General features: G+C 59.1%; 86 protein-coding genes and 7 pseudogenes (1 of these 93 cut by a window edge). 46 read left to right on the top strand and 47 right to left on the bottom strand.

Features of this window, described 5'->3' with window-relative positions; translation table 11 throughout:
• From LMTR3_RS13625 to LMTR3_RS13590, 9 genes and pseudogenes are all read left to right on the top strand, one after another.
• Positions 1–1,003, top strand: the 3' portion of a protein-coding gene (locus tag LMTR3_RS13625) for an NEL-type E3 ubiquitin ligase domain-containing protein (RefSeq protein ID WP_065745479.1). 833 nt of this gene lie to the left of the window's left edge; 1,003 of the gene's 1,836 nt are visible here — the last part of the coding sequence; its start codon lies off the left edge, out of view; its stop codon occupies positions 1,001–1,003.
• 723 nt (positions 1,004–1,726) lie between these two features.
• A complete protein-coding gene (locus tag LMTR3_RS13620; protein ID WP_065745676.1) occupies positions 1,727–2,506 on the top strand; it encodes an SDR family NAD(P)-dependent oxidoreductase in 780 nt (259 codons plus the stop codon).
• 289 nt (positions 2,507–2,795) lie between these two features.
• Positions 2,796–4,550 carry a nif-specific transcriptional activator NifA gene (gene nifA, locus LMTR3_RS13615; protein ID WP_502686633.1) on the top strand — a complete coding sequence of 585 codons (1,755 nt, stop codon included), beginning with the start codon at positions 2,796–2,798 and terminating at the stop codon, positions 4,548–4,550.
• Positions 4,551–5,301: 751 nt separating this feature from the next.
• Positions 5,302–6,144: an electron transfer flavoprotein subunit beta/FixA family protein gene (locus LMTR3_RS13610; RefSeq protein WP_065745477.1), complete on the top strand. Its 843-nt coding sequence runs from the start codon at positions 5,302–5,304 to the stop codon at positions 6,142–6,144.
• Positions 6,145–6,161: 17 nt separating this feature from the next.
• Positions 6,162–6,569, top strand: a pseudogene (locus tag LMTR3_RS13605) (adenine nucleotide alpha hydrolase family protein); the annotation flags it as partial.
• An 80-nt stretch (positions 6,570–6,649) separates the two neighbouring features.
• Positions 6,650–7,954: an FAD-dependent oxidoreductase gene (locus LMTR3_RS13600; RefSeq protein WP_065745475.1), complete on the top strand. Its 1,305-nt coding sequence runs from the start codon at positions 6,650–6,652 to the stop codon at positions 7,952–7,954.
• Between the two features lie 337 nt (positions 7,955–8,291).
• A pseudogene (locus LMTR3_RS36335) lies at positions 8,292–8,429 on the top strand (NUDIX domain-containing protein); the annotation flags it as partial.
• Positions 8,430–8,724: 295 nt separating this feature from the next.
• Positions 8,725–10,200, top strand: a complete 1,476-nt coding sequence (locus tag LMTR3_RS13595; protein WP_245319853.1) for a M16 family metallopeptidase — start codon at positions 8,725–8,727, stop codon at positions 10,198–10,200.
• 59 nt (positions 10,201–10,259) lie between these two features.
• Positions 10,260–11,627, top strand: coding sequence for a M16 family metallopeptidase (locus LMTR3_RS13590; RefSeq protein WP_245319878.1), 1,368 nt, complete (start codon positions 10,260–10,262; stop codon positions 11,625–11,627).
• 1,033 nt (positions 11,628–12,660) lie between these two features.
• Here LMTR3_RS13590 and LMTR3_RS13585 read toward each other — a convergent pair.
• The 3 genes from LMTR3_RS13585 to LMTR3_RS13575 all read right to left on the bottom strand — a co-directional run bounded on the left by LMTR3_RS13585 (position 12,661) and on the right by LMTR3_RS13575 (position 15,289).
• A complete protein-coding gene (locus tag LMTR3_RS13585; protein WP_502686627.1) occupies positions 12,661–14,103 on the bottom strand; it encodes an MFS transporter in 1,443 nt (480 codons plus the stop codon).
• A gap of 411 nt (positions 14,104–14,514) precedes the next feature.
• Positions 14,515–14,889 carry a hypothetical protein gene (locus LMTR3_RS13580; RefSeq protein WP_065745472.1) on the bottom strand — a complete coding sequence of 125 codons (375 nt, stop codon included), beginning with the start codon at positions 14,887–14,889 and terminating at the stop codon, positions 14,515–14,517.
• Between the two features lie 34 nt (positions 14,890–14,923).
• Complete coding sequence (locus LMTR3_RS13575; RefSeq protein ID WP_065745471.1) at positions 14,924–15,289, bottom strand: RedY/HapK family protein; 366 nt, start codon at positions 15,287–15,289, stop codon at positions 14,924–14,926.
• An 824-nt stretch (positions 15,290–16,113) separates the two neighbouring features.
• On the opposite strand from LMTR3_RS13575, the gene LMTR3_RS13570 reads away from it, so the two are divergent.
• From LMTR3_RS13570 to LMTR3_RS13560, 3 genes are all read left to right on the top strand, one after another.
• Entirely contained in the window at positions 16,114–16,353 is a 240-nt protein-coding gene (locus LMTR3_RS13570; protein WP_141686583.1) for a hypothetical protein, read from the top strand.
• 791 nt (positions 16,354–17,144) lie between these two features.
• Positions 17,145–17,828, top strand: coding sequence for a GFA family protein (locus LMTR3_RS39185; protein WP_245319852.1), 684 nt, complete (start codon positions 17,145–17,147; stop codon positions 17,826–17,828).
• Between the two features lie 37 nt (positions 17,829–17,865).
• A complete protein-coding gene (locus LMTR3_RS13560; protein ID WP_065745468.1) occupies positions 17,866–18,543 on the top strand; it encodes a 2OG-Fe(II) oxygenase family protein in 678 nt (225 codons plus the stop codon).
• 974 nt (positions 18,544–19,517) lie between these two features.
• On the opposite strand, the gene LMTR3_RS38520 is transcribed toward LMTR3_RS13560, so the two are convergent.
• From LMTR3_RS38520 to LMTR3_RS40225, 15 genes are all read right to left on the bottom strand, one after another.
• A complete protein-coding gene (locus tag LMTR3_RS38520) occupies positions 19,518–20,816 on the bottom strand; it encodes a preATP grasp domain-containing protein (RefSeq protein ID WP_245319851.1) in 1,299 nt (432 codons plus the stop codon).
• 189 nt (positions 20,817–21,005) lie between these two features.
• Entirely contained in the window at positions 21,006–22,541 is a 1,536-nt protein-coding gene (locus LMTR3_RS13550; protein ID WP_065745466.1) for a class I adenylate-forming enzyme family protein, read from the bottom strand.
• A gap of 960 nt (positions 22,542–23,501) precedes the next feature.
• Positions 23,502–23,696: a hypothetical protein gene (locus tag LMTR3_RS13545; RefSeq protein WP_245319850.1), complete on the bottom strand. Its 195-nt coding sequence runs from the start codon at positions 23,694–23,696 to the stop codon at positions 23,502–23,504.
• 195 nt (positions 23,697–23,891) lie between these two features.
• Positions 23,892–24,416 (bottom strand): flavin reductase family protein, encoded by a 525-nt coding sequence (locus tag LMTR3_RS36330; protein ID WP_141686582.1) that lies wholly within the window; start codon positions 24,414–24,416, stop codon positions 23,892–23,894.
• A gap of 301 nt (positions 24,417–24,717) precedes the next feature.
• Positions 24,718–24,957 (bottom strand): hypothetical protein, encoded by a 240-nt coding sequence (locus LMTR3_RS13535; protein ID WP_065745463.1) that lies wholly within the window; start codon positions 24,955–24,957, stop codon positions 24,718–24,720.
• Between the two features lie 20 nt (positions 24,958–24,977).
• Positions 24,978–25,172 (bottom strand): hypothetical protein, encoded by a 195-nt coding sequence (locus LMTR3_RS13530; protein ID WP_065745462.1) that lies wholly within the window; start codon positions 25,170–25,172, stop codon positions 24,978–24,980.
• 273 nt (positions 25,173–25,445) lie between these two features.
• Entirely contained in the window at positions 25,446–26,264 is an 819-nt protein-coding gene (gene trpC / locus LMTR3_RS13525) for an indole-3-glycerol phosphate synthase TrpC (RefSeq protein ID WP_065745461.1), read from the bottom strand.
• Positions 26,265–26,280: 16 nt separating this feature from the next.
• Entirely contained in the window at positions 26,281–27,294 is a 1,014-nt protein-coding gene (trpD, locus tag LMTR3_RS13520; protein WP_065745460.1) for an anthranilate phosphoribosyltransferase, read from the bottom strand.
• The gene (locus tag LMTR3_RS37515) at positions 27,215–27,559 is read right to left on the bottom strand and encodes a hypothetical protein (protein ID WP_141686581.1); all 345 of its coding nucleotides are present in this window, start codon (positions 27,557–27,559) and stop codon (positions 27,215–27,217) included. The genes trpD and LMTR3_RS37515 overlap by 80 nt, the downstream gene beginning before the upstream one ends.
• Positions 27,560–28,915: 1,356 nt before the next feature.
• Positions 28,916–29,092: a hypothetical protein gene (locus LMTR3_RS38515; RefSeq protein ID WP_176721889.1), complete on the bottom strand. Its 177-nt coding sequence runs from the start codon at positions 29,090–29,092 to the stop codon at positions 28,916–28,918.
• A 142-nt stretch (positions 29,093–29,234) separates the two neighbouring features.
• Positions 29,235–29,777: a hypothetical protein gene (locus LMTR3_RS13505; protein WP_065745457.1), complete on the bottom strand. Its 543-nt coding sequence runs from the start codon at positions 29,775–29,777 to the stop codon at positions 29,235–29,237.
• Between the two features lie 513 nt (positions 29,778–30,290).
• A complete protein-coding gene (locus tag LMTR3_RS13500; protein WP_065745674.1) occupies positions 30,291–31,898 on the bottom strand; it encodes an acyl-CoA carboxylase subunit beta in 1,608 nt (535 codons plus the stop codon).
• A gap of 1 nt (position 31,899) precedes the next feature.
• Complete coding sequence (locus LMTR3_RS38510; RefSeq protein WP_065745456.1) at positions 31,900–32,403, bottom strand: acyl-CoA carboxylase biotin carboxyl carrier protein subunit; 504 nt, start codon at positions 32,401–32,403, stop codon at positions 31,900–31,902.
• A 1-nt stretch (position 32,404) separates the two neighbouring features.
• Positions 32,405–33,880, bottom strand: coding sequence for an acetyl-CoA carboxylase biotin carboxylase subunit (locus LMTR3_RS13490; RefSeq protein ID WP_065745455.1), 1,476 nt, complete (start codon positions 33,878–33,880; stop codon positions 32,405–32,407).
• A gap of 181 nt (positions 33,881–34,061) precedes the next feature.
• Positions 34,062–34,511 (bottom strand): hypothetical protein, encoded by a 450-nt coding sequence (locus LMTR3_RS40225; RefSeq protein ID WP_502686626.1) that lies wholly within the window; start codon positions 34,509–34,511, stop codon positions 34,062–34,064.
• A gap of 1,049 nt (positions 34,512–35,560) precedes the next feature.
• On the opposite strand from LMTR3_RS40225, the gene LMTR3_RS13480 reads away from it, so the two are divergent.
• Together LMTR3_RS13480 and LMTR3_RS13475 are read left to right on the top strand one after the other, a co-directional pair.
• Positions 35,561–35,791 (top strand): hypothetical protein, encoded by a 231-nt coding sequence (locus LMTR3_RS13480; RefSeq protein ID WP_245319848.1) that lies wholly within the window; start codon positions 35,561–35,563, stop codon positions 35,789–35,791.
• Positions 35,792–36,105: 314 nt separating this feature from the next.
• Complete coding sequence (locus LMTR3_RS13475) at positions 36,106–37,014, top strand: DMT family transporter (RefSeq protein WP_084029576.1); 909 nt, start codon at positions 36,106–36,108, stop codon at positions 37,012–37,014.
• Between the two features lie 310 nt (positions 37,015–37,324).
• Here the strand turns inward: LMTR3_RS13475 and LMTR3_RS13470 are convergent, their stop codons facing one another.
• Positions 37,325–39,109, bottom strand: coding sequence for a DUF885 domain-containing protein (locus LMTR3_RS13470; RefSeq protein WP_065745452.1), 1,785 nt, complete (start codon positions 39,107–39,109; stop codon positions 37,325–37,327).
• A gap of 1,252 nt (positions 39,110–40,361) precedes the next feature.
• The gene (locus LMTR3_RS13465; protein WP_065745451.1) at positions 40,362–40,811 is read right to left on the bottom strand and encodes a VirK family protein; all 450 of its coding nucleotides are present in this window, start codon (positions 40,809–40,811) and stop codon (positions 40,362–40,364) included.
• 1,650 nt (positions 40,812–42,461) lie between these two features.
• On the opposite strand from LMTR3_RS13465, the gene LMTR3_RS13460 reads away from it, so the two are divergent.
• The 9 genes and pseudogenes from LMTR3_RS13460 to LMTR3_RS38900 all read left to right on the top strand — a co-directional run.
• Complete coding sequence (locus LMTR3_RS13460) at positions 42,462–43,664, top strand: cytochrome P450 (RefSeq protein ID WP_065745450.1); 1,203 nt, start codon at positions 42,462–42,464, stop codon at positions 43,662–43,664.
• A 94-nt stretch (positions 43,665–43,758) separates the two neighbouring features.
• A complete protein-coding gene (locus tag LMTR3_RS13455; protein ID WP_065745449.1) occupies positions 43,759–45,048 on the top strand; it encodes a cytochrome P450 in 1,290 nt (429 codons plus the stop codon).
• A gap of 1 nt (position 45,049) precedes the next feature.
• The gene (locus LMTR3_RS13450) at positions 45,050–45,358 is read left to right on the top strand and encodes a ferredoxin (protein WP_065745448.1); all 309 of its coding nucleotides are present in this window, start codon (positions 45,050–45,052) and stop codon (positions 45,356–45,358) included.
• Positions 45,345–46,190: an SDR family oxidoreductase gene (locus tag LMTR3_RS13445; RefSeq protein WP_065745447.1), complete on the top strand. Its 846-nt coding sequence runs from the start codon at positions 45,345–45,347 to the stop codon at positions 46,188–46,190. Before LMTR3_RS13450 ends, LMTR3_RS13445 begins: the two co-directional genes overlap by 14 nt.
• On the top strand, positions 46,190–47,533 hold the full coding sequence (locus LMTR3_RS13440; RefSeq protein WP_065745446.1) for a cytochrome P450: 1,344 nt from the start codon (positions 46,190–46,192) through the stop codon (positions 47,531–47,533). The genes LMTR3_RS13445 and LMTR3_RS13440 overlap by 1 nt, the downstream gene beginning before the upstream one ends.
• A gap of 135 nt (positions 47,534–47,668) precedes the next feature.
• Positions 47,669–48,667, top strand: coding sequence for a polyprenyl synthetase family protein (locus LMTR3_RS13435; protein WP_065745673.1), 999 nt, complete (start codon positions 47,669–47,671; stop codon positions 48,665–48,667).
• A 305-nt stretch (positions 48,668–48,972) separates the two neighbouring features.
• Positions 48,973–50,523, top strand: a complete 1,551-nt coding sequence (locus LMTR3_RS13430) for a hypothetical protein (RefSeq protein ID WP_065745445.1) — start codon at positions 48,973–48,975, stop codon at positions 50,521–50,523.
• Positions 50,520–51,422 (top strand): terpene synthase family protein, encoded by a 903-nt coding sequence (locus LMTR3_RS13425; RefSeq protein ID WP_065745444.1) that lies wholly within the window; start codon positions 50,520–50,522, stop codon positions 51,420–51,422. The genes LMTR3_RS13430 and LMTR3_RS13425 overlap by 4 nt, the downstream gene beginning before the upstream one ends.
• Positions 51,423–51,450: 28 nt before the next feature.
• A pseudogene (locus LMTR3_RS38900) lies at positions 51,451–51,666 on the top strand (type 2 isopentenyl-diphosphate Delta-isomerase); the annotation flags it as partial.
• Positions 51,667–51,879: 213 nt separating this feature from the next.
• Here LMTR3_RS38900 and LMTR3_RS38505 read toward each other — a convergent pair.
• The 3 genes from LMTR3_RS38505 to LMTR3_RS13415 all read right to left on the bottom strand — a co-directional run bounded on the left by LMTR3_RS38505 (position 51,880) and on the right by LMTR3_RS13415 (position 55,807).
• Entirely contained in the window at positions 51,880–52,056 is a 177-nt protein-coding gene (locus LMTR3_RS38505) for a hypothetical protein (protein WP_176721887.1), read from the bottom strand.
• A gap of 1,887 nt (positions 52,057–53,943) precedes the next feature.
• On the bottom strand, positions 53,944–54,351 hold the full coding sequence (locus LMTR3_RS13420; RefSeq protein WP_065745672.1) for a hypothetical protein: 408 nt from the start codon (positions 54,349–54,351) through the stop codon (positions 53,944–53,946).
• Positions 54,352–54,943: 592 nt separating this feature from the next.
• Positions 54,944–55,807, bottom strand: a complete 864-nt coding sequence (locus LMTR3_RS13415; RefSeq protein WP_065745443.1) for an Effector protein NopP — start codon at positions 55,805–55,807, stop codon at positions 54,944–54,946.
• A gap of 806 nt (positions 55,808–56,613) precedes the next feature.
• On the opposite strand from LMTR3_RS13415, the gene LMTR3_RS13410 reads away from it, so the two are divergent.
• The 3 genes and pseudogenes from LMTR3_RS13410 to LMTR3_RS37500 all read left to right on the top strand — a co-directional run.
• Positions 56,614–57,489: a host specificity protein gene (locus LMTR3_RS13410; RefSeq protein ID WP_141686580.1), complete on the top strand. Its 876-nt coding sequence runs from the start codon at positions 56,614–56,616 to the stop codon at positions 57,487–57,489.
• Positions 57,490–59,000: 1,511 nt separating this feature from the next.
• Complete coding sequence (locus tag LMTR3_RS37505; protein ID WP_176721848.1) at positions 59,001–59,591, top strand: DUF7694 domain-containing protein; 591 nt, start codon at positions 59,001–59,003, stop codon at positions 59,589–59,591.
• A gap of 1,328 nt (positions 59,592–60,919) precedes the next feature.
• A pseudogene (locus tag LMTR3_RS37500) lies at positions 60,920–61,053 on the top strand (IS5/IS1182 family transposase); the annotation flags it as partial.
• A gap of 422 nt (positions 61,054–61,475) precedes the next feature.
• On the opposite strand, the gene nopM reads toward LMTR3_RS37500, so the two are convergent.
• The 3 genes and pseudogenes from nopM to LMTR3_RS13385 all read right to left on the bottom strand — a co-directional run bounded on the left by nopM (position 61,476) and on the right by LMTR3_RS13385 (position 65,229).
• Positions 61,476–63,188, bottom strand: a complete 1,713-nt coding sequence (nopM, locus tag LMTR3_RS13400) for a T3SS effector NEL-type E3 ubiquitin ligase NopM (protein WP_176721886.1) — start codon at positions 63,186–63,188, stop codon at positions 61,476–61,478.
• A gap of 238 nt (positions 63,189–63,426) precedes the next feature.
• Positions 63,427–63,714, bottom strand: a pseudogene (locus tag LMTR3_RS13395) (recombinase family protein); the annotation flags it as partial.
• A 777-nt stretch (positions 63,715–64,491) separates the two neighbouring features.
• On the bottom strand, positions 64,492–65,229 hold the full coding sequence (locus tag LMTR3_RS13385; RefSeq protein WP_065745439.1) for a carbonic anhydrase: 738 nt from the start codon (positions 65,227–65,229) through the stop codon (positions 64,492–64,494).
• A 427-nt stretch (positions 65,230–65,656) separates the two neighbouring features.
• On the opposite strand from LMTR3_RS13385, the gene LMTR3_RS38500 reads away from it, so the two are divergent.
• Positions 65,657–65,830, top strand: a complete 174-nt coding sequence (locus LMTR3_RS38500; RefSeq protein WP_176721885.1) for a hypothetical protein — start codon at positions 65,657–65,659, stop codon at positions 65,828–65,830.
• A 416-nt stretch (positions 65,831–66,246) separates the two neighbouring features.
• Here the strand turns inward: LMTR3_RS38500 and LMTR3_RS37495 are convergent, their stop codons facing one another.
• From LMTR3_RS37495 to nodS, 3 genes and pseudogenes are all read right to left on the bottom strand, one after another.
• Positions 66,247–66,489, bottom strand: coding sequence for a hypothetical protein (locus LMTR3_RS37495; protein ID WP_141686578.1), 243 nt, complete (start codon positions 66,487–66,489; stop codon positions 66,247–66,249).
• Positions 66,490–66,743: 254 nt separating this feature from the next.
• The gene (locus LMTR3_RS38495) at positions 66,744–66,902 is read right to left on the bottom strand and encodes a hypothetical protein (protein WP_176721884.1); all 159 of its coding nucleotides are present in this window, start codon (positions 66,900–66,902) and stop codon (positions 66,744–66,746) included.
• Positions 66,903–66,975: 73 nt separating this feature from the next.
• Positions 66,976–67,574, bottom strand: a pseudogene (gene nodS, locus LMTR3_RS13380) (nodulation methyltransferase NodS).
• A 949-nt stretch (positions 67,575–68,523) separates the two neighbouring features.
• Between nodS and LMTR3_RS13375 the strand changes: the two are divergent.
• The 3 genes from LMTR3_RS13375 to LMTR3_RS38490 all read left to right on the top strand — a co-directional run bounded on the left by LMTR3_RS13375 (position 68,524) and on the right by LMTR3_RS38490 (position 71,463).
• Positions 68,524–69,708, top strand: a complete 1,185-nt coding sequence (locus LMTR3_RS13375; protein ID WP_245319847.1) for a PLP-dependent cysteine synthase family protein — start codon at positions 68,524–68,526, stop codon at positions 69,706–69,708.
• A 977-nt stretch (positions 69,709–70,685) separates the two neighbouring features.
• Positions 70,686–71,270: a GNAT family N-acetyltransferase gene (locus LMTR3_RS13365; RefSeq protein WP_176721883.1), complete on the top strand. Its 585-nt coding sequence runs from the start codon at positions 70,686–70,688 to the stop codon at positions 71,268–71,270.
• Positions 71,271–71,316: 46 nt separating this feature from the next.
• On the top strand, positions 71,317–71,463 hold the full coding sequence (locus tag LMTR3_RS38490) for a hypothetical protein (protein WP_176721882.1): 147 nt from the start codon (positions 71,317–71,319) through the stop codon (positions 71,461–71,463).
• Between the two features lie 342 nt (positions 71,464–71,805).
• Here the strand turns inward: LMTR3_RS38490 and LMTR3_RS13360 are convergent.
• Positions 71,806–74,066: pseudogene (locus LMTR3_RS13360) on the bottom strand (T3SS effector XopP-like protein).
• Between the two features lie 379 nt (positions 74,067–74,445).
• Between LMTR3_RS13360 and LMTR3_RS37490 the strand changes: the two are divergent.
• The gene (locus tag LMTR3_RS37490; protein WP_141686577.1) at positions 74,446–74,619 is read left to right on the top strand and encodes a helix-turn-helix domain-containing protein; all 174 of its coding nucleotides are present in this window, start codon (positions 74,446–74,448) and stop codon (positions 74,617–74,619) included.
• 241 nt (positions 74,620–74,860) lie between these two features.
• On the opposite strand, the gene LMTR3_RS13355 is transcribed toward LMTR3_RS37490, so the two are convergent.
• The 7 genes from LMTR3_RS13355 to LMTR3_RS13320 form a co-directional block, all read right to left on the bottom strand.
• Complete coding sequence (locus LMTR3_RS13355) at positions 74,861–75,721, bottom strand: hypothetical protein (RefSeq protein ID WP_065745437.1); 861 nt, start codon at positions 75,719–75,721, stop codon at positions 74,861–74,863.
• Positions 75,722–75,866: 145 nt separating this feature from the next.
• Positions 75,867–76,457: a tetratricopeptide repeat protein gene (locus LMTR3_RS13350; protein ID WP_065745669.1), complete on the bottom strand. Its 591-nt coding sequence runs from the start codon at positions 76,455–76,457 to the stop codon at positions 75,867–75,869.
• A 33-nt stretch (positions 76,458–76,490) separates the two neighbouring features.
• On the bottom strand, positions 76,491–78,608 hold the full coding sequence (gene sctV / locus LMTR3_RS13345; RefSeq protein ID WP_065745436.1) for a type III secretion system export apparatus subunit SctV: 2,118 nt from the start codon (positions 78,606–78,608) through the stop codon (positions 76,491–76,493).
• Between the two features lie 11 nt (positions 78,609–78,619).
• Positions 78,620–79,048: a tetratricopeptide repeat protein gene (locus LMTR3_RS13340; protein ID WP_065745435.1), complete on the bottom strand. Its 429-nt coding sequence runs from the start codon at positions 79,046–79,048 to the stop codon at positions 78,620–78,622.
• A gap of 1 nt (position 79,049) precedes the next feature.
• Positions 79,050–79,574, bottom strand: a complete 525-nt coding sequence (locus tag LMTR3_RS13335; protein ID WP_065745434.1) for a hypothetical protein — start codon at positions 79,572–79,574, stop codon at positions 79,050–79,052.
• A gap of 29 nt (positions 79,575–79,603) precedes the next feature.
• A complete protein-coding gene (locus LMTR3_RS13330; protein WP_065745668.1) occupies positions 79,604–80,491 on the bottom strand; it encodes a SctD/MshK family protein in 888 nt (295 codons plus the stop codon).
• A gap of 378 nt (positions 80,492–80,869) precedes the next feature.
• Positions 80,870–81,157 (bottom strand): hypothetical protein, encoded by a 288-nt coding sequence (locus tag LMTR3_RS13320; protein WP_065745433.1) that lies wholly within the window; start codon positions 81,155–81,157, stop codon positions 80,870–80,872.
• A 1,007-nt stretch (positions 81,158–82,164) separates the two neighbouring features.
• Here LMTR3_RS13320 and LMTR3_RS13315 point away from each other — a divergent pair.
• Positions 82,165–83,595, top strand: coding sequence for a DUF1521 domain-containing protein (locus tag LMTR3_RS13315; RefSeq protein WP_065745667.1), 1,431 nt, complete (start codon positions 82,165–82,167; stop codon positions 83,593–83,595).
• Between the two features lie 729 nt (positions 83,596–84,324).
• Here LMTR3_RS13315 and LMTR3_RS13310 read toward each other — a convergent pair.
• On the bottom strand, positions 84,325–84,534 hold the full coding sequence (locus LMTR3_RS13310; RefSeq protein WP_065745432.1) for a hypothetical protein: 210 nt from the start codon (positions 84,532–84,534) through the stop codon (positions 84,325–84,327).
• Between the two features lie 1,120 nt (positions 84,535–85,654).
• Between LMTR3_RS13310 and LMTR3_RS13305 the strand changes: the two genes are divergently transcribed.
• Entirely contained in the window at positions 85,655–87,067 is a 1,413-nt protein-coding gene (locus LMTR3_RS13305; RefSeq protein ID WP_176721901.1) for a M16 family metallopeptidase, read from the top strand.
• Positions 87,064–88,488, top strand: a complete 1,425-nt coding sequence (locus LMTR3_RS13300; RefSeq protein WP_065745431.1) for a M16 family metallopeptidase — start codon at positions 87,064–87,066, stop codon at positions 88,486–88,488. Before LMTR3_RS13305 ends, LMTR3_RS13300 begins: the two co-directional genes overlap by 4 nt.
• A 2,012-nt stretch (positions 88,489–90,500) precedes the next feature.
• Here the strand turns inward: LMTR3_RS13300 and LMTR3_RS13290 are convergent.
• The gene (locus LMTR3_RS13290) at positions 90,501–91,199 is read right to left on the bottom strand and encodes a secretin N-terminal domain-containing protein (RefSeq protein WP_141686575.1); all 699 of its coding nucleotides are present in this window, start codon (positions 91,197–91,199) and stop codon (positions 90,501–90,503) included.
• 1,078 nt (positions 91,200–92,277) lie between these two features.
• On the opposite strand from LMTR3_RS13290, the gene LMTR3_RS13280 reads away from it, so the two are divergent.
• The gene (locus LMTR3_RS13280) at positions 92,278–95,037 is read left to right on the top strand and encodes a hypothetical protein (protein ID WP_065745428.1); all 2,760 of its coding nucleotides are present in this window, start codon (positions 92,278–92,280) and stop codon (positions 95,035–95,037) included.
• A 443-nt stretch (positions 95,038–95,480) separates the two neighbouring features.
• Here the strand turns inward: LMTR3_RS13280 and LMTR3_RS36275 are convergent, their stop codons facing one another.
• A complete protein-coding gene (locus LMTR3_RS36275; RefSeq protein ID WP_283809281.1) occupies positions 95,481–96,095 on the bottom strand; it encodes a secretin N-terminal domain-containing protein in 615 nt (204 codons plus the stop codon).
• Between the two features lie 175 nt (positions 96,096–96,270).
• Between LMTR3_RS36275 and LMTR3_RS38485 the strand changes: the two genes are divergently transcribed.
• From LMTR3_RS38485 to LMTR3_RS13225, 11 genes are all read left to right on the top strand, one after another.
• Positions 96,271–96,795 carry a nodulation protein NolB gene (locus LMTR3_RS38485; protein WP_349643801.1) on the top strand — a complete coding sequence of 175 codons (525 nt, stop codon included), beginning with the start codon at positions 96,271–96,273 and terminating at the stop codon, positions 96,793–96,795.
• Positions 96,796–96,800: 5 nt separating this feature from the next.
• The gene (gene sctJ, locus LMTR3_RS13265; RefSeq protein ID WP_084029573.1) at positions 96,801–97,667 is read left to right on the top strand and encodes a type III secretion system inner membrane ring lipoprotein SctJ; all 867 of its coding nucleotides are present in this window, start codon (positions 96,801–96,803) and stop codon (positions 97,665–97,667) included.
• A gap of 10 nt (positions 97,668–97,677) precedes the next feature.
• Positions 97,678–98,316, top strand: a complete 639-nt coding sequence (locus LMTR3_RS36270; RefSeq protein ID WP_084029572.1) for a nodulation protein NolU — start codon at positions 97,678–97,680, stop codon at positions 98,314–98,316.
• Positions 98,306–98,929, top strand: coding sequence for a type III secretion system stator protein SctL (sctL, locus tag LMTR3_RS13260; protein ID WP_065745426.1), 624 nt, complete (start codon positions 98,306–98,308; stop codon positions 98,927–98,929). The genes LMTR3_RS36270 and sctL overlap by 11 nt, the downstream gene beginning before the upstream one ends.
• A complete protein-coding gene (gene sctN, locus LMTR3_RS13255) occupies positions 98,926–100,275 on the top strand; it encodes a type III secretion system ATPase SctN (protein WP_065745425.1) in 1,350 nt (449 codons plus the stop codon). The genes sctL and sctN overlap by 4 nt, the downstream gene beginning before the upstream one ends.
• Positions 100,251–100,781, top strand: a complete 531-nt coding sequence (locus LMTR3_RS13250; RefSeq protein ID WP_065745424.1) for a YscO family type III secretion system apparatus protein — start codon at positions 100,251–100,253, stop codon at positions 100,779–100,781. The genes sctN and LMTR3_RS13250 overlap by 25 nt, the downstream gene beginning before the upstream one ends.
• Positions 100,782–100,978: 197 nt before the next feature.
• On the top strand, positions 100,979–101,899 hold the full coding sequence (gene sctQ / locus LMTR3_RS13245; protein WP_245319844.1) for a type III secretion system cytoplasmic ring protein SctQ: 921 nt from the start codon (positions 100,979–100,981) through the stop codon (positions 101,897–101,899).
• Positions 101,892–102,557 carry a type III secretion system export apparatus subunit SctR gene (gene sctR / locus LMTR3_RS13240; protein ID WP_065745423.1) on the top strand — a complete coding sequence of 222 codons (666 nt, stop codon included), beginning with the start codon at positions 101,892–101,894 and terminating at the stop codon, positions 102,555–102,557. Before sctQ ends, sctR begins: the two co-directional genes overlap by 8 nt.
• A 2-nt stretch (positions 102,558–102,559) precedes the next feature.
• Positions 102,560–102,844, top strand: coding sequence for an EscS/YscS/HrcS family type III secretion system export apparatus protein (locus LMTR3_RS13235; protein ID WP_065745422.1), 285 nt, complete (start codon positions 102,560–102,562; stop codon positions 102,842–102,844).
• The gene (gene sctT / locus LMTR3_RS13230; protein ID WP_065745421.1) at positions 102,845–103,666 is read left to right on the top strand and encodes a type III secretion system export apparatus subunit SctT; all 822 of its coding nucleotides are present in this window, start codon (positions 102,845–102,847) and stop codon (positions 103,664–103,666) included.
• The gene (locus tag LMTR3_RS13225; protein WP_065745420.1) at positions 103,663–104,700 is read left to right on the top strand and encodes an EscU/YscU/HrcU family type III secretion system export apparatus switch protein; all 1,038 of its coding nucleotides are present in this window, start codon (positions 103,663–103,665) and stop codon (positions 104,698–104,700) included. Before sctT ends, LMTR3_RS13225 begins: the two co-directional genes overlap by 4 nt.
• Positions 104,701–104,741: 41 nt before the next feature.
• Here LMTR3_RS13225 and LMTR3_RS13220 read toward each other — a convergent pair whose 3' ends face one another.
• From LMTR3_RS13220 to LMTR3_RS13190, 7 genes are all read right to left on the bottom strand, one after another.
• Entirely contained in the window at positions 104,742–105,371 is a 630-nt protein-coding gene (locus LMTR3_RS13220; RefSeq protein ID WP_349643800.1) for a CpaD family pilus assembly lipoprotein, read from the bottom strand.
• Positions 105,372–105,417: 46 nt separating this feature from the next.
• Positions 105,418–106,833: a type II and III secretion system protein family protein gene (locus LMTR3_RS13215; protein ID WP_245319877.1), complete on the bottom strand. Its 1,416-nt coding sequence runs from the start codon at positions 106,831–106,833 to the stop codon at positions 105,418–105,420.
• A 73-nt stretch (positions 106,834–106,906) separates the two neighbouring features.
• Positions 106,907–107,596 carry a response regulator gene (locus tag LMTR3_RS13210; RefSeq protein WP_065745418.1) on the bottom strand — a complete coding sequence of 230 codons (690 nt, stop codon included), beginning with the start codon at positions 107,594–107,596 and terminating at the stop codon, positions 106,907–106,909.
• Position 107,597: 1 nt separating this feature from the next.
• Positions 107,598–107,765: a hypothetical protein gene (locus tag LMTR3_RS38480; RefSeq protein WP_176721881.1), complete on the bottom strand. Its 168-nt coding sequence runs from the start codon at positions 107,763–107,765 to the stop codon at positions 107,598–107,600.
• Between the two features lie 2,893 nt (positions 107,766–110,658).
• Positions 110,659–112,893 (bottom strand): hypothetical protein, encoded by a 2,235-nt coding sequence (locus LMTR3_RS38475; RefSeq protein ID WP_176721847.1) that lies wholly within the window; start codon positions 112,891–112,893, stop codon positions 110,659–110,661.
• A gap of 489 nt (positions 112,894–113,382) precedes the next feature.
• Entirely contained in the window at positions 113,383–114,054 is a 672-nt protein-coding gene (locus LMTR3_RS13195) for a hypothetical protein (RefSeq protein ID WP_065745416.1), read from the bottom strand.
• Positions 114,055–114,116: 62 nt separating this feature from the next.
• Complete coding sequence (locus LMTR3_RS13190; RefSeq protein ID WP_065745415.1) at positions 114,117–114,866, bottom strand: P-loop NTPase family protein; 750 nt, start codon at positions 114,864–114,866, stop codon at positions 114,117–114,119.
• Between the last annotated feature and the right edge of the window lie 477 nt (positions 114,867–115,343).

The raw sequence follows: 115,343 nt of genomic DNA, 5'->3' as shown, positions 1-115,343 counted from the left end.
CGATCTGGAGAATAATCCGCTGCCCGAGGGGGTACTGACCAACCTGGCGACAGCCATGCATGCCGGGGACTATGCCGGCCCGCAGATCTTTTTGTCTATGGCCGAGGGAGCGGTGCAAGTCGAGCCGCAGGCCCTGCACGAGGTTGTCGCGCACTGGCTCGAGGGCGATACTGAGACAGTGGCCGCCTGGCAGCGCTTCGCCGAAGAGCCAGGTGCTCAGGACTACGCACGCTTCCTCGACAGGCTCCGTGGCACGGTGAACTATGGTAATGAGGCGTTCCGGCAGGCGGTGGTCGAGGATCTGCGGCAGGCGGCGGCCAGGCCGCGATTGCGCGAGCACTTTTTCGAGCAGGCTTTGGGAGCGAGCGACAGCTGCGAGGATCGCATCACTTTGGCCTGGAACGGCATGCAGACCGCACGCCTGAACGCTGATGTCGAGGACCGAGCCTATGACGGGCGGCTCGACGAACTGCTCCAGCACGGCCGTGTGATGTTCCGCTTGGGGGCGCTGGAGGGGATCGCGCGCGAGACGGTCAACTCGCTCCGCCGTGCCGACCCGGACGCCGACATCGACGAGATCGACGTCTATCTTGCCTACCAGACCCAGCTGCGCGACCCCCTGGAGCTGCGGCACGTCGCCCCAGACATGCGCTTCCTGAACATCTCTCACGTGACAGAAGACGACGTTGCCAGGGCCGCGACGTCGGTGCGGGACCAGGAGGCGACGGGATTCGCGGAATATCTGGCAAGGCGCTGGCAACCTTGGGAGAGCGTGGTGAGACGCATCGCCCCCGGTGACCATGCAGTGATGCAGGAGCGGCTCATCGATGCGATGGGAGAGGAGTTTCAAACTCGCTTGAACCAGCGTCTTGCCGAGCATGGCCTGACAGGCGACCCCGATGCCGAGCGGGAGCTTGGAGCCAAGATCCGCAACGAAATCGCCAGCGAGATCAAGGGTGCGCTAACGCGCCAGGTGCTCGCAAGGCACGGCCTCGAGCTGTGAAGCGGCCGTTCATGCGAGGACTGTCAATCGCTCTTTCGGCCGTTGCCGCGGTCGATTGCGCGAGATGAGAGATTATGCCTGCCTGGCAGCTCCGCCGCCGCAGCAGCAAGCCGAGCTAGCCGACCGTGAGCCATCGCCGCGCTCAAGAAGCACTGCGATGGCGGAAGGCCGTCGAGAAACGCCTGCAAGGGAGAGCTTGCTGCCGCCTATCGTGAGACCCAGTTCGATCACGAAATGATGAATTGGAATGACGTGGCCGGTAGAGGAGGGGCGGATTGCTCAACAGCAATACCTCATTCCAGCGCATCGAACGGTGTGAGAGCGAACTAAACGAATTCGCCGGCGGTTCTGATCTGCGCAGCAATTTAGCTGACGGACCTGGCCCGACCGCATTGACAATACTTGCGATAAACCAGCGCGCATTAGGGCCATGGAGCAAGACGGAGCCAAACTGGTCGTGCCGCGCACGTTACGCGAGACTCGAAAATCGGCTTGTGCACCTGCGTTTGCCATTGTCCGAAAGAAAACGCGCATGATGTGGGGAACCAGCCAAGCTGTTGCGAACGCGACATTGGGCCGCAAAACGCGTGAGCGTTCCTTTGCATCGCACTGGCCCAAATCCTGCATCGCGTTCACGGGCGAGGGCAAGAGAATTGGGAGGCGCGTTTGAGTCTCGATCTGAGAAACGACGAAGCGGTCGCTAGTCCACCGTCGGCGACCGACGTGGGCTGTCCGTTTCACACCGATAGAGTCCGCATCCAGCAGGGAGAACAGAAGACGCTGGTGCTAACCGGCGCGTCGCGCGGTATTGGTCACGCCACCGGAAAGCTGTTTTCGGAAGCGGGCTGGCGCATCATTTCTTGCGCGCGCCAACCCTTTGATGGCGGGCACTGCCCGTGGGAGTCGGGGGCCGACAACCATGTCCAGGTCGACCTCAGCAACCATCGCATGCTGCCGCGCGCCATCGCCGAGATCAAGGAGCGCCTCGCAGACGCGCCATTGCACGGCTTGATCAACAATGCCGGCATCTCACCGAAAACGCCGAATGGCGCACGACTGACGGCGTTGACGACGTCAGTCGAAACCTGGATGACGGTGTTCCACCTTAATCTGGTGGCGCCGATCCTGCTCGCGCAAGGTCTGTTTGACGAGCTGAAAGCAGCGTCCGGATCAATTGTCAACGTGACCTCAATCGCTGGGTCCCGGGTGCACCCGTTTGCCGGCTCCGCTTATGCGACCTCGAAAGCTGCGCTCGCGTGTCTCACGCGCGAAATGGCGCACGACTATGCACCGCATGGCATTCGCGTGAATGCGATCGCGCCCGGCGAGATCAAGACCGATATTTTGTCGCCGAACACGGAAGCGCGTCTTGTACCAAATATTCCGCTGCGCCGAGTGGGCACACCCGAAGAAGTCGCGAAGGTCATCTTCTTCCTATGCTCGGATGCGGCAAGTTATGTCACGGGCACCGAGGTGCCGATCAATGGTGGCCAACATCTGTGATCGACTGTACCTGCAAGAAACAAGTCGCAGCTGATTTGATCTACATCAATGGAATTCGTGTTCCCACGGAATGCGCGCGACGAGTTCGGAAGAGCAGAGAATAAGCAAATCAAAGCACACTGTAAGTTTACCGTCGTGTCGCGATGCAGTTTTACCATCGTGCCATAATAAGAAGTTATCTCTTGCGTCATCCCAAAATGGGGGCGAGATCGAGGATGACATGCAACACAATATTCGCAAATCCGAACAGGATGACAGGGAGGATGGTCATAACAACGGAGACGTCGTCATGCTGCATATCCCTTCCGTACGCGAAAGGCCTAACTCAAACTCCGAGACGGACGACGCGCTCCCTAATGTGCCGTTGTACGAGAGCGCGATTATCGGGATTTTCGAAATATCGAAAGTACTCACCGCCCCCTGCCGGCTGGAAGTCACGCTGGCCAACGTCGTCGATCTTCTGCAATCGTTTGTGCAGATGCGGCACGGCATCGTCTCTCTGTTCCACGATGATGGCGTGCCGGACATTACCGTGGGCGCCGGCTGGAGCGAAGGCAGCGACGAGCGCTTCCGGATGCGCCTGCCGCAGAAGGTAATCGACGAGATCGTGTCGTCGGACAAGCCGCTCGTCGCCGAAAACGTAGCAGTGCATCCGGCCTTTAGTGCTGCGGACAGGGAGGTGCTCGGCGCCTCCGACGACACGCGAGTATCGTTCATCGGCGTTCCCATTCGCATCGACGCGAATGTCGTGGGCACGCTGACGATCGACCGCATCCTGGACAACGCGTCGAGCGCCCGGCTCGATTACGAGGTCCGGCTGCTCACAATGATCGCCAACCTAGCGGGGCAGACAGTGAAGCTGCATCGCCTGTTCGCGTGTGACCGCGAGCGGCTGATGGCGGAGAAGGACCGGCTGCAAAAGGAATTGACCGAGCTCAAACAGCCTGCGCGGGAGCGCAAGAAGGTTCATGTCGAGGGGATTATTGGCGACAGCCCGGCGCTGCGCAGGCTGCTCGAGAAGATCGCGGTCGTAGCCAAATCAAACAGTACGGTGCTGTTGCGCGGCGAGTCCGGTACCGGAAAGGAGCTGGTCGCTAAGGCCATTCACGAGCGGTCGGCGCGCGCCAAGCGGCCCTTCATAAAACTCAATTGCGCGGCGCTGCCTGAGACGGTACTGGAATCCGAATTGTTCGGTCATGAGAAGGGTGCCTTTACCAGCGCGTTCACTGCGCGCAAGGGCCGCTTTGAGCTCGCCGACAAGGGAACACTATTTTTGGACGAGATCGGCGAGATCTCGGCCTCATTCCAGGCAAAGCTGTTGCGCGTACTGCAGGAGCAGGAATTCGAGCGCGTCGGCGGCAACCAGACCATTAAGGTCGACGTTCGCGTGATTGCCGCCACGAATAAGAATCTGGAAGAGGCGGTGGCAAGGAACGAGTTCCGCGCCGACCTCTATTATCGCATCAGCGTGGTCCCCTTGCTGCTGCCGCCGTTGCGTGAAAGGCGCGGTGATATTCCGCTCCTCGCCACCGAGTTTCTCAGGAATTTCAACAGCGAGAACGGCCGTACGCTTACCTTCGATGCGAGTGCGATTGAAGTACTGATGAACTGCGGTTTTCCGGGAAATGTCCGCGAGCTTGAGAATTGCGTGCAGCGGACCGCGACTCTGGCACCGGGACCATCGATCGTGAGAGACGACTTTGCCTGCTGCCACGGCCAGTGCCTTTCCGCGATGCTGTGGAAGAGCGGATCGGAGGAGATGGCGCTGCAGCCCGGGCCGGTCGTACCAGTGCACGCTAAGCCGGCCACGTCGCCGGCGGAGGCTTCTACATCGCTCTCGCCTTTCGGCAGCGAGCTCGCTCCGTTAGCGCCAGTCGGCGCAGCCCTCGTAGGTGGTGCGAAGATGACAGATCGCGAGCGTGTCATCGCGGCCATGGAAAGATCCGGCTGGGTGCAGGCGAAGGCGGCGCGCCTGCTTGGACTTACGCCGCGCCAAATTGGCTACGCCCTGAGGAAATATGGCGTCGAGATCAAACGCTTCTAAAAGGAGTGTCGGACTTGCGGCGTGTCGGGGCCGTGATCATCGCCGTTGGGCGAATAGCTGGCGAAACAGAAATAGAGCTTGGTCGTCTGGCGCGGACTTGCCAATCACGATCTGATGCGACCGCTGCGGCAGCGCCGAGTCTGTCATGATCAAGATCATGCCGCCCGACCACCGGCGGTCGCGTGCCCGCTACGCTTGTGCGAACGCGACGCTGTCATCGCGAATCCGTTGGCGATGTTGCCATCGACCATCAGCTCACGGCCGGATAGCGTCAGTGAGACCATCGGGTGCTGTTCGACTGCTTTCAATTCGCTCGGCGTCATATACAGCGGCCGCTGCGCGGTGCGGGGCCTGCGCTCGAAAGCGACCGCCGTGTGCCTCGCGGTCGCAGGTGCCGCAAGCTTATTGTGGCGCTGATGCGAAGCATAGTCCCGTGCAAGTCGGCTCAGGGCTTACGCTCTCTCGTGAGCGCAGCGGCCGCTGCGGAGACTCGGGATCGCGTATGGATCAACTCAAGCAAAGCGCATCTCGTCTTTGGGCCGCTCTCCTTGATCCAATTAACGGCAGATCACGCCGCGCGAACCTGGCTGTCGTAGTCACGACGAATGTCGCAATTCCGTCGGCGAACGTCAGGCTACAGTGACATCAAGCATCCCAAAAGCCATTGTATTGCGGCCTGATTTTGAAAGTCGCGCAATGGTACGACACTTGCTGTTCTCTTCGCCAGCCGTTGCAACGTCTGGAGAAGCACATGCACAACGTCGTCTGCATCAAGCAGGTTCCCGACTCCGCGCAGATCCGCGTGCACCCCGTGACCAACACGATCATGCGTCAGGGCGTGCCGACTATCATTAATCCATACGACCTCTTCGCGCTCGAGGCCGCGTTGGAGCTGCGCGATAAGTTCGGCGGCGAGATCACCGTCCTTACAATGGGGCCGCCATCAGCCGAGGACTCATTACGCAAAGCGCTGACCTTTGGCGCCGATCGCGCCGTACTGCTCACCGACCGCTGCTTTGCGGGCGCCGATACGCTGGCAACGAGTTACGCGCTGGCGACCGCCATCCGCAAAATCGGCAAGGAATATGGCCCGCCGGATCTCATCTTCACCGGTAAGCAGACCATCGACGGCGACACCGCGCAGGTTGGGCCCGGAGTCGCGAAGCGGCTCGGTGTGCTGCAGCTTACCTACGTCGCAAAGATCAGAACCCTGGATCTCACCGCACGCTCAATTGAAACGGAACGGCGCTCCGAAGGTGGCGTCCAGGTGCTCCGCACCAGGCTGCCGTGTCTCATTACCATGCTGGAGGCAACCAACCAGATACGCCGCGGCGCCATGGCCGACGCATTGCGTGCCGCCCGGGCGCCGATCGTGAAGTGGAGCGCGCAGGAGGCTGGTGTCGAGGACATCTCCAAATGCGGTCTCAAGGGCTCGCCGACCGTCGTTAAGCGTGTCTTCGCGCCGTCCGCGCGCGCTGAGAAGGCGGTGCTCGTAGAGGCCGGCGAGCAGCCGGCGCAAGCATTGATCGATGCCATCTTCAAGCACCAGCCCAAGCTTGAAACCGACCTTGCGGCGCTGGCCCGCGATGCCTGATCTGAAGGTCTTGGCGAATGAGCGATGTGATGAGAGCTCCCGCGTTGCCCGCGGAACGGTGCGCCGTCAAGAAGGCGCTGCCGGGGCATTTCAACGCTGACAAGCATGTCTGGCTCTTCATCGAACAGGAGCCCGGGCAGGTGCATCCAATTTCCTGGAAGCTGACGGGCGCGGGCCGCAAGCTCGCCGAGAAGCGGAAGCTTGATCTCGCGGCGGTCGTGATCGGTCCGGAGGGCGAGGCGACACGCAGCGCAGCGGTCGAATTCTTCCTACGCCGAGACCTTGTCCATCTCGTCGCCGACAACATGCTCGCAGATTACCGCAACCAGTCCTACAGCATGGCGTTGACAGATCTTGTCAACACCCACAAGCCGGAAATCCTGCTGTTGCGAGCCAAGATCTTGGGCCGTGATGTCGCCGCCTCGGGCGGCCACCGCATTCACGCGACCGCGTCGCAGGCGAGCGTAGGTTCTGAGGACATCGCCACTAAACAAGGGAGAGGCTCATGATCGAAGAGAGGTTCGATGCCATCGTGGTTGGCGCCGGAATGGCCGGCAACGCGGCGGCGCTGACCATGGCCAAGCGTGGCATGAAGGTACTGCAGCTCGAGCGCGGCGAATATTCCGGATCAAAGAACGTGCAGGCTGCCATGCTCGATGCGGACATCCTCGAACAGCTGATCCCCCATTTCCGTGAGGACGCGCCGCTCGAGCGCCGCCTTGTCGAGCAGCGCTTTTGGTTAATGGATAGCCGCTCCCATATCGGGCTGCGATACCGCTTCAACCACTCCAACGACGAGCGACCGAACCGGTATATCGTTATCCGCGCGCTATTCGATAAATGGTTCTCGGGGAAGGTGAGGGAGGCCGGCGCCACCGTCTTGTACCAAACTACCGTTACGGAGCTGGCGCAGAACCGCCGCGGCCGCGTCATTGGGGTGCGTACCGACCGCCAGGATGGCATAATCCACGCCGATGTAGTGGTGCTCGCCGATGGCTTCAATGGCTTGCTCGGGACGCGTGCGGGCTGGCGTGAGCGGCCGAGGCCCGACCAAGTTGCGCTGCAGGTCAAGGAAATGCACCTTTTGCCGCGCGAGACCATCGAAGCCCGTTTCAATCTAAATCGCGACCAAGGGGTCGTGATCGAGGCCGCCGGCTCCATCTCGCGCGGCATGACAAGCATTGGTTTCATCTATGCGAATAGGGAGTGCATCTCAGTCGGCATCGGCTGCCTTGTCTCCGATCTCCAGCGAACGGGCGAAACGCCTTACGGGCTACTCACCCGCTTCAAGCGTCATCCGTCAGTGGTGTCGCTAATCAACGGCTCTGAGCTCAAGGAATATTCCGCGCACCTCATCCCGAAACGCGGCTACAACACCGTACCCCAGCTCTACGGCAAGGGCTGGGTGGTGGTCGGGGATGCCGCCGAACTCAATAATACCGGCCATCGTGGGCATCTGAACGTTGCGATGATCTCTGGACGAATTGCCGCGGAAGCGATCTTCCGTGTGAAGTCGCGCGGCGGTCGCAGCACCTCGAATAGTTTTTCACTGTACAAGAAGATGCTGCATGAGTCGTATGAGGATCTGAAAAAGTACAAGGATATGCCGGCGCTGATGCACACGCAGCCAGACAACTTTCTCCTCACCCATCCCCAGCTCGTCTCGAAGGCGATCCTGAACTTCGCGCGCGTCGGCGGCAGGCTAAAGGCGGGGGAGGAGGAGAAGCCGGACTCAAAACCCTTAGGCGATGTGTGGTCATGGACCGGAATCTTCGGCGATGGGTTCCGCTTGCCGCGCGCCTGGCGCTGAATTAGCACTAGCTCAAGCGAAAACATGGACGCCAGAAACATGAACTTCGAGCATTCGGCGGTACGCTATCCGGCGTAGGCCGCAGGCTCATTGGATTAGTCGGGCGACCAGCGCCAGCCAAGTCGGATCTTCTTTGTGCATCCGGACGAGCTCGATCAGGTTTTCGATTCCGAAGTCGGTGAAGTCCATGGCGCCGTGTTCGCCGGCGCCATAGACCCAGACGACGCCGTCCTCGAGATTTGGTCACTCCGGCCCCTGAAACCGGGAGGCCTATTTAGGAAATAGTCTCGGTTGCAAACGCTTTCTCCGCATATTGAACGACCGAAACGATGATCGCTTGGACGTGCTGGTGGCAGGGTCGAAGCGCGGCCGGCTACTCCTGGTACGGCGGCGCCGCGATAGGCTTTGGATGTTTCCTGGCGGGCGCCGGCTCGGCCGCGAAACAGCGGAGCAGTGCCTCTGGCGCGAGATCAAGGCTCTATGCGGTATGTCGCGTCGCAGGATTTAGGCCAGCGCGAGGCGGCGAGTTGTCGTGGGTTTTCGTGTGCAACGTCGTGTTCGCAACATGTTGGATACTGAACAAGTGCGGCTTTGGCTTTCGGAGAGAAAGAACGCGCGGCGCTTCGTTTTGCATCCAGCTGCCCGTGCGCGGAAGCATCAGGCGATTGGCCCGGCTTTTGCTCACTTGTTTGCCAACGGCGTGCGGCTCTCTGCTTTGTCAGAATCGTGCGCTGCAGAATGTGGATCTCTATGCGACCAAAGGCGATGCCATGAAGAATTGGAGTTCGGTGACAACCAAGGTGCTAGGCACGGCAACTATTGCAATGGCCTTGATGACGCCGACCGCGCTGGCGGTCGAACACAACGTCGAATACAAAAAGGATAATAGCAGCAATCCCAGCCTCCGAGACGTTCCTGAAAACAGGAGCGTCCTTGCCCAGATCGCAGTCCCTTCGGAGCGACCTGCAAGCTTCACGCTTGCGAACGGCCTGCAGGTCGTAGTGATCCCCGATCACCGCACGCCCGTCGTGACGCAGATGATCTGGTATAAGGTCGGTTCCGCCGACGAAACGCCGGGCAAGTCGGGGCTTGCGCATTTCCTCGAACACCTAATGTTCAAGGGCACGGCCAATCATCCGGCGGGTGCCTTCTCCCAGACCTTGCTGCGCGTTGGCGGCGACGAGAACGCCTTCACCTCGACCGACTACACTAGCTATTTCCAGCGCGTGCCGCGCGAGCAACTCTGTAAGATAATGGAATTCGAGGCCGACCGGATGACCGGTCTCGTTCTCCAAGATGAGAACGTGCTGTCCGAGCGCGATGTTGTGCTCGAAGAATTCAACATGCGCGTCGCCAACAATCCCGATGCGCGGCTCACCGAGCAGATGATGGCGGCGCTTTACCTCAACCATTCCTACGGCCGCCCCATTATCGGCTGGCGCCAGGAGCTCGAGAAGCTCGACCGCGAGGACGCGCTCGCCTTCTATAAGCGCTTCTACGCTCCGAATAACGCGATCCTGATCATCGCCGGCGACGTCGATCCCAATGAAATCCGCCCGATGGTGGAGAAGAATTTTGGCGACATTCCCGCACAGCCTTCCATCTCTGCAAAACGCCTGCGGCCACAGGAGCCGACGGCGGCGGCCCCGCGCACGGTGACATTGTCCGATCCGCGCGTCGAGCAGCCGGCCCTGCACCGCTATTATCTCGTGCCGTCGGCTTCAACTGCGGCCGCCGGCAAGAGTCCTGCGCTGGACGTGCTCGCGCAATTGATGGGCGGCGGTGCCAACTCCTATCTCTACCGCGCGCTGGTGATCGACAAGCAGCTAGCCATCAGCACCGGCGCGAGCTACCAGGGCACCTCGCTTGATTCCTCGCAATTCATGATTTGGGCCACGCCGAAGCCCGGCGTCGAGTTCTCCCAGCTCGAGGACGCCATCGGCAAGGTGATCGCCGATCTCGCGCAAAACCCCGCGCGCGCCGAGGACCTTGAACGCGTCAAGACCCAGCTGATCGCAAGCGCGATCTACTCCCAGGACAATCAGGTAATGCTTGCGGTCCGGTATGGCGGCGCGCTCACCACGGGGCTCAGCGTCGACGACATCCGGAGCTGGCCGGATCGCATCCGCGCCGTCACCGCCGAGCAGGTGCGCGAGGCCGCGCAGAAATGGCTCGACAAGAAGCGTTCGGTAACCGGTTACTTGATCAAGGATGTTGCGCCCAAAAGCGAGGAGAAGCGCTCGTGACCTATTTTTTGACACGGCGTTCGGTTCTGATCGGCGGCAGTGCGCTCGCGCTGACGACGATGCTCGCTTCGCGGCCGTCGCAGGCCGCAATCATGATCCAGCGCCTAGTCTCGCCCGGCGGCATCGAAGCCTGGTTCGTGCAGGACGCCACCGTCCCGCTGATCGCGATGGAATATGCCTTCGGCGGCGGCGCCACCCAGGACCCCGCCGACAAGCCCGGCGTCGGTCACCTGGTCGCCGGCCTGCTCGACGAGGGCTCTGGCGACCTCGATTCCAAGACTTTTCACGAGCGGCTTGACCGCCGCGCCATCAAGCTCAGCTTTCATTCGACCCGCGACCAGTTCGGCGGCTCCTTGCGCATGCTCAAGGACAACAAGGACGATGCCTTCGACCTGCTGCGGATGGCGCTGACCTCGCCGCATTTCGACGGGCCGGACGTCGAGCGGATCCGCGCGCACGTGCTCTCGAGCTTGCAGCGCGAGTCCACCGACCCGAGCTCGCTCGCCAATCGCAAGTTCCTCGAGGTCGCCTTCGACGGCCATCCTTACGGGCGGCAATCTCATGGTACGTTGGACAGCGTGCCGAAAATCGACGTCGCCGATTTGAAGGACTATGTCCGCCGCGTGATCGCCAAGGACACGCTCAAGATCGCGGTGGTGGGTGACGTCGATCCAGAGACGCTTGGCAGACTGCTCGACAAGACGTTTGGTTGCCTGCCGGCCAAGGCGGAGTTGGCGCTGGTCCCCGATGTGGTCGCGGCAAAGGCGCCGCAGTGCGTCTTTATTCCGCTCGACGTGCCGCAAACGGTGGTGACCTTCGGCGGTGCTGGCGTCCGCCGCAGCGAGCCGGATTTCATGGCGGCCTATGTCGTCAACCAAATTCTCGGTGGCGGCGGTCTGTCATCGCGGCTGTTCCGCGAAGTCCGCCAGAAGCGCGGGCTTGCCTATTCCGTCCATGAGACGCTGCTCTGGATGGATCATTCCGCCGTGTTTGTCGGCAATACCGGCACCCGCGCCGATCGCGCCCGCGAGACCGTGGAGGAGGTCGAGAAGCAAGTCCGCCGCATGGCCGAAGAAGGTCCGACCCAGCAGGAGCTCGATGATGCCAAGGCGTACCTGAAGGGCTCGCAGATGCTGGCGCTTGATACGTCGTCAAACCTGGCGCGGGCGCTGCTGCAATACCAGCTCGACAAGCTGCCGATCGACTATATTGAAAAGCGCAACGCCCTCGTCGATGCGGTGACGCTGGAGGACGCCAAGGCGGCGGCGCAGCGGCTGTGGGGCCAGGGTCTGCTCACTGTCATCGTCGGCCGCTCCCCAATGGCCGCAGCCCAGTCGACCACCGCGCCATCGGCCGCGACGCCGCCGCCAGCGGCAGGGCAGCCAGGCGCCACGCCATCAGCCGCAACGCCGGCAACACCCAATTAGCTTTGTGTTCGTGAGGTGACTTTCGGTACGCGCTAAGGACAAGCTGTCCTACAGCCGTTATTTGCCGACGCCCGACCTGCCTGTATCAAGGGGCGGCCTCACGAAAGGCCGTCACTCCAGTTAGTCGCTCCTGCTGAATGCTGTTGCCACGCCGCTACGGGTCGAACACCAAGGCCGAGACTGCCGCTGACGGTCGCATCGAATGCGGCCCTCCCGGGTCACCGGCGAGCCGCGCCCGCGACATCGAATGAAGCTAGCGACACGGCGGCTATAGCGAGCTATTCAAGTTTCGGTGACGATTCGGCAGCTGCCATGGCGCCTAGCAAGGATCTTCGTTGGTTCGATCCATCTGGCCGCGCACTCCAATCCCGCTCACCCGTCGCGCCGTTGCGGCTAGTGAAGCTAAAAAGATGTTTAGCCCAACTCTTCGCAGAAATTGATCAATGTCCTTATTCGGGAGCTGTTTGGCCGCTCTGCTGAACTGCTGGAGTTGTATGATCGGGCATTTTGTCATCGTCGCCTGAACGGGAAGCGAAGAGGAGCGAACCGCTACGAATATGTTTGCCAGTTCAGCTGCCATCACAACCACTGTGCTCGGCATTGTTGGTATGGCCATGTGGCTCTTTAATAAGCAGGCGAGGTCGAGAGAGTTGGCCGAGCTGAAAAAGAAGCTCCATGATCTTAAGCCCTCTCACCTGAACACGGCGCAGTTAGGGTACACTTCGATGTCATAGAGAAGTTTTTCTCATTTCGGCTCTGGATCAAGCGACCATAGCGGGAGCGCCCATCAAAACGGCGATGACTACGCTGTGATCATTCTGGTGGTGCCGGAAATCACAACTGATCATGTGTAAGAACTAGATCGAATACAACTATTTTAATCTCGTCGTCGAGCCGCACCTTTCGTTAATGAAGTAGTCCGGCCGTACTCCCGCCCTGCCAGCAACGAATGCTGGCAGGGGCACCGAAGACAAGGAGCACGCGATGTCACAGAAGCTCGACGCTTCGCCCGGTCAGCGGTTCGGACCGCCGGCTAGTGCGGTGTGGCTTGCACGCCTAAAACGCTGTTGGGCCGCTCAGGCCGCGACGGCTTCGCAACTCTCGACGGCTTGGCGGTCCCGGGATAGACGGTGAGTGCCGCGATGATGCCGAGCACGGCTGCGAACATCAGCCAAAAGCCGGGTGAAGCCTTATCATCGGTCCGGTCGATCAGCCAAGTCGAGGCCAGTGGCGTAAAGGTGCCGAACAAGGCGGCCGCGAGTGCGAAGGCCAGGGAGAAGCAGGTTGTGCGCACATGCTTCGGCACGATCTCGACAAGAGCGCCCAGCATAGTGCCGCTATAAATGCCGAAGTAGAACGAGAACATCATAGCCACCACGAGCATCTTGCCGAAAGTAGGGGAGCTTACCAGCCAGTGCAATGCCGGATAGGCGGTCACTAACGCAAGGCCGGCAATTGCTAGCAGAACCGGCTTGCGGCCGATTCGGTCAGAGACGGCGCCGCCAATTGGATTCCATATAAAGTTCGTCACGGCGACCAAAAGCGTCACCAAAAGCGCGTCCTGGGAGGACAGCTTCAACACGTTCTTGCCGAATGTGGGCGTGTAAACGGTGACGAAATAAAAGGTCGTTGTGGTCAGGATCGCCATCATCATGCCGAGGATGACGATCCGCCAGTTGGCGAGTGCCGAGGCAAAGACCTCGCGGGCCGTGGGATGCTTCTTCATCGCTAGAAATTCCGGCGTTTCCTCCAGCGTGCGGCGGAGGAAAAAAATAAGCGGAATGATTAGGCAGCCGAGAAAGAACGGGATGCGCCAGCCCCAGGCGGCTACCGTTTCGACCGGCATCGATTCGTTCAGCACATAGCCCACGATCGCCGCGACAAAGATCGCGACCTGCTGGCTGGAGGACTGGAACGAGGTGTAAAAACCGCGCTTGCCCGGGGTTGCGATCTCTGACAGGTAGACCGAAACGCCGCCGACTTCGACGCCGGCGGAAAAGCCCTGTAGCAGCCGTCCGAGCAGCACGATAACAGGTGCGGCAATGCCAATTGTCTCGTAACTGGGACAGAAGGCGATGATTACGGTGCCGATTGCCATGATTGAGAGCGTGACGATCAGGCCTTGCCGACGGCCTATCTTGTCAATATAGGCTCCGAGCACGATCGCGCCGACCGGACGCATCAAGGCGCCCAGCCAGAACACGCCGAACGTGTTGAGCAGCGAAGCGGTTTCGCTCTCAGACGGGAAGAACGCCTTCCCAATGGCGCTGGCGTAAAAGCCGAACAGAAAAAAATCGAACTGCTCGAGGAAATTGCCGCTCGTCGCACGCAAAATCGCGCCGATGCGCGATTTGACCGTTGGTGCGTGCGGGATGAATGTTTGTGACACTGTGAGTTTCCTCCCCGTCTGAAATGGCCGGTTGCGGAAAACCTCACGCCAGCCCAACTGCAGTTCAGGCCGGGAATCTGCCATCATGGACACTACCGACCAGCCGGAAAGCGCCTCATCTTTTCGGCATATTTTCGGCGACTGCCGGACTGTTGCACAGATTTTCAGGATCTGTTTTGCATGTTAGCGAGGAGCCCATCGCAGAGTAATCGGAGCTTCGGCCGAACTTCGGCAACACGCCCATTCGACGGCAGCCTCAGGGCTGCGCGGGTATGGAACGAGAACGAGGAGTCGAATCGCAACATCCGCATCCATACCGCGGGCGCGACGCGAGCCTATCGCGAAGATAGGTCGCGCCGAGAATATTGTAAGAAGACAAGCTCGTGATCCCGACCGGCGGCTTGGAGCGCTCGCATATCACCGCGATCTCAGCGCTCGCCTCTGACGATCATCTGACGACATCGACGCGCGTGCAAACCGCGCGAAATTCATGGTTCACTAGTTCCGATCAGAAACGATACGGTTTGGATCGTAGAGTTCGAATGCGATCGGACCGATCCCCGGCACCGCTATCGAGCACCCCGCCCAAGCCTTGCGGTATGATTGCCGGCGCAAGCGCTGCACGAGCAGGAATCGTGCCTTGCATTCCCACTGCGCTCCTCCATCCAAGGAATGGAGTGTCGGTATCGCATTGTTGACAAGGATCGCAACCATGCCGAGCTGCTCGGCCGCAATCGGTGGCAACTGCTTGACTTCATCGGCAGCAAAAGGCGCCCGCCGCATGTCCCCGCCGAATGGTCCTGACGACTTGCTGCGCAACTTCGAAATTGGACCACGCATGGCCGCATGCGGCTCCGAGCCGCGCGAATTCACGCGAGCTCCTCCTGAGCGTCCGAGGACGAACCAATCACGAGGGCGAGCTTTCCGATGAAGCCCGCCTCGGCCAAACTCTTGGTTTGATGCGTTCCGTCCAGACCGACACTCTCTTGGATCTGTCGAGATACTTCTCGTAGAGTTCGTTGATCATTTCCTTGCCGGCCACGGCCAATTCAGCTTGATAGGCGGCGCGATCCGTCACCTCAATGCGCTCGACATAATCCCACAGGCCGCCCGATAGGCCAGCTCCGGTTTCGGTGATGCGGTGCGTACAATAGTTGACGACAATTTTCATTTTGGCGTCAGTGACATAGTCCAGCTCGCGTTCGAAGCGTTCATAGTCTGCCGCGCTGACAGCCGGCTTTAATGCAGCAAATACAAATCGGACAACAGCCACAATTCATCCTTCTCCTTGTTGTGACGGACCAGAAATCAAGCGACCGGCTCTGAGCCAAGATGACAGCCCCCGCAGCCTGCATCCGGGCGCGGAATCGATAGAGTGTGGGATTCCGCCGGCTAACGTGAAGTCGCCTCGCTTTGCGTCCGGATCGGGCACGCGACGGCGATCGGTCAGGCTCGCGTAAGGATGCAAGGCGTCGCGAACAATCGCGTGTGTCAGACATCTCCACGACGCTGCCGAGATACATCACTGCAATGCGGCTCGCGAGGTACTTCATCGCGCGATACCGTGCCAAAGCCCGTGCTGGGCGAACGACAGCGGCACCCGCGAAGGATGCTGCCAAGCCTATATGGCATCGATTTGGATCGATCGAGCGAGTTTCATCTGAACTCCGAGGCCGTTTCTGCGAGACGGCCGTGGTCGTAGTGTATCCCACCGTGTCCCAGCAATAGGGGCGCCAAAAAAAGGCGTTGTGCGAGCTTGGTGCAGAGGGGCGAAACCATGTGCTTGGCGACGCGCCGGTGGAATACTTGCGCCTTCCTGTCGGGTTCCGCACATAGACGTCTCCAGTCCGACACGGCTGAACACGACGACACGCAGGCACGATGGGGGCCGACTTGATGCAGTACAAGCAGCGACTTATCGAGAACCCGAGGCGCCGCGTCGGGGAGAGCGGGTCCCTCAGCTCATCGCCATTTCCAGCGGCTGTTCCTGACCAGCTCGAGTCCTTCCACGAGATCTCGTCACACGAGGAGCCGACACCCCAACGTCGAGCAGGCAATTGAGCTTACCGGGGCCGGCGAGATAGGCGAAAAATGGAGATGTCCGGCGAGAAGCGCAATCGCGGTTTCGCCTTCCGGGCAATGGTCAACACGTACTGGACCCTGCGCACGTTTTTCGTCTGCCATCCGCGCCTGAACTTCAGCACGATGACGTCGCAAAGCCTGAGCCGGCCGGACTCCCTCGTTCCGCTCTTGGCCACGGTGAGAGGCGTTCCTCTTGTCCAGCCGGCCGGAGCGCGGTTTTCTCGATTGCAGTCTTTAAAATCGCGCTCGATCTAAGCCAAGCTCCGGGCGGATCGGCGGGCGCGAAGCGCGATGCAATTGCGGCGGGCGTCACGCTTGATCAGCGCGATCCGCAACAAGGCAGCCGATCAATCGCCGCGATCCTGGCGTATCGGGGGCCCGACACGCGTAAGGTCAACGGCCGCATCTCGAAAGCAGAACATTATCAATTCGCTGCGTGCTGGCATGCTAATTGCCTGACTGTAGTCAACAAACAGTATGCCGGACGAAGAACCGGTGATTCTCTCTCTCTCTCTCTCTCTCTCTCTCTCTCTCTGCATGCCCGGGTTCGAATGACGTTATCCCAAGCTTCTCCTTCTAAGCTGCAACAACCTTCAGAGATACCAGTTGGCGAGCACTTGGCTAGCCGAGCCCGGGCTCTGCTTGGTCCCCATCCGTTCGCTGCGGAGATGTCCAAAGATCGGGTTGCCAGTCTACTGCCAGAATACTTAGCGATGTCACAAGCATTCCCGTACCTGCAGGCGGGATCGCAAAGGGATCTCATATTCGACGCAATACATCGCAATCGAGACCTCCCGAGGGACGTTGAGCTGACCAGTGTGGTCGCAAATTTTATCTGCTGGGATGAAACGGGAGGTCATAGTCGGGTTCTACAAGGCGGCAACGCTGCGCTACCCAGTACTCTGAACATAGAAAACTTCCACTCAAAGCTCTTTAAACGAGATGCGTGGCGCCTACTTGGCCGAGCAATACAGCCTAACTACAGCGCCAGAACGAGCCGGTACTTGCGTGCGCTATATCATGGCTTGTCGTCGAGAGACCCCATAATGCGCTGCGCCCACATGGTTGCCTTTGAGCTACATGCTGCGGAAATGATCCAGGCACTTTGGACCACTTTAGTCAAAGCCTTTGATGCTCGATCTAACGATCTTGATTATTTCCAGGTCCATGTTGGCGGCGAGGATCCTGCGGAGAAATATCACGGAGAGATGACAAGCAGGCTCATTAGCGAACTGGTCCCTGCCGACTGCAATAGCCGTTTCTTGAATGAATTCGACCGGGCGTATGATCTCAGCTTAGAGTGGTGCCGCAATCTAGTCGGAATTGATTCGCTTGACGGAGATGGTCGGCCGGAGGTTGAACACAGTGGCCGCTGTCACTGTGGGTCTGTCAAGTTCTACGTACGAGCGCCAGCAGAGATTTCTGCAGTGAAGTGCAATTGCTCAATCTGCGAAATGTCTGGATTTTTGCACATGCTCGTTGCCGACGACAAGCTCAGGATTGAATGCGGCGAAGAACTCCTCACTACATACCAGTTCAATAAGAACATCGCTCGGCATACGTTTTGTCGGGTTTGCGGCATCAAGCCATTTTATCGGCCGCGATCGAATCCTTCAGGATTCAGCGTAAATGTTCGATGCCTAGATGGAGCGACGATCGAAAGCATAAGAATAGATGATTTCGACGGCCAGAATTGGGATCTGGCGATCCGCTCGTTGCAGGCGGATTAGAAGAGTCGAATTTGAGTGAATCCGAAAGGCGCGCACAATGAGTGATAAACTTGATCTGCTTTCAGAAGATGCCATCGCGAAATACCGTGCAGAGCTGGCAGATAAAGGTACGGTCCGGATTGCCCCCGATACGCTGTTCACCAAAGACGAGTTGACGAGGATCGATCAGCTGCAGTCCGATATTCCAGAAGAACAGGTTCGGAAGGGAGATGCCGGCGATTGTCACAATGTTTTTGTGAAACGAGTGCGGCTAGATCACGCCGGCCATAATCCTAGCAACGTGAATGGTACAGCTTCAGCGCAGATCATCGAACTGCTGGAAAGAAAAGAGCGGGTCTCTGCGCTTAGAAGGATCTTCGGAGCGTCATCGGAGTACGTGATTCGTCGATGCCAAGTGCATCGCATGCCGCCTCGGTCCTTCGTTGGCATCCATTTGGATGCTGAGAGCGACCCCGACTTCGAGTATTCTGTAATTGTTCAGCTCGCGACAGAGTTCGAGGGCGGTGAGTTCGTCGTGTATCCAACCGATCGTAAACTCCAAGTGTTTCGTCCAAACTTAGGAACGGTGCTTATCACAACATGTAGGTTCTGGCATGAGGTAAGGCAGGTGCACGCGGGGGAACGTCGGTCACTCGTCTACTTTTGTTCAAAATACGACGGTGCGAACCGCCGGATAGTCGAAGACCATGCCGCTCGAGTGCGGTCGGCTAGCTAGATGGCACGGCGTGTAATGGCGTCGCGAATGAGGTCTATTGATGCAGGCTGGATGCCCTAGCTGGATGCGCCCGTAGCTGCGCACAAAGATACTTTGTGGTCTTCGTCAGCCCGTCGCTATAACGGAAGGACTTTGTTCTGGCCAACCCATCGCCCTGTCGCCCAGGGCTATCGCACATTCATTGGTTGTGCTGGTTCGGTATGCCCAGCAAACTCTTCCTGCCGGAGAAGCCCCGGGGCATGACGATGGGCAACAATGACAACGCTCGCGCGCATGCTCGCGCTCTGGCCCAGTGATCGCGTGCCGTCAACGTCGCCGGAGTCCGCGTCACCGATCACGCACGAGCGTCTCGGTTTTGGGTGCCAAGCGCGAAAGGACACGAGCCGAATTGATCGTGCCCAGTTAGAGATCGCGAGCCGCGAACCTCTGGAGAGCTCTCACGTCGAGCACCGCCGTCGCGGACGCGTCCTTCGGTCAGATCGGCAGGTCTGCCGCGCTTCATGCCATGTCGCAGCGGAACTAGTTGTAGTCTGGTAACTTAGCGTAAGCTTACGAAAACGATCTTGCTCGATGCTGTCGCACTCGCGCGCGGAATTTAGATGGCACCGATAAACGCCGCAGCGCCAGCCTAACTACTTTGATCAACTGAAGAACAGGGCCAATTACCGCAACGTTGGCTGCCGATCTGCATCGCTCCGAAAGTCTGGTGCTCCGCGCGTCGGGAGTCCAGAAACTAAACCGCTTGCACGGTTGTGGTATGTCATGAGAAGCGTGACCAATTCGTGCGCCGAACAAGGTGGGTTGGAATGGCAGAATCGACAGCGGCGCGAGCGGCCACTGAAGAGAGTGCTTTGCCATCTCATCAGGCACCTTTGGGCTCCAGCAGATGGTTGGGAATAGGGCTGTTGTTCAAGTTGGAACAAATGGACCGAACAAAACATCTTGAAGGGTGGAACATGGGGCAGTGGTCCAGATCAGACTATCCTCAATAGTCGATGCTCGAAATTCCGGCCCACCAGCCTGTCGCGCGCGATCACGAGACACTCCACCGTGCCTGCCTCTTGGTCGGCGGCAAGTGGAATAACGCCTTCCTTGTGTATGCTATCAAATAGCAATCCTTCATCGACAAAGCAATCAAGCGCCGTTCGGAGGGAGTTTAGTCGGACATTCCGCACAGATGAAATCACGTAGGAATGGGAATAGTCCGCTCCTAGCAACCGGTCAGCAATGCTGTGCAGTACCGAGCCTCCGCCCCACCGACCGTTCGCTTCATTAAACAGCAGCCGCCCGTCGATCGAGAAAATGGCGTCTATGTTGATCAGTCCGCGGTAACCCAATGTCCGCGCAAGCTCCACAAATCGATAGGCGTGCGCGTAAGCGGTCGAGTACTGCTCATTGCTCAGGTCGCTCGGAAGCTCTAGACCAGTCCAGACGAGAGCTCTTTCGGCCCGATCTTCGCTTCGATGCAGACGTATGTTTCCACTGTTGACGTATGCGATTGAACCATTTTCCTCGATTTCAAACTCGAGGTAGAACAGAGAACGGGCCAAGTGGTATGATTCTACGACGACTGTTTTACAGGAGGGGGTTGTCATCTCAGACCAAAGTGCATCAGGATCAAACGACGGCCAAAGGACCCGCCGGGTCTCCCTTGCCCCAGGTAGTGGAGCGCTCTCCTTGCCAGTTAATATGACATTTCCAACCCCGCCGGCTCCATTATCTAACTTTACAATGACGCTGCCGGTTTCAGGCTTTAGGGAGTTGACCGCTCTGAACAATTCTTCTGAGCTTGTTGCTATGCATCCACTGGGCAACGGAAGCGTGACGCTTGTTGCCAATTGACGGAAGTGGCTTTTACGATTCAATAGATCAGGGCCTCGCTGCAGAGCGAAGTCGTCCCCGTTCTGCTGTATGCCGAGCATTGCCGCCAAGCGCGCAACGCCTTCAGTAGAATAGCAAGCACATAGTTCCCAATGTGTTTTCTCACGAATGTGGCGGCGGATCTGTTCAATAATTGTATTGGACCGCAGAGTGAAGTCACAAAGGACTCGGGTCTCGTGCGCGTTTTCTGGCACGAGCAGCAGGACAGTCGATGGGTCGAACCTTAGCGTCGCGCCAACGTAATGAAGCAGGTCATCTGGGATCGCTACCGGAGAGACAATTAGGTCGCCCGCTTGCGCAAACCATACGGAGCGCCAGGCCGACTTGGCTGCAAGCGAAAGTTGGATTGCCGTCAGATCGGCACCTGACATTTGGGCGGTACCGGCGTTCATAATTAGGATCCGCGGCATCAACAGGCTCCGTGGTACTTGGCATACTGCGACGGAAGCGCAACCCGCACTACGATGAACGTGCGGCAGCGTATTAATGTAGAACAGTTGATCGAAACGGCTTAGTGAGCTTGAGACGGAAGATCGCCTGCGGGATGCAAGGGAAATACTGCCAGACCCAATCCGCGATATTCATTCGGTACCTCCCTGCTGGCTTCGCGCATCGAGCTCTTTCAGCATAAAGTGCTGGATCTTGCCCAACCCCGTTCGCGGCAATTCTTCCGTGAAAATGATTTCGCGCGGCACTTTGAAACGGGCGAGCTGCGACTGCATATGCGCGTTCAGTGCTTCCGCTTCAATCCGCGCGCCCGACCGCCTGATCACATAGGCGACTGGTACCTCATCCCAGCGAGAATCGGGCCGACCGACGACAGCGCATTCTGCAACATCGGGATGCTCCATAAGCACACGCTCGACTTCCGCCGGATAAATGTTTTCTCCGCCGGAAATGATCAGATTCTTCTTGCGATCATGGACCCAAAAATAGCCATCGGCATCGCGGCGGCCGATGTCGCCAGTGTGATACCAGCCGTTATGCAGCGCCTCGCGCGTTGCTTCTTGATTGCCCCAATATTCGCAGAAGACATTAGGCCCGCGCACGGCGATCTCGCCCAGGGTGCCTGGCGGCAGCTTGTTGCCCCCATCATTGATGATTGCCGCTTCGCAGAAAAGGCCGGGCAGACCAGTCGTACCCTCACGTGAGAGATCACCGCCGAGCCTCGTATAGACAGCAATTGGGCAGGTCTCCGTCGATCCATACACCTGCAGCACTGGTACGCGGCGTGTGACAAAGCGTTCGATCAGGTGCTGCGGCACCATGGTTGAGCCGGTGGAAATTGCTCTGAGTGAGGTCAGGTCGGTGGTCGACCACTGGGGATGCTCGGTCAGGGCTTGAATCGTGGCAGGCACCAGCACGGTCAGAGTTGGCCGTTCGCGCTCGAACGCAGCAAGCGTCGCCTCTGGCGTAAACCGCGTGTGGATCGTAACCGTCGCGCCGTGATGCAACGCTGGCGTCGTCTGGATATTGAGGCCACCCACGTGGAACAGCGGCAACACTGTCAAGACATGATCAGCCGAGGTGAGGCCATGCATGTGCTGACTCATAACCCCATTCCACAGCAACGCCTCTTGGCGCAGCACAGCCCCTTTCGGCCGCCCTGTGGTGCCCGAGGTATAGACGATCAGAAGCGGGCAAGACAGGTCCGTGTGTGGATTGCGACCATCGCCGCGCCCTCGGTCCAGCAGGCCGTCCCATTTACTTCCGCCGAGGGGCACAAAATCCAAGCCTACGACAAAGATATCCGGCAGTTGCTCCGCCAGCACCGGCAGGAGTGCCTCGAAGGCTTGTTCGACCACCAGCACCCTGGGGGCGGCGTCGGAAAGGATGAAGAGCTGCTCGGCGACCGCAAGCCTCCAGTTCAGTGGCACGAGCATTGCGCCGAGCCGCGCGCACGCATAGAGCAGCACCAGATGGTCAGGCCGGTTAAGGCTGAGGATCGCGACGCGATCGCCTCTCTCCACACCGAGCTGGCTTTTTAGGGCGCGCGCGACCTGCTCGATCCGTTGATTGAACAGCGCGTAGCTCAAGCTCTCGCCCTCGAAACGGATCGCGGCCTTGTCGGGAGAGAACGCCGCGTTGCGCTCAATCAGCGTGCAGAGATCAACCATTAGTCTTCCATTTTCCCTGGCTTGCACAGTACTTGCCTTCCGAAGCGGCCAATGAGACCTCCTCAACGTCTCTCGGAAGGTGTCGATTACGGCTTTACTGTCTTAGATGAGGAGCCTTCCGTCAGGTATCTGCAAAAAAGTGCAGCTTGTGACGATCTCATGAGCTCAGGTAGAGTGAATGTAATCGGCAGACTCAAAGTGTAGGCTCTTGCTCACGTACTTCAGTTTTGCCCGACAGGGGCTGCGTGCATCCGACAATGGTGATAAGCGCACCATGACGAGAGTTTCGTTCGCGATCTTCTCAGTACAGGCTCGCCACACATATAGGCGGCTCCGGCATCTCCATCTTTGAGGCCGACAATGGCCCGGCATCGGCCTTCAGTGTGATTGACTAGCAAGACCTTCCTGGAGCCGTCAGGTCTTTTCACATTCCCGCTCCGAGATACGCGGAAATCTCTTGCGGTGTCGCGCCGATCGTGGCGAGCGAAGCTTGCCGCCACAGCTCCTTGGGAGCTTCTGCAACCCAGTCGACCCTTATGCGTTTGCGCGATCTTGTCGCCATACGAGCTTCCAGGGATCTGTGCGGACAGAACAAAACCACGCTTCTCGGATTGAGCGCGGCGCGGCCGGAAGCCGGCGCCACCTGTTTTGAGATCTTACAATTTGACGCCACGTGCGATTCAAGTCCTTTTGGGCGGCGGTCGTGTGCATATGTTCATCTGGCCCGAGCCGGGCTAGCGTTGCCAGAGCCAAGGCCTTAAGGGCGCGGTCTTGGTGAGCGGCGCAGCTGATGCGTGCCGGGTTCCCATTCAGGGCTGATCTTCTTGCCGCCATCATGCTGTCCGCTTCTGGGCATGAAGCCGAGCTGCCAAGGGAGTCGCTATCGAGATCAATTAGGGACGAGTGTCACTCGCATGCAGGGCACTAACTCAGGATGCGAGCTGCCTCGGATTGTTCTGATCAGAACCTTCTTTCGATGTGTGCGCGAATCGCATTTGCTTTAGCGTCAATCCAGCCGCGCTCGCGCGCGCTTGCGACCATCTTGGCGTAGGCTGCTTCCCAGGTTTCGTTGTCCTTGGGGCAGCCAGGCAGGATAGGCACTAAATCAACGGGCACCAGCGCGTTGTCGTGGTCAACGAGCGTGATCCCTTTCAAGTCTGAAGGCTTAGCGGCATGCGGGCCCTTCAAGACGAGCTTAAACCCGCAAAAATCAAAGGGCTCCGCCAGTTTGCACCCCCCTCTCGGACGAGTATTCTATGATCATAACTCGGCTCCTTCATTGCGGCTTTCAACATAAGCCTGGCCGTAGAGTTTCGTTACGAATAGCGACATTGTGGTGAAAACACGCACTCAGCCGTACAGTAGCGTTCGAAGCTCGCCACGGAAGTTGATGAGTGGATTGCCTTGAGCTGCTCGCGTTGCGACAATCCGGCCGATAAAGATCCCATGAGTGCCTATGATTTGGTGGTGATGCAAGACGCATTCGAGCACACAAACTGCGCTTTGCAGAACCGGTACGTCAAGGACGCCCTGATCCCACGGCGCTGTATCGAAACGATGGACACCGTTTGCGCCATGCCGGCCGGCGAAACGCAGTGCGAGGTCCTGCTGATTGCCGCCGAGAAGACTCACGCCAAAAGTGCCGTTGGCGAGTATCGCGTCGTGAGTTTCGGAACTGGCATTAATGCCGACCAGCAGGCAGGGAGGCTCCATGCAGATCGAGATAATAGAGCTGACAGTTAAGCCGCGCCGTCCGTCGGCCGTTCCGGTCGCTACAATGGACACGCCGCTCGCCAGATTTCGCATGGCTTGGCGAAACTCGATCGCCTCGATGGACCGAATATCGCTTATCCCGGGAGGCGATTGGCAGCTCATAGACTAGCTCCAGAGTGGCGTTTGACTTCGAACCTTTGAGGCGTGCGGAGATTGCGTAGGTTCGCGACCGTTAAAGTTGCCTCCGCGCTGTTCGCGTTTGGTGGCACCGATAATCTGACTGATCTGGCGATGCAGCTGAACACAACATCTGGCTCCGCTTGGATAATAACGTTCGTCGCGCCTCCGCGTCAGATCGAGTACGTTCCACTTCCTCGTGTCGTAGGGCGGGAACAGCGACGGGGAGGGGTGCCGGTACGCCGGAAGGGCTGGCGGTCCGTGATCTGTCCGCGCGTGGTATCATTCACTGCAAATTATTCCTTGGTGGTGACATGGGCATCGCCGCCGCGCCATTTTGCCTGCCGATACTGTCGAGAAGGCGCTTTTTCCCGGAGAGAAGACGCTCATCCAGCGTCGCGTGCAACGAAAGCCGCAGCTCAGGCGGGATCGAGTTGTCTGTATCGATCACTTCACGAAGCTTACGAAACATGAGTTCGATCAGCGCGATCGATCCGAGTACCGTGTCTGTCTGCCAAGACATCATTGTTTGCCTCCTTTGGCGTTCTAGCGCGAAGCGCGATTCACCGAGCCGCCTGTCTTTTCGATGAGCTCGGTTGGGCGCTTCGCACCGGCCCTGGCGATCTGAGCGGCGGTCGATCTGTCAGGCGCCGCCTTGGCCTCGATCAGCTCGGCAGGATTGATGCGGTACGCATGCTGCAGCCCGAAAAGCGCGCTGCTCCGAGCATAGACCGCACTCATCTGACCAATCTCCGACGCGATTTTTGAAAATTTTCCATGATTCTGCCGTTAAATCCTCGGGCTAGGGCACCGCTATTTCGTTCAAAAGGTGCATTTCGCCTCTCCATCATCGGCTGCACTTATCGGCCCACTCAAAGCAGGGGAGACCACGGCTCCGGGCTGACGTGATTGAGTTCCGCGGACCTTCTGAATGCTGAATAGCCGTCGTCGAACAGCGGCGACGCCGAGCAGTATTAGGAGCGAAGGGAGCTTGGCTGGGAGGTTTTGCGCGCATCACTGCGCTCCGGTTGAAACCGCCGCCTCGCGCGAGAGCAGCGCGCGGGTCGCCGCCCTTACATCAGCCTGCCGCATCAGACTTTCTCCGACCAGGAAGGTCGAAATGCCAAGCCGCGAAAGACGCAGAACGTCGCCCTGCGAGCGGATACCGCTCTCGCCGACGATCACGCGATTCTTCGGTAGGAGCGGCGCCAGCGCCTCGCTGATCGTAAGAGAGGTCTCGGAGGTGCGCAGGTTGCGGTTGTTGATGCCGATCATCGGCGAGCGAAGTTTTAGCGCCCGATCGATCTCGTCGACGTCGTTGATCTCGATCAGCACATCCATACCATGGGCCATGGCCGCAGCCTCTATCTCACGAGCGGCTTCGTCTTCGAGCGCCGCCATGATGATCAGGATGCAGTCAGCCCCCTGAGCGCGCGCTTCGGCCACCTGATAGGTGTCAAGCAAGAAGTCCTTGCGCAGCACCGGAAGATATGATGCCGCGCGCGCCGCCACCGTGAAATCAGGGTGCCCCTGGAAGGGGTGGGTGTCCGTCAGCACCGACAGACAGGCCGCGCCGCCCCCTTCATAGGCCCTGGCTAGCGAGGGCAGATCGAAGTCGCTCCGGATAAGGCCCTTGGAGGCAGAGGTCGTTTTGATCTCGGCGATCAGCGCATATTCATCTGCTGCGTGCTTGTTGCAGATGGCGGCGAGAAAACCCCGCGGCGGTGAGGCCTGCCGCGCGAGCGCTTCGACGTCTGAAAGTGGCAAGGCGCGCTTGGCGGCTGCGATCTCTTCGCGCTTGTAGGCTTTGATCTTCGTCAAGATATACGACATCGGTTGGGCTCGGCTGTTAGGCGTTGGATACTGCGATCAGGTGTTTCAATCGCGCCGCCGCGGCACCGCTACCAAGCGATTTCTGCCCAAGAGCGACGCCTTCCTTCAAGGTTTTGGCACGGCCGGCCACGATCAATGCCGCGGCCGCATTGAGAAGCGCGATATCGCGATAAGGGCTTGGGGTGCCGTCGAGCACGCTTTTCAGTGCCACTGCATTGGCATTGGCATCGCCGCCCTTCAGTCCCTCGCTGGCACAGCGGGGGAGACCAGCCTGTTCGGGGGTCACTTCGAAGGTGCGGATCTTGCCGGTCTCAAGCGAGGCAACAAAGGTCGGGCCGGTCAAGGTGAGCTCATCAAGTCCGTCCAAGCCGTGCACCACCCACACCGACTCAGCGCCAAGAGTTTTCAACACCTGCGCCAAAGGCAGCACCCACTGCCGCGAAAACACCCCCACTATCTGTCGCTTGACGCCCGCCGGATTGCACAGCGGTCCGAGCAGATTGAAGATGGTGCGGGTCGCAAGCTCAAGCCGGGTCGGGCGGACGTGCTTCATAACGGGATGATGGACCGGCGCAAACATGAAGCCGATGCCGGCTTCGCGCACGCAGCGAGCGATGTCTTCAGGGGCGATGTCGATCCTCACACCGAGCGACGCCAACACGTCAGCAGCGCCCGAGCGCGAGGACATTGCGCCGTTGCCATGTTTGGCCACCCGTACGCCAGCACCAGCAACGATGAAAGCGGCGCAGGTCGACACGTTGACCGAGCCCAAAGCGTCGCCGCCAGTGCCGACAATGTCGACGGAATCGTGCGGCGCATTGACTCGCAGCATCTTACTCCGCATCGCGGAAGCGGCGCCGGTAATTTCGTCCACCGTCTCGCCGCGCACCCGCAGCGCCATCAGAAGTCCGCCCATCTGCGAGGGTGTGGCTTCGCCCGAAATCATGCTGTCAAAAGCTGATGCCGTCTCCTCGCAGGTCAACGTGGCGCCACTGGCGAGCTTGCCAATAATCGATTTGAGGGCGTCCATCGTGCTTTCGAACGTGCTTGGTTGTAGCTATTGCCAGCGTTTTGCCAGGGCGAAGGTTGCCTCTTTGATCGATGTGCCGACCTTCATGTTCCAGCTTAGTGACAAAGGCCGCGCGCTGTTTGTCGCACAACATGGGTTGAGGGCCTTCTTTCAGCTCTTTGCCCTCGCCGGATGCGAGATCGACAGGCGGCATGATCTGCCAGCCTTCCGGCTTCATCAGCGGAAGGTCGATTCGAACAGGCGTCAGTTGCAAATTGGCGTTCATGCGTTCGGCGACCCGGCGGGCGCGTCAGCCGGTAGCCATGGCTTGCGTGGCGTAGGTTGGTCATAATTGATTCCTACAACCTGACGCAGCGTCAGGTTCAATCCCTTTTAATGGCTTGGCTGAAACATTTGTGCCGCCCAATATGCAATCTCGCGCGTTCCAGAGTGACGGGGACACAAGCGACCAAGTGCAGCCCGCCGCTTTCTGAGAAACCGCCCTCCCAGGGCAGTTTAGCTGAATGGAAACACGTTCTGCGCGTGTTTCCATTCAGACCAGGACGACTGAGAAATCTTCGGCCGAGGAGCGGGCCGCGCGCGGCGGCCACCAGTGCAGCGGTCCTCGCGCAAACATGATACTTTCCGACATTCATGCTGGTTATCGAATCGATCGAGATGGACGCCAAATCGAGCTTTCAGAGCTCATCCTGGCTTGGGCCGACGAACATGGCTGGACGACTATCGCCGACAACAGCCGTACGGCCCGTAGGTTACATGGTTATCCTAGGATGTTTTTCATCAAGATCGTCACGGCACCTAGCGTTGTCGTGCCAGATGGGCTCGCGACGAGGGCGCAATCGTCCATCAGGAGCGTCCACAGACGATGGCGATCGCCTACCGGCTGTTCACGACAAAGGCCCGGAATCCGCACAGGCAGGCGCGAAGTCGAGAACTCGTAGCAGTCGCTAGGCAGTGTCTGGAAGTCGTTTAGCTTCTGGATCGTCGAGGCTGACACCTTCAAAGCGGCTGAGCCTCCTGAATCGTGCTTCCGCTCCTTGCGCCGCGCGCGACATCGCCACCACGTGACGGGTCGACGCTGTAATTATTGAACCAAAGAAGCTTAAGATCACGATGGGGCGCAAAGAATGAGAGGAATGAATCCAAAAGGAAACCCGCCGTGACCTAGCCAACTTGTGTCGACAACGGCGACTTTTATTGCCCAAGAACGACACGCACAATGACGTGACCGGGCCCGACATCTCGACCTTGCACAGATCTCGGCGCAACTGCCCAGCAGCTCCACCGGATCGCGCACGAATCCCCGGCTCGAGCGTATCTTCCACTGTGCAACACATGCGGCTCAGAGCCGCGAGCCATTACGCGGCATTCCTGAATGTGGTCTCCTCGAGGTGGTGCGGGCGCAAGAGGGTGGGGTACGGAAATAGTCGGCTAAAATGCTGATCGTGCTGGCTCGATGCCACTCGCTCAGCCTGCCGCTTTAGATCGGTGATAGCGGCGTGAAGCCTCGCATTACGATCACGAAGACGCCCCGATAGTCACCGTTTTTCGGTGCGTGGGATGTCTGGTCTGCGGGCTTGGAACGGTGTGGTTCATGGACGGGTCGGTCTTTTATTCGCTTTCAGGTGCGCGCAATCGTTAGACCAGCATTCTCCAGGGCATCCAGGATCTTGCCCGCATCAGCCGGAGCGTCGTGTTGGTGCTCGCCAGTGAGGGCGCCGGCAATGATCGCGTACGCCTCCTCGCGCTCGGCCGGCTTGTGCGCAGTATATTCGCCGCAGACATTGCAGGCGATCATCGGTCGGCCGCTCCAGGGATCATGTGACGCGATTTCGCACCAATCATCGGAGTTGCATTTCGGGCACTGCATGGGCGAGGGCTCCTGCCAGTTCTCAGCTCGCGAGCTCGGTTCTAGTCAAGTCCAAAGGCGCTTGGGCAGCTTACCTCTGCAGAAGCATCGGCAGTGTGGAGCTCGCCTCGGCCATTCCAGAAGCGAATAAAGCTAGCGAGGCCAGCGCGGAAATAAACGAACAGACGTGGCAAATGCGCGCGGCGTTCGCAGTGCGCAAGCGGCGCGTCTCTTGGATCCGTTGTGGCTCACAAGTCGTGAGCCTCGAAACCGCCATTTCAGCAGCGGTGCCGGCGAACATTGCAAGGAAAGCGAGCGCAGCCCCCAACGCGAAGTACATCGCTGCTGAAGAGAGGGCGCCGATAAGGCTCAGATCGATTGTGGCTCTGATTTCTACGCCTTCGAGAGATGACAAGACTGCAAGCCCAGCTCCACAGTTGATCAATATCAGAGCGCGAAGCCCAATCGGGACTGAGTCGAGGGCAGCCTCTCTGACAAATGTGCGAACTTGGACCTTGCGAGGGGCGCGCTGAGTATCTTCGCGGTTCAGGCCGTGATGCCATTTCCCGTCTTTTACCGGCTGCCCTTGATCGGAGTGTTCTTCAAATGTTGATTGTTTGTTGGACTTGTCCACTAGGTGTGCTCCTCGGTCCGTTCGGGGCGACGAGAACGTCGCTTCGGGCGCTTGGGTCGCGGGATTTGATCCTCTGAGAGGCGAAAGCTAGTCGGGCCCCAAAGGCGATAAGCGCAAGCTGCGTGGTTGAGACAGCAAATCGCGTTCGAAGGACATATCGGCGTCGGAAGCTGACGAATCCCATTCGTGCGATGACCTGGTGCTGGCACAGAACGTTTCTGAAACCGCTCGCCCGTGTTGCGTCAAACTTCGCTGATGCATCAGCGCCTCAGTGGTCGCCACCGGAGCGGGTTCGAACCCGGTCTCCTCTAGCTGCTTCGAAAGTGTCGATACTGGAGCACATTGAGTTCAGAGCCGGCTCTCATCGGCGGAAGGCTGCGGCGAAGGTGATGCGTTTCCACTTATCTTCCTTTCCGTGAGTGTGGAGGTAGACGACCCAGCCGCCGATTTCGAAGCCGTCAAATCGAAGGATGGCATGATCAGCGCCTTCTCGCTTTGCGCCTGATCCGATCGCTACAGTCTGAAGACGCCGTAACGTGGCGCCTCGATGGGAGTATTGAGCGAAGCGCTCAGGACGATTGCGAGCGCGTTTCTGGTGTCGACGGGATCAAGAATGCCGTCGTCCCAGATTTCGGAAGTTGCATAGTAGGCGCTCGATCGTTCCCGATACTCTTCGACAATAGGCTCTCGAATGGCCGCCAAATCTTGTTCCGATAAACGTCCACCCGCCCGGGCCAATTGTCTTGCCTTGACATGGGTAAGCACGCCTGCCGCTTGCTCTGCACCCATCGCTGAAATTTGAGACTGCGGCCAGGAGAACATAAAGCGTGGATCGAAAGCTCGTCCCGCCATAGCGAATGTCCCCGCTCCGTGGGAGCGGTTGCAAATAACCGTGAATTTAGGCACCGACGCTCCAGAGACGGCCATGATCAGCTTGGCGCCATCCTTGGTGATGCCACGCCGTTCGTATTCGCGGCCGACCATGAAACCCGTGATATTCTGCAGAAACAGCAGGGGCGTTCGATTCTTGTCGCACAATTGGATGAAGTGAGCGCCCTTCAGCGCGCTATCGCTGAACAGCGCACCGTTGTTTGCAATAAGCCCGATCTGATATCCATAAAGGCGGGCGAAGCCGCACACCAAAGACTCGCCATAGCGAGGCTGGTATTCGTGAAATCGGCTGCCGTCGACTAGACGGGCGATAATCTCCCGCATGTCGAACTGCACTCGAGGATCCCTGGGAAGAATGCCGTACAACTCAGACGCATCGTAAGCGGGCGGCTCAGGAGCGACCCTATTGATCGAGGCTTTCGTAGCACCATCGAAACGAGCGACAATGTCCCGCGCAATGGCAATCGCGTGCATCTCGGAGTGTGCGAAATAGTCACTCGTTCCAGACACGCTGGTATGCATATGAGCGCCGCCAAGCTCTTCGACGGATACCGTTTCGCCCGTGGCCGCTTTCACAACTGGGGGGCCCCCTAGAAAAATCGCGCCCGTTCCCTCCACGATGATGTTGTAGTCGCTAAGCGCGGGTACGTACGCCCCTCCCGCGGTGCAATGACCCATCGCGATGGCGACTTGCGGCACTCCCATCTTTGAGAGAATAGATTGGTTGCGGAAGATTCGACCCGCGTAGTACCGATCCGCGAAGAACTCCGCCTGCAAAGGCAGGAATCCGCCGGCACAGTCGCACAGATGAACCACGGGCAGACGGTTCTCGATCGCTATATCCAAAGCGCGCACGATCTTCTTGACAGATAGCGGGTACCATGCGCCGCCCTTCACGCTCGCGTCATCCGCGTGAACAATGACTTCGCGACCCGATACGATGCCGATGCCGACAACCTGCGCTGCTCCAGGCACCTCGCCGTCGTAAGCCTTGTTAGCGGCTAGCGTCGAAAGCTCGAGGAACGGAGTGTCTGGATCGAGCAAAGCCTCAATCCGATCACGCACAAACAGTTTGTTCTGCCGACGCAGGCGCTCAAGGTCCCGTTCGGGACGGTTGAAGCGGGCGGCACGTTGCCGTTCCTTTAATTCGGCCGCAAGTCGTTTGTTGTGGAGTTCGTTGAGGCAAAAGTCCTGGGATTTGACATCCGCTGCAGAAGCGATCCGCTGCATCTCAACGCCCTTCATCGGAGAGCGTAACCAGCACTGCGCCTCGCTCGAAGCTCTCGCCTTCGTTGAAGTGGATTCGGTCAATCACGCCGTCCCGTGAAGAGCGTATGATGGTTTCCAACTTCATGCTCTCGATTTTCATGAGCGCCGTGCCTGCGGAGACGGATTGACCAGGCGAAACGCTGGTCGTCACGACGAGGCCCGGCATTGGCGCGCGGGTCAGGAGATGATCCGCCTCATTATTCGCGCAAGCGAGCGTTCTCAACGGGTCGCGGTAGTGCAAAATGCGCGTCCTGCCGCGGATATGCACGTGAATGACCTCGCCGTCGATGGCGAACCTGACCGGTTCGCTTTCGCCAGCGATGGTAAGGACGCCGCAACCCTCGGCTTGCTGGGAGAGCGCGACTGGGGCAATCACTTTATTACACAAGCGAAGGCGATAGCCCTGTTGGCAGCGTGAAAGCGATAACTGATAATCTACGCCATCAACTTCAAAAGAGTGTTTCACGTCAGTTTCTCCAGCTGCCCAGCGCGGCGTGAAGCTCGGGCACGGCATCTGCCGATTCGCGGACAGGTCTCGTCAGGAGGGCGGCTGTGGCGAGGAAGGCCGATAAGTCGGACGCAGGTTCGCCCGATGCGATGTGCGGATTTTCCTCAAGATATCCCGTATGGACGTGTCCGCTCAGAAAAGCCTCGTCGCGGAGGATACGTGTGAGAAAGTGTGCGTTTGTCTCGCAGCCGAGAAGCACCAGCTCCCGCATCGCCCGATGGGCCTTCAGCGCAGCCTCATTGCGCGTCGGCGAATGCACGATGATCTTTGCGAGCATGGGATCGAACGCTGTCGTAATCTGCTGGCCTTGCAAGATGCCGCTGTCGATCCGTACGCCATCGCCATCCGGGTACTCAAGAACAAGTACCTTGCCAGTCGTCGGAACATATCCGCGTTCCGGGGCTTCCGCATACAGTCTAGCCTCGATCGCGTGTCCTTTCGAGACAATATCGGACTGCAAAAATCCAAGTTCGCGGCCCGCGGCGACATAGATCTGTTGAGCAACAAGATCGAGTCCTGTGATCATCTCGGTCACAGTATGCTCGACTTGCAGACGCGTATTCATCTCCAGAAAATAAAACTCGCCGCCACCGAAGATGAATTCGACAGTGCCTGCGTTTCGATAGTTAGCGGCGCGCGCGATGCTGGCGGCGGTTTCGCAAACCCGCTTGCGCAACTCTGGCGACAGCGCAGGCGAGGGCGACTCCTCGATGAGCTTCTGGAACCGGCGCTGCACAGAGCACTCCCGCTCAAAGAGATGGACCACGTTTCTGAAGGAGTCGCCGAGCACCTGTACTTCGATGTGCCGCGGGTTTTCCAAGTATCGTTCAACGTAGAGCCGGCCATCGCCGAAATACCTCTGCCCCTCACTGCGCGCCTGCGCAATCGCGTCCTCCAAGTTAGCGAGGTCGCGCACGATCCGCATGCCCTTGCCGCCACCTCCAGCCGATGGTTTCACCAGCAAAGGAACGCCAACAGTTCGCGCCCTGAATGTGAATGTCGCTGGATCATCTTCTTCGATCGCCGAAGGTGCAACCGGAAAACCGTTCCGCTGAACGAAGTTGCGGGCCCTGATTTTGTCGCCCATCAGTTCGATGCTTTCCGGAGCTGGCCCGATGAAGGCAATGCCCGCCTTTGTGACGGCCCTGGCGAACTCAGCATTCTCGGAGAGAAATCCATAGCCCGGATGAAGGGCGTCGGCGGTCGCCTTGTGGGCAGCAGCGATGATTTGCGGGATATCGAGATAGGCGGCAATCGGCGTGCGACCGCTGATCGCAATCGCCGTGTCAGCCATGGCGACAGCCGGCGTCCCCGCATCCGCATCGTGGTAGACAACTGCAGAGCGAAGCCCCAGCCCTCGCAAGGTCTTGATGATTCGTACGGCAATCTCGCCTCTGTTGGCGATCAGAATGGTTTGGAAAGGTAATTTACGCATTCGCCTGTTCGTCCAAGCAAGTGTCCAGCCCCGAGAATTCCGTCATTCGCAAGCGGTTGGTGCAGCCTCAATTGCCCGCGCCATTTCATGTGTCCCCATTCGGCGTTGCCGTCCTGGAATTCAGCCCCAGGGGCTAGTCTCGAACGTGGGCAATCGAAGCCGCTGGGCTATCGGCGCTGGCTCATTTCGAGCCTTCCTTTCCCTTGGCAGAGTCTCGAAACGATATCACGTAGCGACATTGGTCACTCAGGTTTACGAACTTGGCTCTGAGACAGGCAGTGATGGCTGCTGCATCAGGTATGTGGCTGCTACAAAGGCGAAGCACGTCCGGTGTGCAAGCCTCTCGTTCCTCCGGCGTCGCCAGCCGATCTCGCGCACCCGCCTGTTCGGCGCATAGACCCATTGTCGTCACAGCAGCAACAGCAAGTGTCGCTGCACAGCGATGTACTTTGAAAAACCAAGACCGATACGTTCGCTGCTTTTGATTCACGATATCCTCTTCAAGTCGATACATCCTGCGATATTGTTCTTTCTGCGCGAAGCGCAGCATGACCTGTCTATCGCGAAACAGGTCGGAACCATTCAAAGCATTGACGGCCGCGGAAGCGCATTCGCGTATCTGCACACCCATCGCAGCGGTGCTTCGGTCGCCTATTCGTAGACACCGTAACTTCCGAGCGCATCGAGGCGGCTAACAACCCGCCGGTCGGCCGATGAGCCAGAGCCGCCGACGCCGAGCGAAACAAGGATTGCGACCCGGCTAGACGAAAGAAGTTACGATAGCGGTAAGATATACCTCGGGGGCAATTGTGGATTGAGCGACCTCCAACATGCCCCCGAAACTGCATCTGGTTGGGGAGAGAGAACCAGGAGCGGTCTGTAACAGCCGGGGCTATCACCCACATGCTGCGCAGATCGCGCCAAATTTGCATCCTGTTCCGGGTGCAAAGTGGCCAGTTTGCGATGCGGCCGATAGACCACTTCGCTTTCGGGTGCGTGCTCGAGCATCGTGATTTTGCGACGTGAGCTCACGAGTGTGGGACATTAGCAATTCTCATCACTTGGCGGGAAGCTTTGAGGTGGCCCGCCACCTGTTTTTTTAGATCGTACAATCTAACGCTACGTGCGATTCAAGCCCTCGCCAGGACTGCTCGTGTGGATATACCTAAAGCCCGCAGGCCCAAGAGCCATCTGGCGCGAATAGAGTGAGAGGCCTTTCACGGCAAATCTCAGTTCCATTCCCATCTAGCCGAGCGGAGCCGGGTACGTAAGCGACAGCTCCAGCACGGCTGATCCCTTTAAGCCGGCAAGTGGAGAGATCGAAACATTGAATAGGCTTGCGATCCTTGTCAGCGTAAACTGCGCGCGGCGGTAGCAGTGCGAAAGGGAAGAGCTTTTGTTCCCGAGATAGCAGTCGCTTTAGATGCGCCGCCTTTACACGTTCGTCCTGGAAGAAGCTTGGCCTAGCGCGCCTTAGAAGGAGATCGTGGCGCCTACGGGTCGTATCTTGCTGGGTCCAACTGCCACCGAGCGTGTGCGAGGCATAAGCAAAGCAACTTTATCAACAGCTCAATACGTGTGCACCCGGTTCGGCTTTCTCAAGCGAATCGCGCCCCCTTGCGAATTGTGCGGGGAGGGCGACTACGTAATGATACGGAGGGCTGGTGTCGCATTCTGTTCATGTACGAAGTGCATCTCATCTACATGAAACCCAAAGATCCGTTCTACGATCCCAAATTCTGGCGAGGCCGTGCGGAAGCGACGCGGACCAAAGCGGTGTCGTTCGCTGAAGGCAAGTCCAGAGATAGGCTCCTTAAGATCGCCGAGGAATATGAGAAGCTAGCCCGACGCGCAGAGGAGTGGCCGACGCTCAAAAAAGATGGCGACGCAGAGCCTGATCGCAGCTCCTGATGCTTGGCCGGCTTTTTGATAAAATCCTGAGTAGCTCTCTCGGAGCGGCTAGGTTGGTTCCTTTGCTCGATGCGTCACACGCATGCGGGCCGATTTGGATTACTCGGCCGTTAGCCGTTCGGTCATCGTGATCAACCTCACGATCAAACAAGCGATGCATAACGTTAGCACCCTGGTTCTTTATCTCGCAGATCCGGTACCATCCAGAACCTTGGTCGCTATCTCTGGAGGAGGCTGATTGCGACGTGTCAGCCAACCATGGAGTTATCCGCGGCTGCTGATCTATTGCACGAACCTGGGTGTCACACGCTCTGATGCAAGCGAAAGGCCATCCGATGAACCAGCCTAGCCTTTTCGTACCGCTTCTTTGCGGAACCCTTGCGATGGCTAGTTGGAGTATCGGCAGCGTCCTGTCCAAGGCCGCCCTCTGCTGTATCGAGCCGCTCTCGCTACTAACAGGGCAGTTGGCTGTGAGTGCCGCAAGCCTGACCGTACTATCCATCTGGTCAGGCGCGTCGCCACGCTTGAGCGATTGGCGTGCTGGCCTTCCGGGCCTCCTGCAGCCGGCGCTTGCGTCTGGTTTGTCGATCTTCGGCCTGACGATGCTACCGGCTTCTGTGGAAGCGATCCTATTCGCAGTTGAAACGCCAATGATCATACTCCTCGCGTGGCTGATCCTTGGCGAGACCCCCAACCGGGGCGTCGGCTTGCTCTGCTTGTTGGCCTTTGCCGGAGTTGGTTTGCTGAGCTGGACCTCTGAACCCGATCCCTACGCAACGCGCGGACTGGGAGTCGGCCTCGTCCTCGGCGGTGTTCTATTTGCCTCGCTCTACAGTATCACAGTCCGTTTGATGTCGCATCGGATCGATGCGCTGCGGCTTACGACAATAAGCCAAATCGTCGCGTTCGCAGCAGTGGGATGTGTATGGATTGGTGTTCGTCCATTGCCGACGCTCACGCCAACTATCACTGATGTTATTTTGGTGGTCGCATCCGGATTGCTGCTCATGTCAATTCCATTTCTTCTCTACGGCGTTGCGCTGGAGCGCATGAGCGCGACCGCAGCCGCGCTGTTGCTGCCGCTAATTCCGATGTTTACGTCCATTTTCGCATCTGTTTTCCTTCATGAAACCCTGACTGCAAGACAGTGGCTAGGGGCTGCCACTGTTCTCGTGTCGGCGCTTGGAATGCCCTTGGCCCTGCGTTCCAAACCGCACGATTGACCTGGATCAATTTGGCGCAGGACACGTCGTCTCGCCCGCGGCCCAACCAATCAAAAATGCCGCGGCTTCCTCGGCCGCGGCCAAGTTACGGGTGGACAGTTCCGTTTTCAGATGTCTGGGGCAGGAGATCGAAATTTCTACCCATTTCCCCCTTTTTGCGGGCGGCCCGCTCGATCCTCTGGGACCAGATTCATTTGGACCGTCGCTGCATAATCCACCCGGAAGATGGCTCCTCGTTTCTCGTCCGGCCCAGATGACGCGACAGAAGCAGGATCAGAGCGTCTGGCGTTGTATCTGCGCGCATCGCACGTTAGCCGCGAGGAGTTGCGTCGGGGCCTTTGCTTGCAATCCAGCGATCGACGAGCTCGCTGAGGAGTCCGAAGGGAAGTGGACCGCTGCCTAGGACGATGTCGTGGAACTCGCGCGCGTCGAATGCCCGGCCCAGCTGAGAGCTTGCCTTGCTCCTCAACGCGAGCAGTTGCTGCATGCCCACCTTGTACGCAGTAGCCTGGCCCGGTAAGACGATATAGCGTTCCACCTCACTTATGATTTCGGACAACGGATTGGGCGTTACCTTGCGTAGGTAGTTGATCGCTTGTTGGCGCGTCCAGCGACTGGTGTGGATGCCGGTATCCACCACAAGCCGCGCGGCGCGCCACAGCTCCGCCGCGAGCCGTCCGAAATCGGACATGGGATCGCGATACGCACCCATGTCCTTGGCAAGCGACTCAGCATATAACGCCCACCCTTCCGCATAGGCGGTGTACGAGCCGAACTTCTGGAACGCGGGAACTCCGGTCAGTTCTCTCGCGATCGCAATCTGCATGTGATGACCCGGCACGCCCTCGTGGTAGGCGAGAGCTTCGAGCTGGAACGTCTTCAGGATCTCCATTCTGGACAGGTTAACATAGTAGACGCCGGGCTGGCTGCCGTCAGCCGTTGTTCGCTGATAGAAGGCGAGGGCCCCAGAGTTCTCACGGAAGGGCTCGACACGCCTGACAACCAAAGGAGCCTTCGGAAGCCTGCCAAAAGAATTGCCGAGGTTGCGGTACATCGCATCCATAACGCGGGACGTTTCGCGGAGGTACGTGCTCCGTCCCTCCTCGGTATCGGGATAGACAAACTTGGGGTTTGTCTTGATGTGCTGGAAAAAAGCGGCGAGTTCGCCGCCAAAGCCAAGCGAGTTCTTTATCTTTTCCATCTCTCCGTGGATCCGGGCGACCTCCTCCAGCCCGTACTCGTGGATTTGTGCGGCCGACAGCTCCGTCGTGGTTATGTGCCTGAGCGCCTGCGCGTAGAACTCAAGTCCGTCGGGGTTCTTCCAGGCGCCGTCGTCCGTGCTGGACGAGGCTTCGAGCCGGCCCGCCGCCGCAATCAAATCGACGTAAGCCGGCTGGACGAACCTGATCATCGCTTGGATGGCCGCTTCAATAAGCTTGGGCTTCTTCGCGTAACATATTGGCAGCGCCTCGAGCTTGGTGCGGAAGTCCGCAAGCCACGTCGAGTCCTTTCCTGAAGCATGAAAGGGCACGCCGCTCAGAAGATTGCGACAATCCCGGATGACCTTGTCATAAACAAATCTTGGAGCGAAAATCCCCTTGCGAGAACGCAGCTCGACACCATCAATGATTTGTGCGACCAACCTGCGGATGCCCTCGAGGCGAGAGATGTAGGCCTCCGCATCTTCGACAGCGTCGATGGGATGATGATTGAGCAGAAAGGCCGGAATGGACGATTGCCAGCCACCCATTTGGTTTAGCGGGTAGTTGTAATGCCGGAACTCGTCCGCTTCTAACGCTGTCACGCAGTTGCTCTCGAACAGCCGATAGCTCAGCTTGGCCGCGTCCGGCAACGTCTGCGGATCGAAGTCCGCGCGCAGTCGATCAAGGTCCTGCCGAGTCTCGCGAACCGCTTGGTCCCGTGCTGGTTCGTCGATCTCGTCCCATAGATGCTGGCGATCTTTGCGCCCCAGCAGGGCGGCCTCTCTCATCGGGCTCAGTCGGATTTGCCGTTCGAAGGCCTGTTCGAAGAAAACACCGAGCGCCTCGGTTTGCGGTGCGGCCGTAACCGACTGAGGCATGGTAGGCTTGTTCATGGTGCTCAAGGTCCTCGATTGAAAACTGCGGCGAGTCCGCTCCTGAAGATCACCGCACTGCTGTTGTGAGGATGCCGCGAATGAAGCAAGCGGCGTGCCGAATTGAATTGCAGGTTTTTGACGGCACTTCGTAAGTGTGTGTAGCGTCAAGTTGCTGACATTGGTCCCAAGGCTGACAATCGCCGCCGCTAGTTGTCCGGCAGGACGTTGCGCAGCGGGAAGCCGCTTTTTCGAAGAGCTTTCCCATGGCGTACTCGATGTGCGCCTTTGCAGGAGTCGGCGACGAGCACCGACAAGGCATGAATGCCGTGCATCACTCTTTGAGGACGCGCGCAGAAGATTGGTCTTGAAATCACGCCGACGCTGATTCGCGCGGTGTCGTCGTTGCGGCCTAGCGACGGGGAGGCGCCCGGGAGGGTACGCTCCCCCGATTCGCCCAGATTTGACGGCGGGTTGCGCTTTGCTCCTAGAAAAATAGGGCTTTCCCCGCCCATAAACGAACTTACAGGGGCTACATGGACGCACCGGCGAGTAAGCCGGCTGTAGAAACATGGCCCTTTTAAGCGAGTACGGCCGCACGAAACGGAATTCGCGCCGGCATTCGGCCGAGCAAATCGCCGAGATCGCCGCATCTATCCGGCAATGGGCGAGACGATGCCGATCCTAGCCGCCGAGCGATCACCCTCGGCGCGGTCAAAGCCAAGATGCAGGAGATTTCATTAGCGAACTGTGGTCGATGAAATGTCGCCGCATGTTGGAGAGAACACTAGCGGCCGCAGTTCCGCAATCGATGGCGAACGAGGGCAGCGATTTCCTCCATCTTGTTCTAGGAGGCGCATCTCACCTTCGAGGGTAAGTCCGATGCTGAAATCGCCATAGCCTTCGGTGCGCTGGAGCGCCTTCTCGACTTCCGCTACGCCTCGCGAGAGGGTTCGGCCTGCTCGGAATTCTCATGGTAAGGAGACGACGAGAATGACCCCGCTCGCGGCCGCGGATCAGCTATGGTCGGCATTATGGGCAGGCGGTCGGCCAGTTCTTCATACACAATAGTGACCATTCAGGCGTCCCTTGCGAACGCGGCCGAGTTCTTCAACAGTCTGGTAGGTCAGCACCATCTCATCGGATGCTGCTTCAGCAAACGCTAAGCAACTTCGCCGCGTGGCCACCGGCTACGAAAGACGGCCAGAAGTGACCTGGCCGTCGTCACGATTTCGGTTACGGTGTTATGGCTCGATAAAACGCACTCGAAAGGTCAGGGGAGGAAAGAAACGAACTTTGCGCCGTCCGGCAGTTCGCACACGAATTCGCCCTGATTCACTACTTCGGTCGCCCCGACGATCAGCTTGGAGGCCCGCACCGTAAGCTTGCCTTCGCGGCTGAGGCTGTGGCGAATGTATTCCGTCACTGGCTGTCCCGAGCTATCCACGGTTTGATGCGCATTGGCAAAGCTGATGCCGTTCTGGGCGGTCACCCTGAAGGCACTAATAAGCAGCCCGGCCTGCGTCGCTGGCCCAGGCTTGCCGCCATCGAGCGTGGTACAGCGGCTTAGGTCCAATATGAGCTTCACATTCTTGCCGGCCTGCAGGGCACTGAGCACCTCGGCGTATTTCGGCGAGGGCTCATCGGCCTTGGCGATCGTGCTCACGCTCACAGCCGAAAGCAAGGAAAACAGGATCGACAGGCATCTGCGACTAAACTTCATACGCTCTTCTCCTTCAACAACACCGCACGCGAGGCATGCGGCAACTCCGATGTCGCGTCCGCAAACAGCTTGGCGGATTTCAGACATCGGGCATGTGCGCTTCGCAACAACTACACGTGTCGCAACCGCTTGCAAGTCGTTGCGAAGGCTAATCCAACCTCACAAGCTCGTACGTAAGGTTTGCGAAATGGCGTCACCCTTTGCGGCATCCTGTGTACTGTTTGGTCCAGGGGTGGCAGCGTCGAAACGAGGAACGGCAACAATGCGCAAATGCAAAGGAGGCCGATATGAGCGAGAGCGTGCAGGTTAGGACTCTCATATAAACGCGAGCGGAACAGCTTCGAACGAGCCTTCAAGCAACGGGCGTTCTTGCCGCGCACTTTGTGTGGTCGCCCGTCAGGGGACCGCTGCCGCCCGAAGAAATGGTCCGGAATGGACGGGCGGCGAAACTGATGCAGTAGGAGGACGAGCAAAATACTTGATAGTTCAAGGAAGTTGAGCTCGGTCTACCGAAACAAGCTCGGCGGAATATCAATGGCGCGACGGCAGCGTTGACTTCTTGACCCCGCGCTTCGCGCGGCTCATGCAATGACTAGCTGACCCGCGGCGCTCCCGCTCAAAACGGAGCGTCACATGCAAACTCGTTCGCTAGCATCCGGCGGTGCGTCGCGAGCTCATTTGCTTAGACGTTACGTAGATGTCCCTGCTGCGCAATCGGAATGGAAGGTCATGCGTCGTCATGATTTGTGACGCAATAATTCTAATCCGTTCGGATACCCGCGCCCCTCTGGCCATACTGCCAACGAAGTCTCGCCGACATCGGATCCGGCGATCGTCCGGCCACTAATTTAGATCCAACCTTGATGGCGTAACGCAAACGACGCCGGAGGAAAATCGCCCATACGTAGGCGCGTCCTGCCGCAATTGAAAATCCGTGCGCTCGACACCGGCGAATCGACGCCGATCATCGGCACCATTTCGTGTGGCATATCATTTGCACGGGTTTGTCTGGGTTGGACGGCCAAGTGCCGCGCCATGCCCCAACCGGCCCCACGCACCTTATACCCGGCAGTGTGCGTCGGGCCGGTGCTGTTGCAGCATAGGAGATCGACGCTCGACCGAATTCTCCGGTGTTAAGTCGGATGCAGCCGCTTGTGCGATGACCGATACAACGACGGAGAACGCTGCGCTCAAGCGCGCCGGCTGGCAACGCGCGGTCATGACATGATCTAGCGCCCGCTCGCTGACAAGCTGCCGCGCAACGTGCGCCTCGGCGCCAACACCAACGCGTTCGAGGGGAGGATTTCGACTGTGTGAAGAAGGGGCGATTAACGCGCCCAGTGTACGACGATAGAGAAATGCCGGAGCTGGCGCCTCCAACGTACAGGCGCGTGAGCTTTGCGTTCGCTCTTGGTCGTCATCGCGATGCTATTTCAAGGGCAAGCATGCATTTTTTCGCTTTGAGCTTAAGGGGGCTACTACAAGATTCGGTAGATGGCTAAAGCCAAATTGAGGCCCTAGGGTCTGGCCGCCTTCCCCGCCGATCATCATCGACGAACAGAAGTGAACGCAAGCGTACGTGAAGCCGCTGCCCGCAGCCCCTGCCGGTCACCTTCCGCCCTTCCGTCGCTTAGAGAGTGAAGTGCCACCATGTCCGAACAACCCTTGCCGACGCTGCCGATGTGGCGCGTCGATCACATCGAGCCCTCGCCCGAGATGTTGGCTCTACGCGGTAACGGTCCGATCCACCGCGTGCGCTTCCCCTCCGGGCACGAAGGCTGGTGGGTGACAGGCTATGACGAGGCCAAGGCGGTGCTGTCCGACGCGGCGTTCCGGCCCGCGGGAATGCCGCCGGCGGCATTTACCCCGGATTCGGTGATTCTCGGTTCGCCGGGGTGGCTAGTCTCGCACGAGGGGGGCGAGCATGCCCGGTTACGCACGATCGTGGCGCCGGCCTTCAGCAATCGCAGGGTGAAGCTGCTCGCGCATCAGGTCGAGGCGATCGCCGCGCAGTTGTTCGAGACGCTGGCGGCCCAGCCCCAGCCCGCCGACCTGCGGCGCCACCTGTCCTTTCCGCTTCCGGCCATGGTCATCAGCTCGCTGATGGGCGTGCTCTACGAGGATCACGCCTTTTTCGCCGGGTTGTCCGACGAGGTGATGACGCATCAGCATGAAAGCGGCCCGCGCAGCGCGTCGCGCCTGGCCTGGAAAGAACTGCGCGCCTACATTCGCGGCAAGATGCGGGACAAGCGCCAGGATCCGGGCGACAACCTGCTGACGGATCTGCTCGCGGCGGTCGACCAGGGCAAGGCGACCGAGGAAGAGGCGATCGGCCTGGCGGCGGGCATGCTGGTGGCGGGGCACGAGAGCACCGTCGCGCAGATCGAATTCGGCCTGCTGGCCATGTTCCGCCATCCGCAACAGCGCGAACGCCTGGTCGGCGATCCATCCCTGGTGGACAAGACGGTGGAGGAAATCCTGCGCATGTACCCTCCGGGCGCGGGCTGGGACGGCATCATGCGCTATCCGAGGACCGACGTGACCATCGCGGGCGTGCATATTCCCGCGGAGAGTAAGGTGCTGGTCGGCCTGCCGGCGACGTCGTTCGATCCGCGCCATTTCGACGACCCGGAAATCTTCGACATCGGACGCGAAGAAAAGCAGCACCTGGCGTTCTCCTACGGGCCGCACTCGTGCATCGGCGCGGCGCTGGCCAGGTTAGAACTCAAGGCGGTGTTCGGTTCGATCTTCCAGCGCTTTCCCGCGCTGCGCCTGGCCGTGGCGCCCGAAGAACTGAAGTTGCGCAAGGAGATCATCACTGGCGGGTTCGAGAAGTTTCCGGTGCTCTGGTGATGCGCGGACTCCGCCGCGGATCGCGATCTTTTCCGCAATTTGCCGGCGCGCCTGGCGCGCGCCGGTCAGATCAGCCAGCCAACAGGTAACCAAGATGGACGTGCAAGAAGCCACGGCAGCATGCCGGGACGCCTTCGCCGAACTGGCGTCGCCAGCGTGCATCCACGACCCGTATCCGTTCATGCGGTGGTTGCGCGAGTGCGATCCGGTGCATCGCGCGGCGTCGGGCCTCATTCTGTTGAGCCGCCACGCCGACATCTACTGGGCGCTCAAGGCCACGGGCGATGCGTTTCGGGGACCGGCGCCGGGCGAACTGGCGCGCTATTTCCCGCGTGCGGCGACCAGCCTGTCGCTCAATCTGCTGGCCTCCACGCTAGCGATGAAGGACCCACCGACGCATACGCGTCTGCGCCGGCTGATCTCGCGCGATTTCACCATGCGCCAGATCGACAACCTGCGGCCGAGCATCGCGCGCATCGTCGCCGCGCGCCTGGACGGCATGGCGCCCGCGCTGGAGCGCGGGGAGGCCGTGGACCTGCATCGGGAATTCGCGCTGGCCTTGCCCATGCTGGTCTTCGCCGAACTGTTTGGCATGCCCCATGACGACATGTTCGGGCTCGCCGCCGGCATCGGCGCCATTCTGGAAGGCCTGAGCCCGCACGCCAGCGATCCCCAGCTCGCCGCGGCGGACGCGGCCAGTGCCAGAGTGAAGGCCTACTTCGGCGGCCTCATACAGCGCAAGCGCACCGATCCCCGGCACGACATCGTGTCGATGCTGGTCGGCGCACATGACGATGATGCCGACACGCTGTCGGATGCGGAGTTGATCAGCATGTTGTGGGGCATGCTGCTGGGCGGCTTCGCCACCACTGCTGCGACCATCGACCATGCGGTCCTGGCGATGCTGGCGTATCCCGAACAGCGGCACTGGCTGCAGGGAGACGCCGTGGGGGTGAAGGCATTCGTCGAAGAAGTCCTGCGCTGCGACGCGCCCGCGATGTTCAGCTCCATTCCGCGTATCGCCCAGCGCGACATCGAACTGGGCGGCGTGGTGATCCCGAAGAACGCGGACGTGCGCGTGCTGATCGCGTCCGGCAATCGCGACCCGGACGCCTTCGACGATCCCGATCGCTTCGATCCCGCGCGGTTCTACGGCACCAGTCCAGGCATGTCGACCGACGGGAAGATCATGCTGAGCTTCGGCCACGGCATTCACTTCTGCCTCGGTGCGCAACTGGCCCGGGTGCAATTGGCCGAGAGCCTGCCGCGGATCCAGGCCCGCTTCCCCACGCTGGCATTGGCCGATCAGCCGATCCGGGAGCCCTCCGCGTTCCTTCGGACGTTCCGCGCGCTGCCGGTGCGGCTGCATGCGCAGGGGAGCTGAGATGCGCGTCGTGGTCGACCAGGATCTGTGCGGAACCAGCGGGCAGTGCGTGCTCACGCTGCCAGGCACCTTTTGCCAGCGCGAACCGGACGGCGTGGCCGAAGTGTGCGTGGCGACGGTCCCGCAGGCGCTGCACGCCGCCGTGAGGCTCGCGGCGAGCCAGTGCCCGGTCGCCGCCATTCGGGTCATCGAAAGCGACGCTGGCAATGACGAGCACGCCAGCGCCGACCCTGCGCCTTCTCCGGCGGAGGCCGAGCGGCATGCCGCGAAAGACCAACGCAATCCAGGAGGACACGATGGGACGGTTTGAAGGCAAGGTGGCCGTGGTGACCGGCGCCGGCGCCGGCATCGGCAAGGCATGCGCCCTCGCTATCGCGCGCGAGGGAGGCAGAGTGGTGGTCGCCGACATTGATGGCTCGGCGGCCATCGCCTGCACCGCGCAGATCGCGGCCGAAGCGGGCCACGCGCTGACCCTGGCCATGGACATCGCCGATGCGCAGGCGGTGGCAGTGCTGTTCGAAACGGCGGAGCGGCACTTCGGTGGGGTCGACCTGCTGGTGAACAACGCGAGCGCCATGCATCTGACTCCGCGCGACCGCGCGATCCTCGACCTGGACCTGGCGGTCTGGGATCAGACAATGGCGACAAATCTGCGCGGCACGCTGCTCTGCTGCCGGCAGGCCATCCCACGGATGATCGCCCGCGGCGGTGGCGCGATCGTCAACATGTCGTCGTGCCAGGGGCTCAGCGGTGACACCGCGCAGACATCCTACGCCGCATCGAAGGCGGCGATGAACATGCTGTCCGCCTCGCTCGCCACCCAGTACGGTCATGCGCAGATCCGCTGCAACGCGGTTGCGCCGGGTCTCATCATGACCGATCGTCTCCTCGCCAAGCTGGACGAGTGCACGCAACGGCATCTGCGCCGGCACCAGCTCCTGCCGCGCGTCGGCCGCCCCGACGACGTCGCCGCGCTGGTGGCGTTCCTGCTCTCCGACGATGCTGCGTTCATCACCGGCCAGGTCGTGTGCATCGACGGCGGCATGCTGGCGCATGTGCCGACGTACGCCGACGGTGGCAACAGCCGCGCCGCGCGGCCTTCCGGCGAGACCGCCGAAGCGGACGCGTCGCCGCGCTGCTGATGGACATGCTGCTCAACCCGCTGAACCGTCGGCATCGGCTGCGGCACGACATCCCGGTCGTGCCCGGCGCTTTCCCCTTGGTCGGGCATCTTCCCGCCGTCGTCTGCGACCTGCCGCGCCTGCTGCGGCGCGCGGAACGGACGCTGGGCAGCCACTTCTGGCTGGATTTCGGCCCTGCCGGACACTTGATGACCAGTCTGGATCCGGATGCTCTCGCACTGCTCCGGCACAAGGACGTGTCCTCGGCGCTGATCGAAGAGATCGCGCCCGAATTGTTTGGCGGAACGTTGGTCGCCCAGGACGGCATCGCGCACCGGCAGGCGCGCGATGCAATCCAGGCGGCGCTCCTGCCCAAGGGGCTGACCCAGGCCGGCATCGGCGAGCTGTTCGCGCCCATCATCCGGGCGCGCGTGCAGGCGTGGCGCGACCGCGGCGACGTAACCATCCTGCGCGAAACCGGCGACCTGATGCTCAAGCTCATCTTCAGTCTCGTGGGAATCCCCGCGCAGGACCTGCCGGGATGGCATCGCAAGTACCGGCAACTGCTGCAGTTGATCGTCGCGCCCCCTGTCGACCTGCCCGGACTGCCGTTGCGGCGCGGCCGCGCCGCCCGCGACTGGATCGATGCGCGGTTGCGCGGGTTCGTCCGCGCCGCGCGCGAACATGCCTCGCGCACCGGGTTGATCAACGACATGGTGAGCGCCTTCGATCGCAGCGACGATGCGCTTTCCGATGACGTCCTGGTCGCCAATATCCGCTTGCTGCTGCTTGGTGGTCACGACACCACCGCCTCGACGATGGCCTGGATGGTGATCGAGCTGGCGCGGCAGCCTGGGCTGTGGGACGCCCTGGTCGAGGAGGCGCAACGCGTGGGCGCGGTGCCGACCCGGCACGCGGATCTGGCGCAGTGTCCGGTCGCCGAGGCGCTGTTCCGCGAGACGCTGCGCGTGCATCCGGCGACGCCGCTCCTGGTGCGTCGCGCACTGCGTGAATTGCGACTCGGCCAACGGCGCATTCCCGCGGGCACCGATCTGTGCATCCCGCTGCTGCATTTCTCGACCTCGGCGCTGCTGCACGAGGCGCCTGATCAGTTTCGGCTGGCGCGGTGGCTGCAACGCACCGAGCCGATCCGGCCGCTGGACATGCTGCAGTTCGGTACCGGCCCACACGTCTGCATCGGCTACCACCTGGCATGGCTGGAACTGGTGCAGTTCTGCATCGCCTTGGCGCTGACCATGCACGAGGCCGGGGTGCGGCCTCGGTTGCTGAGCGGCGTCGAAAAAGGCCGGCGCTATTACCCGACCGCACATCCGTCCATGACTATCCGCATCGGATTCTCATGAGCTGGCATTGCGTGTCCCTGTGGCGAGGCAGCAGCGCCGGTGACGCGCGGCACTTCTGCACTCGGCGCGCGCGCAGGGGTGCGACGCTGACAACACCTCGGCGGCTTGCTTGTGAGGGACAAGGACGTGAACAACATCCAGACCGGTTCCACGCCACAGGGCGACAGAACTAGTGATTCCGCGCTCGGCGGATTGGGCGCGCAGGCGCGCGGCGCATCCGGCGGGCTGCTGCCCGAGATCTGGATGCAGGACGGCGCAAAGCGGGTCGAACAGGTGCTGGCGCGTCTTCTCTGCGCCGAACATGACGGTGAGACCGAGCTGATGGCGGCGATGCGCTACGCCACCTTGCATGGCGGGAAGCGCACCCGCGCCTTGCTCTGTCTGGCTGCCGGCGCACTGACCGACACGCCGGCGCACATGCTCGACGACGTCGGCGCCGCCATCGAGATGATGCACGCTTGTACCCTGGTCCACGACGATCTGCCCGCGATGGACGACGACGTGCTTCGCCGCGGCCTTCCGACCGTGCACGTCAAGTTCGGCGAAGCTACTGCGATCCTGGTCGGAGATGCGCTGCAGGCGCACGCCTTCCTGACCCTGGCGAGCCTGGATGCGCCGGGCGACAACCGTATCGCGCTCGTGCGCGAACTGGCGCAGGCGGTGTCCGCCGAGGGTGCCGCAGGCGGGCAGGCCATGGATCTGTCGCTGGTTGGAAAGTACGTCGAGCTGGACAGGATCGTGGCGATGCACCGGATGAAGAGCGGAGCGCTAGTGCGCGCGTCCGTTCGCATGGGCGCGCTATGCGTCATCGCGGAGGATGCCGCGCACGCTGCGCTGTACTGTGCGCTCGATCGCTACAGCGCCTGTTTCGGCCTGGCGTTGCAGGTGATCGACGACATTCTCGACGTGACAGCGGATACCGCGACGCTGGGAAAGACCTCCGGCAAGGACGCGGCGGCGCAGAAGCCGACCTGCGCGTCGATCATGGGACTGCAGGCAGCACGCCAGTTCGCGCTGGATCTGTTGCGCGACGCCTGGGAGGCCATCGCCCCGCTGGGGCCCCGTGTGGAAAGGTTGGCGCAGATGCTGCAGCGGGCCAACGCGTATCTGTTCAAGCATGCGCCATGCGCATGAGCGAGCCCGTCCGCATGGGGTCGCCCCTGTGCCGCTGCGATCGGCAGGCGGCAGCGGTGCATGCTGCACTGTGTCCGAGTCCGCACCGCCGATCGCAGCGGTTGCCCAGCACGGCCGCGGCGCACGCGGCGCACTGCGCGCAAGCCTATGCGGCGGACCGGCGCAGCATCGGGCCGCGTCGCCGCGCCGGAGCAGGCGGCCGTCCGGTGCTGCCCATGCGCGGGGCCGCGACGGGCCTGCGGCGACGTGCGCGGCGTCTGCCCGATCCTGGTTCTCGTCAACCATCTGCAGAAGGAACATCCTGCGTGAACGCGCTGTCCGAACAGATCCTTTCCGAATTGCGCCACCTGCTGAGCGAGATGAGCGATGGCGGTAGCGTCGGTCCGTCCGTCTACGACACGGCGCGAGCTCTGCAGTTTCACGGCAACGTCACCGGTCGGCAGGACGCATACGCATGGCTCATCGCGAAGCAACAGGCCGATGGCGGATGGGGAAGCGCGGACTTCCCACTGTTCCGCCATGCGCCCACGTGGGCGGCGTTGCTGGCATTGCAGCGTGCCGATTCTCTTCCCGGCGCTGCTGACGCAGTCCAGGCTGCAACCCGGTTCCTCCAGCGCCAGCCCGATCCCTACGCGCATGCGGTGCCGGAAGACGCGCCGATCGGCGCGGAGCTGATCCTGCCGCAGTTTTGCGGCGAGGCCGCATCCTTGCTGGGCGGCGTAGCGTTTCCGCGCCACCCGGCGCTGTTGCCGTTGCGGCAAGCGTGCCTGGTCAAGCTGTCGGCGGTGGCGACGTTGCCGAGCGGCCATCCGTTGCTGCACTCCTGGGAAGCCTGGGGGACGTCGCCGACCACCGCATGCCCGGATGACGTCGGCAGTATCGGCATCAGTCCGGCGGCCACCGCCGCGTGGCGTGCGCACGCCGTGATACAGGGGAGCACGCCGCAGGTCGGGCGCGCCGACGCGTATCTGCAGGCGGCATCGCGGGCGACGCGCAGCGGCATCGAAGGTGTCGTTCCCAACGTCTGGCCGATCAATGTGTTCGAGCCATGCTGGTCGCTGTACACCCTGCATCTGGCCGGGCTGTTCGCGCATCCCGCGCTCGCCGAGGCGGTGCGCGTGATCGTCGCGCAGCTCGACGCCCGCCTGAGCGTGCGCGGTCTGGGCCCGGCCTTGCACTTCGCGGCCGATGCGGACGACACCGCCGTTGCGTTGTGCGTCCTGCGCCTTGCAGGCCGCGACGGGGCGGTCGATGCGTTGCGCCATTTCGAAATCGGCGAGAAGTTCGTCACCTTCCCCGGCGAGCGCAATGCCTCGGTGTCGACCAACATTCATGCCCTGCATGCGTTGCGACTGTTGGGAAAGCCCGCCGCCGGCACCAGCGCCTACGTCGAGGCCAATCGCAACCCGCACGGTCTATGGGACAACGAAAAATGGCACGTTTCGTGGCTGTATCCCACCGCGCATGCGGTCGCTGCGCTGGCGCAAGGCAAGCCCCAGTGGCGCGACGAGCGCGCGCTGGCGGCGCTGCTGCAGGCGCAGCGCGACAACGGAGGCTGGGGCGCCGGTCGCGCGTCCACATTCGAGGAAACCGCCTATGCGCTGTTCGCGTTGCACGTGATGGACGGGAGGGAAGAGCCGACTGGGCGCCGGCGCATCGCGCAGGCGGTGGCGCGTGCGCTGGAGTGGATGCTCGCCTGCCATGCGGCGCATGCATTGCCGCAGACGCCGCTGTGGATCGGCAAGGAACTGTATTGCCCCACCAGGGTCGTGCGCGTGGCCGAACTCGCCGGGTTGTGGCTGGCACTTCGTTGGGGGCGGCGCGTCCCGGCCGAGGGAGCAGGAGCGGCGCCATGATCCAGACCGAACGCGCGCTGCAGCAGGTGCTGGAGTGGGGGCGTTCCCTGACCGGGTTCGCCGACGAGCATGCCGAGGAAGCGGTCAGGGGCGGCCAGTACATCCTGCAGCGCATCCACCCGAGCCTGCGCGACACCAGCGCCCGCACGGGCCGCGATCCGCAGGACGAAACGCTGATCGTGGCGTTCTATCGCGAACTGGCGCTGCTGTTCTGGCTCGACGATTGCAACGACCTTGGCCTGATCGCGCCGGAGCAGCTCGCCGCGGTAGAGCATGCGCTGGGGCAGGGCGTGCCGTGCGCGCTCCCCGGATTCGAGGGCTGCGCTGTGCTGCGCGCTTCGCTGGCCGCGCTCGCCTACGATCGTCGCGACTATGCTCAGCTTCTCGATGATACCCGGTGCTACTGCGCAGCGCTGCGCGCCGGACACGCGCAGGCGGCAGGGGCGGAACGCTGGTCCTACGCCGAGTACCTGCACAACGGCATCGATTCGATCGCCTACGCGAACGTGTTCTGTTGCCTGTCGTTGCTGTGGGGGCTGGACATGGCGACCTTACGCGCGCGTCCGACCTTTCGCCAGGTCCTGCGGCTCATCTCTGCGATAGGGCGCCTGCAGAATGATCTGCATGGACGCGACAAGGACAGGTCGGCCGGCGAGGCCGACAACGCGGCGATCCTGCTGCAGCAGCGCTATCCGGCTATGCCTGTGATAGACTTCCTCAACGACGAGCTGGCCGGCCATACGCGCATGCTGCACCGGGTGATGGCGGAAGAACGCTTTCCCGCGCCGTGGGGACCGTTGATCGAGGCCATGGCGGCCCTCCGCGCGCATTACTACCAAACCTCGACCAGCCGCTACCGCAGCGACGCTGCGGGGGGAGGCCAGCGTACGCCGGCCTGAACGCGCGGGAGGCGGCGGCGTCCGCGCGCTGCCGTCGCTCCGATCCGACGCAACGCCGTCGCCCGATGCGACGGATGGAGAGAGCAGGAGCGACACCGCCCTGAGCCGGCGCAAGGACGACCATCTGGACCTCGTTGCTGGATCGGCGAATGGCGCCGGCCACGGTCGCGCCGGCTGGGAGTACATCCGGTTCGAACACTGCTTGCCCGAGTTGGACCTGACGCAGATCGACTTGCGCGCCTCGGGTCCGTGGGGCGCAATGGCGAAGCGTATTGCGGCGTCTTGCGTTGGTGACCGATAAATCCACCCGGCGTGCGTCCGTATATGCCTTCAATATTCTTGAGGCCGCGACCCGCTGAGAAAGGTCAGTCGATGACCACAGGTGTGTATGCCAGATTGCGCTTGCAACGCGTCCATCCCTGTGGCGCTAATTTGGCGCGTTGGCGCGCCGTCTCGCTCATGAGAACGCGTAGATGAGCCAGCAGATACCGACCCACAGGAGCGCGTTGAGGAGGAGCGCAGCAAGCCGCCAGGGGTTCCAAACCATCCGCGGCTGTGAAGTATCAGCATGCAATGCGCGATCGGCCTTGCCGCCTTCAATCACGCGCGGTTTTGGTTTGCTCCAGTGCGTCATCCGTATCCCATGCTTGCGCTGCGTTAGTCGACTAGGCACCAGCAAATCAAAGATCGCCACGTCAAGCGAACGTCGCGATCCCGATGCCGACAGGATCACGGGCGTGTGAGCTGGTGAGGCTGATCGTCAGCCTTGTCATACCGCCAGATTCCAGCCGACATGCGGTCCAGGTCTGGCCCTTCGAGCACCTAATCATAATGTTCCATGATCACGTGAGCCTCAGGCCTTTTGGAGATCGATGAACCCCAGCGCTGCTTCGCGGTCAGCGCTGCTCTTCAACGCTGCGCACGTTGCGTGATGTCGTTGTAGGTTGTCCATTCGCGCCCGAGCTCACAGCTGCCTTAGTCAAAGCAGCCGTCCGCTTGATGCTCAAGGCTATTTCTTTGGTCGGTGCGTTAAGTTGGCGGGCGACGGCCACATCAATGTCTGCCGGTCGTACAGTTACGACTAGCGTCAACGCCGCATTGATCAAGATCAATCGAACAAGTCTCATTGTGAATTCCTAGGTCGGTGACCAGCGCGCCGCCCTTTAACTGCGGCAATCCTCATCTCAGCAATCGGCGGGCCACACGCCGGAGTGGCTCTGCGCGTCGCTTGAAGAAGAAAAACCACGCGCGCGAAGCAGAATCTGTGGAATGATTTCGCTGCAGTAGTCGGATTCTCCACATCAACGTCCGCAACCGAACACGATTGGGACGACAAGATGGAGGGCAAATGACGCCGGCCAAGGCAGCAACAATGCTTTCGCATTGGGGTTCAATCGGCCCTCTAGCACCGGCTAACGTCGTCACGGGCGCTGAAAGTATTTCCCTCAGCAAGGTGAGCAGTTGGGATGCATCTGCAGCACGGCTGATCGCTGAAGGGGCAAGTGTGAACTCGAGATATGGGATTACGTTGGCATCGCAGCCAGCCAACGGGAGAGCATGCTCTCAATAGTGGTTAATTACGTGCCGCTAATTCAATTCATCGAAGAGCGCGCCCTCAACCTCGATCCCGCGGGTCGCCGAAACTATCTTGGCCGATGGCCCAAAACAGCTCACCAAGGGAGCGGAAATGTGCCGTGAAGCTATCCGCTCGAACTTCTTAGTCGCTCGTGAAGAATCCCTAAAGCCGTGATCGGAGGCGAAGGCGGAATTGCAAACTTTTGCGATTTGAGGCCTCGGAAGCTCGTAAAATTTATTGTCCAGATTCCCTCGAATCGATGGTCGTGATTCCGTGATGCAGGGGAGGGGCGATGCAACCGAATAAGCCAAAGACGACTGGTGAGGGCGATCTGGTTCGCGCCGGGCTGGATCAGATCATCAACCTGAAGCACGAGTTGGTGCAGCTCGAGGCAAGATCGACTGGGACTGGATTGATGGCGAGGTCGCGCCGCTCTACTTCGACGAGGCCCAGCCGACATCGCAAGCCGCTCCCTGATCGGACTGCTGCTGCCCAAGCATCTACGGGCTGTCCGACCAAGGGGGTGCGATCGCTCGGCCTACGACCCGTATTCCACACGCGCGGTGATGCCATTGAGGCACCGAGAAACTCACCGGCGGCACAGTCGAGCGCGCCTATGTGATTAAGGGCTATCGCGGCCACACGACGGCCAACCCACGACGCCTCTTCATCTCGGCCAGAAGCACAGGGTCTTCGGAGTCATCGAACGCGAGCTTCGCCGCCGATCCGCTATCGAACCCGTGATCGGTACAGACGACCGATGGCCGCTAGTTGTCGCTTATCGGGCCCTCTTGCGCACTGCGGCGCCAACTAGCCTCGGCGCACCGGTTCCCCTGCGGCGGGCCCACCCTTTATCAACGAGCCTGCGCCGGTCCCAATGCAACCTCAAGTGATCAGGGGAAAGCGCCAATCTAGGAAACTGGCCACGTTCCTGTTGAGCCACTATTATCCGATATCTTTCGCATGAGGAGTGTTGTCTCCGAAGCCGAAGTCCGGAAAGCGCGTGACGAGTGCGGTCTTCAAAAACTGGATATGCCTGATAGTGACTTCTAGCTCGTTTAACCGCCTTTCCCCTTCCGCTATTTCACTACCAAGCAAATTCTGATAATGGTTATCTTCCGGATCGCGCGTAAGATATTCATCGGAATCATTGCCCAACGTTACTGCCGACCGCGCCAAAGCTTCATCGACACTCGATTTTAGGTCAGCTTGCTCGGCCATTGCGCCTTGCAGCGCGTCCTCTATCGAACGAAAAATGGACGTAGCACGGGCACGATCAGTTTCGGCATCACGACTAGTCGATCGGGCCTTGAAATAGACAACGCTGCGCGCCTTTAGCAATCGTTGAAACATCTTCTTCTCCATGCTTAGTCGAAGTGGACGCCGAATCTTCACACCCAAATCAGCATGAATGCGAAAAGTGAGGCCCAACCGCCCCGCGCAGTGGGCCAATGCTCACAGAATGTTCACCGCGTCCTAGCGATGATCACTTTGCTACATCCGCAAAGTCGGTGCCGTAACGAAGCCGGTTCCTCCTGGTCAGCACAAGTTCGGGACCAACGACATCGGCGTGAGTACGATGTGCTCGCCAGAAGCAGACCGAAAGCTTAACAACTTTCTGCGCTAGCAAGGCTTGGGCGTAAGTCGGCCTCCCAAACAATCCGCCGGCAGAATCGATTTGATGCCGTCACGGCGATTGTCACCGCATTGGTTGGGCGGCGTGGTGCATCGCGCCAAGCTTAAGGCGTCCGGACGAGCTGAGGAGCGCCGAATTGCGCTAAGCGTCCAAGAACCAGCCGAGACGATTGATAGTCGCCAATGAAGGCTCTTGTGCCACGGGAGCCGTTCACATACGCGATCCAGCCTGAAGAGGATTGCTGCACAGGAAACAAGACACGGTCAGATCCGGTCTTCTCCGTCGCGACTCTACAAGATCCCATTCGATCTACATAAAGTCATCCTCGTACGAGTACGTGGCGGGACTTGCTGCACTCCCGATATTACTGCTCTCACCGCCCGCAGCTTTGGAGAGATATAGTGGAGGGTTGTTTTTACGCTGCCATTCACCGGCAGTGTTCTTTATCCAAATGTCGGGGTACTGGGTAGGATCAAGTACCATATTGTTCTCGTCAACCGCGACGAATCCCATCTTCGCTGCACGGGCTTTTGACCCTTGATTGGCAGCACGCCAATTGAGCAGCGGTCGTTCGCCGTCAAGTCGAAGTTGATACTCCAACAAAATATCACCTGCGTTCTCGACAAGCGGGTGAGTAATCTGAAGATCTACAACGGATGTGATTTCGGTTCGCTCAGGAAACTGTTCGCGCCACTTTTCGCCTTCGAACTCAGTCATGCTGAATCCGCCTTCCGTTCTTAGAAGCCCGACACTCTGCTTTCCTAATTGATAGCTGAAGTATCGCGCGCGCACGGTATCTTTAGTGCAGCCGTATTTCTCGGCGACCTGAGCGGTGCGCTTGGCTTTTTCGGATATGAAATCCGAGTACTCTTGTGGATTGGCCGCTATGTGCTTGATTTCATCGTCGTAAAAGCGCTTCGCTTCTCTCCTAAATAAAGGCTTGTCGATCTTCACCACTGGAGGTCTGGGAGCGAGGGAATATAACGGCGTTTCTGCTGAAGATGAGCCATTGGTAGAATCCGGCGCGGCTAAGTGCATTTCTGCGAACATGTCCGCGGGTCTTTGGCTGTCCGCATCAGTTTTCTCGGCGCTAGTTGCTGACGGTCTCGTTTCGTCACCCTCGCCAAGGGGAGCGTATTGAACATTGGACGAGCCGCTGATTCGGCTATACATGACTTCTGCGCTCTTATCGGATTAGTGTTTCGCACTGAGTTCAGGCTGGCCAGAACCTGCGGGCTTGATAGTCAGCCAAGCTGACGACAGCCTGACGCAGGCGTTATCTGCGCGCCCTCTTACGGAAGGATCTGCCCGGCAGAAGAAGCGCTCGCGCGCATGATGGCGTACAAGAGCGAGCGGATTATTGATACAGTGCATCCGATGAACAGTTGATCAGCCCTGATCTCTCTTCGCAGGAGAGAACGGCCGTGTCCCCTTGAGTGACCCGACGTCGGCTGCGCCACTGCCGATTATCCGGCGCTGGCGGCGACATAGACCTCCTGCCTTTCAGCTTAACAACGGACATTGTCATTTGCCGAATCCTGCTTCGTCCGTGTACCGTTCCGCTGTTTGGTCGCGTTTGTCGCAACATCCAATACCGGTGATGTTGCGCGCCGGCCGGGCGAGGCTTGGATCAGCCGGGTCTCGACGCGATCGGCAAGAGCGAGCGCCGCATTGGTCCAAGCGCCCAGCAACTACGCCGTAAGAGTAGTCGGATAGTTGCCGATCACGAAGGCGCTTGGACGCCGCGCCTACAACTCCTGGACTATGCAGAAATCGCCAAGTAGGCGGCTAGAATCTCCCGCGAATCGCTAAGCGTTGCTGGAAAAGCCAGCCGCCCCTCGCCGTGCAAAACGTGAGCACCGGGCTAGGATGATGCACCCCGTATGTGCGTCAGCTTATTGTCAGCTCGCGCGCCTATCATGTCTACAGGTCTTCGAGTAGGCCAGTAGGTGCAACTTTTGCGATAGGGAGCGAGCCGCATGTATAGCAGAATCACTGGTTCTTCCAGCGAATTTCCAAGCGCGAGCCAGGCCGATGAATCGGAGCCATCAGCAGATGGCCGAAGGTTTACGGAAACGCTTGCCGACGCGGCGGCTGGTTCGTCGTCGGGGGCGACACGGCGGTACTCACTCGTTTCCGAACCTCCCATCGATGAGATTGACAGGAAGTCATTCATGGAAGAACTGAGAAATTTTTACGGTAAGGACATCAAGCACATAGCCGATAACCCGCTAGAATACTCGGATTTCGTTTCCGAAAAGGCTGGGCAAGCAGCGATGGTCGCCAGAGCCGCATCCACCGTACAGGACTCGGACCAGGCGCGATATTTTAGCTATCAATTGGGTGACAAGAGTGTCGGCCTTCTAAAAACCGAAGGTCGACGTCGCATGGCAGGGGAGGCGTGGGAGCGGCACTTTCCTGGGCGAAAACACGTGTCGTCCGTTGTCGGTCTCCGGGTTACTCATCCGCTCGTTGAGAACGCAGGCGATGTTCTGCTGGAACATCAACTTCGGCTCGACGGCAAGCGAGCGTTGGTCATGTCGCGTCCTGCCACCGATGAGGTGAAGCCCCGTCTAGAGCAGATGGGCTTTGTTTACGTGGGTGACAAGGAAGATGACAACGAATATGTGCTTGACCCTAGGCAGCATCCCGACAAGTGGACGCTGAACGAGCAGGGAAAATGGCAGCGGGTGGACAAACCTCAGCTATATCTCTCCAAAGCTGAGAGTAGCGATGACGAAAACGAAGGAAGTGTCGAAGAATATTCGGGCGAAGAATACATCGAAACGGATTCGTCAGGGGACGATCCTTCTTGGTACTTCGAACGGCTCAACTTAGGCCCGGGGACTGGCTAGCAGACGTCCCGACGCGTGCGGTTTGACCTAAAAGTGGCCCATTTCTCATAGCGGCATGCACCGGGGCGAATGAGGCGCTGCAACGGGAGCGCCCGCCACGCGGCGGGTGTGCTCCCGATGCGGCGCGCGAGCGGAATAAATTGAAGCGGCGGTGGTTCCCGAATTTGGCAGCAGAGCAGCTTCTTTGGAGCCCTAGTCAGCTGCTCTGAGTGCTTTTTGCGTCATTGGAAACTCTCCGAGATATGAACGCGTCATCGATGGGGTGTGCGATTCTTGCGGGGCGCTTCGCTGGACGATCAATTGAGGTGTGCTCCCAGCAACGGGCCAAGCCGAATGTCGCTGCCGCCTATGCGATGTGCGGCTTCAACGAAGCTGGCGCGCTAGGGAAGGAGCAAGGATGAAACAAGTCTGGGTCTAGATCGATGAAAACACGCGCACGTGATGCAAACCAGATCGCGCTGTTCGTGGATCAATACCACCAATTGTCTGGACACTTTCGTAGTCAAGCTGAGGAGGGGTCAGTTACTCGCAGCTCCGCTTACCGCGCCTCATCCAGACGTCATCTTCACGGATAGCGAAATGTCTTGCCCTCAATTGCTGATCTTAGTTTGCTCGCTGGGACGACATTTCACGACGCTCTGCCTGCACATTTTTGTTCAGTGGACCGCTCAGTCAAGGGCTGCTTCGATCGCTCTCAATTCAGTATCGTTGCAGCAGTCCTAGAGTATGTTGCAAGACTGCGCGAGTGATCGCAGCGCGAAGCCAAGCTTGCGCAGCGTTTCAATGATGTGTACTGCGATCTCGCCACGACTGGCAATCAGAACTGTACAAAGGGCAATTTGAACATTGGTCTGTTCGTCGATAAAGTGTCTGAGGTGAGCATTCTGCGGAAGCGTAAGGGGTGGCCGTCAGTTGCCGTTACATGTTACAGCCGACCCGACTGTGCGTTGGCGCGGCCGCTCGCTGAATCCTTTCACCAGCTGTTTAGCCTTGGTAAGTGTAACCAGAGAGCTCGTCGGCTCGAAGGACATCATGAGCGATTGCGACTGAGGCTTGTGAGAAGCCTGGCTCGTCCGGCGACTTGCCGAGATCGTTCACCAGGTTCACCTGGCACCCTGCGCAAAGAGAGAAACGGCCGTCTCGAAAAAAATCGGCCTTATGATTGTCCGATTAGCGGCATTCGCCGCGCGGGGCCGCCGTTCCAAATGGTAATGCCAGGATCGCAACCTTCCTGAATTCGACCGCGGGATCAAGCTCCGAAATGGCCACCTTGTGATTCAGGCATTCAACGGGGCTCATTCCCTCGGGCGGCGATGACTGTACTGAAGAGCAGCCGGGTGCGTTTGCGGTCGTCAAAGGTCCCTGACGCGTCGCGAGGCGAGCCGCGGCCGCAGGTTTACGACAAGCTTCGGGAGGAATGGGGATGTGGTGAGGTAAAACAAGCTGAAAAGCACCATTGTGACTAAATCCGTGATGAAGCGCACGCGTTCGTCTCAGCAAAGGTGAAGGAGATGGCGAAAGTTTATAACGGCCTCTCGGTGGAGGTGCTTTACCGGTTCAAGGAAAAACGCGCGCGCCCGGTTGCATGTGCTTGCCGGCATTGGAAGCGGAAGAAGAGAGATGATCTACACTACGGTTTGCTCAGCAGTTTGTTCGAAATCAAGCGAGGCAAAGGAGGGGAGGTGAGAGCACAAGTTCTAGAAAAGCTCGAGGCTGGACGCGTACGATATGGCCAATTCGCCAGCGCGCCGGGATCAGGTCCTTGCGGCCTCTTTTTTGTTCAGGGGCCTTGTGGCTGCAAGCTCAGGATAGTCGGACTTGTTCGCCCAGGGTGGGAGCATGTCTCCGTCTCGACGGCACGACGTTGTCCGAACTGGGAAGAGATGTGCTTCGTCAAAGACCTGTTTTGGGATGAAGAGGAGTGCGTGATGCAGCTGCATCCGCCTCATTCGCAATACGTGAATAACAGCCGGTATTGCCTGCATCTCTGGAAGCCCACTCGTCAGGACATTCCAATGCCACCGGCTAGCTTCGTAGGCGTCGTCGGGCTTGGTCCATCTGAAACGGCAATGTTGCTTGCACAGATTGGGGGGCTATCATGAGACCCGTACTACTACAATGATTTGAGGGTCCCAACAGGGGCGCCGCCGCATCTATTCCAGTAGAAACGACGAACTGCGATAGACGAACAACTCTCTTCAATACGTCTAAGATGTTTGTTGATATTTGTTCGGGGAGTTTTCAGATCTCTTCGGCTGATCAACAAGGGCTGGAACTCGCGCCAAACGATATCGTTGGCGTGGGGATGCTCGTCAGCTTGGCGTCAGCTCGCATCCTTAGGGTGCCGATCCGTCATTAGGCGGTGAACGATTAGCCTTATTACGCATCGAGAAGAGCAGCGGGTTATAGCGAACATGTCTGGCCCTACGGAGGACACGGCACGTCTGGATTGGGTGCCGTTCTGGTTGCGATCGGCCTTGGATATAGCCGCATTGTGCGGTGTGGCATGCGTTTTGATGACGGCCGTCATAATGACGAGCCTTTTTGGCGGCGTGCTGCTTTTGCTTCATCTGAGGCGGCGGGCTCGGTCGGTGCAAATCGCAACGTCTATTGTGGAAGGTGAACCAGATCGCTTTCGAGCGAAAAATGAGAAGCATGTCGGACCGCACCAAGAAGTGGTTGGGTGGCGCACACAAACGCGACCCGCGGCCTCAGGAGATACGATCGAGTAGGACCCGCGGTAGTCGACCGCCTGAAAACAGCAGACCGCGCCAAATGAGATGCGCTCCTGTTATAGTTTCAACTTGCAAGAACGGGGAAACGGGTTCGGTCCTCTGGACCGGCGAGTAGGTCAGCCGATGTCGTTGCACTGCATCAATAAGGCGCGCCTGAGGAGGGCAGCGCCTCTCAAAGCAGAGAGTATACTCATCGCAGTGTGCCTCAACACTGAGTACCATCAAGATCAATCCGGCATACGGCAATGACCTAGCGTGTGGCTGCCTCGCGGGCGCTGACGCAGTCGCCAATCGACGATGGAGTACAACGAGCGTTCCCCGTGGGCGCTGAAGCCGGCCTATTTGCCAGCCCAAAGTGTCAGTCAGTCGACCCGCCATTCTGGGATAAAAACTTCGAGGCATATACCTCCGGCCGGGCAGATCAGTCGTCTTACCACCCGGGTCCGCTGCCGAGTCTATCTTTATATCTTCCCCTGGAGTGGCAGCACGACGCACAGTGGGTGCCCGAAGACCTTAAGGAGGGACTGCGCTTGCAAAACGTGCTGCCAGGCGCGTCTCAACCGGGGACAAATCTCACCCTTCAGGGCGTGAACTACACCGCCACCATTGGGCCGGCAAGCTATGAGAGTGATGTTTTTCTGCGCCCAACCGAATAAGGGGATGACAATCTTCTAGAGTGGGGCCGTTCAATGACCGACCGGCTGCTGGAGGGCGACATCGCGGCAAAGTTCTGCCGGTGGTGCTGGCGCAGCCCAAGGTTAAGAAGCTTCTGTCGAGCGATCACTTCTCGGTCGATGGCACTCTGATCGAGGCCTGGGCCTCGAGTAAGCGCGACTAGCCGGTCGTTCGGCGGGAAGCGGGCTCGCTTGCTGCGTATACTTCCGAGCCCATGTCGAACAGCAACTCCCTTGCTCAGGCCTGGCCACATCGCGTCACGAGCAAAACTCGGCAGTCCCAACTGGACCGTGCCAAGCCTGCGAGCCTAATGCTGCGAGTCTCTTGAGCCGCGTATATTGCTCCCGCCGCGTGCCCTTCGATCACCATTTCTGCCCACTCGACTCCTGCCCATCGCTCTTGAGCGGGCCGAAGGCTCTCTATGGCCCGGCCAGCGTTGCTTGATCCGCTGACGAAGGTCGAGCGCCAAGCGGCAATCGTCAGCGGCAGTTCGAAGATCATGTCAATTGCACGATTGATCTTTAGCTAGCGCCACAGAGCAATGAACTATGTCCCTGCGGGTAGACTTGGGAAATCTCATAGTTCGAGGCCACGGTCTGTGAGCAGCCGGTGCATGACCTCGCGTTTGATCTCGCCAGCGATTTCGTTTCGGACTTGGGCTCCGAGCACCCGCTCGGCATCCGAATCGCCTAGCAGACCATGCTCGGCCAGTCTCTGATTCAAGCGGGTTTGAAACTCCTCGCCCATGGCTTCGACGAGCCGGTCTTGCATCGCTGCATATTCGTCCGGAGCGATGCGCCTCAGCACCGTCTCCCAGGGTTGCCAGCGGCTTGCCATATAGTCGGCGAATTGGTTCGCTTCCTGCTCCCGAACCAGGTCCAGCGCCCGCGCAGCATCTTCCGGGGTTACGTGAGAGACCGTCAGGAAGCGCATGTCAGGGGCGACGTGACTTAGCTCGAGCGGCTCGCGCAGCCGATGTTGATAGGCCAGGTAAACTTCGACGTCGTCTAGGCGCGGGTTGACGCGGACCCTGTCGCGCGCGATCCGGTCCAGTGCCTCCAAGCGGAACGCAAGACGGCCGCGCTGGATCAGTTCGTCAAGCCGATCGTCATACACCCCGTCCTCGACATCAGCGTTAAAGCGCGCGGTCTGCATGCCGTTCCAGTGCAAAGTAACACGATCCTCGCAGCTCGCGTTGGCCTCGGAAGCCTGTGTGAAAAATTGCTCGCGCAATCTTGGATTGGTCGCCGCCTGCCGCAGATCATCAGCCACCGCCTGCCGAAACTCGTCATTGCCATAGTTCACGGTGCCCCGGAGCCTCTCTAGGAACCGCGCGTAGTCCTGGGCGCCTGGCTCATCCGCAAAGTGCTGCCATTGGGCTAGTGAAGCCGGATCGTCCCCGAGCCAGTGCGCGGCAGCCTCATACAGAGACAGCTCCTGCGGTGACGCTACGACGCCCGCCAGGTTAACGCGGGCCTCCTCCGGCAGTGGGTTATCCGCAAGCTCAACGTTCTCCAAATGCGGGTAGTCAAAACTCGATATAAAAAGTCCCTCAGGCAGGCTGGTCAGCCGATTACTGCTGAGATCGAGCGATTGGAGCGCGCTCGGAAGGAGTTGGGGGAGGTTGGTCAATTGATTGCTGCTGACATCGAGTTCAGTGATCCCAGACGGGAGGGACTCGGGGAGCTCGGTGAGCTGATTGCCGCTAATCGCGAGCGAGGTGAGCCTGCTCGGGAGAGAGTCGGGGAGGCTCCTTAGTCGGTTGTCGTTTGCGTTTAGGATCTCAAGCCCAGCCGGAAGGTTGGCCGGCAGACTGGTCAAGCTGTTGTCGGCAACCTCCAGCAGAGAGAGGGTCGCCGGAAGAGCGTCCGGCAAACTGGTCAAGCGGTTATGGCTAATGAGAAGATGCTGGAGACCGGGTGGGAACGTAGCTGGTAGGCTGCTTAGCTCGTTGTGCCTAGCGCTCAGTTCCAGCAATCTTGGCGGCAGGGCGGCGGGCAAAGCGGTTAGCGAGAGGGAGGACAAGTCCAGCGAGTGCGAGCCTGCGTTGTCCGAATCCCTGATTCGTGTGCGCCCCTGTCGCCGATTCTCGGCTTCGCCCTGACCCTCTTCGGCAACCCAGTTGTCCAGGATCTGCGCGCGCGCGGAGGCTGGGGTCCGATACCCTGTCAAGGCTTCGACCCAATCCGCCATGGCTCGGCTGAAGCCGCTGAAATAAGTTTCCTGCTCCCCCTCTTCAGAAGGGGCTGAGGAAGAACCTGCACTCCACTGTGCCTGTCCCGTGTTCATCAATTTCTCCATTGTCAGAACAAGAATACCCCCCGCGAAGCAGGTGGTTGCGCAGCGCAATGATCATTCGACAGCCGGTGCACGCGCGCTGCGGCTCCCGCCCGACTCGAGTCGGTACAGGTTCACACGAGCCCAACCGCGGCAAATGGATCGATACTGCTGCGAGCTTCTGCCATTTCGTTGACCAGATAAGTCGTCAACATGGAAGCGTTCTGCCCTTAGCAGGCCTACCTGTCGATCAGCTGACGAGTGTCGCTGCAGGACAGCCAGTTCGCTCCACTGTTGCCACCAGCGACCGAAGCAGGTCCACCTTGCGGGTGAGCCGGTCAAGCTTCGCAAAGACCAGCTTGGCACCGATTGCCTTGGCATGTGAGAGGGCCGCCGCGAGCTTGGGGCGGTCGGAGCGCCTGCCGCTCTCGGTTTCCACGTACTCGGCCGAAAGGGCCCACTGGCCGCCGTTGAGATAACGCACCATCGCCTCGCGCTGGGCCTCTATGCCCAAGCCGCTCCTGCCCTGCTTATCCGTGGAAACGCGTAGCTAGGAGATGAACTTGCCCTCAGCCATGGTCGCAGCCCAGTCCCAAATCAATTTGTAACGGGACCTTCACGCGAAGATGAGGGCTGTCTTAGAATCCCTACGATTCGTTTTTGCATAGCTTCACTGGAAAGGCCGCTTGCGAATCGTTGTCGCGAAGGCCGATAGCTCGGACGCTGGGGGACAGCGTGAGACGAAACTGCTGGTGAAGGAAGGCAACCGCTAGGGGGCGGCATGACAATCGGGCGATTTCTATGGCAATTTGCTCCCGCCATCCTGGTGCTTTCAGGTGCGGTCGTCCTTGCTTTCGGCAGCTTTTGGTTATCGTGGCGGCAGTCAAACTTCAACGCCACGCTGGCTCAAAAAATGAGGAGATTGCCCGCCTGCGGAGAGCGCGAACACGATAACAGGTGGCAACAGCTTCGCGTATATGGCGTTGCAGGTGCCTGATCCGAGCAGTGATAGCGCCGTTATTCCCCTGTTCATCCATCAAGGAAAATACCCGCTGTACGACGTGGGAGTGCGGATTTTCGATTTGGACGATCATAGGCGGCTGAATACCGCAGCGCAGCGAAATGACGCGAGGGGCCAACAGGCGATACAGCAGGTTGGCTGAGTACGAAAAGCCGCAACTGAGGCTTTGCGGCCCCGAAACGTGTTCAGGACTACAAAGAGCCAAAAATCTTTTGCTCGTGGCTATCTCGCGCGCCGCATCGCAGGGTTGTGGTCGCCCGCGGCCGCGCGAGAAACGGCCCGTTGCTGGGAGTGTCAGCTCAGCAGCTCGACGCTGCCGGTATCGAGCCGATAAAGACCGCCGACAACCTTCAGCTTGTTTTGCTCAACTGCCGCGTTCAGAATCGGGGTTGCCGATTTCAGCTTGTTGACGTTGTCCACCACGTTTTGCCGGGTCGCGTTGGCGAGTGCATCCCCGCTTTGCTGCGATGACGCCTTGACCGCGGGCGCAAGTGCGGCGATGAGGGACGGGATGTGCCCCGGCGGCGGCTTGTCGTCTTTCAGCGACTGGATGGTAGCATCGACGGCGCCGCAGCGGTCGTGGCCGAGCACCAGGATCAGCGGCGTATTTAGTACCGCAGCGGCATATTCCATGCTCGCGACCGTGTCATCGTTGGCGAAATTGCCTGCAACGCGGCAGACGAACAGATCGCCGAGTCCGCTGTCGAATGCAAATTCGGGTGCAATACGCGAATCGGCACAGCTCAGGATCGCGGCATGTGGATTTTGCCCACCGATTAAGACTTCGCGTTCGTGCTTGAAACCGTGGCACCGCGATGCGCCCTGGACATAGCGTGCATTGCCTTCCATGAGCCGCTTCAGTGAAGCGTCCGGCAAGAGCACGTTGTCGGGCTTGGGTGGTGCTTTCGCCTCCTTCGCGTCAGCAATCCTGTCGCCAAGCAGCACGCCAACCGCCGAAGCAGCGAACAACATTAGGGAACGCCGAGACGGCGCGAGCAGGTGAGGTGGATTCGGGGAGCAGTTTTCACACATATTTTTCCTAGCCTGTGCGGTTACAACGTCTGCATCAAGAGCGCGTGAAATGTGCTTGTAAGGTGTATGGATTACGAGAAAACGTCGCGCCTGGCGAGCCGTTTAGGTAGGCTTGATGCCCGCACTGGACAGATAAACGCTCAATGGCATCGGCCGCCGTGTTTGCGCAAGAAACGCGCCGCCAGCAGATTGCTTCGAGGCTTGCCTCCATGGCGCAATGGAAGTCGTGTCGCGCAGTTGAGGCGTCCGCCTTAGGTCATTCTCGACCGGGTCGAGCCAGCACAACGGCGGCAATATCCGTTATGCATAAAGCGGAAGTGAATTCGGAGCATTGGCGCCACCGCGACGGACCGTTGTAGGTTGATGGCACTGCCGTGACTCCCGAGCCGGAGTCTCGAACCATGCGCGACGAACTCAGTGACTGACCATGTCACACGATAAAGAAATCCGCGTCGCGCCGATCGCAAAGAAGGATGCCGACGCGTCGCTGATCACGCGGTTGCATTACAGCAAGACGGTCAACAGTTTATTCCTCGCGCTCGGCGTCTTTATCCGCGGGCCGGCTCGAAGGCGCGATGACATTTGGCCCGTCGATGGATAAAAGCCACATCCAAGGGCTGGGTGCGCGATACGCCATGGAGTGGATTTCTCGAGTTGAACCGGCTGGTGTTCTTGGAAGCATTGCCGCGCAAGCGGAAGCCGCGCGCTCTCGATCGCACTGCGGATGATCAAGGCATTATCCGCACATCGAGTGGGTGATCTCGTTCGCCGATGGGTGCCAGTGCGGCGACCGGACGATCTGTCGCGCGGCTGCCTTCGTGCTGACCGGGATCAAGTTGAACAAGAGCTTGCTGCGATTGTCCAACTGCTCGATCACGCACAAGATGACGCAAGTGACCGGCAAGACGCGCGGCTCATTTCACCAAGACTGGCGGCTCATGGTCAGGCCAGGGCGTGCCGCTGGACGGCTACCAGATGCGATATATCTACTTTCCCAATCCCGAAGCGCGTGCGCAGCTAACTGGCAGAGAAATACCGTATGCGGAGATCGAGCGGCGTGGCACGGGCATGTATCGCGGTATTGCGCGTGGCAAGCAGGCGATGGCCGAGGCCCCTCGGCACAGCTGCGCGGCAGCGGCGACCGCCACGCCCCAGTGAGTTGATCTGGGCAATGCCCGCGCTGAAGTTCTTGGTGATGAAGTATGACAAGACGCCTTCAACCTGGACGTCGCCGCCACATTGGCTGGAAAACTGGATCAATTTTGGCGTCGTTCCTCGCGAATGAATCGGCTCAAGAGCCTTAAGACCAACCGGAGTAAGCCTATAAGAAAAGGTAGTTGAAGTACTGCTGCTTGCACGGCACCTCACTTCTCAGTCGGTCGGGAAGGACCTGCATCACTGACGCCCGGGCGACTTATAACTCGGAAGAAGTTTTGAACGTGGAGCGCTGAACATGACGACATCGTCTTCTTGCTCTTGGCCGATTTCCCGTTGCCGCTGCCGGTCCCGGGTCCCTAGCCAAGATGATCGCTCAGCTCCGCACCAAGCGCCTCAATCAGCGCCTTCTTCAGCTGCTTGAAAAGCCCGTCCGCACCTGTGAGGTCCTTAGGCCTTTCATAGTTAGCAGGCAGTTGATCCAGTAGTTTAGGTGTAAACGTCGTGTCGGTCGTCATGTGAGTCTTCTCGGTAAGGTAAACTCACAGAAACCTGCTTACACATTCTTTCTGACATCCTGTTGAGCCGGCATCAATTCGGCTTCCGAAAGCAGGAGATCAAGCAGTCTTCGTTAGCCGACGACCTTGGCAGCTCACTCGCTCGACTTCGATCAACGATTCCTTCAACATGAGGATGCAAGTCTCAGCTCCAGCAGCATGGCCCCAACGCCTGCAGTTGGTATCTCGGGCTGACCCAAAAACCAGCTGTCCATCTGGCGTCAGCATCTGCACCAACTTGCGGATTGTCGCACGCATTTCAGCCACGCCTCCAAGGTAGTAGAGGACTTCGGCCAGTACTATCAAATCAAACCGCTCGGCGGTCGAAACCTGCTGAACATCCGAAGCCATCCAGGTTATGTGCGATCACCTTTTCGTCCGCAGGCGAGCTCGACCAATCGCTTGCGGCATAACGTCGATGACTGTGAGCCGTTTGCAATGAGGTGCTAGCATTTCCGTAAAAGCGCCGGCCGCGCACCCGACCTCGAGCGCGTGTGAAATCACGCCTTGCGACAGCGATAGCCGGAGGAGTTGCGAGTGACGCTCGCGTTCGAATGGATTACCGTCGAGCCTCCACGGATCGTCGGCGGCTAGTTCCCGCTCTAGCGATTGATGCCTGCTGTCGGAACTCATGAGTCGCTTACCTACTGAGAATGCAAGATCGGGTGCCCGTGCCGATGCTGTCAAACGAGACCAGCCTCGAAGAACTGCGCGAAAGCTCCGCCTCCGTGGGTCTACCGACCATTGAAGAGCCTCCAGTCCAGCTTTCGCAGACCTCATGAGCACCTCTTCAGTCCCACTCCAGTACGGCGCACATCAGGACGCAGCTGGGCAATCATCCGTTCGTGCTTGCCCATCTTCCAGCAACTGTGTTGAAACCAACAAGTCGTTTCACACGCATTTTCCTGATGATGCTTGAGTTAGCCGGCGTCTGACTATGGGGATTGCGGCAAAATTGGTGAAATCTATTGTTTTGATGGAACATATCCAGTCCGATAATGGTCCGGAAGACCGCGTTGCCGTTAAGCGCATGATGAGCCGGCCGCCTTGACGTAGCAGCACATGCTGAAAAGGCGTCCACGACGTTGGTCCGGCGAAGATCCTCGCCGGACATCGAATGCCTCGAAGCTGACGTCAGACGCAGAGCTGGACGCACTCGAACACTGCTCGCGGCGAACGGGATCGAGCCGATGCCACTGCTTGATGCAGGCCAGCGGCGGCTCCTCCGATGATCGCGTCAGTCAACCGCAGAGTCGTGCAGCGTTTCGGCTGGTGCCGGCCAGAATTAGGTGTGGCATAACTTTTTGGAAGAAGGCGAGGTGATTAAGTCAATTCGTCAGAATTCTGACGTTCGACTGGCGACACGAGCCGGGTGCCCCATGACAAGACCTGAAGGTGATCAGAAAGACGAGCGAAGATGCGATGCGTCGTCACGTGTCGTGCCTCGATGGACCCGGAAATCTATGCGAACTGTCGATGCAGCTTCGTGGCAGTCTGGAGCCCTCCATGCCGCTCGGAAGTTGGGCGTCGGGCATCAGAGCGACCGCGGCAATACGACTTGATGTGCAAAACGAATTATTTCATGCTAGACGCTATGTCGATCGGGCGCACGTCTCTCCGTCACAATAACTCCAGCTTGCCGAGCTATCGGCGTGGCTGGGTGGACGAGGCCGTGGCTGCGATCGAGGCCGACCAGTGCCGCACTGCCGATACTCACCTAATTCGGCTGATCGTGCCGGCTCTCGCCGGCATTGACATCTATTTGAAAGACGAGTCGACGCATCCGACCGGCAGCCTGAAACACCGACTTGCTCGCTCGCTGTTCCTCTACGCGCTCTGCAACGGACAGATTCACGAGGGCACGCCAGTTGTCGAGGCCTCGTCGGGGTCCACGGCGGTGTCAGAGGCCTATTTCGCGCAGATGATCGGCGTACCCTTCTATGCCGTGATGCCGCGGACGACGTCGGCCGAGAAGATCGCTGCGATCGAGCATTATGGCGGCAAGTGCCATCTGATCGACGACGGCCGCGCGCTCTATTCCGAGGCAGCGGCGCTCGCCACCCGTCTCAACGGGCATTACATGGACCAGTTCACTTTCGCGGAGCGGGCGACGGATTGGCGCGGCAACAACAACATCGTCGAGTCGATCTTCACCCAGTTGAAGGGCGAGCCGCGCCCTGTGCCGGACTGGATCGTGATGGGCGCCGGCACTGGCGGCACCTCGGCGACCATCGGGCGTTATTTGCGGTATCGTCAGTTTCCAACGCAGCTCTGCATTGCCGATGTCGAGCATTCCGCCTTCTTCGACTGCTTCCGCTATCAGGACCGCTCGCGAACTTGCGAGCGTCCCTCGCTAATCGAAGGCGTCGGCCGGCCGCGCTGTGAGCCATCCTTCGTTCCGACCGTGGTCGACCGCATGATGAAGATCCCGGATGTTGCGACGATCGCGGCTATGAACGTGCTGTCGCGTCGCCTGCGCCGGCCGGTCGGCGGCTCTACCGGAACCAACTTCTTTGCACTGTGCCGGCTGGCTTCGGAGATGTGCAGCGCCGGCCAAGCGGGATCGCTGGTGACGCTGATCTGCGACTCCGGCGAGCGCTATCGGCAGACCTATTACAAGCCGGAGTGGCTAAAGGCGCGGGACATCGATCCTACGCCCTATGAGGCCGAGTTGATACTCTTCCTGGAAGCCGGGCATCTGCCCGGCTTCCCGATCGCAGACGTGACGAATCCGTTGAATGCCCGAGGTGCAGCAGGACCACGCTGATCGAAAACTACGCCTCGTCTGCACGGCGTCAGATTTTTCAAATCGCATCGGTTTGGTAGGCGAGTGCCCGTTGTTTCGGGACCAATCAAAGCGTGGCGCACCCGACGCGATTCTAACGGATGGCCTCCACCTTGGAGAGTGACGCTCTATAGCTGAGCTAGGTGTGCATCTCGTAGTTCTTGCGCGCATTTGTTGTCAAATGTGAAGCGACGAATAACGCTCTCGCAAGTCGTTGAATTACGAGCTCTCAAACTCTTCTTTGCACCAACTGGTTTGACACGTGCATTCGCGGGGTAGGCGTCTGGGCTGTCATCGCGATGCTTCAAGGACACCCGTCCATTTAACGACAACTATCGAGACGAGTTTCCTTTCGGCACCGTCGACGCACATCTCAACTTCAGTAGATCTATCACACCCACGCCAGCGGCCGACCGATATCTGGGCCAAGCAAGCATTGGCCGCACCTAGAATTACACAACTTTATCGATTCCTTGGGTTGTGTTTCTTTCTCGACGCAGTCCGAAAGTTCAGAGACGAAAAGGAAATCCGGCAAGTTAATACGTCGACTTCATCCATTGGATGAATGAACCGAATTACGACGGAGATCATGGGGTCGGCATCGCGGCGGCCCTGGAGAGCTTGCCGAGGTTGCTTGGCGCGAGAAGATGAGGCGCGCCGTCCGCTTCGAACAACGGCACCATCCGACTGAGGGCAATACATATGCGGCTTTCGCTGTTGGCACGTGTTTTGTATGTCGGACTCTACCAGAACAGCTCAATGGGAGACGACGTGATACGTTATAAGATAGTTTGAAAGATCGTTGGTCATCTGCGAACCTCAACGTGCGACATTTGCTACCTGGACGCCCGATGCATTCGACGAAAGCCTCTGTCGGCGTATCCTTCTGTGCTCTCGTTCAGAGCCATTTGTCCTACCCTTGTAACTCTGACGACTAGATTGAGACTCGGAAATCACATATGCCAGCGGAGTCGGACATCACATGTGCGAATGCAAACAATCGCACAAGCACCGTCTGGACAATTGTGCTCGGCTTTGTCGCCGATCCGTTGATGCGGTGGAGTTGGCCTGACGCAAGGCGATATATTCAGAGCATGCCTCAGTTCATCAACGCCTGTGGCGGACGAGCATTCGAGCATGGCACAGCGTACGTCACGGGAGGAATTCGCGCCGCGGCCCTATGGCTCCCTCCCGGCGTGCAACAAGATGAGGCGGCGCTGGACGAAATCATGGCGCAATCCCTGAGCCCGGGGATTACCGAGGATATGGCACACCTGCGGCGGGGAATGGCCGAGCATCATCCGCCCGAACCACATTGGTATCTGCCTCTCATTGCCACCGATCCCAACTGGGCCGGACAAGGGCTTGGCACATTGCTAATGAAATACGCTCTTCAACGATGTGATGAGGAGGGCATTACCGCGTACCTCGAAAGTTCGAATCCCGAGCACATTCCCTTTTATCAACGCCACGGCTTCAAGGTCATTGGTGAGATACAACATGGCTCTTCGCCGCCGCTCTCGCCAATGTTGCGAACGGCGTAGCTAGCTCGAAGCGTTGGCCCAGCGCTGTGGGGTCAGCCGGGAAGCCGTGCTGCGGCCGCTGCTGACGCTCGATCGCACGACCCTGGCCTTCTATGACAGCAAGCGCGCTGATTTCCAGAAGATCTACACACCCAGCTTGACGCACAGAAAGAACCGTTCGAAGGCGGCCCCAAGCATCACCACCTGGCGCTGAGTCAGCTCGGTCCCACGTTTACCCAGCTTATTCCAGGGCTATCACGATTGATACTTCACACTTCGTGATGTCGCCGGTCTCTTAAATATGAATGTTACGACCTTGCTGTAATGGAAAGGCGGCTTTTGGCATGGCGGCTAAACCGGAATGGCCAAGAAGAGTTACTGCACGATACCAGTGCGCTGATTGCCGCATGCTTACGAGCGCTATAAACCGAAGCAGAAGGGTTCAGTCTACCGGTTGCTGATGGCCCATGACCTGATCACGGCGCGTTGGCTCCGGATTGCGGAGGTCTGGCTGATGGTGTCACCACAATCGGCACTCTACTGCGTGACACCCCAACTACATCCCGTGTCGAGCGGCCTGCGTCGACCGGTGCTCCGCCTCGGCAAGCGGATAGGGTGGGTGGCCGCTAAGCACGGTGCTCAACAAGGACTTGCAGAACGCAGGCGTAAGCTTGCCGCGGTGGACCACGACGTTCTCGTGACCGGTTGCAGCCCTGGCGTTCTGCCACTGCCGATTGTAGCCGCGCTGTTCATTGGACTTGACGTGGCAAGCGGCGAACTCGGCGTCATCTAGCGTGGCCAATTGCCGCGCAAGTACCGGCCGGTTCGTGTGGATGTGCACCCACATCGGACTCGGCATTGCACCATTGATCAGCGCCTTGGGTTGCAGCTTGAACTCAAACAGCGTCCCTGGCTCGCCCTTTAATGGGCGCGGTGGATCCGCAGGCGCCAACTCCTCGGCCGCCCGCAAGTATTCAAGGTACTTCTGCGACGGAAAGGCGTAGGTCTTCATGCAATCAATGATAGTCGTGGCCTTTCGCTCGTTCGCAGCCTTGGCCAGCCCCTGCGCCTGGGACAACATCGTGTTGAGCCGGACTATTTTGTCGTGCACTTCGGGCACTTGCGCAGGCGTGAGTAGGCCGCTTCGACGAGGCTCCTCCAACGCGGCCACACAGGCCTGCATCTCGGCGGCCTGCATCCGCAGGCGCTCAACCACGGTGTCTACGACGTGGTCGGCGTCCTCGGGTTTCATCTGGCGTGCTTGCGAGATGGCCCTTTGCTGTCCAGCCAGATCGAATTGCAAAAGTTCGTCCAAGCGCTTGAGTAGTGGCGTCAGTGCCTCAATCGACGGCGGGGCCTGCCAGATAGCTAACTGTGCCGCCGCCGACGATGACGCCCTTTGCGCCTCCTCCGCGCTCACCAGCTTCTTTGTACCTAAATCCGAGAGCACGAGAACTTTGGCTGCTGGCGCTGTGGCCTTGTCGGCCATAGCGACCTGTGGCTGCATCCTCCCGGCCGCCGAACTCCCGGCGCCCTCGACCGGCGTGCGCTTGCCTTTGCGCTTCCTGCGCGATGTTGTACCCTCAGCCACTACAGCCCTGCCGGTACTGTTGGCCGGTATCGCAGCCCCAGCGTCGGCCGGCGGTGTAATAATGGCTGGGGTCTTCGGCTGCAGTGACAAGAGGCGCATCACATCATGCGCCGTGACCCACGCGCCTTCCACGATCTGGCCCAACAGTTCCAATGGGAGGTCGGCACCTGTTCCGAGAGCGCTTAGCTTTCCAATGACGTCGTGCAACGCCAACGCAAATTCCGAAAGGCGCTCCATGACGCCTTCCAGAACGGCGCGGGGCTCTGCGTCGAGCGCGCGTCCTCCGCTTTTTAGAACAGCGCCGTACGTCGAGAGGAATGCCGGAAAAAAATCCTCGATGAAGGTTCCCAGCAGACGCGCCCCCCCTTCTCACCCATGAGGATGTTCCTCACGGCTGGTTCGAACGTGCTCGCCAGCGGCTCAATCATGACCTGCGCGAGAGCGACCCGCGATTGCAGATGCATGCACTTCGTATACAGTGCCCAGCCGGTGTGCAGCCGCAGTGCATCCTCTTGGGCCTGCTGCATCTCGGCCGTTGTACTTGGTAAAGCGGCGGTGGCGGCGCAGACCGACTGCATCCGTTCCGAGCGCAATGACTTCTTTCCCCACCACTCCATGCACGTCTCATAGCGGTTCGCCACACTTAAAACCGTTCGGCGCAGCTGGTCGGGGGAAGCATTGGATTTGAGGATCCAGTCGAGCACGTCGGCCGCACTCTTCCGGCTCTCCTCCAAGGCGGAGATAGTCCGTTTGGCCAGTATGTTGCATTGGTCCGCCGCATCGAGCGCCTCGTCCCGGAGTCGGCGAGCCTGATCGTCGGACAGAATGCTACGCGCTACATGCGGGGGCAGGCTCGCGCGGTATTCCAGAACTTTTGAGCTTGCCTCGACGAGCTGATCGATCAGCTCTTGCGCCTCCGACGAGTTCTGCGCTTGCATGGCCGCCTTGCGGGAAGCGTCAAGTTCCTCAAGCAGGCGGTCCATTTGTCGCTTTGTGGACTCGATCTCGGCGCCTGTCGAGGAAATGGGAACTGCCATACTGCGCGGCTGGCTGGCTACCGGCGCGCTTCTATCTTGCGGCCCAGAGCGCATCCGCTCCACGACGGAATCGAACCGTTGGCTGCCTTCCCCAGGGGCAAGAATTGACTCCGAGCGCGAACTCCTCAACGTGCTGTCGGCGCCATCAGCCCCAACGTGCGATTTGCCAGCTCGGTCGATGCCCGTCATTTTCAAACCTCCGATGCAGGCGAGGATGCGCAGCCTATCTAGGTAGACGGCCTGGCTGACAATTAGCTGACGAAGGGCATTCCCCCGGACGCACAAAGAAAATCCGAATCACCGTGGCTTCCAATTCCATGCAAGATGCCATGTTGCTAGTATCCCGAGCCACAAGTGCGCATCGTAGCTTCGCGTTGCTGTGCCAAAGGTGAGGGCTGGCAACAGCGACGGAGGTCTGATCGCGGTCCAGCCACTTGCGTCCTTGATACAAAGCGATGATGAGCGTGCCGAACTGAAGTCGGTGACAATGCGGCGAAAGAACGCGCTAGCGCTGGCTCTGAGATCCCGGATCGTGCTGACCTGCGCGGAGGGCGGTTAGAACGAGGAAATGGCGGCCAAATTGGACCTGGACACGCAGACCGTAGGCAAATGGCAGCGTCCTTCTGTGAAGCGGCGCGGGGCCGGGCTGCACGACGAGCCGCGTTCCGGCGCGCCGCGCACGATTGACGTTTCTCGCATCGAAGCGGTGGTCGTGCGGACGCTGGAGAAATGCCAAAGATAGGCCATCGGCCGAGGGGGAATGTCAGACGTATTCTGTAAGAGGCGCCTGTGAAGGTTGAATTGTAGTCATGTCTTGCATCAGCCGGACATTGTTATCGATCCCATGATAGCTAACAGCGGCCGGGCAGCAGGCTTTCTAAGGCCGCAGCTGCCGAGGCGGGGCCCGCAGACCCGCCTTTACACAGCTTGCTGATCGGCCAAACTGCGGGCATTTTCGCGTGATCTATCTTCTTCAGGCCAGTCTACATGAAGTCATCGTCGTCCCAATCGGGCGTGGTATTTGGAGTACGCTGGGCCGCTCTGGTATCAATGCCGCTACTGTCGGTAGCTTTAAGATACAATGGAGGCTTGTTTTTCCGCTGCCATTCACCATCATCATTCTTCGTCCATTTGTTAGGATGCTTGGTAGGGTCAAGCACCATCATCGAGTCACTCACCTCAACAAAACCCAACGCCCGTGCGCGGGCCTTCGCTTCGTCATTGACAGAATGAGAGAGGAGCAAAGGCCGTTCGCCGTCGAGTCGAAGCTGATGTTCCAACAGAATATCGCCTGCGTTCTCGACGAGGGGATGAGTAACCCGAAAATCTACAGTGGATGTGAGTTCGGTCCGTCCCGGAAACTGTTCCCGCCAGCGCGCGCGTGCCTTTTCCTCTTTGAACACATCACTCATGCTAGCTCCGCCTTCCGTTCGCAGAAGTCCAACACTCTTGTTGCCTAACTGATAGCTGAAATAGCGTGCATTTTCCGAACCAGATTTCCTGCCGTGGTCATAAGCAACTTGTGCTGTGCGTTCGGCCTTCGAGGATATGGGACGCGAGTATATATGTGGCTTCGCGGCGATATCCTCGATTTCATCGCCATAAAAGTCCTTCACGTGTTCCTCGAATGAAGACTTTGTGATCTCATCCACAGGAGGTCGGCGAGCGAGGGAGTACGAGGGTGCTGCCGAAGACGAACTAGCGCTCGGCGCCGCCATGTGCATACCAGCAAACATGTCCGCAAAGCGTTGGCTGTCTGCATCAGATTGGGCCTGATTGGTGCCGGAATATCTCATTTCATCAGCGTCAGAAGCACCGGGGTAGCTGTTGATTCGGCCATACATGGTGATTGGGTTTCCTATCGGTGAAGTGTTCTTGCACTCAGTTCAGGCTCGTCGGGCACGGCGAAGTTGATAGTCAGCCTAGCTGACGACGAGCTGACGCCGCATGTTAAGCGTGTACGATCCGGCGTTCTACGCCAACGCCACGCTATTGCGAACGCGCCAGCGCACGCGGCTCGTGCGAAAGCGGTTGTAGGCTGGCATGTCCGGTATCGGCATTTCCAGCAAGTGCGAGCGATAGGCCGAGATTGTTGCGCAACATCTGATTGCCTGGCGCCGCTGCGAGAGCCTCGCGATATAGCGCTTGCGCCTCATCATGGCGCCCCTCGGCGTCGAGGACCACCCCTTTTGCGTTCATGGCACGCAAATCACCAGGAACTGTAAGCAAGATCTTGTCGACTACCTCAAGTGCTTCGCCTGCGCGTTTCTGTGCCAGAAGTGCCTGCGTAAGCGAGATTGCCGCATCGACATTGTCCGGCTTTTGCTTCAGAGCCTCGCGCAAACTCTCTTCGCCGGAAACTCGGAGAAGGGCGTGTCCAATGCGCTCGCGCATAGCAGGATCGATGTCCTTGGCGCCCAGCAACTCTGGCCGCGGCGTCTCTTGGACGGAGATAGCTTGGTGATCCAAGCTGGCGCAACCACCAAGCGCAAGGGTGGCGAATAAAGCAAGGAGAGTTAAGCCCGAGGGCGGATGGAACGCATATAATCGTGCAGCGAATGTTGTTGTAGGTGAATTCATGCTATCCATCTCATGACCGGATGCTGCACTCTGTTAGCCGTTTGTAGCAAGCCGGTTGCGTTGCTCTACTGTCGGAGCTCTTTCCTTGGGACCTGTAAGCTTGAGCGAACCCACCGGCTGGACCGTGAAATCGGAGGCGAGATCCTGATAAGACAGAACAGGAAGATCGATCCCGTTGCGGGTGAGAAAGCCGCGGACGAAGCGCCGGATATCCAGCGAACTCAGGATGACGGGCTGGCTCTGACCTGGTGGCATGCCTGAATGAATCTGGCGCAGTTGCGACAGCAACATCTCGCTATGCCGGTCCTCCAGCGCGAGGTATGGCCCGACGGTAGTCTCTCGAACCGCACTGCGAATCACATCCTCAGTTTCACGTTCGACGATAAAGGCTGGCAGAACACGGTGAGCGTTGGCATGGCGAAAGCAGATTTGCCGTCTTAGGCCGGAGCGAACATATTCGGTGAGCAGGACGGCGTTTTGCTCGCGTTCGCTCCATTCGGCGAACGCTTCCAAGACCAGCCGGGTGTTACGAATCGGGATGCCCTCGTCGAGCAGGCGACGCAGGACATCGGCGATCCGGGGAACTGGAGTCGTGCGAAGCACTTCCTTCACCAGGTCGGCATATTCCTGCTCCATCCGGGCAAGCAATTGTCGCGTCTCTTGAATGCCTACCAAGCGCTGCGCATATCGCGTCAGTACGGAACTGACGCGCAGGGCGATGATTTCGCTCGGACGGTGATGCCCGATCCCGGCCGCTTTGAGAGCTGGTGCATGGCTCTGTTCGATCCAGATCCGGCCGGTGTCTGGATCTTGCCGATACGGGATGCCACTCAATTCGATGTTCGCTCGGTCATCGGTGAGCGCGAGCTGCGTCGGATCGACTCGATCCCGTTCAACCGGTACCCCTTCCACATCTAGTCTGAACTCGGATTGGGCCAAACGTTGATCGACCTGGACTGGAATGCGGGGAATCGTGATACCAAGATCGGCTGAGACCAGTGCCGAAATGCGAGCGATGTGCTGCTCAACTTCCTCTCTATCAATCGCGTTTACCAGGTTAGGTGCAAAGAAAACCGCGACCGGGAGCGCCTCCGCAGGTATGGTTTGCCTTTGAGCCTGCGCTGGAGTTGAGGTCGGAGCACTAGCGTTGGCGCCCGTCTTGGAGCCCGTATTCGCGCCTTGCACGCCGCCTTTGACATAGCTTGCCCCGGCAAAAAGTGCGGCTAACATGAGAAACGGGGGCAAGGGGAAACCAGGTATCAGCCCCATGAGAAGTAAGACGCCGGCCGCTAGCCGCAATGCCTGGGTACTGGCCGTGAGTTGGTTGATGATATCGGCACCAAGCTTGAGCTTGGAAGGACCATTTACACGTGTGACGATGGTTGCGGCCGTAACGGACAGCAGGAGCGCCGGAATCTGAGAAATCAACGCATCGCCGATGGTGAGCAGCGTATATTGATGCAACGCCTCATCGACGGACATGCCCTTGGAGAGCAGTCCGATGCTGATTCCTCCCAGCATGTTGATGCAGATTACTATGAGGCCGGCAATGGCATCCCCTTTCACGAACTTCATGGCGCCATCCATTGCACCGTGAAGTTGGCTTTCTCGCTCCAGTGAAGCTCGCCGGCTGCGTGCCTCGTGCTGATCGATATGACCGTTGCGTAGCTCCGCGTCGATAGCCATCTGCTTGCCAGGCAGAGCGTCGAGCGTGAATCGTGCCGAGACTTCAGCAACGCGCTCGGCTCCCTTCGCGAGAACCATGAACTGCACCATGGTCACGATCAGAAATATAACAATGCCGACCGCGATGTTCCCTGATATCACGAACTCACCGAAGGTGTGAATGATGCTGCCGGCGTCTCCTTCAGCGAGAATCAGCCGCGTCGTCGCGATGGTCAGCGCCAGACGAAAGACGGTAGAGATCAGGATGACGCCGGGCAGGGACGAGAAATCCAGTGGCGTACTGAGATACAGAGCAACCATCAGCAGCAATACGGCAAAGCCCAGATTGAAGCCGATCAGCATGTCGACCACGACGATCGGCATCGGCATGATCATCATTGCGATTGCCAGAAGCAGCATGAACGCGACCATGAAATCCGGGTGGAATGGCGCGCGCACGATAAGCTTACGAAGAAGGTGTGCCATGGAGACGCTTCTTATTGTTGTTGCGTTGGGGCTGTTCTGCCACGCAAGGACACATAGTCTTGGAAGACTGCCCGCGCCTCGTCCATACGGCCGGCCCGTCGTAGCGCGTGACTGCGGAGAAGCGTCAAAGGCAGACGCGAGGAGGGCTCGTCATCAAGCGTGTCTAATCTATCAAGCACCGCAAGTGCTTCATCGCCAAAGCCCTCCGAAATGAGAGCATAGGTAAGAATGCGAAGCAGGTCGACGTCTTGCGAGTCGTCATGGGCAATGAGCCGCAACAGAGCGAGAGCTCGTGCGCTCTGTCCACACGCAAGGTGGACGAAGGATATTGCGCAGACCAAATCGCGCTCCTGCCCGGAGATTGGCAAGACATCGCCGGTTTTGGAAGCATCGGCCGGCGGCGGTGGACCGGCGAGCTGCGCTCCGCCCGAGTCGATCATGCTAGCTCCCAATCAAGCTGTTCTGGTTCTGCCGGAGCAGGATGAGCCGGCGGAGCTCCTGCTGCAGGGCGTCGGTCCCTTCACGCGCCGAATCCTCCGGTCCGGCCCGTAGCCTATCGGCCAAGCGCTCCAGAAGAACACTATGCTTTTCTGCTCGCAGCACGTCCGGATCACGCAGGCGTGGTGTCACGAAGGAGAGCAGGCCAGTTGCGAGATTGCGGCCATAAAGTGAAGCGAGTGCTGCACGGGGATCGAGCTCAGCTATCCGTACGCGCCTCTCGTTGAGACTGACACGCGAGACGGCATCGATATCGTTGACGTCAAGCGCGGCCTCGATTGGCAGATCCGGCGCCTCGGTATCGGGCCAAACCGACCCGTGCCTCTTCTCGCCATCGCCATCGGTGCCATGGATCTCTAAATTATGGACTTGAAGGACGGCCGGCTTGTTCGCTGGCTCATGGTCGTGGGTGTTGAGCCTTTGCGAAGAGGTGCCAAGTCCGACAGGATGCTGGAGCAACTTGGTCATGACGATCTCCTTTCCTCGGCGGTGGAGCTCTAATAGGGGAGAGCAGCAAGCCGTCCATTCCGGCTGAGCAGTACGCGTCCCGCCTCGATTCGATCAACCGTCCATCCATCATTCAACAGCGCGCCCACGAAGTACTTTTGCCCACCAATAAGAAGATAGGGGTGGGCTCCGCGCCACACCGCCTGGACAGCAATTGAGGAAGGCGGCTTATCCTCCTTCACGGTCACTCCATTTACGAGTGTCAGCGACCCGTTTGTATACTGATCGAACCATTGCTGAACCTCCTGCCATTTACTGACTGTCGCAGGTGTCACTGTGCCCTCGGCGCTGACCACGCCTGGCCCAGGACCGATTTTGATGTTGAGAAGTCCCGCTTTGTTAACCTCCTCTTGCAGCTGTTCGGCGGCCGCATGGAGGGGGCGATCATCAGGACCATTGAGCGTCAGCTTGGGTGGAAGTGCGGCAACAGGGGGCGCATCGGGGCTCAGTGCACCGGCACTGCCGTCAAAGAGGAAGCTGATTGCAAGAGTGGCGATCCCGACGGAGCTCAGCAAGACCAAGGCGGCTGCTATTATCGAGACACGCCACAGGCCGATTGATCCTTGTCCCGAATCCTGTGTGCAGCGAATGGACATCATGCCCGCATGAATGACGGCAGGAAGAGAAATAACAACCCGTTCGCCTACGGCAATATCTCCGTTTCCTTCTATGCTGACTCCGGCTGCTAGGGCCTCGATCTCCATCGAATCGTGCAGGGGCGTGAGACGGAAGTGATTGGGCTCGAGCCCCTGTTCGACGAAGACGATATCGGCATCGAGGCCACTTCCGATAAGGCTCGTTCCGACGGGCGCTTCACCGGTCACCCCGGAATAGAGCCCTGATAGCACTTCGAAATGAACGGAGGCGGGTTCATTCACGGAGAGTCTCCTGAGCAACGAGAAGCCGTACGGCGTTGCCGTACGGCTGGTTCCGAATTCGTCAGGCTGTAGAGCATCCAGCACGCGAAAAGAGCGGCCGCGAGCCCCTCTTGCAGCGCTAACTCACGCGCTCGTCGGCAACCTTCTTTTCGGACGAGAGCTCGGTCGTAATTCTGCGCATCACGATGCTGTTGGCCTGAGCTTGCTTGCTGACACGCTCGAGCTCGGCGAGCTGCGCCGCGAAATCGCCAGCCCCGGTAGCACCGGTTTGCTGATTCGTCGCAACTTCAGACGCAGCGGGGGAACCGCCAACTGGAGAAACCATATCGACTCACCTTTCTGTTTCGAAGTGACTGCTACTGATGACCTGCCTCACGCCTAACCAGCTGGCGTGACGACGGCAGGAAATGAAATCATTACATGCGCGCCTGGTGCGCCATTCAAGAGAGTCAATTCGCCGTTGCCGTAGTTGCACTGGGGGGCGCCTCCTGCGGCAGGGCCATTGTCCTTGGCGACCTTGTCAGCATCAGCCTTCTCAGGCTCCAATTTGTGGATAACCTTCTCGAAAGCTTGGTCGAGTACCCCACCGACAGCGGAACCAATCGCCGCTCCCGACGGTCCACCGAGCCATCCACCAGCCGCGCTTCCGACCATTTCTCCAATCATCGCATTCTCCTGTGTTCATCTCTACTAAGCTCAATCGACGACTCATCGCCTAGAGATCAGCACTCTCATCCTAGGAGGATTACCTTTCGAGAAGCTGACGAGTCTCACAAAGTCCGCGGAATGAGTCGAGGTGGCCCGATTTTTCTCTCGCCGAACAATGTGTCGGTACTCTCGGTTCATTTTGGCCGACGTTGGCGCGCACGCGACACCGCAGGTTTTGCATCTCAAAGGTCAAGTGCTCCGAGTAGTGCTGGAGCGCGCCGCGACAGTGGAGCTGTGCCAGGTGTCGGCCTCAACGAGCATGCCTCCGAGCAGATGACTGCAGGCTGGATCGCCTGGTGCGTCGTAACGCCGTCCACAAGTCCTCGAGATATCGCCGGCCGCGGGGTGCGTCGATACTTGTCAGTCAAAAGTACGCAAGCGGACGGTGTAGCGCCCATTTTCCAGCGAGCAATCAGGCGGATAAAAGGCGACGTGTGCAAGTGCTAGGCCTCGCAACAATGAGCAAAACTAATTTCGAACAGGTGTCTGTTCCGAATATGGCCGGCCACGGCACTTGAAGACCGTCTCGAGCACTCACGCGAGAGGCTCGACCGGTGTCCTTCAGAGAACGTGGTCGCTCGCCGGCCGCGCGTCCAAAGATGTCGTTGTTACGACGCCCAATGAGGAGCGGTTCGTCGCGATCACATGCTTTTAACATTCAGGTGATACGAAAGCTGATGTGCTGGTGGCGATTATCCTATCGTCAGCTTTTCGACAGGTACTCCGGATACACTTCCTGCGACTTGGATACGCTCGACGTGAGCATCCCGATTCCCGAGGGGTAAGGGGGAGAAGTGGTCCGCCGATCAAGGCTGTTGTCACCTGCAACAAGAAGCGCGAGAGCGCCTGCTGCTGGCTGTGACCTGGGATTGGTTTTGAAGGGCCTCGGCGCAACGTGCCAAGTTGATTGTGCGGGTGGTCCTCGCAGTCTGTCGCTTCCTTCAATGCAATAGGAGTGAATGAAAATGCCGTATCTTCCCGTGGTGGGCGGTTTCAATCCGGCGGTAGGGCTCGTGCCTGAAGGCGTGCCCGCCGTTCCAATGTTCAACGTCGCATTGGGGCAGTACGCCGGCGCTGCCGGCGTCCCGGTGGGGGCCGACCAGTACCTGCCGGTAAATAGTCCCGTGATTGTCGCTCCCGCCGTACTCAGTCCAGCCTACGTTGCTCCAACCCTTCTCGCCCCGCCGCCGCCTCCCCAGTTCGCGTCGGTCGCCCAGACCCAAAGCCCGTCGTCCGCAATTGATCCGGTGTGGACGCATGAGGTCCGTGATGGCAAAGCCACGATCCAGCTCGGCGATAAGTATACAATTACGGCGGACGAGAAGGACGGCACCTGGACTGTGCGCAACAACGAGACCGGTCATGTCACGAAGATCCACGGCGATCCTCATGTCGATGCTAATGGAGACGGCAAGGACGACTTTGATTTCAAGAAAGGCATGACCCTGCAGCTCGACGATGGCACGAAGATCACCGTCGATACGGCCGACTTTGGTAACGGTAAGAGCATCTCGTCGAAGCTCACCATCACGAATGGCAGCAACGCCATGGTTGTTGAGGGGCTCGGTGACGACAAGGATGGTGCCAACAATCTTAAGGTGACGCAGTCAAACGTTGGGCTCACTCTCGATGCGCTCACATCAGATGGTTCACAAACGATCCATGAGCAAGGTCAGGGGTGGGTCGACGGCGCCGGGCGCGAGGTGGACCAGGCGAGTATCGATGCTGGTGAAGAGGGGCGCGCCCCAGGCGCCGGCTCTCAGTCCCAGTACACTCCTCAGCCGCTGGCTACTCCATCGTACTACTACTATACTCCAGTTTTCGCTCCTCCTCCCCCGCCTGTGTCGATGACCCCAGTTGCGCTTAACCAGAGCCCGCCACCGAAAACTAATCCGGTGTGGACGCATGAAGTCCATGACGGCAAGGCAACGATTCACCTTGGCGATAAGTATACAATCACCGCCGACGAGAAGGACGGCACCTGGACCGTTCGCAACAACGAAACCGGCCATGTTTCGAAGATTCATGGCGATCCTCATGTCGACGCTAATGGAGACGGCAAGGACGACTTTGATTTCAAGAAAGGCATGACCCTGCAACTCGATGATGGCACGAAGATCACCGTGGATACGGTCGACTACGGCAAAGGAAAGACCATTTCGTCCAAGCTCACCATCACGAATGGCGACAACGCTATGGTTGTCGAGGGCCTCGGTGACGACAAGGATGGTGCCAACAATCTGAAGGTGACGCAGTCCAATGCTGGCCAAACCCTCGATCAGCTGACGTCGGATGGTGCGCAGACGATATATGAGCAAGGTCAAGGGTGGGTCGATAGATCCGGATGGCAGGTCAACCAGGCGAGCATTGACGCCAACGAGCAGGCCGCCGGGTGAGGCAGATCTGAGCACTTCAAAAAGGGAGCGGGCGCTGTCGCCCGCTTTCCCATGCTCCTCAGCGCGAGCGGGCAGGCGCCTCGCTTGGGGTACCCATGTTTCATGCGCGCTTTCACGTTTTCGATGATCTGGCTGTCATATCTCTGCCGGTACATTCTGCAACGAAGGCATGACTGGAGGAGTGGGGACGTCTCGTCCGGCGAGAGCTGGTCCAACCTAAAATCGACGTTGCACAGCTTCTGCCAGTAGTTCCATTGTAAGGTCGATTGATTGACAAGAGGGACACGCCTCGGCGGCCGGGTGCGTCATGGCGGCGAACACCACGCGGCAGGAATGCGCGATTTTATCGAGTTTACAGCCAAGAGCGACGCGCCGAGTCGTTAGGCGCGTTTCAGCCCCCATGCAGCGCGCGAGGAGATGAAGATCCTGTTCGATCTCTCACCCGTATAAGACACCTTATGACGTGCAAGTTTGTAAATGCGCGATTGCCTGACGCGAGGCGCGTCCGTTCGATATGTGAACCAGACGTCTTGGGCTACCGAGATATGGATGACCGGAGTGCCCGGAGCGACAAGAACCCTAAGGACTGTCACGCCGACCTTGCCGCAACCGATCTGAACGACCAGGCACCATTGAGGTGCGCATCCTCCAGCTGCGGAGAAGCTCCTCTCCTTCCTCTCTCCCACCGTTGTTTGGATAAACCGTTCGCCGCTCGTTGGCGGGGCCGATTCAAACATCCTCCTCTGTGTCGTCCATGGCAGAGTCTAGATCGGCCTGCGCATCGCTGACGATTCGCATTGCCATCATGCCAAGAGCCGTTTCGAAAGCTTTGCGTTGTTGCGCGGCTTGTGAGTTGGCCTCTTCGGGCCCCTCGGTTCCATCAAAAGTCGCGCCGTTATTGCTTCCCGTTGCTCCGATATCGGGTGCACCTGCGTTCATGTTCGTAACACCGCCTGTAGATAACTCGCTCTCTCATCCTAGCAACATTAGCTTTCGAGAAGCTGACGAGGCTCAGTGTGTTTCATGATGAGCCTTGGAGACCGCATCTAGCTTCCGTCAGGTGCGCGTCGGGGTCTGCCAAAGAAGAGCTAGTGCTGGCCAGAGAAGAGTTTTGAGGTGGGGCAAGACGGTCTCGGCGGACGCTAGCACGGCGGAAATCCTTTTCATTAGAGGAGCTCCTTCCGGACGGCAGCTCTCGGCGTGGCCAGGAGGGGGCGTCCGACTTGGCTGAGGCGCTCAAGCACCTACGTAAGTTGTGGGGAAGAAGACGATGGAGGCCGACACGCTGCGTGAACCCGTGGAGCACGGTCGAGCAAAGAATGAAGGCACGCTCGTCATCATTGCCGGGGACAGCCAATAGGTTTGTGATGCAGAGGAGGCTGAACGTGAAATCCTCGATGGATGCGAGCACCTGATTCGCAGGTCGCTGAAGTAGCACTTGAACGGCGCAGCGGCCGATGCTGGAGGGCGAGCTGATTGAACTCAAGGTGCGGTGCGAGGACCAGGACAAGCGGTGCATCAATTCGCCGGGTCTGAAACCTTCCACATGATCTTCTTGTCGCGAATCCGCTAGGACCAAAGCTCGTAGCGTCAAAGCGCGCGGCGCCGCGACAGGCTTTTGGATGTTTTTTGGGCGGGCGCCAGCTGCGGCCGGGAAACGGTGGAGCAGTGCCTCTGGCGCGAGATCAGGCCTGCCGCATGTGGCGTCGCGGGATTTAGACGAACGCGAGGCGGCGAGTTGTCGTGGGTTTTCGTGTGCAACGTCGCGTTCGCAACATGTTGGCAGATACCAAACAAATGCGGCTTTAGATTTCGGAGAGAAAGCAGGCGAAGCGCTTCGTTTTCGTCCAGCTGCCTGCGCGGCGGCCTGTGCGCGGAAGCATCAGGCGATTGGCCCGGCTTTTGCTCCCTTGTTTGCCAACGGCGTGCGGCGCCCCTGCTTTGTCGGGATCGTCCGCTGCAGAATGTGGATCTCGATGCGACCAAAGGCGATGGCATGAAGAATTGGAGTTCCGTGACAACCAAGGTGCTAGGCACGGCCCCTGTTGCTATGGCCTTAATGGCGCGCACCGCGCTGGCGGTCGAAAACAAAGTCGAATACAAAAAGGACAATAGCAGCAATCCTAGCCTCCGGAACGGTCCTGAAAACAGGAGCGTGCTTGCCCAGACCACAATCACCTCGGAACGACCAGCAACCTTCACGCTTCAGAACGGCCTGCAGGTGGTGGTGATCCCCGATCATCGTACGCCGGTCGTCACGCAGATGATATGGTATAAGGTCGGCTCCGCCGACGAGGCGCCGGGCAAATCGGGGCTTGCGCATTTCTTCGAACACCTGATGTTCAAGGGCACAGCCAAGCATCCGCCCGGCGAATTCGCCCAGACCGTGCTGCGCGTCGGCGGCAACCAGAACGCCTTCACCGGGATGGACTACACCAGCTATTACCAACGCGTGCCGCGCGAGCAGCTCGGTAAGATGATGGAATTTGAGGCCGACCGCATGACCGGTCTCGTTCTCCAAGATGAGAACGTGCTGTCCGAACGCGATGTTGTGCTCGAAGAATTCAACATGCGCGTCGCCAACGATCCCGATGCGCGGCTCACCGAGCAGATGATGGCGGCGCTTTACCTCAACCACCCCTACGGCCGCCCCATTATCGGCTGGCGGCAGGAGATCGAAAAGCTCGACCGCGAGGACGCACTCGCCTTCTACAAGCGCTTCTACGCGCCGAACAACGCGATCCTGATCATCGCCGGCGATGTCGATCCAAAGGAAATCCGCCCGATGGTGGAAAAGAATTTTGGCGACATTCCTGCGCAACCCGCGATCCCCGCGAAGCGCGTGCGGCCACAGGAGCCGACGCCCGAGGCACCCCGCACCGTGACGCTCTCCGATCCCCGCGTCGAGCAGCCCACCTGGCGTCGCTATTATCTCGTGCCATCGGTTTCCACAGCGGCCGCCGGCGAGAGCCCTGCGCTCAACGTGCTCGCGCAAGTGATGGGCGGCGGCACCAATTCCTATCTCTACCGTGTGCTGGTGATCGACAAGCAGCTCGCCATCAGCACTGGCGCGAGCTACCAGGGCACCTTGCTCGATCCCTCGCAATTCGTGATTTCAGCCACGCCGAAACCCGGCGTCCACTTCGCCGAGATCGAGAACGCGATCGACGAGGTGATCGCCGAACTCGCGCAAAATCTCGCGCGCGCCGAGGATCTCGAGCGCGTCAAGACCAAGCTGATTGCGCAAGCGATCTACGCTCAGGACGATCAGGTAATGCTTGCGATCCTGTATGGCCGCGGGCTCACGACGGGGCTCAGAGTTGAGGATATCCGAAGTTGGCCTGACCGCATTCGCGCCGTCACGGCCGAGCAGGTGCGCAAGGCCGCGCAGCAATGGCTCGACAAGAAACGTTCGGTAACGGGCTATCTGATCAAGGATTCTGCGTCCAAACGCGAGGAGAAGCGATCGTGACCTATTCCTTCACACGCCGTGCCGTCCTCGGTGGGGCCTCGCTCGCGATAGCCACGCTCGGCTCTGCACCATCGCTTGCTGTGACCAGGATTCAGCGCCTGGTCTCGCCCGGCGGTATCGAAGCCTGGTTCGTGCAGGACGCCACCGTTCCGCTGATCGCGATGGAATATGCCTTCGCCGGCGGAGCGACCCAGGACCCCACAGATAAGCCCGGCGTCGGCCACATGGTTGCCAGCCTGCTCGATGAAGGGGCCGGCGATCTCGACTTCGAGACCTTTCACGAGCGGCTCGACCGCCGCGCCATTGAGCTGAGCTTTACCTCGAGGCGCGATCAGTTCCGCGGCTCTTTGCGCACGCTTAAGGACAACAAGGACGAGGCTTTCGATTTGCTGCGGATGGCGCTGACCTCGCCGCATTTCGATGCGCCCGATGTAGAACGGATCCGTGCCGCGGTGCTCGCGAACCTTCGGCGTGACTCCACCGATCCTTCAATGCTCGCCAATCGCAAATTCCTCGAAGTCGCTTTCGACGATCATCCATATGCCCGCCAGGCCGGAGGCACCGTCGAGAGCGTGCCGAAAATCGACGTCGCCGATTTGAAGGACTATGTCCGCCGCGTGATCGCCAAGGACACGCTCAAGATCGCGGTGGTGGGTGACGTCGATCCAGAGACGCTTGGCAGACTGCTCGACAAGACGTTTGGTTGCCTGCCGGCCAAGGCGGAGTTGACAGAGGTAGCCGATGTGGTCGCGGCAAAGGCGCCGCAGTGCGTCTTCATTCCGCTCGACGTGCCGCAAACGGTGGTGACCTTCGGCGGTGCTGGCGTCCGCCGCAACGAGCCGGATTTCATGGCCGCCTATGTCGTCAACCAAATTCTCGGTGGCAGCGGGCTGTCGTCGCGGCTATTCCGCGAAGTCCGCGAGAAGCGCGGGCTAGCCTATTCCGTCCATGAGACGCTCTTGTGGATGGATCATTCCGCCGTGTTTGTCGGCAATACCGGCACCCGGGCCGATCGCGCCAGCGAGACGGTCGAGGAGGTCGAGAAGCAGGTCCGCCGCATGGCCGAGGAAGGCCCGACCCAGCAGGAACTCGATGACGCCAAGTCGTACCTGAAGGGCTCGCAGATGCTGGCGCTCGATACCTCGTCAAACCTTGCGCGGGCGCTGCTGCAGTATCAGCTCGACAAGCTGCCGATCGATTATATCGAGAAGCATAGCGCGCTCGTCGATGCGGTGACGCTGGAGGATGCCGGGAAGGCAGCGCAGCGGCTGTGGGGCCAGAGTCTGCTCACCGTCATCGTCGGCCGCTCCCCACTGGCCGCAGCCCGGTCGACCACCGCGCCATCGGCCACTACGCCGCCGCCAGAGGCAGTACAGCCAGGCGCCGCGCCATCAGCCGCAACGCCGGCAACACCCAATTAACTTTGTGCTCGCGAGGTGACATGCGACTTGAGCTTCTTTTTGGCGGCCGCGACAGTTGCGGTCGTGGCAAGCGGTGCCGTCAATGCGACGGATCTCGGGCCGGCAGTAAAGATCCGACCAGCACTGTGGAGCCGGACGAGAGGATATATCGGCAGGCACGTCGGAGGCGGCGACGGCCGGTGATCGTTTAGTGATCCTTATGTCGGTCGATTTACGGTGAGTCGTCGATACCCCTGTGTTCCTGGCTGGAGGTCAGATCGGCCAAAACTGGCAGAGAGAGCACTGCGTTTTTTGGCTCGCATTGGATACCGGGGGCGCTGCCTCGGACGGTACAACCCTGTCTTGCCGTTTCCGGCATTGTCGTGAGCGCAAAACTCAAAGCAGTTCTCGACGTCTTCGTCATCGGGCCCTGCGTTGGCCCGCACGGCCACACGCTGGCCTGTTTCAAGGCACGGTTGGGTTGGGTCGCGGCGATGTCGTCAAAGCAACGAATTCTTGCCGTGCGCCAAACGAGGTCACTCATTTCGACAATGGTCGTGTCGGCGCCAAACTCCGCGCATCGAGCAACTGCTCACGCCGGCATGGTCGGTTAAATTCGAGCCGCCATCTGAGGTTCGAGGGAAAAGCACAGCATGGAATGATGAGGCACGTTCCTGCAGGCCCATACAAGTTAGACCGAAGATGCTCGCTCATCGCTCTAAGCTTCGCACGGCTGAGACGACGATACAGTGACGTGGGCACGGATCCTGCGGCTAGGTCGTGTGGACTCTTGGTATTCCGTTGAGCCGCCAATGCCTGACCAATTCTCTGAAAGGGCGCATAACTAATGGATTGAGTACACTCATCTTGGCGGGAGGCCAAGATGGCCAAGATAGTCGACGCCGGCCAGAAAGGACGTCGCCAAGTGCACCTGCCGTCGGCGACGCCGCGAAGGTCTGCTGGCGGCGCGAGTATGTCCCCGCCGCGAGGCTATGGAATGCCTACCCGGTGGGCGCGTCGCCGTGCGATTGTCTAGGCCAAAGGCCTGCGTCCAGCGACGGTTTGATACGAACAACCCCCTCTTGTCGAAATTCGGCTGTGTGGGGCATACCCAGCATAGTGAAAGTTGTGGTCCGGGAGGTATTGCTAGGCAAGAGGCCGGCCCTCCTTAGTATGTTGATCTGGGCATCCGAAGCCGTATGGGGAAAGAAGACCCAGTGGTCGGCTATGAGACGCTCGTTTCCGGGAATGAAATTTGTGAGTTCCAACAGCGCAGCCCCGGCGGACGAGGAGGGCCCGGCTTGCGAAGGCCCGGCCTGAGACGGTCCAGCTTGCGATGGCCCGGCTTCCACATTCTGCCAAATCAGATCAGGATCAAACTCTGGGAGTTCCGCGATGGCTTGGGCAATCGGCTGCTGCGAGCCGGGCTGCGGAGAGCTTTCTCTGGCGGCCACCAGTGGCCCCGGGGAGGGCGCAGCCGGCGCATATAGATCATCGTCCCAATCCAACAGTGATGAATAGGGATGCCCCGACTCCAAATATTGCGAATAGGGATGCCCGGCGTCCAGATATGGCGAGTAGGCTTCGCCCTGCTGCACGGGAGACCCCGCAGCAGGTGGCGGAGCACTATCTTCGAACTCGCGCAGCTGGTGCTCAAAGCTCGCTGGGCCCGCGGCCGGTGATGGTGAATCGGGCTGCGGGCTCGTGTTCGTTGGGCTGATTGAGTTGAAATCCATCCTGTTCCTCCTTTGAAAGTTTGGCTCGAGCCCTAGTTCGACGAAGGCCATTTGCATTGCGACCTCCAGAGAACCGTTTCGAAGGCTCGTGTGGAGTGCAGCCTCCGAGCTACCGGCAGAGCATCGGGTGCCCGACGTGCATCTCCATTACGATGGATAGGCGGCATCGCCGTCGAGACATCCGCTCTCTCATGCTAAGAGAGTGAGCTTTCGAGAAGCTGACGAGCGTCAAAAGGATTCGCAATGAGCCAATGGAGACGGCATTGACCTCCGCCGAAAGCTGCCGCGCATTCTAATTCATCTCTGGCCTGGCGCAGGCTCGCGCACGATGCTGTCCTGACGCGGCGCGTCGGAAGAATAGGGAGCTTCCGGTCGTCCATCGCGAACGACCGTGGTTGAGGAGCCACGAAATAACTTCAGGACCGATTCCCGCGGCTGCTTTTCGACGGCAGCGTGCGGCCGCGTCTGCGCCTCCGCTACAAGGCCGTTGAGCGTCTGGTCCAAGAGCGCGATGAAACGTGGTGGACCAGAAACCAGGACGAGGCCATCTCCTGGTGCCGGTCTCACAAGATAGCGCTCGTCGGAGATGTTGAGTGCATCGAGCGTCGCTTTGAACGCATCGAAGCTGATCGGCTTCAACACAAGCAGACGACTTTGCGCCTCATTTGCAGCAGATACATACAGCACGAGCCCATCGTAGTACCATTGAAGATTGTAGAGATTGGTCAAACGATCGAGGAACTCGCGTGCTGGCAGATCTGGCATGCGCCCGCGAATCCGACCCTTCACCTCGGCGCTTACGTTTATTCTGATATTGAGGTTGTTACCGAATTCCAGCAGTGCGGCAGACAGGTCCTGATCCAGAACCGTGTAGCTATAAGGTGCCGAAGGCAGCGAGAGCGGAGCCCCAAATGCCGTGAGTACCCCGGTGCAAAGGAAAACTCCTGCGCCCGCAACTCGGTTCAAAATGTTCAGGATCGTGCGTCGGCTTAGCATTCCCAAAGTCCCTTCGGCCTGAGAACAACTATTAAGAGTTCGCCTAAATTGGAAGCCAAACGTGATCTTTAAATAGCCTTATGGCTCGCGCGTTCGTCAGCTTGCGGTCAGCTCGCCTCGTTACGGTATGGATCATCATTCTTAACAACGGCGTGTCTCATCGGCGCCAAACCAATGACACCTTCGATCATGCTAGGCGCTACGCCGATCTCTCTGAACCCTGCCGACGGTCTATCCGGGCTCTGCCAGCCGGCAGCCATCGGACAGCAGAGCCAGTTTCAGTAGACTTTTGTTCAGCTGGCGTGGCTTCGATTCAAGACGCTGCCTCCTCAGTCGTAGATAGATCGGCATTGATTCTGCCAGTATCGGAAGTTCACCATTGCAATAATACAGGCGAGTCCGGTGGGCGAGCGCGTCTTCCAGACACTCTCTCTCTGCAATATATCGGAGCAATACAGGTCCATCTGTCGGCAGATGTGCTCGCCTGGGATGGTTCGGACCGAGTGATACCAGCCAGTTTTGCCCAAAGCCGCCATCAGCATCGGCGCGCTAAAGATGCGCCGATGGTGCGTCCAAGGACGTGACACCTCCTTGGTGCGCCCATTGGTGACGGAGCTTGATCGGTGAAGCGAGCTCCCGTCATAGATATGTCGCCACGCGAGATAATCGCGCATTAGCCCATCGTCGAGTAGGATTGGCTCGTCGCGGGTAAACCGTTATGCCTTTCGCTGTCACCGCTCTTCAGTGCAGACGAAGCAGAACCACACAATTGAATCATCCTGAGAACTCGTCAGCTTCTAGAAAGCTAACCATCCTAAAATGAGAACCGGATTCTCGAGGGCGAGGCCGCCTAGCGAGCGCAAATGCAATGAACGTGGCTGCGCGCGGTTCTCCGTGTAGTCGGATGGGCTCGATGTAATCGGAGGATCGCGGCTTGCAGCTGCGCCAATTTCTTGTTGTTGCTGTTTTCGATTGGACAACGAGATTTGCTGTTGAAACCTCCCTGCCTTGAACCGTGCACACGTCCGAGCTGAGCTGGCGGATTTGCGCACAATCGGCATTCTCAAGGACGATTAGAGTGGACCGCAACAACATCAACCCATTCAGCCCTGGTGAGTTTCAGGCGTACAACGCCCCGCTGCAGCAGCAGGAGCAAGAACCGGGCAATACGAGCCAGCAAGCGAGGTTTGAGCAGCAGCTGAGCGAGCTGCAACACAGTGCGTTTTATGAGAGCTCCGCAGAAGCGGGTTCGCCTGATGGGCAAACCGCAGACGAAGGTGAAGCGATTCGGCGCACTGATGTCGGCGGTTCGATGCAGGTGCCGCCCATTCAGGGCCACTCATTCAGCAGCACGCGCCAAAGCGTAGACATACCCCATACTCCCTTCGGCCGTTCGACTGAAGTACCGTCCAAGCGAAGCCGCGAGAACGATGGCCAGGACGAGGAGCTTTTTTCTAGATTCCGCAAGGCATCAAAGAAAAGCCGAGCCAGCGATGGCACGATCCGCGAGGAAGCCAAGAAAAGCGGACCAAGCGATCGCACGATCCGAAGGGATCTAGAGGTACTGGGCAACTTCAGCGCCTGGCTTCAGGCGAAGCAGAAGCCACCAATCAGCAGCCAACTAGAGAATCTTCAGGCATTGCGTGCCGAGGGGAACGAGTTTGCGGCCAATGATGTTCGCTTGGGCGCTCGTATCGAGGCAGCGTTGACAAGGCTCGAGCAATTCGCAGTCGGAGCGCCGGTGACAACGTTGACGCGAGGCGGCCGGCCGGTTGAGGCTCCCGTCACCGCAGTCGGAGCGTCGGTGATGACGTTGCCGCGGGGCGGCCGGCGGGTCGAGGCTCTCGTCCCCGAGGACGAGGCGCTCATCAACGCTGCGTGTGACGAAGGCGTTAAGCGCGGCTTTGCGGCGGTAACCATGCAGGAGTACCGTCGGGCTCTTAACAGCTTCGGTAGGTGGCTCAACGAGCGCGGGGTGAGCATTACTCAGGCTGGCCCCAAGGAGCGAGACCGCTATATTAACTCTGCGAAGGGCTCGTATCTTAGAGAGTTTCCACGCGCGTGGAATCTTCTTCAGAACTACCGCCAACGCGCCAACGCGCCGCAGCCGTTCCCGTCTCCGGAAGTTTCCCCCAGCGCGGATGACGAGACGCTTTTTCTCGGATTCAACGAGGTGGCCCCGAAAATCGGCGTGAACCTGTGGGCACTCCGCCAGTTCAGCGCCTGGCTTCAGGCGACACAGAAGCCCTCAATCGCCAGTCGAGTTGAGAATCTAGAGGCTTTACGTGCCGAGGCCGACGAGTTTGCGGGCGATGACGTTCGCTTGCGCAATCTTCTCAGGACGGCGTTGCCAAGGCTCCGGCAATATCAACAAGCTGTCGAGGCGAACCAAGCGCTGGGGTTGGGTCCACCGGAACAAGCGGGCTCGCTCGCCGGGCAAGGCGCTCCGCAGCCGAGCTCGTTTCAGGAGCTTCCGGCAACGCCCGCTACCCCGAGCGAGGGAGCGTGGGATTGGCTTAGGGAAGTGATGCAAGAACCAGCTCCATCATCGTCCGCACCAGACCGTGGCCTGCAGCCCAGCTCGTATCAGGAGCTTCCGGCAACGCCCGCCACCCCGAGCGCGGGAGCGTGGGATTGGTTTAGGGAAGTGATGCAAGAACCAGCTCCATCATGGTCCGCACCAGACCGTGGCCTGCAGCCCAGCTCGTATCAGGAGCTTCCGGCAACGCCAGCCACCCCGAGCGCGGGAGCGTGGGATTGGTTTAGGGAAGTGATGCAAGAACCCACTCCATCGCCCACACCAAACCGTGGCCTGCAGCCCAGCTCGTATCAGGAGCTTCCGGCAACGCCGGCTACCCCGAGCACGGGAGCTTGGGATTGGTTCAGAGAGCAGATGCAAGAACCCACTCCGACGTCGTCCACGCCGTACCGTGGCTCGCGGCCCAGCTATTGGGACTGGCTTAGGGAACAGGTGCAACAACCCGAGCCATGGTCGTCTGCCAGGGCTGCGCCGTCAAACATCTACGGCGGCCTTGAGCCAGTGCCTGATCCGAATGCGCCCACAGTGTCTGAGTTGCGTGACTATGCGCACTCTGCGCCGGCGCGTGGTATCGCCAGACCACCGTCGTTCATCGGGCCATCATTGCCCACTCAAGAGCTACCGGAAATCGGACATATGGTCGACAACTGGCGCCACCGTTCCCAACCTGCCTCGGACGCCCTGATCGACATACTCGGTAACATCGGTCTCTTGCCGAATCAGTTCGGCCCAACACAGTTCACCATCGAGAGTCAGCTTTACTCGGCCACGTTGGGACCGGGAGGACGCAGCGACGTTCAACTCATCCATCATCCGCGCGCTAGCCAGATGAGTGAAGTCCGGAGATCCCGTCAGCCGCTCCACGAGCCTGCGTCATCGTCGTCGGCCAGCGCTCCCTCAGACATTTATGTCAGTGTTGAATCACTGGTTGATCTCAATCCAATCACACGGTCCGAGTTGCGTGACCATGCTCAGCCGGTGCGGGGCGCCGGCTCGTCGTCTCCCGGATCATCAGGGGCCTATCGCCGCCGAGCGGAGTTACCGGATATCGGACCTTTTCTCGGCGACGATTGGAACCACAGCCGCTGGGACAATCAAGGCCAGGGCCGAGAGGTCTCGCACAGCGGCATGATGTACATACTGAACACGTGGAACCTACTTCCGACCCCGCAGAACCGGCGCATGCAGTTCACCATACACGGTGAACTCTACACGGCTGAGTTGAGGAGCAGGCAAAGTAACGCGATCTTGGGATCCGGCCACGTCGTTTATCTCATCTATCACCCTCAAAGTGACTGAAGAACGCGCTTGGGCTGGGAGTCCCCGAGTTCTTCGTTTTCGATGCGCCCAACATCCCATGGCAACGAAACTGCGAATTCCGACGATCTCGCGCGCGTGTACCGACGCGCTGCGGCCTGCGAATTCCGAGATGATTTCGCCACCATTCCGGGATGATCTCGCCGGGCGTGGAGGCATCTTCTGCGGATGCTTCTAGCTCTGAGCAAGTCGCACGGGATTGGGGCCTGACCTGCTAGCGAATAGGGAACGCCCGGACGGTACTAGACATGAACTCCGCCAGCGCCCTAGCTCTCGAACGAGGTACTCTCGGCAGTTTCACGGCATCGAGCAGCTGATCGATATTGCCTCGAAATGCTGCGACGACCGGATCTTTGTTCAGGAACGTTTAGGCCGCAGAAGTGGCAAAGCCGTTGATTCGCTCTCAGATACAGACAATACGGAGCCTACAAACTGGAAATCCGTAACATTTTTCTCCGCAGACGCTGGTGCCCAAGCGGCTTCTCGGCGGTGAGAGAGCGTGGCCGCGCCTGTCGTTCGGCCACAAGGCCGTTGAGCGTCTGGTCCAAGAGCGCGATGAAACGTGGTGGACCAGAAACCAGGACGAGGCCATCTCCTGGTGCCGGTCTCACAAGATAGCGCTCGTCGGAGATGTTGAGTGCATCGAGGGCCGCCTTGAACGCATCGAAGCTGATCGGCTTCAACACAAGCAGACGACTTTGCGCCTCATTTGCAGCAGATACATACAGCACGAGCCCATCGTAGTACCATTGAAGATTGTAGAGATTGGTCAAACGATCGAGGAACTCGCGTGGTGGCAGATCTGGCATGCGCCCGCGAATCCGACCCTTCACCTCGGCGCTTACGTTTACTCTGATATTGAGGTTGTTACCGAATTCCAGCAGTGCGGCAGACAGGTCCTGATCCAGAACCGTGTAGCTATAAGGTGCCGAAGGAAGCAAGAGCGGAGCCCCAAATGCCGTGAGTACCCCGGTGCAAAGGAAAACTCCTGCGCCCGCAACTCGGTTCAAAATGTTCAGGATCGTGCGTCGGCTTAGCATTCCAAAGTCCCTTCGGCCTGAGAACAAGTATTAAGGCTTCACCTAAATTGGAAGCCAAACGTGATCTTTAAAATGGCCTTATGGCTCGCGTGTTCGTCAGCTTGCGGTCAGCTCGCCTCTTTACGGTATTGACCATCAATTCTTAACAACGGCGACTCTCATCGCCGCCAAACCAATGACACCTTCGATCATGCTAGGCGCTACGCCGATCTCTCTGAACCCTGCCGACGGTCTATCCGGGCTCTGCCAGCCGGCAGCCATCGGCCAGCAGAGCCAGTTTCAGCAGACTCTTCTGCATGTCGCGTCGACATCAGACGCTGTCTCCTCAGTCACAGATAGGGCAGCATCCGTTCCTGCGGTGTCAGAGGTTCAGCGTGCAACAGTGCAGGCGAGCTCGCCCGGCGAGCGTGTGCTCCAGGCTCTCTCTTCGATGTATCGGGGCAACCCCGTTCCTTCTGTAACGAGCGGCGGTGTGGCGGCCATTTCGAAGGCCGTTCAACCTGGGCCGGCCGCTCAGCCGCTTTCGCGGTCGCAGCTAGTTGGGGCGACCCCTGCAGGCAAGCCGGAAGTGGTGCTCGACTTCGACGCGATGGTTGCGGGTCTGCGGGACGTTTACAAGGGTGTCGTCGAGGTTTCGCTTGTGTCCAAGAGCACCAGCGCGGTCAGCTCATCTTTGAACAAATTGCTATCGGCGGGCTGAGTTCGTTGACGTCTGGTTTCATCGATGGACAAAACGGCCATGCCCGCCTATCCGGTCGGCGGTTGCGTGTTTTTGCCGTGCTATCGCTTCTCCTCCCCTTGATTGGCTGTAAGGCCGATCTCTATACCAAAGTGCAGGAACGCGAGGCCAATGAGATGCTTGCGCTCCTGCTTAGCAAGGGCGTCGATGCGGTCCGTGTTACTGCCAAGGACGGGACCAGCACGATCCAGGTCGAGGAGAAGCAGCTAGCCTATTCGATTGAGCTACTAAATCTCGAAGGGTTGCCACGCCACCCTTTCAAGAACCTCGGCGAGGTGTTCAAAGGATCGGGCCTGGTTGCCTCGCCGATCGAGGAGCGCGCCCGCTACGTTTATGCCCTGAGCGAAGAATTGTCGCGCACGATTAGCGATATCGACGGCGTCATATCCGCGCGTGTCCACGTTGTTTTGCCGAAGAATGATCTATTGCGCCAGGACACGATGCCGTCCTCAGCGTCGGTGTTCGTTCGACATAACTCCAATGCAAAGCTCTCGGTTCTGCTACCGCAGATCAAGATGCTGGTCGCCAACAGCATCGAGGGCCTATCCTATGACAAGGTGGCGGTGGTCTTTGTGCCGGTTGAGCGGGCTCCGCTTGAACTGCCGGCCCGGCCAGCTGCGTCCGCTCAGTCGACCAAATCTATTTCAGACCCGCTGCTTGCGGCCGCTATCGGGGGAGGTGGCGCTGCCGTTGGCCTTCTGTGCTACATATTCCTGGGCTCTCTTATGCGTCAGCGCGCCCAGCCGTCGCGCGCGCGATCCAGATTTGGCATCCATTCGAACACGCCGGCTATCCTGCCTCCCAGTAAAAAGATCGCTTCCGACAAGGCATAGGAGTGAGCAAATGCCCATGCCGCTGCCATCTGCCGGTTCTGATACGTGGTCCGAATCGCTATCTAAGGGCCTGCGCGAGCTTGCTGCTTCTACCCATCTGACCCGATTTGCTGCACGCCTTGACGGCCGGCTGTCGGCTTCGACTTTGGTGCGGCTACAGAAGAGCTCGAGGCTGCAGGTAAGACTTGCTGAAACGCTGCTTGGTAATGAAATGGAATCCAACGGCCGTCACTGGGGAGATGATCTTCTGCTCGGCCATGATCCGAGTAGGGCTGCTTTGCTTGCCGGCAGTATCTGGCATGCTCGCTCGCTCCTAAAGCTCGTCTCAAAGCAGCATCTCGCGATTCTGCTCGGCCGTATCGGGGCAGAAGCGCACGCTTTCGGTATCCGTAACTTGGCCAGCGCGGTCGCAATCAGCACTACCGCTGATCCGGAGCAACTTTCGCAACAGATTGAGCACGATGGCCATGCCTGCTTAGGTGCTTGGCTCAACGAAGCCTCGGCACTTGATCGCACGCGCGTGCTATTACGCTTGCCCATGGGCACTGCTGCGGAGAATCCAGCGGCCGAACACCGCAATGCCGCGGGCCCATTGCTTTCCTTGGTGATAGCCCATTTGTCGAGGGAGACGCCACGGCATGACAGCTGATGACCCAGCGCTGCCGGTGGCCCCCGAGGTACGTCCGCTCGGGCCTCTGATACCGTCTGCCGAGATCGGAATCTGGTGCGATGCCGTAGAAGCCCGCGCGGCTGCCGAGCGGCATCTGCAGCGCGTTCGCGGCTGGGGACGGACAGCTTATAGGCGGGAGCGGGCGCGCGGCCGTGAGGACGGCTTCAAGAGCGGCGCCGAGGAAATGTCTCGGCTGATCGCGCAGGCTACTTCCGCACTTGCGCAGCGAAAAGCCATTCTGGAGCAGGAGTTGCCGCAGCTCGTCATGGAGATCGTGAGCGATCTGCTGGGCGCGTTTGATCCAGGCGAGATGTTGGTGAGAACCGTTCGTCACGCGATCGAGCAAAAATATGGTAGCGCGGAAATTTGCCTTCATGTCTCTCCTCTTAAAGCCGATGCGCTGGCGCGCGAGTTCGCTACGTGCGATGGACAGGAGGGCCGGCCGAAAGTGCGGGTTGATCCGGATCCGGCTCTAACGACAGAGCAGTGCGTGTTGTGGAGCGAATTTGGCAATGTGGACATTGGAGTTGCCGCGCAGCTCCGAGCTCTACGTCTTGGCCTGGGTTTGCCTTCAAAGGAAGACGGACCGTGACCACATCAGCAACCCATGCGGCGGGAGAGAGGAATCTGCACGCCGCGCTATCGTCTCTGAAATCTACAGCAAAGCATATCGACACGCGTGCTGTACGAGGGCGGATCACACGGGCAGTCGGCACCTTGCTCCATGCCGTGTTGCCGGAGGCGCGTATAGGGGAGCTTTGCCTGTTGCAGGATCCTCGCACCGGATGGTCGCTCGAGGCCGAGGTGGTCGGCCTATTGCAAGATGGGGTATTGCTTACTCCCATTGGTGACATGGCGGGCTTATCCAGCCGAGCAGAAGTAGTCGCGACCGGACGAATGCATGAAGTTCCGGTCGGCCCCGATTTGCTTGGCCGGGTGATCGACAGCTTCGGCCGTCCGATCGACGGAAAGGGTCCAATCACCGCCGCTCAAACTCGTCCGCTGCGCGGTAAGGCGCCCAACCCAATGACAAGGCGCGGTATCGAGCGACCATTCCCACTTGGCGTCCGTGTCTTGGATGGGCTTCTGACTTGTGGCGAGGGGCAGCGGATCGGCATCTACGGAGACCCAGGGTGCGGTAAGTCGACGCTCCTGTCGCAGATTGTAAAAGGCGCGGCTGCCGACGCCACCATAGTCGCGTTGATCGGTGAGCGCGGTCGCGAAGTGCGGGAATTCATCGAGCAGCACCTTGGTGAGGCAGCGCTTCGCCGCACCGTCGTGGTCGTTGAGACCTCCGACCGCTCGGCAATGGAACGAGCGCAATGCGCTCACATGGCGACGGCACTCGCTGAATATTTTCGTGATGAAGGACTTCGCGTCGTCCTGATGATGGACTCATTGACGCGCTTTAGCCGCGCCATGCGCGAAATCGGCCTTGCCGCAGGAGAGCCTCCGACGCGGCGCGGCTTTCCGCCGTCGGTTTTTGCGATGCTCCCTGGCCTGTTGGAACGTGCCGGCATGGGCGAGCGCGGCTCAATCACGGCCTTCTATACTGTGCTTGTCGAAGGCGACGGCTCGGGAGATCCAATCGCCGAAGAATCACGAGGCATTCTTGATGGCCACGTTGTTCTCTCACGCCTTTTGGCTGCGCGCGAGCATTTTCCCGCTATTGACGTATTGTCAAGCCGCAGCCGCGTGATGAATGCGGTCGTCTCCGTGTCGCATCGCAAGGCGGCTTCCTTCTTCCGAGATCTACTCTCCCGCTACGCGGAGGCCGAGTTCTTGGTGAAGGTTGGCGAACATAAGCAAGGCAGTGATCCCCTGACAGACCGGGCAATTAATTCGATCGAAGAGTTGCGGAAGTTCCTGCGTCAGGGCGGAGACGAGGCGTCAAGCTTTGAGGAGACGGTTACATGGATGTCACGTCTGACCGCGTGAATCGTGTCCATGCCTCGAAATTGCGGCTACTGAAGGATATGAGACAGCGGAGCGCCCTTCGTGAGGTGTCCAACATGGAGGCCAAGCGCCGCACTGCGGTCCAAGCGGTGGAACAAGCTGTCCGGGATCTTGCAACAGCCGAGAAAAACCAAGTGGCGCGCGAAGCGGAGCTTTACCGAGAACTGGTATCTTTTGATTCGCTATCTGTCGAAGAGCTCGATCGTCACTGTCACATCGTCATTGGACGGCTTAAAGCTGAGACCGCAGGAGCACGCCGAAGACTTGAGGAAGCGCGCGCCGCTCAAGAGCGGGCCGACACGGCGGTCTTCGAGGCGCGGACCATTTTGACCAAGTGCTCGGCAGCGAGTCACAAATGGCAGCAAATTGAAGGCGACGTTCAGCGCGCGAGTGATGCCCATTCGGAAGCGGAAGCCGAGATAGAGGCCGATGACGAGGTTTTGCTTCGATATCGGAGTGGTTCGCGTACCCGCACGGCTAGCGGCTAAATCTGATGGCTTCTTCTCTTATGCTAGCGAGAGCGCCTCGTCTCGCCGACGGGTCTGCGAATACGGCTCCAGGCGAACAATCGGGAGTTAAGCCGGCGCTAACCCTGTCCCCTGCGGTCGTCTCCTGGCTCAACGAGATCGCTGCTGCCCGCAAGCCTCTGCAAAGCCGTCTAAGTGATAAGCCGCTATCCGTGCGGATGGAACGGCTTGTCTGGGAGGCGGTGCCGTGTGCGGTATCGATGCTCGACTGCGTTTGGGCCGTCGGACATGAAACAATCATCTTATCCTTGGCCCGTCCGATTGTAGAAGGGCTGATCGCGACGGTGCAAAGTGGGCTTGGCCTACCTGCCGAGCCCACTCGTTCGCTCCTCGTCGAATTTGCACTGGATCCGTTGCTCAATCAACTAGAGGGTCTGACGCAACAGAAGTTGCAGCTGATCTGTTTGAGCGAAGCGACGGCTCGAGGTCCTTATCTGGAGCTCGAAATCACCTACGGCCCATTCAAGGGCAAAGCGCGCCTGTTCCTGTTCTCTTCTCTCGATGGTTCAGTTCCACCCACGTTTCGGGCGTTAGGCGGACTGCTCAGGCAGCTGCCGCGAGAGGATCGCCAGCTTCCCTCAGAATTGCCTGTCATCGTTAAGGGAGAGATCGGCTCGCTCCGTACGACAGTCGCGTTGCTACGGAAAGCAAATGCAGGAGACGCTCTATTGCCGGACGTAATACCCTTTGCCCGTGGCCAAGCCATCCTCAACACGGGAACCTTATGGGCTCCGGCACACGTTGCAGAGGATCGCTTGATCGTACGAGGGGCATTCCGCCTCCAACCACATCCCTTGGAGTGTGCACATATGATGACCCAATCCGAAAAACCCCGGCCGCCCTCTGAAGGTGATCTCGACAACATCGAGATTACTCTTGTTTTCGAATGCGGCCGCTGGACTGTCGCACTCGGAGCCTTGAGGGATATCAGCGAGGGACATGTGTTCGAACTTGGCCGGCCGCTCGACGGACCGGTTGATATCCTTGCTAACGGCCGCCGCATAGGCCGCGGGGACATCGTAAGCATCGGCGGGGAGCTCGGCGTCAGGTTGCGGGGCAGGTTGGCCGTCAATGACTGACATTCAACCGGGAATTCTTGGTCTTCTTGCGCTCACAGCCGGCCTTGGCCTGCTGGCGTTCCTAGTCGTAACAAGCACAGCGTTCATAAAAGTGTCCGTCGTGCTCTTCCTCGTTCGCAACGCGCTCGGGACTCAATCTATCCCACCGAACCTTGTTCTATACGGGGCGGCGCTGATCCTGACAGTTTTCATTAGCGCGCCAGTGATTCAACAGACCTATAATCGCCTTTCTGCGCCACAACTCCGCTACCAAACGGTCGACGATTGGCTGAGCGCCGCAAAGGAGGCGCAGGAGCCGCTGCGCGGGCATCTGAAGAAGTTCACCGCTGACGAGCAGCGCCGTTTCTTCTTGGCTTCAACCGAACAGGTCTGGCCCGACGACATGCGCGGCAACGTGAGCGCCGATGACCTGGTCATTCTGGTGCCATCTTTCCTAATTTCGGAACTCAAGCGTGGATTCGAAATTGGTTTTCTTCTCTATCTGCCCTTTATCACCATCGATCTGATTGTAACGACCATCTTGATGGCCATGGGTATGTCGATGGTTTCGCCAACGGTGATATCCGTGCCTTTTAAGCTGTTCCTATTCGTCTCAATCGACGGCTGGTCGCGGCTCATGCACGGGCTGGTGCTCAGCTACACAACACCGGGAGGCTGAGCATGGATGAGGCGAGCATTCTGACTCATATGAGCCGGTCACTTGTGCTCTTCATGATCTGGGTTCTGCCTACGCTTATCGCGGCGGTCGTTGTCGGCTTGGTCGTCGGCATCATCCAAGCGGCAACGCAGCTTCAGGATCAAACCTTGCCACTGACTGTGAAGCTTCTGGTCGTTGTCGCGGTGATCGCTTTGTTCTCTCCAGTGCTCAGCGCCGCGCTGATCAAGGAAGCAGAGCAGGTATTTACCGACTTTCCCGCACTCACAGCAAGTTTTAGTCGACGTTAGATGAACGTCCCCTCACTCACTGAAACGCAAACTCTGATCCAGGAGGCGATCGAACTCGTGCTTGCAGCCGGGCTCGCGGCAGCCCGCGCCCTTGGCATTATGTTGGTCCTTCCCGTATTTACGCTGCCGCGCATTAGCGGGCTGATCCGCGGCTGCGTGACCTTTGCGATGGGACTGCCATGCCTGTTGCAGATCAGGCACGGCTTGCAGTCGTTGGATCAGGGCTCACGACTGATCAGTGTCACGCTGCTCGGTTTGAAGGAGGTGTTCGTCGGCCTGCTCATCGGCTTTTTGCTCAGTATTCCGCTATGGAGCATCCAGGCAGTGGGTGAGATCATCGATACCCAACGGGGGATTACGAACCCTGTTGCTTCCGATGATCCAGCCACGCGTGGCCAGGCTTCGGCGACGGCGGTTTTACTCGGTACCACTGCGATTGCGATTTTCGTTCTAGCCGGGGGATTGGAGAATATGATTAGGGGCCTTTATGGCAGCTATTTGATCTGGCCCGTGTATCGGCTGATGCCTAGCTTGACCGTGCAAGGCGCGATGGCATTTCTGGGGCTTCTCGGTCACATCATGTATACGGCGCTACTGGTCTCTGGCCCGGTGTTGGCATTCCTGCTGCTACTCGATGTGTCGGTCATGATACTCGGGCGGTTTGCGCCGCAACTCAAACTGAACGATGTCTCTCCCACCATGAAGAATCTGGCGTATGGAATAATCATGGTAAGTTACGCCACCTTCCTCGTCGAATATATGGGATCGGAAATCAGTCAGTCCAACACCGTGCTCGAGTTGTTCAAGAACCTCCTTAAATGAGTGGATCGAGCGAAGAAAAGAAGCTCCCTCCCACTCCTAAGAAGCTAAAAGATGCGCGCAAGAAAGGGCAGGGTCCGCGCAGCACCGATTTGGTCAGCGCAGTCAGTGTTTGCGCCGGTTTCGGCTGCCTCTGGTTAAGAGCGGGCGTCATTGAGGCCAAGTGGCACGAAACGGTACGGCTAATCGACAAACTGCAGGGTCAGCCGTTCACGAGCGCGGTCCAGCAGGCGCTGGGCGGCTTGCTCGAACTGTTTCTTGCGGCCGTTGGTCCATTCCTCGGGGCCGGTCTTGCCGCTGGCATTCTAGCGGGAATCCTGGCCAATGGTGGATTAAACGTCTCTTTCGAGTCCTTAAAGCCGAAATTCGAGAAATTGGATCCCATGAAGGGGCTCAAGCGGATTGCGTCTAAGAGGTCGCTCATTGAACTCTCGAAATCGCTTCTTAAGCTGTGTGTTCTCGGCGCAAGCTTGCTGCTCATGGTTGTCGCAAGTTGGAAGGCACTAGTATACTTGCCAACCTGCGGCAGGGGGTGTCTCAGCTTCGTGTTTACTGAGATCAAATTGCTTACTGAAATTGCTGCCGGGGCGTTTCTGGTCGCCGGATTGGCCGATCTTCTTATCCAGCGCTGGTTGTTTTTGCAGGACATGCGCATGACGGAGACCGAGGCCAAGCGCGAGTCCAAAGAACAGCAGGGCAATCCGCAGGTCAAACGAGAACACCGTCGCCTTCGTCAGGAGACGGCGAACGAGCCTCCGCTTGGCGTGAATCGCGCTACATTGATAGTGACAGGACAAGCGATCTTGATTGGACTTCGCTACATTCGTGGCGAGACCGGCGTACCGATCGTGGTTTGCCGTGGTGAGGGCGGACTTGCCTCACGACTGCTTGCTGAGGCGCAGTCGCTGCGCCTCAGCATTGTTCAGGACCCGGCCCTGGCGCGTCAGCTCATGCGGAATGCCATGCTGGGCAACGCCGTTCCTGGGAAGTGCTTTGAAGGGGTTGCGAGAGCACTCTATTCCGCCGGGCTGGTCTAGACATTGCTTATGGCAGCAATGATTGCGCCATCCGGCGCGCACTATCGAGGCGACTGTATATCCCTGGTTGCCGTTGACCCGGCTTCTGGCGAGGACCTGTTGCCAATTCCATCTTCCAAGTCGCTCTTGTTGCGCCGCCCCATGGACCCATATGTGGCAACAGGCATGGCGGCACGATCGCCTTTTGTTGCCATGACAGCTCTATTGTCCAGCAGGTCGCCCGGATCGTTGACCATGATTGCCAGATTGTTGCGGATTGAGCAGCCTAGCGTCTGGTCGAACGAATTATCGTTGACCGAGGGACCAATGATCGAAAGGGACGGACAGACGGGAGGACGTGCTTCATAGACAATGGCCTCGACCCGCACCGCGAAGCCGACAGGCCGGTCGATGCGAGGGCCGAACAGCCGGACGTTGTAAGGCGCGACGCCCATTGCGCGGGCCTCGCTGGCGACCTGCGCGGCGAGCCGGGGCGAGCCGGTGATATCGAGATGGAGCGCATCAAGCCGACCGCGACTGGCGCCGGCAATGAAATCCCTCAGCCGATACCGCTCGAGGCCACGAAGGCTCTGCAGCACCAAGACACTGTTCTGCTGCTGCACCATAGTTGCTTGTTCAGCCGGCCCACTGTTGATCGGAGCAGTGCTTGTGCAGCCGCCTAGGCTCGCCATCAGAACGAACAGATGGGGCAGGGCTCGTAAAGTCATTCGAGGATCCTCATTCGATAATAAAGCCGGCGCCGCCTGTCGCGCCTGGTACACTGGTGCGCGGAGCGTCGCGGCCTCGCGGCGGGCTTGCCAGCGTGTTCGTCAAGGTGCGCCCCATATCTGAGGGCGGTCCGATGCGGTCGGCGGGGGCGCTCATCCGGTTCGGGTTCGATGCTGGCCGCACGATGTACGGCGTGACAATAATCACGAGCTCCGTCTCCTGCTTTTGAAAGGACGAAGAACGAAACAGCGCACCGAGAATGGGCACATCGCCTAACCAAGGAAAAGTACTGATATCCGTGCTGAAGTGACGCCTGATTAGCCCGCCTATTGCAAAGCTTTGTCCGCTCCCAAGCTCGATAACGGTCTCCGCACGCCTCGTAGAGAGGGCAGGCACGGCCATACCGTTCACTTTGACCTCACCTTCTTTCGAAATCTCGCTGACCTCAGGTTTGACGCGGACATTGATTTGATTGTTGTTAAGAACGGTCGGGACGAAGTCGAGGCTCACTCCAAAGTGACGAAATTGGACCGAAACCTGTCGGTTGTCCTGCATGACCGGAATTGGAAATTCGCCGCCCGCAAGGAAGCTCGCGGACTCACCGGACATTGCGGTGAGATTCGGTTCAGCCAGCACGGTTGCGAGGTGCTCGCTGGCGAGAGCGTCGAGAACAGCGCCGATGTTGATATTACCGGCGCTGAAGCCGATACCTGCCTTACCGCCGCCGCTAGCCGTGCCGGAACCAGCACCCTTGCCGCTGCTAAAGAAAAAAGTGCCATTCTGGCCCAAAGCGGAGAGGTTGATGCCGAGCTCCTTCATGGCGCTGCGTGAGACCTCCGCTACGCGTACGCTCAGATTGACCTGTAACGAGCCGGCGACCTGAATTTTATTGACGACCAGCGCACCCGGACCGAGAAACTGCTCTGTGACCCTCACGGCAGTGGCGACGATATCGGCATTGGGAGCCGTACCGTTAAGGATCGCGCCGCGGGGGGTATAGCTGACTTGGATCGGATAGTCGCCGACCTGGGCCTTCAACATGGCACGCAGATCTTCGATCGGCTGCGTGACGACAACACGCAACTCGGCGAGAGCTTCCCCATTGTCGTTCAAAGCGAACAGGCTGGTCCGTCCGGACTTCTTGCCAAAGACGAAGATGGTCGTATTCGATGGCGCTTGATAATCCGCGATCGTCGGGTCGGCAACAAAGATGCTCGCCGCCGGCCCGGGCAGATGAATTGTCTTGCCGAGCGAGGAGGAAAGGTCCAGCGTCCCGTTGATGCTGCTAGGAGCCGCGCGCGGCGGGCCTCCTCTAGCGTCCCGCGTCGTCTGAGCTGCGGCAGCTAGTGGTGATAGCAAAGCGACCGCGCACAGGAGGTTGGAAAGAGAAGGACAAACGGCAGACCACAGGGCGCTAGCGACGATCGAGCGTCGATCGCTGCCACCCTCATTATCGAGAGCGATCTTCAAGGTAATCTTTGCTTTCAAGTTCGATCGACTATGCGGCCGATGCCGCGCTATTCAATTCAAGGATATAGCCGATGCCGCGTACCGTCGTGATCCGTAGCGTCGCACCAGACTGATTCAAATGACCGCGCAAGCGATAGATTGCGACTTCAAGCGCATTGGTAGAGACCTCGTTGTCAAACGCATAGAGGCTATCCTCCAGCGACGCGCGTGGCACGGCGCGGCCTGCGCGGCTGAGCAGAAGCTCAAGAATGCACACTTCTCGGCGTGCAATCTTTAGCGGCCGACCACCAACTGAAACTTGCCGGGCGATCGGATCGAATTTTAGATTACCAAACACAACGACGGGGGCTGTCATTCGCGTTGATCGCCTCAGAATGGCTCGCATCCGAGCGATGAGTTCATCAGTAGACACGGGCTTGGGCAGAAAATCGTCTGCACCACCATTGAAAATGGCGATCCGCCTACCGAGATCATCGCGGCTGCTCATCACCATGGCAGGCATAAAATGTCCGTCGCGTCTCAACCGCTTCAGCCAGTCCAAACCGTTTCCATCCGGTAGAGCCAACTCGAGCAGGAGAATGTCGTACTTGGCGTAGTCCAGAGCGGTCGCCGCTTCATCCAGAGTGCCCACCACATCAACGGCGAAACCACAATTCGAGAGCGCTCCTTGCACAGCGCGCGCAACTTCCGCATCTTGATCAACCAGCAGCGTTCGCATTTCATTGCCTCTTCATGCCAAAACTACCAAGCAGATCACCGTCGACCATGAAGCCGAGCGAAATTGAGTTAATCGCGGCAGTGCTTCCGGTCATCGGCTTGGCGATAACATCGTCAGCACGCGCAATTGCAACCAAAGCACAAGAGAGAATGGCTGGATTGGCATCCATTTGGAAGCTCTCCATGTTGCCCTGAGTCTGCGGTGAGTCTTGCTATGCCTTCGACTTGTGAGGTCGCTTGGTCATAACAAATGCAACCTTGGACGCGTGAGGACAGATCGCGACGGCCGATGCTTAGATGCCGCTAACGTCGGATGAAACAACCAATGCGCCCCTAGAAGCACCGAAGAATGGCGAGCCCGTCCCCGCAGCGGCGTTATCAGACATGTGGTCTGCGTGCTTCCGCCGCCTGCATTCCACCTCTCGTGACGAACGGCGGCGCATATCGAACTTGGACTCAGCTTCCGTCCGGCCACGGGGACGCGAAGGCAGCGAGTACTGCTCTCGAGCTCCTCGTCCTGTTGCAGCCTCAACTGGGCTGGCGCGCGTACCCCGTTCGGCGCGTGGGCTATGTTGCCTTCGGGTGGACTGATCGAGGAGCGTGACGAATCGAGCGGCGTGGCCCTACGAGTTGGAGACATTCGCAATTCTTGCTACCTGTCAGGAAGTGTTGGGGGCGACGCATTGTCGCGGCGAGTGTCGGAAAACCTACAATCTGACGCTACGTGCGATTCAAGCCCTTCGAGAGCTCGTTGCATGAAATTTAAGAACTCGCAGGCCTGCTGAGGCAGCGACCATGGGAAAACTGAATAAAAAAGCACCGCAATACGCAAAACATCTTACGGGAACCCAAAGCATCTCAAGGGAACCAGAGGGCCTTCGCTCGCGCCGAGACTCACGATTCGTTCTGATATGGACGGAAGACCGACGCCTGTCATGATGGGCGACAGGTTCAGTACGGTTGATCACTCTAAGCGGGCAATTTGCGAGATGAAAACTGAATTACCTTCGTGATGCTTACAACGTCAGCAACAACCTGCACACGCGAATTCAGTTCAATTCGCTCCGAGCTGGGCAATAAGTCGAGAAGCAAGCTTCCTGCTCCATCAATCCCTATCTCTGGAGCGAGCAGCCAAGCTCGCCTGACGGTGGAATTTGATATGGTTCGGAACCCATGCGCATCAGTGATGCGGAGTGCGTTCGGGCGGCCTCTGTAGGGTCCATCGACGCACGCCGCTGGCGGGCTATTGGTCTGCTCGGGGAGGGCTGCCGAAGCCGAGCGGCTCGACCTTACGGGTTTGAGACAATTGGCAATCCTAGCTATCTGCCAGGAAGTATTGTCGTGACCTTGTCGGAAACATTACAATCTGACGCTGCCTACGATTGGAGCTCCGAGGGCTCGTTGCGGGACTATCGTAAGACTCGTAGGCCGTTTTTACGCATCGGCGCTATAAAATTTCGAAAAAAGTGGGCCGTGACGCCTCAAAGCAGCAAGTGTTGCGCGATCCAGATGCGCTTTCACTGACGATGATAATCACAGTTCATCGTTAACTGGACGGAGCACCGACCGCAGTAGGTACGCAATGGTCGTGTTGTGCCTAATCTACAACAAGCTCGCACGCGCCTAAGCTCCATCAAATGCTCGGACAATAAGTCAGAGCAACGCTCAGCCGATCGATGGACCTCGTAACGTAAGCGGCAAATTCCGCCTACGGTCGATTTCATACTCTCCTCCGACGTGTTGCCGTCTTATATCGCGGTGACGTCATCCTGCACCGACTCAATTGACAAGCGTTCGCATCGGTGAGAGCCGCATCACCACTTTGCCCTAAGGTAAGCAAGGGACGCGGTTTCCTGACAGCTCACCATTAGCTGTCCGAACGTTGACTCAATCGGTGCCCGGCATAGTTCTTCATGCCTCGCAATTTGCGGTGCGCTCGTCATTGGTGGAAATTGTCGAGGATCGTGGTTCGGTCCCTAGACCCGTTCGAGCTGATTCAGGATCCGGGATGATTTGAAAGCTGCGGATGCCAGAACCAGCCATCAAGGCAAGCCGCTTATCAAAGAACTCGAGCGGGCCAAGGCGCTACGAAATCATCAAAATCATCCGAAGGAGTTTCTGACGAGGGCTGTCGCGAACGATTGGCGCGACAACGAGGTGGGAGTGAAACTGGGTTAGGTCGATCGACGAGATCGCGGATGCGCCAGTCACTCCGGGCGGTGAACTTGGCAACAACCACGTCGCGATACAGCCCAAAAAGCTGATCGTTGTCCGCAGCACGCGCGGTCACCGCAAAAGCCTAGGAAGGTGGCTCCAAGCTGCGGCTGGAACGCAGGCCGCCAAGCAATCCATTCGGTCGCCGCTCAGAGGAAGGTGGGTGCGACCAGACGAGCCAGACCACCGCCAAATGATTTTTTCGCGGACATGGGCTGGAGATGTCGACATTATCTGACCTGCGGGCACAATCACGGCCCAGCTCGCGCATCGCAGTCGCGCGCGTCCCAGCCCAGGGATCGGCGGGTCAGAGTGAAAGGCCGCGTTTGTCCCTATGGCTCCCGTCGACGCTGCCGGGACTGGCGATGCCACTCACCTAGTTGCTGAATTTGCCCTCGAGCGAGAGGGCAGGGCACGAGCTGAAACCGAGACCATTTCCATCATGGGCCCGAGGCGATCGACAAACCGTCGGCGATAGAGTCTCGCAATCTACTCACCTGCATTACGGACCATACGCAAGGCTCATTTCCTAGGCGAGACGTCTTTCGAGGGTGTCGAGCTCACTTGCGGCGCAGGCGCTCAATCAGGTTGACGCAAAGCCGGACTTTGGTAGTCGTGGCGGCGGGTGAGTCCAAGGTCTGCCAGCACATCGATCAGCCGCTCGAGGACCGCGCGGACCTGGCAATAAGTAAGTTGAATTTCGCCTTCGCCATTTCCTTTATCCAAACGCTCATGCGTCCTTGCGCAGGGCATTTCCCCTAGGTGCGTCTGGTGCGAGCAAGCCTATGCCGCTTGCTCGCTGGTAAAACTTCCCCGGTGCCGCCCCGTGGTTACAGCCCAAGCGCTTCTTCAACCAGCTTCGGGATAAATACGAACGCGTGAGCCGTCGTCGGTTTCCAGCAACTCGGCCCTGTAAGGCACGCCGCGGATGTTGATATAAGTCGGGCGCCCGGCTTGCGGCATGAGGTGCTCCCCCTCTAGTGCACGGACAAGGTAAGGCGGAAGCCAGCGTTCCCGGTGCTGCCATCCCCCGCGGATAAGGAAGCCAAGATCCGCTATTGGCTGACGCGATGGCCCAGCTTCATTCATCGGCCTCGCGCGAGGATGATGGATGAGACGAACATCTCTGCGCCCTCCCGGCCCAAAAGTGGCCGAATAATGCTCACCGTTGATCGCGAACTGGCTTGGGCCGAACTGGTTCGGCATGAGATTGATGTTACTCAGTACATCGATCAGGACGTCCGAGGCCGATTGAGAGCCGTGGCGCCAGCCTTCGCCAACGATAGATCCGATATCGAGTAGCTCCTGAGGGCCCCCTGATGGTCCAACGAACGACGGTGGTGTGGCGAGGTCAGGCGCCGGCACAGAGTGAGCGTCGTCACGCAATTCATACGGTGTGGGCGGATTCAAATTAACCAGCGGCTCAAGACCGCCATAGACGTCTGACGAGGGACGCCTCGCAGATGACGATGACGCGGGTTCTTGCATCTGCTCTCTAAACCAATTCCAAGCGCCCGCGCTCGGGGTGGCTGGCGTCGCCGGAAGCTCCTGAAGTGAGCTCAGCTGCGGGCCGCGGCGCGGTGTGAACGGGGATGACGCAGGTTCTTGCATTTGCTCCCTAAACCAGTCCCAAGCTCCCGCGCTCGGGGTGGCTGGTGTTGCCGGAAGCTCCCGAAGTGAGCTCGACTGCGGATCATGGTGCGGCGTGAATGAGGACGGCGCGGGTTCTTGCATCTGATTCCTGAACCAATCCCAAGCTCCCTCGCTCGGGGTAGCTGGCGTTGTGGGAAGCTCCTGCGGTGACCCGGACTGCCGAGCGCCTTCCGCGGCGAACGGAGGCGCGCTCTCAGCAGGAACCAGCCCCAGCGCTCTGTTCGCCTCGAGGACTTGCTGGTAGCGCCGAAGCCTGAGCAAATCGGCGTCAATTTTGGTGTCCTCGGTTTGGTTCCTATACTCCTTAACATCTTGGGCCAGCCCATCGTCGTTCAGTCGGCCAGCCATGGCGCCTTTTTCCCGCGTTTTCAGCCAATCACTCAGCCTGTAAAGACGGCGCGCCCGTCTATCAACCGTCTCCGGCTCAACCCTGGCTGTCGCCTTTTCTGCCTTGGCCAACAGGTCGATGAGCGTCGCGTCTGTCGCATAAGGAGCCAGGCGGCGGATATCGGCGGACAAGGCGTTTCCGGCGCCGACGTCGCGGAGCTTTTTCAAGGCCGCGTTGGTGCGCCTCCTCGTAAGCTTAGGATCCTTCTTGGAATCCCTCGCGTAGGCCTCTACATCGCGATCCAACCCAGCTTCTAACTCCGGGTTGCCAATACGGTCTGCGATTGATGGCCTCCCGTTCCCGCTAAGCCAGGCGCTGAAATTTCGCAGATCGGCTATCGCATTTTTGACAGTGCCGTCGCCCAGTGCTTTGCCGGTGCCGTCGTCCCGGGTGAGCTTGGCTCTGCTTTTGAAGTCCTCAAACAGCTCCTCGTCCTCCTGAGGGACCCCGCGTGTTCGGCCGGGCTGCTTGGCGTAGTCTACGCGAAACTTCGTTGAAAAATCCCCTTGCTGAGCCGTGGAGCCCGACGGCTCTTCGCTGCGACTAGTCCCAAACGCCTTTCCGACACCTGACTTGATACGCGACCACAGTCCGCGACTCTTGCTATTCTTCGTCTGAATCGCGGGCTGCTCCTCAGGTGGCAAAGTGTAGCGCGCACTGCTGAACAGATCATCCCGCAAACTGGACTGCGACGGTAATTGAGCCGAATCTCGAAAGTGAGTTCGGGGGATGTCTACGCTGTGGCGCGTGCTGCTGAACGAGTTGTCAATCAGCGGGGAGTGTGGCGGCATCCTCATCGAACCGCCGAGGTCAGTGCGCCGGATTCCTCCACCGCCCTTCTTTGGACTTTCATCAGGAGAACTGGAGGTTGCGGAGCTCTCATCAGGCGAATTGAGTTGCAACTCGCCCATCTGCTGCTCAAAGCTAGCTTGCTCGCTCGTATTGCCCGATTGCTGCCCCGCACGCGACTGTTGATAGTACGCTCGTGCGAATCCTTCCACATCAAAATCAAACAGGTTAAAATTGTTATTCGTTCGCTCCATGGCACCTCACATCCCACAGCAAAGCTCGTATCTGGCGCACGGTAGGCTGATTGAGTGGAAGCGGTGAAGCCTTCGGCCGAGATTCCGACTGTCGAAGCCTGAAGCCAACCGACAATCAACAATCATTTGTAGCAACCGAGACCGCCGCCACGCCCCTCCGATTTCCGAGATCAAGCAATCTGGTGTTCATTTCCTTTATGACGGATGACGTCGCCGTCTAGATATCGACGTTCTCATGCTAGGAGAGTTACCTGTTGAGAAGCTGACGAGTCTCAGAAGTTTATAATGTTCCAACGGCGACCGCGTTGATTTTCTCCAGAAGCTGCTGCGTACTCGCCACGTGATTTTTGGCCGAAGCCACGCACGAGACCCTCCCGAAACGAAGCGGGCAAACGGCATCGCCAACCGCTCGGACGTTATGTCTGCGAGCGATACGACCAAATTGAAGAACACTTGTATCGCGGGAATTCTCCACATGCGGAACCCGACTCAAGACGACGGCTGTAGCATCGCCCTTGATTCGAGATCGCGGAACATGACGTAGTTGCGCCAGATCCACTGATGCAACTCGCTGGACGAATCCTTCTCGTTGCGCAGATATCCTGTGAATGAAAAGCTCAGTCGGTCGACGTAGGTCTTTAGAAATGCCGGTAGCGCCGAAAAGCGGAGTACACGCGCGCCATCCATGGCTTCAGGTAACTCGCCGCGCAGCATGAATTCATTGTGGACGGTGATTAGCGCTCCTGGCGGAATCCGCCACCGCAGCATCTCATAGCTGCGCGAGGAGATGCGGTCGGTGCCGGCCACGAATAGAACGACGGGGGCAACACGGCAGCGGAGCGCCTCCCTGATGAATCCGATCTCCTCGCACATCTTGAAGAATTCATCAAAGGCATGGAAGCCGAGATCGATTACCTTGGCCACCCGATCGTGCAGGATAAGCCGGTCCATCAGCTGCATCTTGCCGTATGTGTCGATCACATCCGCCGTCTCAGTGATGTCAGGGAGGTAATCGACCAGTGACGGCTCCTTCAGGTTGATGTCGAAGGAGAGCGCAGTGCCGTTCTTCAGCAGCAAGAACTCGCTCATGAGGCGAGAGACGAGCGTCTTACCGACCTGCGGGCTAGGCGAGCAGATGATGTAAACGGGCGTAGCTAACATTGGCAGTAATATTAAGCGAATTTCATACGTGGCTCAGCCCGTTCAATCGCCGAACGATCGACTTATTTTTCACCAGCGCGGGTTACTGACTTGGCGCCGGCCAAGTCGGTCAAGTTAATGCGATCATATTCGCGCCAGACATTCGCGAGCCAGTGCCGAACGTAGCCGCGCAGCACGAACGAGTGGTTAGCGGCATCCTCGTTCCGACCTTTGTTGGCTACAAAGTTCACGAACGGAACGGAAGCAACTTCGACCTGCTCATAGGCCATCTCGTTGAGCTTCGGGATCGTCAGCTCGGTCGCGTTCTTGATTCGGTGGAAATAGGAGTTGTAGGTCGACTGGTCCCACTGGAAGAATTGAGTGTCGTTGATGAAGTTCTTCACCAGAAAATACTTTGCACCAGTCATGAAACCGGCGGTCTCAGCGATCTCATCCAGAGAAGCGATGGAGGATCCCAAGATATGGAATACGGCAAAGGTGATCTGGCCGGACCTCGCGGCATCCAAAAAACCGATGTCGCGCAGGGATGCCAGCGCCGGGGACAGCAAGCCTGCGCGGGCGTCGATCACGGTGACGGATAGCCCTGAGTTCAGTGTGTCGAAGATCTTCATCTGATCCGCAGTCGTGGTCATGTCGACGATCTCGGTGATCTCGGGGTGGAAGCGCTTCAACGTTCCTCGCGGGGACTCCGTATCGAATGCGCGTGTCTGCACGTTATTCGTATTGAAATAATCCAGAAGCGTTCGGGATACGGTCGTCTTGCCAACGCCACCTTTGTCCGCACCAACCACAATCACAACCGGCTTTGTCATGGAATTCCCCTCAAGCAGTCGCTACCGCCGACCGCGACGTGTGCAATCAGCAAATCTCTGCTTTGGATGCGAACATGGCAGAAACAAGGGATAGTGGAATCTTTGACGAGTCACCGACGCGATCGGTGGGGATTTTTTGATGCCAGGCAATCAGTGACGCTTGAGTAGGGAAGATAAGTCGCTGTGATCGGTGTTCCACGTCAGGTTTGCGAACATTCCGAACAAGTCGTTCGCGGAAAAAGCCGACTGCGAGAATGAGATCACCGCGACCACCATCAGCAGTACGTCCCCGTTATATAGATAAGCATCAAATAGCTTGAATCTGACGTAGCGTCAGGTTGTAGTCTTGGAGATGACCAAGGCTAACCACGCAGGCGTCTATGGCTCATTGGAAAAATCAATTCGAACGGCATGGCTTGCGAAGTCGACCTTCTCGCTTGCGGATGATGACCGATTATTCAGGTGCAGCTTGTGCCA

It is taken from the genome of Bradyrhizobium sp. LMTR 3 (genome assembly GCF_001693485.1).
Taxonomy (GTDB): Bacteria; Pseudomonadota; Alphaproteobacteria; order Rhizobiales; family Xanthobacteraceae; genus Bradyrhizobium.
This window is presented reverse-complemented; position numbering and strand designations above follow the sequence as displayed.

Coding starts and splice junctions, on each gene's coding strand:
- LMTR3_RS36270 (WP_084029572.1), top strand. CDS start 97,678: ATGCCCATGCCGCTGCCATCTGCCGGTTCTGATACGTGGTCCGAATCG.
- LMTR3_RS37490 (WP_141686577.1), top strand. CDS start 74,446: ATGGCGGCCAAATTGGACCTGGACACGCAGACCGTAGGCAAATGGCAG.
- LMTR3_RS13335 (WP_065745434.1), bottom strand. CDS start 79,574: ATGACCAAGTTGCTCCAGCATCCTGTCGGACTTGGCACCTCTTCGCAA.
- trpC (WP_065745461.1), bottom strand. CDS start 26,264: ATGTCGTATATCTTGACGAAGATCAAAGCCTACAAGCGCGAAGAGATC.
- LMTR3_RS38495 (WP_176721884.1), bottom strand. CDS start 66,902: ATGACGACCGACACGACGTTTACACCTAAACTACTGGATCAACTGCCT.
- LMTR3_RS38485 (WP_349643801.1), top strand. CDS start 96,271: ATGACACCTTCGATCATGCTAGGCGCTACGCCGATCTCTCTGAACCCT.
- nifA (WP_502686633.1), top strand. CDS start 2,796: ATGCTGCATATCCCTTCCGTACGCGAAAGGCCTAACTCAAACTCCGAG.
- LMTR3_RS13340 (WP_065745435.1), bottom strand. CDS start 79,048: ATGATCGACTCGGGCGGAGCGCAGCTCGCCGGTCCACCGCCGCCGGCC.
- LMTR3_RS13500 (WP_065745674.1), bottom strand. CDS start 31,898: ATGCAGCGGATCGCTTCTGCAGCGGATGTCAAATCCCAGGACTTTTGC.
- LMTR3_RS13420 (WP_065745672.1), bottom strand. CDS start 54,351: ATGTTTCAACGATTGCTAAAGGCGCGCAGCGTTGTCTATTTCAAGGCC.
- LMTR3_RS37515 (WP_141686581.1), bottom strand. CDS start 27,559: ATGAACGCCAATTTGCAACTGACGCCTGTTCGAATCGACCTTCCGCTG.
- LMTR3_RS13440 (WP_065745446.1), top strand. CDS start 46,190: ATGGACATGCTGCTCAACCCGCTGAACCGTCGGCATCGGCTGCGGCAC.
- sctR (WP_065745423.1), top strand. CDS start 101,892: ATGACTGACATTCAACCGGGAATTCTTGGTCTTCTTGCGCTCACAGCC.
- LMTR3_RS13350 (WP_065745669.1), bottom strand. CDS start 76,457: ATGAATTCACCTACAACAACATTCGCTGCACGATTATATGCGTTCCAT.
- LMTR3_RS13450 (WP_065745448.1), top strand. CDS start 45,050: ATGCGCGTCGTGGTCGACCAGGATCTGTGCGGAACCAGCGGGCAGTGC.
- LMTR3_RS38515 (WP_176721889.1), bottom strand. CDS start 29,092: ATGATCGCCTGCAATGTCTGCGGCGAATATACTGCGCACAAGCCGGCC.
- LMTR3_RS13535 (WP_065745463.1), bottom strand. CDS start 24,957: ATGATGTCTTGGCAGACAGACACGGTACTCGGATCGATCGCGCTGATC.
- LMTR3_RS13250 (WP_065745424.1), top strand. CDS start 100,251: ATGGATGTCACGTCTGACCGCGTGAATCGTGTCCATGCCTCGAAATTG.
- LMTR3_RS13210 (WP_065745418.1), bottom strand. CDS start 107,596: ATGCGAACGCTGCTGGTTGATCAAGATGCGGAAGTTGCGCGCGCTGTG.
- LMTR3_RS13595 (WP_245319853.1), top strand. CDS start 8,725: ATGAAGAATTGGAGTTCGGTGACAACCAAGGTGCTAGGCACGGCAACT.
- LMTR3_RS13310 (WP_065745432.1), bottom strand. CDS start 84,534: ATGAACGCAGGTGCACCCGATATCGGAGCAACGGGAAGCAATAACGGC.
- LMTR3_RS13530 (WP_065745462.1), bottom strand. CDS start 25,172: ATGAGTGCGGTCTATGCTCGGAGCAGCGCGCTTTTCGGGCTGCAGCAT.
- sctL (WP_065745426.1), top strand. CDS start 98,306: ATGACAGCTGATGACCCAGCGCTGCCGGTGGCCCCCGAGGTACGTCCG.
- LMTR3_RS13425 (WP_065745444.1), top strand. CDS start 50,520: ATGATCCAGACCGAACGCGCGCTGCAGCAGGTGCTGGAGTGGGGGCGT.
- nopM (WP_176721886.1), bottom strand. CDS start 63,188: ATGAACACGGGACAGGCACAGTGGAGTGCAGGTTCTTCCTCAGCCCCT.
- LMTR3_RS36330 (WP_141686582.1), bottom strand. CDS start 24,416: ATGAGCTGCCAATCGCCTCCCGGGATAAGCGATATTCGGTCCATCGAG.
- LMTR3_RS13560 (WP_065745468.1), top strand. CDS start 17,866: ATGAGTGATAAACTTGATCTGCTTTCAGAAGATGCCATCGCGAAATAC.
- LMTR3_RS13315 (WP_065745667.1), top strand. CDS start 82,165: ATGCCGTATCTTCCCGTGGTGGGCGGTTTCAATCCGGCGGTAGGGCTC.
- LMTR3_RS37505 (WP_176721848.1), top strand. CDS start 59,001: ATGGCGAAAGTTTATAACGGCCTCTCGGTGGAGGTGCTTTACCGGTTC.
- LMTR3_RS13445 (WP_065745447.1), top strand. CDS start 45,345: ATGGGACGGTTTGAAGGCAAGGTGGCCGTGGTGACCGGCGCCGGCGCC.
- LMTR3_RS13480 (WP_245319848.1), top strand. CDS start 35,561: ATGTACGAAGTGCATCTCATCTACATGAAACCCAAAGATCCGTTCTAC.
- LMTR3_RS13365 (WP_176721883.1), top strand. CDS start 70,686: ATGCCAGCGGAGTCGGACATCACATGTGCGAATGCAAACAATCGCACA.
- LMTR3_RS38475 (WP_176721847.1), bottom strand. CDS start 112,893: ATGGAGCGAACGAATAACAATTTTAACCTGTTTGATTTTGATGTGGAA.
- sctQ (WP_245319844.1), top strand. CDS start 100,979: ATGGAACGGCTTGTCTGGGAGGCGGTGCCGTGTGCGGTATCGATGCTC.
- LMTR3_RS13190 (WP_065745415.1), bottom strand. CDS start 114,866: ATGACAAAGCCGGTTGTGATTGTGGTTGGTGCGGACAAAGGTGGCGTT.
- LMTR3_RS13235 (WP_065745422.1), top strand. CDS start 102,560: ATGGATGAGGCGAGCATTCTGACTCATATGAGCCGGTCACTTGTGCTC.
- LMTR3_RS13600 (WP_065745475.1), top strand. CDS start 6,650: ATGATCGAAGAGAGGTTCGATGCCATCGTGGTTGGCGCCGGAATGGCC.
- LMTR3_RS13590 (WP_245319878.1), top strand. CDS start 10,260: ATGCTCGCTTCGCGGCCGTCGCAGGCCGCAATCATGATCCAGCGCCTA.
- LMTR3_RS13320 (WP_065745433.1), bottom strand. CDS start 81,157: ATGATTGGAGAAATGGTCGGAAGCGCGGCTGGTGGATGGCTCGGTGGA.
- LMTR3_RS38520 (WP_245319851.1), bottom strand. CDS start 20,816: ATGAACGCCGGTACCGCCCAAATGTCAGGTGCCGATCTGACGGCAATC.
- LMTR3_RS13465 (WP_065745451.1), bottom strand. CDS start 40,811: ATGAAGTTTAGTCGCAGATGCCTGTCGATCCTGTTTTCCTTGCTTTCG.
- LMTR3_RS13375 (WP_245319847.1), top strand. CDS start 68,524: ATGCTAGACGCTATGTCGATCGGGCGCACGTCTCTCCGTCACAATAAC.
- LMTR3_RS13460 (WP_065745450.1), top strand. CDS start 42,462: ATGTCCGAACAACCCTTGCCGACGCTGCCGATGTGGCGCGTCGATCAC.
- LMTR3_RS13355 (WP_065745437.1), bottom strand. CDS start 75,721: ATGTATGGCCGAATCAACAGCTACCCCGGTGCTTCTGACGCTGATGAA.
- LMTR3_RS13475 (WP_084029576.1), top strand. CDS start 36,106: ATGCAAGCGAAAGGCCATCCGATGAACCAGCCTAGCCTTTTCGTACCG.
- LMTR3_RS13415 (WP_065745443.1), bottom strand. CDS start 55,807: ATGTATAGCCGAATCAGCGGCTCGTCCAATGTTCAATACGCTCCCCTT.
- LMTR3_RS13470 (WP_065745452.1), bottom strand. CDS start 39,109: ATGAACAAGCCTACCATGCCTCAGTCGGTTACGGCCGCACCGCAAACC.
- LMTR3_RS13490 (WP_065745455.1), bottom strand. CDS start 33,880: ATGCGTAAATTACCTTTCCAAACCATTCTGATCGCCAACAGAGGCGAG.
- sctV (WP_065745436.1), bottom strand. CDS start 78,608: ATGGCACACCTTCTTCGTAAGCTTATCGTGCGCGCGCCATTCCACCCG.
- LMTR3_RS38505 (WP_176721887.1), bottom strand. CDS start 52,056: ATGACGCACTGGAGCAAACCAAAACCGCGCGTGATTGAAGGCGGCAAG.
- LMTR3_RS13610 (WP_065745477.1), top strand. CDS start 5,302: ATGCACAACGTCGTCTGCATCAAGCAGGTTCCCGACTCCGCGCAGATC.
- LMTR3_RS13570 (WP_141686583.1), top strand. CDS start 16,114: ATGTCCGGCGAGAAGCGCAATCGCGGTTTCGCCTTCCGGGCAATGGTC.
- LMTR3_RS13225 (WP_065745420.1), top strand. CDS start 103,663: ATGAGTGGATCGAGCGAAGAAAAGAAGCTCCCTCCCACTCCTAAGAAG.
- LMTR3_RS13385 (WP_065745439.1), bottom strand. CDS start 65,229: ATGTGTGAAAACTGCTCCCCGAATCCACCTCACCTGCTCGCGCCGTCT.
- LMTR3_RS38500 (WP_176721885.1), top strand. CDS start 65,657: ATGTCACACGATAAAGAAATCCGCGTCGCGCCGATCGCAAAGAAGGAT.
- LMTR3_RS13585 (WP_502686627.1), bottom strand. CDS start 14,103: ATGATGGCAGATTCCCGGCCTGAACTGCAGTTGGGCTGGCGTGAGGTT.
- LMTR3_RS13455 (WP_065745449.1), top strand. CDS start 43,759: ATGGACGTGCAAGAAGCCACGGCAGCATGCCGGGACGCCTTCGCCGAA.
- LMTR3_RS13290 (WP_141686575.1), bottom strand. CDS start 91,199: ATGCTAAGCCGACGCACGATCCTGAACATTTTGAACCGAGTTGCGGGC.
- trpD (WP_065745460.1), bottom strand. CDS start 27,294: ATGGACGCCCTCAAATCGATTATTGGCAAGCTCGCCAGTGGCGCCACG.
- LMTR3_RS40225 (WP_502686626.1), bottom strand. CDS start 34,511: ATGGGTGTGCAGATACGCGAATGCGCTTCCGCGGCCGTCAATGCTTTG.
- LMTR3_RS13550 (WP_065745466.1), bottom strand. CDS start 22,541: ATGGTTGATCTCTGCACGCTGATTGAGCGCAACGCGGCGTTCTCTCCC.
- LMTR3_RS38480 (WP_176721881.1), bottom strand. CDS start 107,765: ATGGATGCCAATCCAGCCATTCTCTCTTGTGCTTTGGTTGCAATTGCG.
- LMTR3_RS36275 (WP_283809281.1), bottom strand. CDS start 96,095: ATGCTAAGCCGACGCACGATCCTGAACATTTTGAACCGAGTTGCGGGC.
- LMTR3_RS13410 (WP_141686580.1), top strand. CDS start 56,614: ATGTATAGCAGAATCACTGGTTCTTCCAGCGAATTTCCAAGCGCGAGC.
- sctT (WP_065745421.1), top strand. CDS start 102,845: ATGAACGTCCCCTCACTCACTGAAACGCAAACTCTGATCCAGGAGGCG.
- LMTR3_RS13195 (WP_065745416.1), bottom strand. CDS start 114,054: ATGTTAGCTACGCCCGTTTACATCATCTGCTCGCCTAGCCCGCAGGTC.
- LMTR3_RS13305 (WP_176721901.1), top strand. CDS start 85,655: ATGGCGCGCACCGCGCTGGCGGTCGAAAACAAAGTCGAATACAAAAAG.
- LMTR3_RS13220 (WP_349643800.1), bottom strand. CDS start 105,371: ATGGCGAGCCTAGGCGGCTGCACAAGCACTGCTCCGATCAACAGTGGG.
- LMTR3_RS39185 (WP_245319852.1), top strand. CDS start 17,145: ATGCGCTGCGCCCACATGGTTGCCTTTGAGCTACATGCTGCGGAAATG.